The organism is Bacillus sp. FSL K6-2944, assembly GCF_038005385.1.
In the GTDB taxonomy this organism is placed as follows: Bacteria; Bacillota; Bacilli; order Bacillales; family Bacillaceae_G; genus Bacillus_A; species Bacillus_A cereus.
This window is the reverse complement of the sequence record NZ_JBBOTE010000002.1, coordinates 288358-403456: the sequence shown is the minus strand read 5'-3', so window position 1 is coordinate 403456 and position 115099 is coordinate 288358. Positions and strand designations below refer to the sequence as shown.

Genomic DNA, 115099 nt, shown 5'->3' with positions numbered 1-115099 from the left:
AATTACACTAAAGGACACTAAATAAAAGTATTTTCTATTCACGAAAACTGGAGCAAATAAAATTAATAACATTTCTACCATACTACCATGTTCAAAAGGTCTATCCGTTCGCAAATAAATCATTAAATTATTCACAAGATTGATAAACATGTACCCAAATAAAAATAAATATTTTACAGAATATACATACCCTCTTTTTTGAAGATATATAGAAATAGGAAATAATGCTATTACAAATATAGGCACACCTATCCCAAGACTACCTTCTGGCCAACCTACCGCTGTTCCACTAATATTCATAGCAGGATATACAAAATAATATATAGCGTCATATAAAAAGAATATAATATAAAATAATAATATAAATACCTTTAAGGCTCTTCTTTCTTCATAAATCAAGCTCTTGTATTTATTCATATAAAAACTCCCCTTGATCGATACAAAAAACTTTCATTGTTATCTCCTTAAAGTATAAGTATGAAATTGCTTTCAGGGCAATATTTAACCTTATAATACTGAAAGGAAGGAGATCTCTCCTTCCTTTTGGTAACAACTTACATCCATCTTACCCTGTCATGTAACAATCCATCCGTAAAATTATTATGCCCCATTACAAAATCCTTCATATATAAATTTAAATACTCACCGTACTTACTTTCTGTATTTAATAACAACTCCTCGACGTAATAAGCACCTTGTTCAAATTGATCTAAAAGTAAACTGGACAAGCCCGCATAAATCCCGCACCCTACCTGAAAATACGTTGCATTCGTTTTATATTTACGAAAAACTTGGCTACTATTCATCACATTATACATATATGTCTCACTATTTTCATAAACGAGTAACACACCGACCAAGTCCTCTCCAGCAACCTCTTCTTCCGCTGGATTAAACACTTTACGATTCCAGTTCCATAAATCTTCTACTTGATCTAAGTTCTGTCTAATTATATTTGTTGTATACTCATTAATTCGATAAAGAAAACCAACTTCCATATTGAAGTTTTTCCCTAAAATTAATACTTCCTCATGTGGCATTAAACAACCATAGAATTCTTTTTCTCCTAACTTCACTTTATACTCTGAAGAATATACATCTTCATAAAAGTAAAGAGGACGATGATGACTCATATACATCGGATAACTCCAGATCGCTTCATCTAAAAATCGCTCTACTGCCCATGAAGCATAAAGTGTATGTGGCTTTATAAGTGCTGTATCATTCAAAAATGATGTGTCATGTTCTACAATATAACATGCTCTTGGCCTTTCATTTGGTCGTTCCTTCATAAGCTCAACAACCATCCATTGAACAACACCTGGATTCATACCTGAACCTATAATCGCTTTTGTATTTGTAAATTTCTCTTTCTCCTTCTCAAACCTTGTATATCTTTCCGTAAGCTGAAAACCGATTAAGCTATCGTCCTGATCTACTGCCTCATTTTCCAAGGCTGAATTAATATAACAAATTCCTAGTTCATTACAGCAGCTTAATACTCTAATTGTATCTGCCCCTGAAACATCAATCACAACACTCGTTCTTTTTTCTTTTAAATGTTTTTTAAATTCCACTACATTTTGAAGGTTTATTTCATATAAATATAATTGATCTTTCAAATTCGAAAACAACTCATCGTAATAATTCCTATCTTTTTGTTTTATATCCACCAAATGAAATTTAGCATTCTTTAATACTTCATAAATTGGATCTTTTTCATTTGCTATCGCTTGATTTAAAATTGCTAAAACTGCTTTTGCTGCTCCACCAGCACTACCAAGCAATGTAATTGATAACGAATTCGGAAACTGCTCCACAAACAAAACCCCTTTAATAAATTAGTTGAGCAGCTCCTCCTCAAAAAATAAATTGAATATATAATAAGATAGCTCGTACACAATGTTTATAAGTTAGTGCAAAGTTACCTTTTAAAAAATCACACTATACTATGCTTATATTCAATTCATTTTCCCCTCATCTCCAAATTAAACTAAAACAAATAGGCTCGACCTTTTCTTCTGCATATAAAAGAAAAAGCGTAACTACTCAGCTTCTTCAAATAAAAAAACAGGCCAAATACATGTTTCCGATTCGAAAACATGAAAAGAAAATACTCCAATCAGAGAAAGAATCTATGCCAAATAGAGAAATTCTCTTATGAAGTCGTGTTATTCCAAGGAACCGTTCTAGTTTCTATGACTTGGTTTATCGCTTGTAAGACCGATTGTTTTTGTTTTTTCATGGTACTCATAAAGCTTCGTATCTGACAAAAAGATTCTGCGCCTTTCTTACTTCGGAAAGTCCCAGACACTTTCTGTTTTACTTTCGTCATCCGAATATCCCGTTCTGCTTGATTGTTATCAAATGGAATGGCTGGATGTTCTAAAAACGCTAGAATTCTGTCAGAATACTTGACGAAGCGATTCCATAAATTTTGAGAAGGCGTCTGCTTTCCTTTCTTCTTTTGTTTCGTGGAAAGAATCTGTTGTTCTTTCAATATGGATTGATACATAATAAACAGATTCTTTTGCGTCGCTTTTGGCATGGTACCTTCGGATTGCTTTTTCATCGTCAACGCTTGCGTTAGAAATTTCTGCATCTGTTGTGCCCATTGTTCTCCAGTACTATCTATAATTCCTTGTAAATCTCGTAAGAGATGGGCATTACATAAAACGTGACGACAATCTGTATACGCATCATACGATTTCCAACCATCATGCATCGCAATTCCAGAAAAAGATGGCAAGATTTCTCCAGCATCCATTGCTTCTTTTCCACGTTTTTGATGAATATGTTGCAATGTCACCTCCGGTGTACTGGCAGTATGTAACCATTGTGTTTTGTTTTCTACACGCATACCAGTTTCATCAAAATGGACAACAGGAGACTGCAGAATCTTTTCCTTTACTTCTTTTATGAATGGCTGCAATTGAGAAGCGAAAGCCTGTGTATGATTTACCAGGGTTCCTTCGCTTATAGAATGTCCAAAACAATCCTGAAAGAATTCTTTTGTTCGCTTCAAAGAAATGCATTGATAATGCGTTAAATAGGGAATCAGTCTTTTTATATTTGGACCATATTGAACAGGACGAGATACTGTCGAAGGAAATTGGGCTTCTTGGATAGAATGGCAATGTGGGCATTCTTTCTGTTCTACTTTATGTTCTGTCACTTCGATCTGAATAGGTGGTAAGTCATACACTTGGCGAATGCGATACCCTTTTACAGGCTCGTGGTTCAAGGAAGTATGACAACAAGTACAATATGTAGGAGAATGTGTAATCGTATGATCTGGAGTCGCTGTCAAACCAAGAGTATGTCCCTTGTGGCCCAACTGGCCACCCGTTTGACGATGAGACGGTTTGCGCAAACTTTTTGTAACGGGCTTACCCAAACCATCTGTAGAAGGTGGCTTATGACTATTTTTGGAGTTTTTTTTTGAAGCATTTTCTAGTTCTTGTATACGTTTTTCTAACTTAGAAAATGTTTCTTCAAATAAAGAAATAACAGCTTCAGGTCCTTTTTTATATGTATCTAAAATAATTTTTCGATCGACCATAAGATTCACCTCCCCTGTTTGATATACTCAGTATTTACAAATGGGAGGCATATGAAACTAGTAAAATTTAAAAAAGACACCGAAAGGTGGCTGAGTAGTTACGAAAAAGCCAGCCCTTTCAACTAGCTTACGGACAATGGACAGATTTTACATGTTGAATATTTACATACATTTTCGCATCACGTGCTTTTGATATTTCAATATGACCTTCATCAATTTTCGCCATTTTTCCAATTTTATTGGACTCCTCACCTAAATCGAACACCATAATTTTCCCAGCCATTTTAATAAGCTGTTCTTCAAACGTTCGAGCTAACGTAATATTTAACGGATTCACGGGGAGTTCATTTTTATTGAGGGCATAAGGCACTTGATTTTCTTTATACGGAATTAACCATTTCAAGTGTTTTAAAGATATATATACAGTTTTATAAACTGGACTATAAAAAACAATATAATCGTTCATCACACTTGTAACATAACCATGTATTGGAGCATTTCCGGCTACATAAATTTCCGTAAAAATCCCTTTAGATGTACTTAATACTTTCCTCAAAGAAATTGAAGGAGACTCTCTCTTAATTACAGAATCCACATCTGGTTTTGAGATTTCTTCATCATTTGATCTTAAAAACTTATAATATTGTACATGATATAAAGATATATATACGTAGTCTTGTCCATTGTAAAGAACAACGATATCATTTCCTACATCAATTAATACACCTTTAAATCTTTTTTCACCGATTAATTTAACATATATATTTTCTCCAATACTTTTGTTTAACTCATTCATCTATATCCTCCTTCCTACGAATTTCTTCTTATCTGTCTTCCATTTCTAAAAAAATAATCAGGGCAAAGTTCTGTTTTAATAGTAAGTAATTCCTTTTCATACTATCGAAATAAGAAATTGTTCTTCTCTTTCCCTCATAATGCCCCTCTTATTTATTAAACATTATTCATCTTCATTCTTTTTACATTTAACTACTTGACTCACACTCTTAATATGAGACTTAATTACATAAATAACTTCATCACCGTTTACTAGTGTAATACAGCCATGGTGTACCTCACTTAATAAACCTTCCACACACTCTGGACCGCCACGATTAATTTTTACCCACTTATACTTCAAGTCTTTTAATATATCTAAAAAAGTATCCTCATCAGAGCAGAAACATGAACTATAGCAATCGCCACATTTACTTTCTTTCACTTTCTTCACTAGACTCTTCACATGTTTCAACTGATAATATACTAATTCACCATGAGGTAACTGTAACGTTAGATAATCTTTTCCTAACGATACGAGCTCACCAACTCGACTTTCTGGTCCACGAAGGTTTACTTTTACAGTCTCACCAACTAAACATTTAATTTGGTCACAGCATAATACATTCTCCAATTTCGTATCCCCCTTTCTTATTATCTTCCTCTACTTGATTGTCTTTGTGCACGAGCACGACCTGAATTATCGCTACTTTCCTTACTATTGTCGCTCTCATCGCTCTCTCCGCATGCTAAAGCATTATAGTTAACACTTTTAATATGCTTTATTGCAATTAATATAATTTCTTCTTTTACGATTAATGTTACGAAGTCACAAGAAACATCTTGCAAAATGCCTTCCACTTTCTCTGGACCGCCGCGATTAATTTTCACCCAGCAATATTTGAAACTTTCAAGTAGTGCTTCAAAATCTTCTGCACAGGCGCAATCTTCCCACTCACAATCACTTGATCCACATTCTTTCGCATTTTTTGTAATACTTTTTAGATGTTTAAGTTGATAGTAATAAAGCTCACCTTTTTCATTCTTCAATACGAAGTAGTCCTGACATACTGATATTATTGTTCCTTTTTGAGATTCTGGACCACCCCTGTTTACTCTCACAAAAGATCCAATTAAGTCTTTCAAAAAATCACAATGAAATAAACTCACGAGAAAACCCCTTCCATTAATTTATAAGCTTTTGCACTGATAGTATATGTATCTGTACAGGTTACATTCTCTATGTTTGTCCTAGCTAGAAAAAAATATGCTTTTAACATGGTAGACTACTACCTATCAAAATTTGAAGAAAGGCTAAGAACTCCTTATGTTTTTGATATCTTCAAACAAAAAATCCCTTATGAAGATACATTTCTGCATATCTTCATAAGGGATTTCCCATAGTTTAATCTTCGTCTTTAACATCCATATCTTCTGGAATTGGTTCGTTCAATATTTCTTCCACTAATTGCTTATATTTCTCCATTTGTTCTAAATGCGTATTGAATTGTTCTTTATTTACTAAATATTGCTCTCCATCGAATAGCGCACGAATTTTCTTTTGCTGAATTAACTCTTCAATATACGATTTTGGTAAATTCAAATACTCCGCAGTCTCTTCTATTGTTATATACAATGCGTTCATTCCTTTATTATTTTTTCATCTATACTGTATCTTACTTTACTTTATTTTTGTAAACAAATAAAAAAGATTTTGTAAATGCAGTTCAAAAAGCAGGTAGATGCATTCCATATATTGTATAGTATTATATAGTAAGAATTTTTTAAATATAGAATGGTATTACCCATTTACACAAAGGAGAGTTAACATATGGCTACTCGTCACATCATTACAATGTTAGAACAAACACTGCAAGTTGAAACAGAAAACACAATTTCTCATTTGAATGTATCTTTATCTGATCGTTTTCTTTCTCAAAGCACAGCAATACATGAAAACAATTGTTATCATACAATTGGTGAATGGTACAAAAATCATTTCTTATTCCAACAAGATGATTTCCTTTGGGCTAAATATGCCTTCTATGACGCATATTGTGAAGCCATCCAAAAACAAGGTCATCTTACAAAACGCGTCCGTCAAATATTAGAATCATTGGCTCGAAAACACGGAAAACAGTATATTGCTTCTATACTAAATATGCCATTTCCTAATAAACGCGCTAAAGGGACAGCGTAATTTAGCCATGTTCTGTGTAAGCAAAACATAGCTAAATTGTTTTCTAGGATGCTTTACCAATAAAATGTTCATATCATATGAACTGATGAAACCGGTGTCATTATAATGATAGAAAATATAGTAAACAGGAAAACCCCCACGTACATCTCTCATTCACTTGAATAGAGAAATACGTGGGGGTATACTTGTTCCTTATTATTTCATCATCTGCTTAATCAGTTCGCGATTTCTCTTCTTAAATACTTCATTATGAGAAGAAACCATTCCGTACTCACTTGCATCTGGTTGGATAAATTGTTTTGCTTTATTCACAGCATTTCCAGCATCTTGGAATGCACCTGCAATTAAGTGTAGTTTCCCTTCGTGCTTTAAAATATCTCCAGCAGCATATAATCCATCTACTGAAGACTCACTATTTGCATTACCTGCAATATAATAATTATCTATAATTGCAACGTCTAACTCACTATTTTCTAATAATGTAATGTCGCGTTCATATCCATGATTAATAATAACTTCATCAATAGGTAAATGAGAAACCTCACCTGTTTCATGATTTGTTAATTCTACATATTCGATCGCTTCATGATTATCACCGGCAATTAATTTTGTAATCGATGTATTAAAGAAACACTCCGCTGAGCTGTTCATAAGTTGTTTTACTTGTGCTTCATGACCAGATAATTCTTCTTTTCTATAAGTTACATACACTTTTTTCGCAATTGGTTCCAATTCATTTGCCCAATCAACAGCAGAATTGCCTCCACCGGAAATAATAACTGTTTTACCTTTGAAACGCTTTAAAGATTTAACTGTATAATTTAAATTCGATACTTCAAATCGCTCAGCACCTTCAATAGATAACTTTTGCGGTTTCAATATACCACTTCCTGTTGCGACGATAACTGTTTTTGAAAAGTGTTCTTCGCCAGTACTTGTTTTTAATGTAAAAGTACCATCTTGATTACGAATAATCGATTCTACTTTTGTATCTAATACAACTTCCGGCTTAAATGTTAACCCTTGCTGTACAAGTTGTTCAATTAACTTATCACCTGTAACTGGCAATAGTCCTCCTACATCCCAAATCATTTTTTCCGGATACACATGTATTTTTCCACCTAAATGTGGTTGAAATTCTATTATTTTCGTTCTCATTTCTCTGAGTCCACTATAAAAAGCTGAATAAAGCCCTGCAGGTCCTCCGCCTATCACGGTTACATCAAACAATTCTTCTCGATTCATTCGTGCTCACTCCTCAGCTATTAATCGTTGATTATCATTCTCAATAAAATATAACCTGTTTCCGCAAAATTTACAATCAAAATTACTATTGACAATACACCTATATAAAATTATATTATTTAAAGAATCAATAGTGATAATCATTATCATTTTGTTAATAATTAGCAAATTTGAGATTACATCTTCTTTCATTAATATGGTTATTACTATATTATAAAATCTCATATTCAAGATTTTTAATAAATTATTTTGCATTACCACTACTATTTCAAAAAGATTGCAGTTAAACAAATTATTGTATACACATATCATCTATGTTAAAGGAGAAAGACGATGAAAAAGTTATTTATTTCACTAACAGTCCTTTTCGTTCTTGTTATGAGCGCTTGTAGCAATAGCTCTACAGACAAAAAGAACGATGCAAAAGGTAGCAAATCAGAAACAATTACATACCAATCTGAAGATGGTAAAAAAGTAGAAGTTCCTGCAAATCCAAAACGCGTTGTTGTATTATCATCATTCGCTGGTAACGTAATGTCATTAGGTGTAAATCTTGTTGGGGTAGATTCATGGTCTAAACAAAACCCACGTTTTGATAGCAAACTTAAAGATGTTGCTGAAGTATCTGATGAAAATGTTGAAAAAATCGCTGAACTAAATCCAGATTTAATCATCGGTTTATCAAATGTTAAAAATGTCGATAAGTTAAAGAAAATCGCGCCTACTGTAACATACACTTACGGAAAAGTTGATTACTTAACACAGCATTTAGAAATCGGTAAGTTATTAAATAAAGAAAAAGAAGCAAAAACTTGGGTTGATGACTTCAAGAAACGTGCACAAGAAGCTGGTAAAGAAATTAAAGCAAAAATCGGTGAAGATGCAACAGTTTCTGTTGTAGAAAACTTCAACAAACAGCTTTATGTATACGGCGAGAACTGGGGCCGTGGAACAGAAATCCTGTACCAAGAAATGAAATTAAAAATGCCTGAAAAAGTAAAAGAAAAAGCATTAAAAGAAGGTTACTACGCATTATCTACTGAGGTATTACCTGAATTTGCTGGTGATTACTTAATCGTAAGTAAAAACAAAGATACTGATAACTCATTCCAAGAGACAGAATCATATAAAAACATCCCAGCAGTAAAAAATAATCGTGTATATGAAGCAAACATGATGGAATTCTATTTCAATGATCCACTTACATTAGATTTCCAACTAGACTTCTTCAAGAAGAGCTTTCTTGGTAAATAATACAAACATGAGGAATTCTTAATTTAAGAATTCCTCTTCCTTTATTCTATGAACAGAAAAGATGTGAAACGAATGACAAAAGATCATGATAATCCACGTTCTATAGCTTTTACATACAAACTAATTTTAAGCTTAATTGCATTCTTTCTTATTTTTATGGTTGCAATGGTATTAGGTGCTGCAGATACTTCGATAAAAGATGTATGGTTAGCACTCACTTCCTCCGCTAAAGGAGACAAAATATCTATTATTCGAGAAATACGTTTACCACGTGAAGTTGCTGCTATTTTTGTAGGAGCTGGATTAGCCGTTTCTGGGGCAATTATGCAAGGATTAACACGAAATCCACTTGCGGACCCTGGATTATTAGGGCTATCTGGTGGAGCAAATGCTGCGCTTGCACTGACACTTGCTTTCAACCCTTCCATCAGCTATCTTTACTTAACATTAGCTTGCTTTATCGGTGCTGCAATTGGCGCAATTATGGTATTTGGAATTGGTATGGTGAAAAAAGGCGGCCTTTCTCCTCTTCGAATTGTATTAGCGGGCGCTGCAGTTTCAGCATTTCTACTCGCAATTTCAGAAGGAATCGGCATTTACTTTAAAATTTCACAAGATGTATCACTTTGGACTGCTGGGGGCGTAATTGGAACAACTTGGAGCCAATTAAAAATTATTATTCCAGTCATTTCAATTAGTATCTTTATCGCTATCTTACTAGCAAAAAAATTGACAGTTCTTAGTTTCAGTGAAGAAGTGGCTATTGGACTAGGTCAAAAAATTATTGTTATTAAAACTATTTTATTTATCATTATTATCTTACTTGCAGGTGCATCTGTAGCGCTTGTTGGAAATATGGCATTTATCGGCTTAATGGTACCTCACATGGTACGCCCAATTGTCGGTCCAGATTACCGATTTGTTATACCGATGTCAGCAATTGCTGGAGCTTCCTTTATGCTACTTGCAGATACAATCGGACGTACTATTAACGCTCCATACGAAACACCAGTTGCGGCAATTGTTGCGATTGTAGGGTTACCATTCTTCCTATTCATTGTACGTAAAGGAGGAAAAACATTCTCATGATGCAATCTATTTTAAGAAAACAGCGTCTCATTATACTCGCTTTACTTATAGTAATCATCACAACCATTGTAGTTGGAATGGGACTTGGTTCAGCATCTTTATCTTATGATCGACTACTCCCAACATTAATGGGGCAAGGGACTTTTAAAGAGGAGTTTGTTTTATACTCTTTAAGACTACCTAGAATTGTCATTACATTATTAGCTGGTATGGCTCTCGCTTTATCAGGGGCTATTCTGCAAGGAATTACCCGAAATGATTTAGCTGAACCTGGTATTCTTGGTATTAACTCTGGGGCTGGTGTTGCTGTTGCTATTTTCTTTTTATACTTTCCAATAGACGTAGGTTCATTTCTTTACTTACTACCTGTCGTTGGATTTATTGGGGCATTTCTGACAGCTGTTCTAATTTACGTGTTTTCATATAGTAAATCAACTGGACTTCAACCAATACGATTAACATTAACTGGTATCGGTTTTGCATTTGCACTATCTGGAGCGATGATTGTCCTTATTTCATCCGCTGATCGTATGAAAGTGGACTTTATCTCAAAATGGATTGCCGGAAATATTTGGGGAGATGACTGGATTTTCGTTTTAGCAATGCTCCCATGGTTAATCGTATTCATTCCGTTTGTTTTCTATAAAGCAAATCGATTAAACATTTTAGCATTAAACGAACCAGTCGCAATTGGCGTTGGCATTGAAATTGAAAAAGAACGCAGGTACTTATTAGTTGCAGCCGTTGCACTTGCAGCCGCAGCTGTTTCCGTAACAGGAGGAATTAGCTTTATCGGATTAATGGCTCCTCATATCGCGAAATCTTTAGTAGGTCCAAGACATCAAATCTTCATGCCTATCGCCCTTTTAATCGGCGGATGGCTATTATTATTAGCAGATACAATCGGACGAAATATCGTTGATCCTAATGGCATTCCAGCAGGTATTGTCGTTGCTTTAATTGGGGCTCCTTACTTTATGTATTTGTTGCTTAAAAAAGCTTAAAAAACACCCTCAAGATTTCTTGAGGGTGTTTTTGTTTCATTCTACTGCTGCCCATACCCTTCAAACTTCTTCGCCAAATTCTCCATCTCATCTTCTGGCAATAGCTTTGGTTCCCCAATGCTTTTCGTTTGATAATAAATTTGAGCACAAAACTCAATCTCTTCTGCAACAGTAAACGCCATTTTTATATTATTTGCACCAGCAATTAAACCGTGATTTGCAAGTAAAACAGCACGGCGATCAATCATGCCTTCAAAAGCAGCCTCCGCTAATTGCTTCGTACCAAATGTTTCATACGGTGCACAGCGCACATTCGGTCCTGCGAAAGCAATTAAATACGATACAGCAGGAAGCTCCCATCCTAATGATGCAATCGTCTTCGCGTAAGGAGAGTGTGTATGCACAAGCGCATTTATATCTTCACGCTTCCTATAGTAAATAAGGTGCATATCTAATTCACTTGATGGTTTTCTCTCTCCTTCTACTACTTCACCATCTAGGTTTAATATAACTACATCTTCAGGCTTTGTTTCATAATACTCTAAACCACTTGGGCTAATCGCAACAAGACCTTGTTCACGATTAAAGATACTAATATTACCGCCCGTTCCCTTTGTTAAACCACTAGAAATCATTTTCTTTCCATACGCTACAATTTCTTCTCTTTCTTTTTGTAATAACATATACATCCCCCTAAGTATGAAGCTTATGATGACTGACTTTTACATTTATCTACTTATTGAAATAGCTTTTTTAAATTCTCCGTAAACGGTGCCTTTACAATCCCTTTTTCTGTAATAATCGCTGTTACATTTTCATGTGGAGTAACATCAAATGCTGGATTATATACTTTACTTTCTTTCGGAGCAGAATATTGTCCGAAGCGATTAATCACTTCAGAAGCATCTCTTTCTTCAATCGGAATTTCTTTTCCTGTCGATGTCTTTAAATCAATTGTCGGTGTTGGCGCTGCTACATAAAACGGAATGTTGTAGTACTTAGCTAAAATAGATACGCCTAATGTGCCAATTTTATTTGCTACATCACCATTTGCTGCCACACGATCACATCCAACAATTACCGCATCAATCTTCCCTTGTGACATGACCATAGCTGCCATATTATCTGTAATAACAGTAACGTCAATGCCTGCTCGCTGCAGTTCTAATGCTGTTAACGTTGAACCTTGTAATCTAGGGCGTGTTTCATCAGAATAGATTTTTAAGTCCCATCCTTTTTCTTTCGCTAAGTACATGGGAGCTGTCGCGGTACCATACTTAGTTGTCGCTAACGCACCAGCATTACAATGTGTTAATACTCCCATTCCATCATGGAATAATGTTAATGCATGTTCTCCAATTTGACGGTTAATTTCTTCATCTTCTCTATGAATCTCTTTTGCCTCTTCTAGTAATCTATTTTTCAGCTGTGAGATTGATAAATGAATATTATCTGTCGCTACACTTTCCATTCTTTCAAGTGCCCAAAATAAATTTACGGCAGTCGGTCTTGATGTCGCCAAGTATGTACATACCTTTCTTACTTCATCCATAAATCCCTCTTCCGTACTTTCAGCAAATTCCTTTATCCCTAAATACACTCCATAAGCAGCTGAAACACCAATCGCGGGTGCACCTCGTACTTTCATTACTTGAATCGCATCCCACACACTTTCAGCTGTTTTAAAAGATTCATAGACAATTTCATTTGGTAATAACGTTTGATCTAACAAAACTAAAGCATCATCTTTCCACTGAATTGGTATTAATTGCTCTTCCATCATATTCTCCCCTTACTTCGCGTAGTGCATTGACTGTTCTTTTAACGTTTCTACAAAACTTGTGCCCGTTCTATATTGATTCGCTCGTAAAATAAAACCCTTCGCTACTTGAAGACAAATTCGCTCCGCTCTAGCACGTGCTTCCTCATTCCCAATACAAGTAATATCTTTTACTTTCGCTAATCCAACAATACGGCGAATTAATTCCAGACCTGTCACTGCAGCTGTATCCTCTAATACAGATTGCAAATAGACTTCGCTAAAGCCTTCTTCCTTCGCCATAATCTCGGTCACATGAATATCCCAAGCACCTAAAAACTTCTGCTTAAATAAATCAATTACCTCTACCATCGTAGTTTGTAACCAATCCATATACGTATCTTTCTCAGCTCCAGGTGACATCGTTGCATCTGCATTCACCCAAGCAAACATTAAATTCGCCATTACATTCCCAACGTCATATCCCATAGGTCCATAAAAAGCAAACTCAGGATCAATAACCTTTGTAGAATCATCTCTTACAAAAACAGAACCAGTATGTAAATCACCATGAAGTAATGCCTGTGCATTCGTCATAAAAGAAAATTTACGTTTCGCTACTTCCATACGAAGCTCTTTATCACTATAAATATGTTCCCTAATCCATCCCTCATTTAACGGAATTAACTCATTACGCTTATTATGATTTGTAAATGGTTCTGAATATACGAGGTCCTCTGTAATCTCACATAATTCAGGATTTATATAATTCTTCACAAGTTCCTTCTTCTCTTTATGATTCATTACAACATCCGATGTTAACAAAAGTGTATTTACCATAAAAGTAGTTAAATCATCCGCAAGCCTCGGAAATATTTGATGATTTATAAGTGCTGTACGTAATATTGTGTGATCCGATAAATCTTCCATTACGCAACAATTCATCACACTATCAAATAAATACACCTTAGGAACAAGTCCAGGTGCTAACTCATCCTCTAACTGCAAAACATCTGATTCTATACGAATACGATTCGTCGACAACTTAAACTCATCTGAAATGCGAGCTGTATCCCCAGCTTGCTTTACGATGACAGACATGTTCTCTTTTTCATCCCAAACGCGGAACACATAATTTAAATTGCCATCACCTATTTCTTTACACTGTAACCCCTTTGCATGTTCAAACTTAGATAATTTCTCTTTCACATATGCAATCACATCTTTAGCTTCCATTAAAAAATACTTTGTGAACTTAGACATGGTTTCCCCTCCACACCAATTGTAAGCGTTTTCTAAAAGCTATAAAAAATAATAGGTTGAATTTTTTCATCCTATAAATATGTATTCTTCTTTTTGAAAGGTATATCTAGGTTTTATTATATCTCGTTAGCACTTTGAGTCAATATTTCTAACTATCATCGTAATATACTTCCTAATTATATATTTGAGATGACAAAAATTGTTCAAAAAGATTTCGATTCATTTTATTTTATTTATCGCACAATTCTTTGTAAAATAGAAATAAGCAGTTCCTTTTCAAATACATAACTTCTAAGAAATATTTCCTTCCTAAGAAATTAAACTTACACACTATCTCTAACATACACACTAAACTTTCAACTACTCATCTAAAATTTATAGACTTAAAATTACCTTTCCATTCCCTGTTAGTCTTAATTGAGAATAAATATTAATTAAATTGGTATAAAGTTGGTTTATTCTCTTGACAAAATAACCACTTCTATATGATAATTAATATCGAATTAGAATTATTATAGTTAATTAAAAAATATATTTTATGAGCACACTATTTTTTGATGCTCAAAACCAACATTTAGGAGGAATTTTAACATGTTATTAATCGGCACAGAAGTAAAACCGTTTAAAGCTAATGCTTACCATAATGGAGAATTTATCCAAGTTACTGACGAAAGTTTAAAAGGAAAATGGAGTGTAGTTTGTTTCTACCCAGCTGACTTCACATTCGTTTGCCCAACTGAACTTGAAGACTTACAAAACCAATACGCAACTCTAAAAGACTTAGGCGTTGAAGTATACTCTGTATCTACAGACACTCACTTCACTCACAAAGCATGGCATGATAGCTCAGAAACTATCGGCAAAATCGAGTACATCATGATTGGTGACCCAACTCGCACAATCACTACAAACTTCAACGTTTTAATGGAAGAAGAAGGTCTTGCTGCTCGTGGTACATTCATCATCGATCCAGACGGCGTTATCCAATCTATGGAAATCAATGCTGACGGTATCGGCCGTGACGCAAGCATTCTTGTTAACAAAATTAAAGCTGCTCAATACGTACGTAACAACCCAGGTGAAGTTTGCCCAGCTAAATGGCAAGAGGGTTCTGCAACACTTAAACCAAGCCTTGACCTTGTAGGCAAAATCTAAGGAGTTCGATCAAAATGATACTAGATGCAGATATAAAAACACAACTATCCCAATACCTTCAATTAATGGAGAACGATATTTTACTTAAAGTAAGCGCAGGAGACGATAACGTATCTAAAGATATGTTATCTCTAGTAGACGAATTAGCTACTATGTCATCTAAGATTACAGTAGAAAAAGTTGAATTAGAGAGAACACCAAGCTTTAGCGTAAACCGCCCTGGTGAAAACACTGGTGTCGTATTCGCTGGTATTCCATTAGGACACGAATTTACATCATTAGTGTTAGCTTTACTACAAGTAAGTGGACGCGCTCCAAAAGTTGAACAAAAATTAATCGATCAAATTAAAAACATTCAAGGCGAATATCATTTTGAATCTTATATCAGCCTAAGTTGTCATAACTGTCCTGATGTTGTACAAGCTCTTAACGTAATGAGCGTTCTTAACCCTGGTATTACACATACTATGATTGATGGCGCTGCATTCAAAGAGGAAGTAGAAAGCAAAGACATTATGGCAGTACCAACTGTTTACCTAAACGGCGAATCTTTCGGAAGCGGTCGTATGACACTTGAAGAAATTTTAGCTAAAATGGGTAACGGTCCAGATGCATCAGAGCTTTCTGATAAAGATCCATACGATGTTCTTGTTGTTGGTGGCGGCCCTGCTGGTGCAAGTGCAGCAATTTACGCAGCACGTAAAGGCATCCGCACTGGTATCGTTGCTGAGCGCTTCGGTGGTCAAGTAATGGATACTATGGGCATTGAGAACTTCATCAGCGTGAAAAAGACTGAAGGTCCTAAGCTAGTAGCAAGCCTTGAAGAGCACGTAAAAGAATACGACATCGATGTAATGAATCTACAACGTGCGAAACGTTTAGAGAAAAAAGAACTTATTGAAGTGGAACTTGAAAACGGCGCTATTCTGAAAAGTAAGAGCGTAATCGTTTCTACAGGTGCTCGCTGGCGTAATGTTGGCGTACCAGGTGAAGCTGAGTTCAAAAATAAAGGTGTAGCATATTGCCCACACTGTGACGGTCCATTATTCACTGGAAAAGACGTAGCAGTTATCGGCGGAGGTAACTCTGGTATTGAAGCAGCTATCGACTTAGCAGGTATCGTTAAGCACGTAACTGTTCTTGAATTCATGCCAGAATTAAAAGCTGATGCTGTATTACAAGAGCGTCTTAACAGCTTACCAAACGTAACTGTTCTGAAAAACGTTCAAACGAAAGAAATCACTGGTACTGATAAAGTAAACGGTATTTCTTACATCGATCGTGAAACTGAAGAAGTTCATCACGTTGAATTACAAGGTGTATTCGTACAAATCGGTCTTGTACCAAACACAGACTGGTTAGGCGAAACAGTTGAACGCGTTCGCGGTGAAATCGTAACAGACAAGCACGGCGCTACAAACGTACCAGGAGTGTTTGCTGCAGGTGACTGTACAAATAATCCGTACAAACAAATCATCATCTCTATGGGTTCAGGTGCAAACGCAGCTTTAGGTGCATTTGATTACTTAATCCGTAACTAATATATTTTAAAAGACACTGTACTACTTAATCACTAGTACAGTGTCTTTCTTTGTTAAGTTATGTATAGTTTAATTATATTTTCACAAAACCATTATTCAAACCATTGAAACAATTACCTAGCTATTATAATCATTCTTTTATATTTTAACCCGGTTAGTATTTTAGATAGTAAAAATTAATTAATAAAATTCTATGAAGTGTCCTCTTTTTAAAATTTCATCATTCATTATAAATAATTTTAACCAAGTAATTCATAAGCATTTATCACTTAAATTTCCCTACCGTTCAAATTAAAAATATAAAATATTCCACTTAAATACATACAAAAAAAAAGCGCTTTTTTAGTAAAATTGAGATAGTACTCAAAATCTGTTGCAAGTAGTTCATCTTCGCACTCTCTTACAATAAGTGTTAAAAAAGATTATTTATTTTTATAAAGGGGACAATATTATGGAAATAATAAAACACATCTTAATCTTTATAGTCACATCTATCATTGAATTAATTTATTCTGTATTTACTTTTATTAAATTAGAGTTTTCTTATACTATTCTATGCGTTATTCTACAATATGTATTTTTATTTTCTACAATCATACTTATTTTAGGCATGTTCCAATTCTTCACCGATGTAATAAGAACCAAAATATTAGAAAATCTATATCATAAATCTATTCGAAACAAAAATTTAAAAATTATAAGATTAGTAACCGAATTATATTATCTTTCAGATAAATTTTTATACTTTATCTCTCCAAGAGTCCTTCATACATCATATCTTGATAGAGATAATTCATTTGACAAAACTAAACCATTTAGCCCTATTCATTGGTACAATTCTCTTAAGTCTTTTATAAGTACAATGTTCCAAATTTCATTTGTGAATATTTTAATATGGTTTATTATTTTATTCTTTTATCAACCTACTTTAATACAAGATATTACTGGAATTTTAAATTGGAATAATTTTTCTAATATAATAAAACATTTAGATTATAAAGCAATTAATGCTATAACAGGATGCTTAACGCTTCTTATATCCACGTTAACATTGCTATTATTTAGAACAACACTATTAAAATCAAAAGCGAAAAAAAAGTTATACGATGAAAGATATGAACAAGTTATTAAATCCCAATTAAAAATTTCTACATCATTAAGTAAATGTTTATACAAATCCAAACAAAATATTAATACTTTAGAACGGCAATTAGACTTTATAGCAAATCAATTTTGTAAGGAATTAACTCATTCTGAAAGTTATATTTTTTCTAATGGAAAATTACAGTACGATCCTAGAATAAAATACTATCGTCCCCTTAATACTATAGAATTATTTACATGTTATAATCCATTAAAAAAAGAAGTAAAAGAGATACTAGACTCCTTAATGGAAATCAATAATAACTCAATTTACAACATATACTTTAAATTAAATAAACACTCTAAATATGAAATTGAACAATTAGGAATTAATCCTTTAAATGCATCTTTAAACTTAGATGCATTTCTTCTTAGTCAAGAATTTTTATCCAATACCTTTACTAACATGCTCAATCACTATGAATATTTAAATACTCGCTTTATCAAAATTAAAGACCTACGATCGGGCTTTTTATCCGAAGAACAGTTTATGAAAGAGTATATATACTTCTCAAAATCCATGGAAGATATAATTTCCATGGAAGAAAATTATTTACAAGAGGCAGTAATTGATTTTCGAAATTCACTCATCAACAAGTTGGAGGAATCTATTTACTACTATGTAATTACCCAACAATACGTTAATAACTCATACAAAAAATCTCGTTTAAGTCTTTCTGATTTATTTTTTGGAAAATAATAACTTTATAGTTACAGAAGAAAGTAAGGTATCTAAATTCTTTCCTTACTTTTTTCTGTAACTATTAACACTCCAATCTATACACTAAAAACCTCTCATTCCCATTCTTCTCATAAGCCCCAGGCAACCTTACTTCTTTCTTCAGCTCAAACGCAGTCTGATTTTCTAAGAAGAAAATATAGTCCTCAGAAGGATAATATAAAATAATATCCACTTCTCTCCCCGTGTTTTCTACTGAAAGCAAAATGTTATTTACTACATTCATAAACACTTGCACAGAAAACGGATTAAAGAAATAAAACCTATTATCATGTGGATCAATCTCATATTCCTGCGCTAAACAACATTGGAATTGAATTTTCCCCTTACTGTTTCGTGCCTTTCGAGCATAACGATCTCGATTATCCATCGCTTCTTTATAAAACTCTTCATTCATTTCAATTCCAACTGCTGATGCACCACATTTATGATGCATATAAAAGTTTAATCGCCCTTTTCCGCACCCAAAATCTACAACTTGATCGCTACTTTTTATTTCATATTGATTCAGTAACTCATCTAATCCGCTATACGGCGTCGGTTCATAACGGTGATAATGCATAGATTTGTTAAACCCTTTTTGCTCACCGACTGTTTTTATATGTAAAACTGCATCGTAATATTGTTCGTTCATTCGTTTTCTCCTATTAAAAAATGGTACTTATTATTATACACCATGTACTGGAGGCTCATTTTTCATCAAATTAATAGGTACGTGAAATTATATTAACGATTTTCTTAATATATCTATCGTAACTTCAAATATATCAACGATTTTCTCAATATATCTATCATAACTCAAAATATATCAACGTTTTTTCAAATATATCGATTTGCCGACAATTCACGACAAAAAAACAGGAGCTCTCTAGCCCCTGTCTTCTAACACTTTCAATACAGTTTGTTTCAATATTTCTACCCCATCCATAATACAACTATGATCAAACCTCATATACGGATGGTGTAATCCAGGTTGTAGGTCTGCTCCTAGTCCAAGCATGACAGCTTTTAAATGTGGTCTTTTCACTGTATAGTAATGGAAATCATCGCTTCCTGTCGTATAGAGAGGCCCTGTGCATCTCTCTTCCCCATACACTTCGAGAATACCTTTACGCATAAAGCGCTCTGCTTCTTCGGAAACCTCTGCTCCTGGTGCAAGATCCATCCATTCGTATGAAGTTTTTGATCCCATCGATGCAGCTGATTCTATTACATGCTCAATCTTTTTCTTTAATTCTTCTAATAGTATATTACTCTCTGCTCTTACATCTAAACTGAAATGACCATTTCCCGGAATAATATTTAAATTATCACCACCCGCTTGGCATCTCGTCATTTTTACTGAATAAGAACTTTGCGGTGGCAGCCAGATATTTTTCAAACCGATATTAATCATGGAAATGACATCAATTGCATTCACACCTTGATGTGGTCTTGCCCCGTGTGCATCCTCCCCATGAATCATACCCTCTAAAAATCCTGCTGCTCCATGACGAATAGATGGGGCTGCTTGTTTCAAAGATAGTTCTTCAATTGGTCTTAGATGGACGCCAAATAAGAAATCAGCATCATCTACAGCACCTTTCTCCACCATCTTCAAAGCACCATTCCCCTTCTCTTCTGCTGGCTGAAAAATAAATCTAACCGTACCACTTTTCCATCTCATATTTTTCAATTGTAAAATAAGTCCCATTACAATGGTCATATGAGCATCATGGCCACATGAATGGTTCGCTTTAAATTCTCCATTTACTTCTTGCCAAAGTGCATCCATATCAGCACGAATCGCAATAACTGGATTCCCGCCTCCAATCTCAGCAATTACACCTGGACAATCATCAAATGTTCTATATGAACTTCCTTCTTCTTTTAAAAAGTCAGTAATATACGCTGTCGTTTCATATTCTTTCCAACTTACTTCAGGGTTTTCGTGTAAATGCTGAAAAATCTCCGTTAAGCGCTCTTGTAGTTCTAATGTTTTCAACGTTCCAGTCTCCTTCCCACATTACAAACGATTCGGGTTAATTATACTTATGAAAAACAGATGTTTTTATGAACATATTGAATTTTAAGAAAAAAGTCAATTATTTATTTTTAAATACTTAAAAAGCTTACTCTGCACTTATATTACAAACTAAACAAACAACTAGAACATTCCTTATTTTCTGTTTTTTATGTTGACGCTTACATAAACTTTTAGTTATCATAACCTAATAAACGTCTATTTTACGACAATTCTAAAAATACAAACAAACATACGTAACAAGGAGGAACTTTATGAAAAAAGAAATACCTTTTGGAATAGCGATTATCCCTATTATCATTACCGTTGCAGTTATGATGGTTACAATTGTTGTATTAAAACAAACCCCTCACGTTCCACTTATTATTGGTACAACCGTTGCTTCTATTGTCGCTTGGCGTTACGGTTACAAATGGAATGATCTTGAAGAAGCAATGTATAAAGGGATTCGTCTTGCATTACCCGCTGTCGTCATTATTATTCTTGTTGGCTTAACAATTGGTGCTTGGATTGGCGGTGGAATCGTCGCAACGATGATTTATTACGGTTTAAAACTTTTAACTCCATCACTATTTTTAGTTTCCATTACCGTCATTTGTTCTATCGTAGCATTAGCAATTGGTAGCTCTTGGTCTACAATGGGCACAATTGGTGTTGCTGGAATGGGAATTGGCCTAAGTATGGGAATTCCAGCCCCAATGGTTGCTGGTGCCATTATTTCAGGCTCTTATTTTGGCGATAAAATGTCACCGCTTTCAGATACCACTAACTTAGCCGCAGGATTAACAAATACAGATTTATTCGCACACATTCGTCACATGTTATTTACTACAGTTCCAGGTTTAATTATTACTCTTATCGTCTACGCGGTCTTAGGAAGAAGCTTCGGCGCTAACAATATTGATGCGAAGAGCATCGATCAAACGTTACAAGTATTGCAACAAAACTTTGTTATCTCACCTTTCCTACTCATTATACCCGTAGTCGTTATGGTATTGGTCGCTAAAAAGGTCCCTGCTATACCAGCGATTCTCGTCGGTATTATTTTAGGATTTTTATCACAAGTCTTTATTCAAGGTGGTTCTGTCTCAGCATCTGTCGGTGCACTCCAAGCTGGATTTGTTATAGACACTGGAAACAAGCTAGTAGACGAACTATTTAACCGCGGTGGCTTAGATTCGATGATGAATACAGTCTCTATGACAATTGTCGCTATGACTTTCGGAGGAGTATTAGAACATACAGGTATTCTTCGCTCAATTGTAAATCAAATTTTAAAGTTAGCGAAATCAGCAAAAGGGCTTATCGCTTCTACTATCGCATCTTGTTTTGCAACAAACCTTACTTGCTCTGAACAATATATTTCAATTGTTGTCCCTTCAAGAATGTACGCAAATGCCTACACGGAAAAAGGACTACATTCAAAAAACTTATCCAGAGCATTAGAAGATGGTGGAACATTAACTTCTGTCTTCGTTCCTTGGAATACGTGCGGTGTATTTATTCTCGCAACACTTGGCGTAGGTGCATTTGAATATGCTCCTTATGCTATTTTGAATTTCATCGTACCTATTATCTCAATCATTTATGGTATAACAGGCTTCACAATTGTAAAACTATCAGACATTGAAAAAGCAGAACTACTCAAGAAACAAAAAGCCCAACTAGAAGCTTAAAAATAGCGGTAAATTCAGTTCATATAGTGCACGAGGTCGCCCTTGTTGATAGGGCATTTCCTCGCCGCAAATATGAGCATACCCGTAATCAACTAATTTCTTTAACAACCTTTCTGTCGATCTTCGAGTTACTTGTAAGTACTCAGAAAGGTCAGCTGCTGTAAACTTCAATGACGGGTGCGATTGACTAAATTGAATGATTTTTGACAAGTTGGCCGGACTAAGCTTTGTTTCCTTCGCTATTTTCATTAGTTCCGGATTATCATTTTTCAAACTTTGTACTCTCTGTTCTTTCGGGAACGGACCAAACAAATCTTTATCACTTGTTAGTATATAAAAACAACGATCTATTGGATTGTTCTTTGCAAAACTTTGAGCAATTTTTGCATTTTGCTCCGCTTCTTTCACGGTTTTCCCATAACCAAATCCAATAGCTATCGTTCCTTCTACGCTCGCAAACAAGTTATCTATCGCATTTGTTTTAATAATTGATTCGATATCACCACGAGTTGTATACAAAATGCATGTCATTTCATCCACTTGTTTAAATGAACCACGTAGTTCTTTTGAAATGACATCTAGTTTTTCAAGCAAACTCGTTCGTAATTCTAAGGAAGAAATAATACAAGCACCAACAGTAGCTGAATAGCTTTTTGCTAACTCAGCTTTTATTTTTGCATCTTTTAGCCCATGTATAATGGATTGTGTTGGATCAATCATACGCTCTGAAGGAACACCTATTTTTTGAAGCTCGTCGTAAACAGCGTGAATACTAGTTAAAGCTAAATGAGCCTCTCCAGATTGATATTTAGCTACATGAAAATCGATAACTCTATTTATTTCATCTTTACTCCACAGCATATTTTCATAATCCAACACTTGCGGGCTTTCTTTTATACCGATATCATGGAACACATTTGTAATAAACGAGCGGTCTACTAAATCGATGGAAATGTTATGTGGTTGAATACTTTGATGATACATGATAGAAAGAATTGAAGATGCGACAGTTGTCTCGTCTTGCTGTAAGTATGTACTTGGAATTTGTAATTGTTCTCTTATTTCTTTTGCCATATAATAAGGTAAAGCACCTGAGAAAAAGATGACATCACAAGGCTTTAAACACTTTAATAGTTCAGAAGATTCCGCCGGATGAAGGTAAATATATGGATCAATTTCTATTCCTTCTAATTTTTGAGCAATAGGAAAAAGGTTCTCCATAAACTCCTTTGAACCGACAACTGCAATTTTTATCATCATTTTCTCTAACTCCTTATCATTAATTAACGACTATTTAACGTCAACTATATCAAATGTATAAAACTATTGTAAACAGGAAGGGGTCTCTATTCAATGAAAATTACAGCTATTCATCTTTACGCAATTCGTTTACCGCTTCGCAATCCGTTTGTTATTAGTTATGGCTCTTATTCTGATATGCCCTCTATTATCGTCAAAATGGAAACAGATGAAGGTATTATCGGTTACGGTGAAGGCGTTGCTGATGATCACGTCACAGGTGAATCATGGGAAAGTACTTTCTATACTTTAAAACATACGCTAACCCCTGCTCTAATCGGGCAAAATCCAATGAATATCGAAAAAATACACGACATGATGGACAATACAATTTACGGTGTTCCAACAGCGAAAGCCGCAATTGATATTGCTTGTTTTGATATAATGGGCAAAAAACTAAATCAACCTGTATATCAATTAATTGGCGGGCGCTACCATGAAGAATTCCCTGTCACTCATGTTTTAAGTATTGCCGATCCAGAAAACATGGCTGAAGAAGCTGCTTCTATGATTCAAAAAGGTTACCAATCTTTCAAAATGAAAGTTGGTACAAATGTAAAAGAAGATGTGAAACGTATTGAAGCTGTACGAGAACGTGTAGGAAATGACATCGCTATTCGCGTTGATGTAAACCAAGGCTGGAAAAATAGCGCAAACACATTAACAGCACTACGTTCATTAGGACATTTAAACATTGACTGGATTGAACAACCTGTTATCGCGGACGATATTGATGCCATGGCTCATATTCGTTCTAAAACAGACCTCCCGCTTATGATTGATGAAGGACTAAAAAGTTCTCGTGAAATGCGCCAAATTATTAAATTAGAAGCTGCTGATAAAGTAAATATAAAACTAATGAAATGCAGCGGCATATATCCCGCTGTAAAGCTCGCTCATCAAGCAGAAATGGCAGGCATTGAATGCCAAGTGGGATCAATGGTCGAATCATCTGTTGCCTCTTCCGCAGGATTCCATGTCGCTTTCGCAAAGAAAATCATTACGAGCGTAGAGCTAACAGGGCCATTAAAATTCACAAAAGACATCGGAAACTTACATTACGACGTACCATTCATTCGCTTAAACGAAAAGCCTGGACTCGGCATTGAAATAAACGAAGATACATTACAAGAACTCACCGTCTTTCAGGACATTGTACGCTAAAGGAGGACTAACGCATGACAGTTCTATACAAAGGAACATTAAAACAAAATAACAATCCATTTCACGTTACATTACTATCACTAGAGCACATCGAGCAAATCTTATCACTACAAAACATTGTAGTTGAAGCACTAGAAGATAAAAGTCGTTTACAACCACTCTCACAAGAAGAATTTCAATACATTCTAGAAGGAAACGGCATGATGATCGGCGCTTTTATCGAAAACGAACTCATCGCATTTCGCGCTCTACTCGTCCCTCCTATCGACGATGAACATTTAGGGCTTGATATTGGTCTATCAGAAAGTGAACTGCACCGCGTCATCTATCAAGAAATCTCAAACGTTCATCCGAACTGCCGAGGAAATGGTATGCAAAAAATATTAGCAAACGTCATCATGGACGAATTGCAAAAAGAAGACAGCAAATATGATTACGTATGCTGCACCGTTGCTCCTTTTAACATCCCGAGTTTGAAGGATAAGTTTGCGCAAGGGATGGCGATTGCTGCGCTAAAGGAGAAGTATGGTGGTAGTCTGCGGTATGTTTTTGTGAAGAAATTGCGCGGAGATAAAGAAAGCGATTGGACGGATATTCAAAGTATTCTAATGAGTGATGCTAGTGGACAGCAGGCTTTGCTTTCGGAGGGGTATCTTGGGTATGAGATGGAGAAAACAGCAGATACTTTCATTGTGAAATTTGGGCGCTAATCTATATACTCGAAAAGAGGAGATGTCTGCTGTGACCTCTTCTCTTTTCGATTTGTTGAACAATCCTGTGGTAAATGAAATTATATCAACGATTTTTCGAATATATCTATCATAACTTACAATATATCAACGATTTTTAAAATATATCTATCAAAACTCACAATATATCAACGATTCGACAAGAAATATCGATTTACAGACAAAAATCGATATCCCTTCCTAAATCGTCATCTTCCAACTAGATAACGCTAACCAATTCTCCATTTCTTTATAATCAGGCATTATCTTCCCGACAAGACGCCAAAAAGATCGATCATGATTTAAATGAACCATATGACACATTTCATGAACAACCACATAGTCAATTACTCGCTGTGGTGCCATTGCTAGCTTCCAATTGAATGTTAGTTGTAAATTCGAATCGCAAGTACCCCAAGTACGACTACTATCTGTAATACGAATAGAACGTGGTTTTGTTTTGAAATTACTTTGATGCACTTTAATACTCTTCTCTACTAAAGATTTACACTGCTTATAGTAAAATCGTTTTAAAGCTTGTTGTATTTTCTCATCCTTAAGCTCTTTCACATAAATATGTAACTTATCCCCTTCAAAAATCGCATTGTCTTGCTCAATGCTTGCATCTTGGGAAATCTGTATCGGATACGTATTCCCTAAATACAAAAAGCCCTCTCCTTGATCATAATCCTTTTCCTGTGGTCCATGCGCTCGCTCCGTCATTTCCTTACGTGTTGTCTGAATCCAATCCCACTTTTCCTCTAGCAACTGAACTAAGTATTCAACAGGTGTCCCTTTCGGAGCCTGCACTTCCACATTTCCATACGAATCCACAAAAAGACGCACGGACTTTTTCTTCTTATAAGTTATATGAAAATTAATTGTCTCACCTAAATATGTATGTACCATTTCATCACCTGGCATAGTATTTTTACAAATAAAAAAGAGTAGGATACGAACGTCCTACTCTACCTATTATATCATTTACTGCTTTAACGAACTCATTATCCTCTATACTTTACACCTAATCCCTTAATGAAATTCCTTGCGTATCTATCGCCACACTCTTTGTAATTTTTATGGCCTTTCTTTCTTAATAGAGCGCCTAACTCTCCTTTTGTTACCGTAACGCCTACGCTATCTAATATATCAAGTACATCCTCACTCGTTAAAGATAGTGCGATTTTCATTTTCTTTAGAAGAAGGTTATTGGCACTCTCCTTGCTCTGTACAGGTGCAGGCTGCCCTGGTTTCGGATCTTGCTTTCCTCTTTTTAAAGTAATAAATCCATTTAAAAATGCCTCTAACATCATCATATCGCATGTTTTTACGTACTCATCTTCAGCTACCTCATCATTTTCAGCTTCATGCTGAGGAGCTCTCTTTATTTTTGTAAGCATATCAACTACGTCTTCTTTCGTTACTTCCATCCCGCCAAGTTTAAAGATTTCTACCATATCTATGTCTTTTATATCTAAAGCGTATCTTACTCTTTTTAATATATCGTTGTTGCTCATTGCCATTGGGTTTCCTCCTGAAATGTTGATTATTTATTCAGCGGTTAAAGTTTATGCTATAACCTGCTTTAAATTATCATGTTTAATCTAACCTTTTAGTTATTGTCCGCTAAATTAATACTTTAACATTTTAAAGATATGTTTTATAGTCTTACCCGAACTTTTCTCTATCATTGTATCTACAGAGCTCTTACATGTTTTTTATATGCCTATAAAAAGATTTCTCTCTTAACATTAACTAAAAGAAAAAAACAGTGTTTTGATTTCTCAAATACACTGTTCTTTTCCAGCTCTGCACTTATTTTCAACTCACTCATGTCATGCACTACATATGAAATGATTTAACTGCTTAAAAGTTAAACCGTCTCACTATCCTGAGCCATACCAACACTATCCTCAAACTTATCCAACAACCCACGCACCTCATCAGTCGATTTCGTACTCATCAATTGATTTCTCAATTCAGCAGCTCCAGGGAAGCCTTTTACATAAATTTTAAAGAAGCGATGAAGTCCTGTGATTGAGCGTGGCAGTACTTCTGCATATTGATCTTGTAAATCAAGTTGTAGTCTTAAAAGATCTAGATGTTCTTTACTGCTATGTTCCCTTGGCTCTTTTTCAAACGCAAATGGATTTTTGAAGATGCCTCGTCCGATCATTACGCCATCAATGCCGTATTTTTCAGCAAGTTCCAGCCCCATTTTACGATCAAGGATGTCTCCATTGATTGTTATTAACGTATTTGGTGCGATACGGTCACGTAATTTTTTAATTTCCGGAATTAGTTCCCAGTGCGCATCTACTTGGCTCATTTCTTCTCTTGTACGTAAGTGAATAGAAAGGTTTGCAATATCTTGTTTGAAAATGTGCGTTAACCAATCTTCCCACTCGCTTAACTCTTTAAAGCCAAGTCTTGTTTTTACGCTGACAGGTAGTCCACCCGCTTTTGCTGCTTGGATAAGTTCTGCTGCAACGTCTGGACGTAGAATAAGGCCACTACCTTTTCCTCTTGATGCAACGTTCGGAACTGGGCAACCCATGTTAATATCGATACCTTTAAATCCTAGCTCTGCCATACCGATACTCATTTGACGGAAGTATTCAGGATTGTCTCCCCAAATATGTGCTACCATCGGTTGTTCGTCTTCTGTAAAAATTAAACGGCCACGTACACTTTTCATACCTTCTGGATGGCAATAGCTATCCGAGTTTGTAAACTCTGTGAAGAATACGTCCGGACGACCAGCTTCACTTACTACGTGACGGAACACAACGTCTGTCACATCTTCCATTGGTGCAAGTACGAAAAATGGTCGTGGTAATTCACGCCAAAAATTATCTATCATTTCAAATTCAAATCCTCTCACTATGAATACAATTTCAAAATCTCAATTTATAATTTGTGAAAATCAGCAATATTTATTTTAACTAAAATCGCTTATGAATGGTATTTTTGTAAACCAAAAAGCAGGTGGTATAGATTTTTTCTATATCAACTGCTTTCCTATTATACTAACTTAAGCCAAGCCACACACTCCACATGCGTCGTATAAAGTATATCATGTCTTTTAGTGTAACTTGTATTACCGTTGTGTATTCTATTGCAAAGAAAATAAAAAAGCAATGTAATTCTGTGCATTGAATTCATTTAATTCATTTTAAGCGTGTGGTCATTTTTGTGGTCGGTGGTCAAAAAGAGCTGGACTTTCATTCAGCTCTTTTTCATTGAAATTCTGGGACAACATACACCTTTACATAAACGCCATTCTTCATTGCAAATTGCTCTAAAGTTTTTTGTCTGTATTCTGTTACTGTAAAAAAATGAACGATTGGTATTTTTCCCTTATATTTATCTTTGTAGTATGTTGTAAACTCACCATACCTTTTCATTTTCTCACTGTTTATATTCATCATCTGCGTTCGATCTATTTCAACAGCATTTAAAATCCCTTCTTCATCTCGGAATTTCACGTCTGGAATAATTGTCTTCTTTTTATCATCTATTTTATAACGTATAGGTGTTTCTATCTGCCAGTCATCCGGACAAAACAGATAGAGCCACGCTTCATTTCTCATAAGGCTGTGTGCTAATCGAATTGTTGGTACTATTTTTTCTGTATCATCGAATAGCGCGCGCCCTTTTTTATTTAAGTAATATACATATTCTTTCTTATAAACTGTACTGTTAACAAACGTGCTTAAATCCTTTAATATACGGTTTGCATTTCTTATACCACCTAAATCATGGATAGCCATTAAATGCCTACGTGTAGCAAATTTCAGCTTTCTAATCGAGGTCAGAATCATCATCTGACGATTCAATTTGATGTGTGTTTGTATGTTCATGTTTCTCCACCTCATATTGTTTTAGTACATTCCACATCATTTCATTAGAAATATAAGGTACTTGAATTTCTGTTAACCTATCCGTTTTAAACAACGCGCGTCCAGGTATACTTTTAATCGATTCCAATCCACATTCATCTATAACCACTTGAGAAGCCGTTTGTGTCGGTAATCTAAACCCAAGCTTTGCATCTGAATTTTGCTTAACTTGTCGCGGTAATGTATCTCCAGTTGGATACTGTGTACAAAAAATTAATCTGAATCCAAGCGCCCCACCAATCCTTGCTATATAAGAAAGCATTCTCTGACAAGCCACTAATAATTTTTGCTGCTCTTTCCCCATACTTTTATCAGGACAAAGTTCAGCCCCTTCATCAACTATAATGAAATGACGTTCTTTTATATTTGTTTCTACAACGTTTGTATAATGTCTTTCCTTCATATAGAACATTTTCTCTTCCATTTTCTCAAGGATGGTATTTAAAACTTGAAATGCTTGAATTGGCTTTTCTGCTATCGACTCAACTTGTTTTAAATTTTGATATGGTCCGAATTCTAAACCGCCTTTTAAATCGACGATGTATAAATGCGTATAACCTGGTTGTGCTGTAATAAGAGATGTCATTACATTCTTTAAAAATACGGTTTTCCCCATACGTGTTAAACCACCTAAAGTCATGTGTGGTGTTTTATCAAAATCATGATAAATTATTTCTTCTAGGCTTTGCCCTATAGGCACAAGCCATTTCCCTTGTTCGACTAATGTTTTTGACCATCCCCACTTATTAGGTATGTCTTTATGAAATACTCGAATACTTAATTTATAGTTATCATAATGAATCCGAACAGGTTTATTTAACCCCTCACTTACAACATCCTCGACCTTCTGAATAATTTTACTCGGCATACCTACAGGTAATGTGTAAACATATGTTGTGCTACGATCATCATCAACTTGATTTTGAAATTTAGGATAATGTAGCTTATCTTCTCTTTTAATTGCGATTCCACTCACCTGTTATGAAGTGACCTTTGTCAATAGTTTTTCACCCATAATATTTTTCTTGATGGCATACAAAAGCTTCAGAAATAAGATCTATCGACAGTTAACCACTCTGTTATTCGTGGATTGGTTACCTCAGGTTAATGGTTCGTCGTTAGGCTCTTATAATCTCACTGCGTGGATCACACCTTTTCAAATTCTAATAAATAGCTTGTTTATCAGAATTTCAGCCATGCCAGAAGAGGTGAGTCATAGATAGCCAGACCTGTAATTCACTATCTCTGAAGCTCATCTATGCCATCAATTGATACCTTTGGTTTCTAACTATGAATGAATCAATCAACTTCATATCCTTCCCTCTTTATTTTCGGTGAATTTTACCTGTTTCTAATCCCCATATAAAACACCCCAGTTCTCTTGCGATAGCTGTAACGGCAACATTTCTAGGTTTCCCTTGATATATCATGCGATAATATTTTCTTTGTAACCTTTCTACAGCCTGATCCGCATAAGCAATCACTTCGCTTCGTTGCCCTTTTTGTCTTGCTTTCACTCGCTTCGATTTTAATCCGATTGTTCCTTTTACCAACGCATTTGCACATTCTACAAGAGTAGACCTAACGGTCGAATTTCCTTGTTTTGTAATCGAACGTCGACTGATTTTTTCTCCACTTGAGCTTTCGCTTGGTGTCAATCCTACATAAGCCATAAATGCTTTAGCCGTGGGAAAACGAGTGAAGTCTGCAATTTCCACATGAACAGTCATTGCCGATGTTGTATCTATACCTTTTAAGCATCTTAAATTTGCGATTGGTTCTTCGTACCTTTCACGATGAGATAATTCTTCTAATCTCAGACTGAACCGCTCAATTTTATCGACTAGAACATCATACTGTAATAGGTATTCGCCTAACGTTTCTTTGAATAATCCTTGTAGATCAAGATTCTTTAACCATTTCATATAAGCGATTGTCCAGCTTGATTTCCCTTCATACACATAGCCATGCCTTAAAAGGAATGCTTTTATCTGTTGTTTTATTTTTTTCAAAGATGTTTTAAAATCACCTAACATGCGGATATACTCTTTCACGGCAACATCCTCTTCTTCTGGAACATATACTTCTTTATAGGTGCCATTTGCTAAATTAAGAGCAATCATTTTGGCATCGAATTTATCATTTTTAACCATTTTATTTTTTGATGAACTGTACATTGTTGTGGGAGCTAAAATATCACAATCAATTCCATTTTGTTCAAGAAGATTATGAAGTGAATACCCTAAACAACCAGCCTCATATCCAGCTTTAATTTTTATATCTTCACCATATTTTGTTTTCAGTTTCTCAACGAATTTTTTTACGAGAGATACATTTGAAGCACATCGTGCTTCTCTTACAATTTCCCCAGTTGTTCCGTGTAGTGCACATAAGCTAAAACTTTCCTTGTGGACATCCATCCCAATATAGATTATATTTTCCATAGTGGCCTCCTATTATCATAGGGTATAACCCCATTCATAATGTTTTCATTCATTATTATGGGTTAAAATCCCTGACTTGATAATCTAGGAGGTCACTTCATATTATCTCAAAAAAGACTTGAATCTTCTTTTTATCATCATCTTTTCGTTTGAACTTATCACTTACTAATGCGTATGTTAATGCTGCTGTAGGAACTATTAGTAACTCCAACATAAACATTTCCCCCTTAGATATCCTATAAGGATATCATTGCACTCTTTTGGAATATAACGGGACGGGCCTTTTCTTATACCCTTCCTGTTGTCCTGACCTTCCACATTGTATTCCTTCATAGAAATGCAACTAGAACATAGCGTAGAAGGTATAGAAACGAGCCTGTAAGTGTTGTGTACAAGGTTACACGTGGAAGCCAATATGGAACACTTCTCCCCATTTTTTCTGCTGCCTTCATAGTAATTACTGACAACCCTGTTGCCGTCCAAATAATTACCGCTTCCCCTGCAAGTGTCATAGCTATTCCTCCTCTTCTTTTTCACGGAATATAATACCTTTTCTCGTAAGAACTGCATCATAACAATCCATTAAAGTTTCCCAATTTAAAATGTCTTCTTCTTCGCCGTATAGATCTTCTTCAATAACTTGGGATAAACTGAAATATCTTTTATACTCCTTGTTATTAAACACCTCATGATTTTTCATGTGATTCATAATTGATTCTGTTTCTGATCTTGATTTGGATTCGTTATACATTTGACGTAATTCTTTTGAAGGATGTAAATATGGAGTTGTATTCAAGTGGTTATACTGCCAACGCATATAATCCTCTCCCCTCTTGATGTCCTTAATTCCACTTGGTATTCCTTGTGGTCTTGATATAGGTATATGAACTAGAATGAAATACATTGCCTGTCCTCCTGAAATTTATTTTTTAAAAGGACAAAAATGGTTTCACAAGAATATACATATAGGGGGTGTAAATGTGCTACGTAGCAACTTAAAACAAATTGTAGATGAAAAAGGATTACGTTACGGATTTGTAGCTAAAAAAGTTGGTATAGCTAATTCTACAATGACTAACTTACTTCAAGGAGGATCGCCGACACTTTTAGTCGCGATTAGAATTGCTAAAGTTCTTGATATGAAAGTAGAAGATATATGGATTGAGGAAGAAATATAATAATATAAAATCACACTTTTAAAATATTGTATTAATTGTTATGCTTTACTTAAATTAAGGGGGACGATTATGTGAAGGTTGTTCAATCTATATTTAGGGGATTCCGTTTATTAAGTAAAATCATTAATCCGATATTAAAGGCATTGTCTAAAAGTAAATTTTAAATCTCATAATAATAAAAATCCCCTTCTGCATATGGGTGCAAAAGGGGATTTTATCAAATTATTCTATTCATTCTACAGACAACTATTTATAGATAAATAAGAAACGGTGTATATTTACACTAACATCTATAAATTTAAAAATCAAGATATAATTACCTACATATAGAATCAGGTAATGATTTTTTATTCATAAAACTATTCTTTTATTAAGATTGCACTTGATAAACTTCGCAATACCACCCTTTATAGTCTTTGAAATACCATGTGATAGCACCTAATTTATTACGGTCGTCAACAGGTTCACATTGCAGATAGAAAATACCATCTGCTTCATAAACTAAGTTACCCTTCACTTTGAATTCAGCGAGTTTATCCATAATTTCTTGAGCTAAATTAACTCCTAATCCGCCTGATTTCATTGTCCATTTCATATTATTACCTCCACCGTTATATGCATTTTGTACTCTTTCAATAAAGCTATTCCATCGTCCTTCATCTAACATACGATGAGGACAATACTTTCCACTCCATGATTGGTGTGTGCGAACTTTACTAATTGGAATATTGTACTGTTTCATTAGTTGAGCTACAACGATAGCTGCATTATCTTCTGCTTTATAATATCGATCTCCACCACTTAGAGAGTAACAGATTTCAACTCCAATAGATTTACGATTTCCGTTACCGCCACCATCACCGCAATGCCAAGCGTTACGCTCTAAAGGAATTCCTTGTACAGCTTCTTTATCATCTACGGCAATATGAAACGATACTTGGTTATCATTGCGAATCATATACGATACTTCATTGTCTGCTGTAGCATCGTTGTACGTATTGTGGACTGTAATAAATTCTGGATTCATTGTATACGGACACTTTGTACCATATTTACTTGGATTAACTAATTTTTTTCTGATTTCCATTATTGAACATCTCCCTTTTTCTCTTCTTGTTTTTGTTTTCCACCCAAAATTTCAACTGCATTTGTTAATGCTGAAGGTAAGGGAATCCCCATACGACCAGCGTTTTCTAAAAGTGAAAGTAACTCATTGCCCATGAAGAAGAAAATAGTCGCTTCACGAATTGCGCTGTTACTTCCCAGTGCTGAATCTAGTTGAGCGGCCGCTCCGACCAAAAGAAAAAGCACCACCTTTTTGGCGATGCCTTTGAAACCAACTTTACTTTTTAATTCTCCGTTATATCCTGCTGCAATCATGCCAGTTAAATAATCAATAACTGCCATCGTCACTAAGATTTTCAATGTTGCATCCCATCCTCCCAAGAAATACCCACAGAAGCCACCAAAAGTGGCAATAAAAGTTTTTAATAGTACATCAATACGATCCACATTCTTTCCTCCTTTTCAAAATAAAAAAGACCAGCTATTGCTGCTCTGTTTGTGTGTTATTTTCAGTTGTTAATGGTTCTTGTGGAGGATTTTCACCTGTAAGTTTAAAATAATCATTTGCACAAATACGCCGTTTAGCAACTCCTAAATCTAATTCATACAGTCTGGCTCCACGACCACATAACTCACATTTTGTTAACACTCTAAAACAAATAGCTCCTCCGTCATCCATTTGCCTCCATACCTCGACTTTACTAGTGTCATTGGCAATCCCAGCATTGTCTAACATGTCAGCTGGTATTTGAACGAAAACCCCATTTTCTGTTCGTTTTATTTCTACTATTCTTCCCATATAAGGAAGAGTTGCTCCTTCTTGAAAAGGCATCATATAGTTAATATCGTTCATTTATATCTTTCCTTTCTATCCTAATGCGTTGAATTTCCAGCCATTTGGGGTGTTCACGTAAAAGCCTGGGCCCAGATTACCGTCTGCAAAACGAATATGCCCCCACTGTTGAAATGCATTCCCACCAAGACTTACACCTTGCAATGCTCGGATATTCGTGAAAAACTTAACCTCTTTGTTCGTACTTATATCCAACGTGTATCCATCAGGTGCTATACCTATGTTGGTATTCGCATCTCCTATTGCGATCTTATTAAATGGTTGAAGACCATCTGCTCTTTCTGCTGCTGCTCTATCCCAGTCATACATAGATGCATATTTGCCACTCACTAAAGTAACACCTGACACGCAAACTGCTGTACCTTGTCCAATGTTTGCATCTGCAGACTCTACTTTTATCACAACGGCGTGTTCCTGTGGTTTATAGCTAGCTGGGATTGTAAAAGTGAACGACCTACGCTGAATGTCGCCATAGTATGTGCTAGGTGCATCAAATGAAAGTTTTGATTCATACCATATATCATAATGAACATTATCTCTATACGTTACATAACAAATGTGCAGCTGTGGTTTAGCAGTTACCCTCTTTCCATTAATCATAGCGCACCGAAAATGTGCTGATAGTGTATAAACATTACCTGGATGTATTCCGTTTTTAACGGTTGTTTCAGGATAGTTATACATATCTACTCGTGCTGCATTCACCATTTGTTCGTAATCAAACAAGGCTGTATTTTTTTCTATAACTACGTTGCCATTCACTCTCCACGGAAGACCATACCCACCATCAACCCCCCAAAAATCAGGGTTCCCGATGTCTTTCTTTATAGCACTTGAAAAGTCATGGTCACTAATTAGATTGCGTTTAGACATAACTGTTGTTTTCATTCCTCTTTCGTCTTCGTAGAGGAAATCTAATATTTTAATTGTTACACCATTTTTATCAATGGTAATTTTATCACCATTAACGTTTATAACATTCGTATCAATACCTTTTGCCGTTAACCATTTCACCATTGTATCTGCATTAATAGCAAGCTTTGAAACATCAATTGTTATTTGCTCTGCCGTTTGATTGATAGAAGAGATAATATCGCCTTTTTTTACTGTTGACTTGATAGACTCTGCAGTTTGGCTTATTTGCGATTCTAAATTTTCAACATAGCTTTTACCTGCAAATTGGTCATTCGCTTGTTCTTTAGTGTAAACTTTTTCAGCCTCAACACGTAATTTTATTTCCTGTGTGTTCTGATTAATGGAAGACTGTAATTTTTCTGTTACCGTATCAAAATCTTTTTTAGCAATCTTATCAGCAACCAGATCAACTAATTCTTTGTAATTGGTAATATCTTTCGGGTTTGGCATGTATACAGATGGTTCTTTTCCTTGCTGTAGTTGCGGTTGAGATATCCACATTGTACCGTTACGGCGTACCCATATTTCACCTTGTAAACGAGTTATAGGAATGTCGGGAGCCTTGATAGTTGCACTAACCAATATCCATGATCCGTTTACTAATGAATCCTTAAACTCCGTTTGTGTAAAATTTCCTACTGCTGTTGAACCATTGAAGAATTGAAGCTTAACGCACGCCCCTTGGTCTAATAAGTTTTTATCTACTACATAAACCCATGCAGACAACACGTAGTCGCCACTATTTTGTAACGCTCCAATACTTTGAGAAATACCAGTCCAACTATTTGCTACAACCCCTGTATTTGCAATTCTTACTGAGTTATAACCGTCATGGCGTCTGTCTGTTACTGGTGTTACTGTAGCACCTGATACAACTCCTGCTATTGTCCATTTATCAGTACTAGCGATCTCGTTTATTATATTGCCGTTAGCATCAACTGTTTTTTTCTTAAACTCTGTATTGAAGAATTGATTTGTACTACCAAGCGCTCCTACATAAGCTTTCATTTGCTTTTCTGAAATCTTTGAACTTAATGAGTCTTGTGTTTGTGTAATTTCATTCTTGTTTTCTTGAATGAGCTTTCCTTGATCTGTTTGTGTTTCTGTTAGCGTTTTAATATCAAGAGAATTCGAATTTGTGGTCTGCTTCACTTCATTCAAAGTGGTTTGCATTGTACCTTGGTCTTTTTGTACCGTCGAGATTGTTTGTGAGTTCGTATCTACTGTTTGCTTAATCTCATTTGTTGTTTTAGTAAAATCTGCTTTAGAAGTAACTTCATCGTTAGAAAGTTGCCATGTTGTTCGTATGTTACCTTCTTCAATTTTTGCATGGTGTGAGTTTAAATTCCCATCAATATTGCGCCCAGAGTAATAAAATTTAACTTGAGTTACATCTTTATCTTTTATTCTAAATGTAACTGATAGTGGTTCGTCTTTATAATCCACATTAATCTTTAATTGCGAATCAGCACGTACAGATTTCCATTCTTGCTCTCCATCTGTATACGTTATTGCTGTTTCAACACCAAACAAAGGGTTAGTATTGAGTTTTGTCATTTTCCCAGTAAATAAGAAGGAAATAGTAAACGTCTTGTTTCTGTAATTAATCTTATCGGAAACAGTCATTTGTTTACTGTCTGACCAGTTTCCTGTCATGTTCTGTTTACTTAACCCTGTTTCTGAACCGCTAGCTAAATTGGTTGAACCTACAGAAATATTATTTACAGTAGTTTTTAATTCTGTAATGGTATTAGTGTTAGATTCTGCTGTCTGTTTAGCTGTATTAGCTGTTTGAGTTACTAGTTTCAGATTATCAGTTAGAGTTGTTATCTCTGTTTTTTCTGCTTTATTTTTAATCTCTTCGGCTGTGCGCTCAGCAGTCGTTTTTGTTTCAGTCAGTACTTTTATATCACCTTCACGGTTTGTCTCGTATACTTGCTTTCCGATAAGATTACCGTTTACCCACTCTTTCGTATAAGTGTCTTCTTTATTCGCTTTACCTTCAAGTTGCTGATTTAACCAGGTTGTATCAGGCATATCTTTTACTGTCTCTTTTAAAGTATCAATATCTTTTTTTGCATCCTTTATGCTTTGTTGTAACGGTCCTGTATCTGGAACAACCGATTCCCAAACGGTACCTGTCCATATTTTTAAAATACCGGGTTTACCATTGCTAATATCACGCCACAGTGTTTTATTTGGTTTAAGACCTGTTGACGGTGGATTCATTGCCTCGATGATATCAATCATATTATTTTCTATATTCTCTTTTAACTGTTCTGAAATCTCTTTTGCCACTTGAGATTCTTTTACAGCTTGCTCAGACTCTTTCTTTGCTTCTTCAGCTAATATTTCTAGCTGTTCTAATAGTTCTTTGTTAGCTTTATCACCTAATGAAACAAGAATTTTGTTATATAATTTTCTTGACTCTTCATTAGCGTCAACAATTTCACGATAGTCACCAAATACATATTTATCTTGTGAAGGATCAGTAAATGATTCATCACCAGCGATTGCTCGTGCTTCTAAATAAAGTTTCGGTGTAAACCCTGTATCTTTTATTCGGATTGTATCCCCCTCATTAATCAGCTCATGAGCTAGTCCAAATACACGACCTATACTTTGTGCTTGAACTTCATATATATAGGATGTATTTATTCGTTTGGCTAGTTCTGTTTTCATGAGAGTTAAAAGACGTTGTGGTGTTATATCTTCTTCTGTTTCTGGTGTATAAAAGCCAAATTTATGTTGACCTCGCTCATTCCATCGCTGAAACGCATCACTGTCTACAAGATAAGGAACTCCATTATTAATAGTAGAGATGGTTATAAAATCTCCACCTTCTTTTTTTACGAACCCTAATAGGGCTGTACAGATGTTTTGGGAATTCTCAATTCGTTTGATACCCATCAAATCTTTACCAAGAGTTACTTCTTTACCTGTATCACGCCCTCGCTTTTTCACCATATCTACATAACGGCCAACAATTTGAGACCCTACAACTTCCGCACGATATTGGATTTCTAACTCGAACAAGGAAGCAATATTTTTTAAAAACTTAAGTGGATCTATAAATTCATCAATGGTCATTGTGTGAAATCCAGCGTATTCTGTTTTCCCTCTTTTCCACTTTGTACCCACAAGAGCCATATCTATAAACTCATTGACGGTTTTGCCTACAATCTTCTGAGGATTGATAATGCCCGATTTTGCTAGTTGAATCCATTCTCCAGATGCATAAGCGATTACTGATCTATCATCTGAATTTTTTTCAGTCTCAGTAATAACATACGGAACAATCCGTCCGTCTCTTACCTCTTTTAAAACTAAATTTTGCTGTATGAGTGTAGATGCATCTTCTGTATTATCAAATACTTTAAACTCTAATGTATCAATGTTATTTTTTATCTCCCAATGACGTTTATCATCCCAATAGTCTTTTGGTTGTATATTGGAAACGATTTGACTCGTTTTAAAATCAACAACATGTAAAATTCCGCTGGGTGTCCTCATCTAAATCGCTCCCTATACGTTACTTTGGCTGTCCCGACAGTGGAAGGCATAATTTCTAGTTTATTCGAGCCCTTATGAATAACAGGATAATCGCTGAATATGTCCTTTAGATTAATAGCTTTTTTACCATTGATTGATACAAGGCTTCGCTCAGTATCGATAATTACTTTATCCCCAACATCAAAGATATAAGGCGGATTATTTTGTGTATTCATGTTAACCTTCCAGATTTTCAAATCATCAATAGACATTTCCGAACAAAACATGTTATTTGAAAACTGAGAAATGCTAATTTGAACTTGAGCTACTTTGTTCATATTCACGTTATTTTCATCAAACCAGACAACGAACCTTTCAGCATCATCAATCTCCGTACCTAAAATAAATTTAGAAATATATGCTTCCCATCTGTTCCCAGTTCTAGCAAGCCATAAACGACCTCTAAAATTTGTCCAAGTGTCTGGGTGATCTCCATGTTCATTAATGAATACCTGTCCACCTGGTTTTTTACTATTACCTACAGAAGCGAATCCACTGTTTTGCTCGGCTTCCCATTGAACATCGCTCATCGATATACGAGCTACATAATCGCTATTTTCATCAAGAAGACCGATTTCCACACGCCCCATTTGATCCCAATGATGACTATTAATACGTACATAGGCTTGCATAATGAAATCCTGTAATGGTCCTTGTGGAATATTCTTTTTGGCTATGCAACCATGCCAACCTTTTACTGTAGGCTCACCTAGATATTCAGCCATAAAACGATATCCATCTGATTTAAACTTTCCTCCACCTGTCATGTCTTCTGTTTTAGGGACATCCGTCCATCCTATGGTTGTCCCCATCTCGTCCCATAACACACGTTGATTTCTTTCCACTGGAACCTGGTCTGCTTTTAATGGATATCCAATGCGAAAATAATTCGTTTCATTCCATACATCAAGAAATGTGGAAGGCTTCGTCACTTCAACCGCTATAATCGGATTGGATTCTACACTCCCTTTGTTTTGCACATTTGCTATTAACCCACGTCCATCCATTTCAAATTCTACCGTTTTAGTAGGCCCTAACTTATATGGCATTGGACAAACAAAATTCAAAGTACCTTTACCTAAAGTAACAAAATCCTCAGGATCAAAATCTTCATCAATAACCGCCAGGTATGTCCTATCAGGTGTTACATCAAAGACTAATTCAACAGGTTTTTCTGTAATTAACCACTCTGCTATTTCTTCTTTTAATGTTTCTAAGTCAGATCCATCAGGAACAATAATTCCCACCGGAACAGGTAAAACTCGCATTTCAGTTTCTGTCGTTAATAATCTTGCACCTGGATAACCTGGAACACTTAGAAATTTCCGTTTTAACGGCGCCCACGCTGGTTTTTTCCATCCCTTTTCTATTTGAATAAAATCTTTGCGTATGTTGTTAAATGTAAAAGAACTCATACTGTCACCCCGTTTCTTTATAAAATAAAAGAAACCCAAACTTAAAAGTCTGAGTTTCTTTTTGCTTCTCTTTCTTGATACTCGGTTGTATAGCGATAAGTACCGCGTGCCACGTCTCTTCCTTCTAAATTAACAGGTACTTCAATAACTAAATCTCCACCAAGCATTGGAATGACCCCACCGCCAGATGATCCCGAAGAATAATGAATCACTTGATTTGCAACACCAGCTGCTATAGCTTGTCTACTATTTGACATATTTCCATACACACCACTCATAACACTCTTTAATCCCGATAATTGACTCATTGAACTAGCCATCATTCGGCTCATATCACTCATTAGTTGATTCATAGTTCCAGTGATACCGAGGGATCTTTCTTTTGAAGATAACGGCGTAACTGTAATTGAATTCCCTCTTTTAGTAAACAGTTCGGGGCCTTTTTCTCCAGTAATAAATGAGCCATCTCCTACAGGCTTTCCGCCTTTAGCAAGCATCGGTACATGTGGAATAGTCGGCGCGCTAACTCCTGGTATATTGTTTAGTAATTCCGCTGGTGTATTAAAGCCATCTATAAATTTATTTATGATACGAATAATTCCATTGATAGCTGTACGAATACCACTTTTAATACCATCCCATACGCCTAATACTGCTGATTTCATGCCTTCAAAAGCTCCACTAACCGCATTAGTTACCCAACGAACAGGAGTCATAATTGCTTCTTTTAATCCATTCCAGACAGAAGATGCGGTTGACTTGATACCCTCCCAAATGTTTGACAGTGTAGATTTAATACCATTCCAAATACTACTGCTTGTGCTACTAATCATGTTCCAAACCGTTGAAATGGCTTCTTTGATGCTATTGAATACAGAACTCGCTGTGGAAACAATTGCGTTCCATAAGCTAGATAGATAACTTTTAATCGTATTCCATACTGCACTTGTTGTGGAACTAATCGTATTCCATGTATTCACAATCCAATCTTTTATTGAGGTGAATATTGGTGTTACAAAAGCTACTAACCCGTTCCAGCATGATTGTAGGAAATTCTTAACAGCATTCCATACAGACATTGTTGCTGAACTGATTGCATCCCAAACGGTTGTAACTGTATTTTTAATCCACTCAAATACAGTTGTTGCAATTGAAACGATTCCATTCCAACAAGTTGTTAAGAAATTTGTAAGTGCATCCCACACCGCCGTAGCTTTTTCTTTAATAGATTCCCATACCGAAGCTAAAAACTCTCGTATAGACTCGAAAATTGGAGTGGCGAAATATAAAATAGCCGTCCAAATTGCTTGTAAGTATTGAGTAATAAAACCCCATACCGTTTGAATCACCGTGGAAATACCATTCCAAATCATAGAGAAGAAATCAGCAATTCCTTGTAAAATAGGAGTTAAAAAGGCAACTAGTCCATTCCAAGTATTAATGAAAAACTCACTAATCGCTGTCCACACTTCAGAAGTAGTTTGACTGATGCCATTCCAAACTTCTGATAATGTTTCAACTACTCCATCCCAAATTCCAGTCAAATATTCCACAATGGAATTCCATATTTCTGTAGTCGTTTCAACAATAGAATTCCATATTTCAGATAAAGACTCAACTATCCCATTCCATAACTCTATTAAGTATTCCTTAATCGAATTCCAAACTTCCGATGTAGATTCACTAATGCTATTCCACGTTTCACTGGCCCATTGTACAATCCCATCCCATATACCTACTAAAAATTCTCCAATTGCATTCCAAGCATCAATGGTCCATTGTTTGATATCATCCCAATTTTTATAAATTGCAACACCTAGAGCGACAACAAGTGCTACTATTATCGGAATAATAGCAACCAACCCTGTCATCGCCCATCCTATACTTGTTATAACAGCAACTATTGGTGCTAAAGCCATGAATGCTCCTGCAATTACACCAATAGCAACTGCGATAGCTGCCAAAGTAGCTGCTAATTCAGGATTATTAGAAATCCATTCGGCGAATTTAGAAACAAGATCTGCTATAACTTCAAGAACAGGCTGAAGAGCAACTTGTAAATCTTGCATGGCTTGTTGAAATTTAACCGCTGGAGATGCATCTATTTTTGAAGTAGCACCCTGTAAGTCCTCTACTCCTTTTTTTAAATCAACTTGTTTACCTTCCGCTTTCAAAATGGTATCGATAATTTTCTTCCCTTGGTCTTCCCAAAGAGTACCGAACATCTTCGTGCCAAGTGCATTTCTGTCTGTAGCATTTTCAACACCAGCTAAAGCCTTAGTTGCTTCAAGCATAGCCTTTTGTCCATTTTCACCACCGCCAGCAATTGCCTGACCCCATTTTTCAAACTGATCCGCCGAGATTTTTGTTTTATCTAAAACCTCTTGCATAGATTTATCTACACCCGCACCAAATTCGGCCATTTTGATACGTCCTTCTTTCACACCATCTAATAGGTTATCGATATTCCAACTCTTAGTATCTACTCCTGCTGACATAATTCCTTGGACTTCTTTAGCCGAAAATCCAGCTTGAATCATTTGATCTCCATATTCAGCAATAATATCTAATTGTTCTGGTGGAAATCCTGTTTTTAATAATGTATTCACTAGCCCCAATGCTTCCTCGTTCGTAATACCTAACGTTGCACCAATCTCATTGGTTTCTTGTATAAGTTCATTAAAATCAATTCCAGCGTAGGATGCTGCAATAGTCGCTGCCCCTTTAACCACAGCGGCATTTGTTTCATCAGAAGCATCTTTATTCAATGCCCATTGTCTGCGAACTCCTTCTAATGCCTCTTCAGCATCGACACCATAAGTAGTAACACCTCTAATAGCTTCTTCTACTGATTTTTTTGAAGACTCTGGGACATCAAAAGTGATATCAATCTTAGTTTTCAATTTTGACATATCCATTGCTTTTTCAACTGCTGTTGAGATTCCGCCACCAGCTGCCATTCCACCAATGACGTTTTCGAGTCCTACTTTGAGTCCTTCAAACTTCTTCTCTGTTCTTTCGGCTTCTTGTTGCAAATCCCTTAACTCATTTCGAACTTGTTGAATTGAATTTCCAGCATCCACAGATCGAAGAGCTCGTTGTAATTTTTCAATATCAGCTTCTGTTCCTAATGCTTCTCGTCCAATAATCCCAATCGCTTGTTCTAATTGCTTACTTGTTGCTGTACCGTTTCGAATTGCATTTACAAGACGATTACCTAATGCGCCTGCAAAATCATCCACGCTTTTACCTGTAGCGCTAAACAACGTTTCTAATTGTCTTGTTGAACTTGCCACATTTTCTTGTTCAGCTTTCATATTACCAAGCTTATTTTTCAAACCATCAAGTGACCCTTGTGTAAATTCAATTTCACGTCTAAACGCACGATATTGTTCTTCCGATATCTTTCCGTTTTGGAATTGCGCTTGAACCTGCTGCTCCGCTTCTTTTAATTTATCGAGCTTTTGTGTAGTGTTTTCAATTTGTTGTGTAAGCAACTGTTGTTTTTGGGCTAATGCTTCCACATTACCAGGATTAAATTTTAAAAGGCGCTCTACCTCTTTCAGTTCGGTCGCTAAGCTATCACTCTGTTTATTTACATCTTTTAAAGCGTTTTGTAACGGCTGCGTATTCCCACCAATTTCAATCGTAATCCCTTTGATTTTTCCTCCAGCCATTCTTTCACCCCTTTCTTAGAATGAATCAAAGTCTTTTTGGTTTGCTTTTCTGACTTTTTCTTTGTCTGGATTCTCCATTTCAGCGAATTCTGCAATATAATCAAAACAATCTCCAATTGTCATGACTTCCAAATCCCAATGCGTTAATTTCGCTTTATAACAAAGAGCAAGGAACGTATCAGTGGTTAATTCTTCATCACTGAACGTCCCTTGCTCTCCATTACTTTTCTTTATTTTTTTTTTGCGCCCATCGTACTTTGAATCATATCCATAATTTCTGGAATAATCTCTGAGATAGGGAATTCATCAAAACCGTCTAACCATGTAATTGGATCATCAATTTCTGGATTTGCTGTTTTCGCATATAACCAAACTAAATCATATACAACTTCAAAATCTAGCTTACTTAAATCTGCATTTGCTAAATCAATAGTGGCTAGTGAACCCTCTTGAGGATTTGAAGGAGACAAAATCCCTAACTTAAACATATCAGCAAATAAATCACGTCTGAATTGTGCTTTATATCGTTTAACAGTAGCTGCTGTACTTTTTAATCGGACTTGTTTTCCGTCTATTGTAATTGTCTTTTCCATTTACTATTACGCTCCTTTTGGTGCTGCTGGTGTTTTTACATATACTTTTTTGTACCAGTCGTTATAAATTGCTTGTGTTGTTTTAGCAGTCGTTTTCGTTTTAACCATTGGTCTTCCACCAGGTACTAAAACAATTGGGCTAGAAACAAACTTCAGTTCATTTGTATTTGGTTCAGCCGAACTTGTTTTTGTTTTAGATGCAAGTGTTGGACGACTTGCTGAACAGTTATACATAACATGTCGAGTTGCATTCACGTCACCATCAAACTCAAATAATAAAGCGAATGGTTTTCCTTTTGCATCAGCCAATTCATTTAATACACCATCCGTTTCGTCTAATTCTTCACCGAGTGCATCAATAGCAAATTTTTCTGGGATAGTAGCAATACTTAATGTTCCATCGTAACCCTGATTATTACTTGCCGCGTAATAAAGCATGTCATCGGCATAGAATTCAATTAAATCACCGCGTGGCTCAAATGTTAGTTCAACTCCACCAGGTAATGGAATTGGTGTCCCAAATGTAACTAAGAAATCTTTACTATCAAATGGCACGTAATGTACATTTTTCAAACCGAATGTTACCTTGTTTTCATTCATTTACAACAACCTCGTTTCATATGTTTTTTGAAATAATTTCTCAGATTCAATAAAAATCCCATACGAGTCATAAGGTATTTCATGATCGTCTAGGACCTTTTCCAGCTTGGCTTCTGCAACCAAGTCCTTTTTTGTGGTATAAAGTTCGATATTTACATCATTTATCTTGTGATAGACCTTGTTATCAGCCATTAAATTTGCTGAACCATCCACAAGAAAACAAATATAAGGCGGCTCCGGAACTGGATTACCAGGTGTTGCTGTGAAATGCGAATAAGCCACAGGATAACCTGTAGCTTCAAGAATTTTTATAAATTCTCCTAATGTTACTGTCATGATTCAATTGCCCTTTCAATACGTTTTGGCAATTCATCAATTACATACTCTTCAACTGGACGAATATGTACTTTCTCTGGTACTCGTCCACCATCAGCTTTCGCATGACCATTTTCTAAAAGATGCGTCAATTGCCCTTTTGTATTATGGATAACAACAGCTTTATCAACTTTTTTCTTGCGCCAGCCTTTTCGATAACCACCTGTTTTTTTAGGACTATTTTGTCTTAACTTATCTACAGCGATATCAGCTACATCTTCTTGTGCATTTGTTAATTCTTCTTCCACAACATTTGCATATCTTTGTAATTCTCTAGCAAGCTCTCCCGCAAAATCGTTCATATTAAACATGCTCCTTTGCGATAATAGTCAATGTTTGATACATTTCATCATCATTCATTGGCGGTTCGATAATATCAAAGATACGGCCTTTCATATTGATTCGCATTTCTTCTGTAATATCAGAAGTATAAGGAATCACAAAACGATAAACCCGTGTAGCTTGTGAAGCTGAAGCTTCAATGTACTCGGAACCTTTCATCGTTTTTATCATTGACCAGGCTTTCTTTAATTCTTGCCAAGATGTTTCGATTACTTGATTTAATTCATCTTTTATTACTACAGGTTGCTCAATGCTAATTCGATTCCTGAAATCACCTGTATTCAGCGGTTTTTTATACTGAAAAGGACGCATATTACTCACCGTCCAACTTAATTTCTTCTAAAGCTTTTCCAATGCTTAAACTATTAATCTGGCTTAAAAAATTCTTATCAAAATACTCTAAGGCATCGTTATAAACATAACGAGAGCGTTCAAAGACTAATTCCTTGAACACCTCGTCAATATTAAGATCATAATTACCACAAACCCTAGTTAAATCTTTATTGGATGCAAGTAGGATGCGTCTTAGGTTTGTATCTTCATCATCACCTAATCGCATCCTATCTTTGAATTGCTGTAATATTTCATTTGAAATTACCTTATCCATTCACATCATTCCTTATTTAGTTGCTGGTGGAGTTGGTGGTGTAAAAGAAATTTTCAAATCATAAACAAGAGCTGCTTTATTATCTTTTGGTTTACCATTAGCAAACTGTTTGATTGTATAAAGCGTAGCATCTTCAATCGCTAATGTTTGGTCAAACTTTTTAAGTTTGTATCCACCTGCTATCGCTGCGATATATTGTCCTTTCACAAAGAATAATGCTTTTCCAACTGGAACTTCTTCAGATTCAACAGTTTGAATGTTATAAGGTAATGCCATTACCCATTGGCCATTAGCCGTTTGAATTGTGTTACGCGCTTGCACACCAATTGCATCTACAGGATTGACAACCATCACAATTTTATTTAACACTTTACGGGATTTTCCTTTCCCATCAACAGATAAAGCTTTTACTACTTCATAAAGCTCACCAGCAATTACTTCACCATTTTCAGAAGGAGCAAATGTTAGTGTGCCGGATGATTTTTTATCAGTAACCGCACCTGTAGTTGCATTTACATCTTTCATTAAACCTACAGGTTGATGCGCTACTGATCCGCCACCATTTACAAAGCCAAACTCTAAACCAACAGAATAACTTTCTACTAATAATGTTCGAACGTAACGCTCTACCCATACTGGCCCTAATTCAAGCATGTCATTTGGAATAGCACTAAATGCAGTTAATTTAAGTTGTCCAATTTGTTCTTCTCTAAAGGCTGCATTTATTTGCCCTCTAATATCACCGAATAATTCTCCCCATGCATACGCTTTTGTTGCGTCAGAATAAATAAACTTCGTTACTGCTCCTAAATCTTGCATTCCAATTGCTTCAAGTAATGGATGTTCAGTTACTAAATCTTCAAATACACGTTCTTGTGTAGTATATGGAAGAATTGAATCATCCTTAAATCCCCCATCTTGTACAACTGCATTAAAGAATTTACGTTCTTCAGACGTTAAAACGTTTTGTCCACGTGACGTCAAAATTTGAGCGTCTTGCGCTTCGATACGTGCTTGTGCTGAAATCTTTTCTGATAAATCCGTTACAAGAGTATCAAACATATCATCAAATGCAGCAGATAAATCCTCCATTTTTGTATCTTCCGCTTTCACCAGATTCATATATGCTTGTTTTTTCGCTTCAAAGTTTTCCATTGTACCTTTAATTTTCATAACCATAATTATTTCCTCCTAATTTTTGAGAATTAAAAAAACCTTTTCCGTTTTTGATTGCCCTCCACTTGTAAATGTGGTGGTTCTGGATTAGGTTTATTTGATAAATTCATATTTTGTTGTAAGTTATTCGTTACCCTATTAATAATCTGTTCCAACTGTTCATCAGTGATACCACTATCACTTTCTCGATTATCAAATTCTACTTTGTCAGCAAAACCTTCTTGTACTGCTTGTTCAGCAGTAAACCACGTTTCAGCTTCTAATAAATCTGTAATCTCTTCGCGACTTTTACCTGTTTTTTGCTGATAAATTGAAACTATCGACTCATCATACGCTTCGAGTGCATTCAATGTTTTTTGAATATCCTGCTTGTTTCCATAAGCTATTGTTGACGCTTCATGAATCATCATCCGTGAGCCTGTGCGCATAACAATCTCGTCAGCAGCCATTGCAATAATCGATGCAGCAGAAGCTGCTAGTGATGTAACTTCCACAATGACTTTTTTATCTAAGTCCTTTAAGTAATTATAAATCTCAACACCTTGATCAGCATCGCCACCACCACTGTTTAGTTTAATTTTAACTGTAGATGCTCTAACTTCTTTCAAAGCGCTTCTTACACTTTCAGCACTGATAGCATCGTACCACCAACTGCTACTACCGATATAACCTGATAACACCATTTCGTGCTCATCATTTTCTGGATTAACTGCATTAGAAAACTGATAAGGAATATGTTGTATTTTATTTTTCATTCATATTATCTCCTTCAATTGAATTTGCAGATTGATAATTCTTCGTAATTACAAATTCGTCTAGTTCTGGATTATTAGAGCGTTCAGCACCAAACAACTTCCTCACCTGTTATGAAGTGACCTTTGTCAATAGTTTTTCACCCATAATATTTTTCTTGATGGCATACAAAAGCTTCAGAAATAAGATCTATCGACAGTTAACCACTCTGTTATTCGTGGATTGGTTACCTCAGGTTAATGGTTCGTCGTTAGGCTCTTATAATCTCACTGCGTGGATCACACCTTTTCAAATTCTAATAAATAGCTTGTTTATCAGAATTTCAGCCATGCCAGAAGAGGTGAGTCATAGATAGCCAGACCTGTAATTCACTATCTCTGAAGCTCATCTATGCCATCAATTGATACCTTTGGTTTCTAACTATGAATGAATCAATCAACTTCATATCCTTCCCTCTTTATTTTCGGTGAATTTTACCTGTTTCTAATCCCCATATAAAACACCCCAGTTCTCTTGCGATAGCTGTAACGGCAACATTTCTAGGTTTCCCTTGATATATCATGCGATAATATTTTCTTTGTAACCTTTCTACAGCCTGATCCGCATAAGCAATCACTTCGCTTCGTTGCCCTTTTTGTCTTGCTTTCACTCGCTTCGATTTTAATCCGATTGTTCCTTTTACCAACGCATTTGCACATTCTACAAGAGTAGACCTAACGGTCGAATTTCCTTGTTTTGTAATCGAACGTCGACTGATTTTTTCTCCACTTGAGCTTTCGCTTGGTGTCAATCCTACATAAGCCATAAATGCTTTAGCCGTGGGAAAACGAGTGAAGTCTGCAATTTCCACATGAACAGTCATTGCCGATGTTGTATCTATACCTTTTAAGCATCTTAAATTTGCGATTGGTTCTTCGTACCTTTCACGATGAGATAATTCTTCTAATCTCAGACTGAACCGCTCAATTTTATCGACTAGAACATCATACTGTAATAGGTATTCGCCTAACGTTTCTTTGAATAATCCTTGTAGATCAAGATTCTTTAACCATTTCATATAAGCGATTGTCCAGCTTGATTTCCCTTCATACACATAGCCATGCCTTAAAAGGAATGCTTTTATCTGTTGTTTTATTTTTTTCAAAGATGTTTTAAAATCACCTAACATGCGGATATACTCTTTCACGGCAACATCCTCTTCTTCTGGAACATATACTTCTTTATAGGTGCCATTTGCTAAATTAAGAGCAATCATTTTGGCATCGAATTTATCATTTTTAACCATTTTATTTTTTGATGAACTGTACATTGTTGTGGGAGCTAAAATATCACAATCAATTCCATTTTGTTCAAGAAGATTATGAAGTGAATACCCTAAACAACCAGCCTCATATCCAGCTTTAATTTTTATATCTTCACCATATTTTGTTTTCAGTTTCTCAACGAATTTTTTTACGAGAGATACATTTGAAGCACATCGTGCTTCTCTTACAATTTCCCCAGTTGTTCCGTGTAGTGCACATAAGCTAAAACTTTCCTTGTGGACATCCATCCCAATATAGATTATATTTTCCATAGTGGCCTCCTATTATCATAGGGTATAACCCCATTCATAATGTTTTCATTCATTATTATGGGTTAAAATCCCTGACTTGATAATCTAGGAGGTCGCTTCATATTATCTCATTTCTAGTGAATGCACCACTGGCTACTAATTTATCAACAGCCTCAGCATGATCTATAATATCTTTCTCTTTCACGCCTGTTACTTCAATTTTTTCTCCTGATAGGAAATTCTTTTTTTCAATTAATTTCGCATTTAATTCATCTTCAATCTTTTTAATCAGAGGACTAATACAAAACTTTATATACGCTTTAATTGATGTTTCGTAATCTCCCATATCGCCACGAACTAATGCCGTAGGAATACCTAAAATATTAGCCACATGATCTATTAAATCTTTTTTTAATTTAGATAGTTCCTCTACAGACCTTCCATTATTTGAACCATCGGCAATTTCCGTATAATTAAAACCCTTTATCTTTGGAACAATTGCAAAAGCATTTTTCCGAAACGCCCCAAACAATTTATCCATAAAGCTTTGTAATTTAGTAAGGTTTTCCCCTTCCAAATTCTGTGCAGATTCCATCTCAGCGGTTGCACGTATTTGATTAGAAAACATATTTGTCTCAATCATACGACTAAAAAGTTGAGTATAATCTTTAAATATTCCACTCATGAATTTTGTCAATTCTTCATTGTTATAAGTAATGTAGATAACCTCGTCCATTTGAAATGACCTTTGAAACGTGTAATCCTTTACGGTTACATTTTTAAATACATCAGGGTATACTGCATATTCAACACGGTCAAAATGATCAGCAATGAGTAAATCATTTTGATCTGTAAGAATTGCCAACACTTCATTATCAAGAATCAATTTATACACAAAATCTTGCCAAAAGTCAGCGGCACTTTGATCTGTATTCGGTCTAATGTTCAGTAAGTAATGCCAATCATTATATTGACGTGTATCCTTTTTCATCATCCGAAATTCAGACAGCGAAACGGTTCGAGCAATAAAATTAATACAAGTTTCTAAAGCTACTTTTTTTAAATACGCTCTTTGATTCGTTTCAATACCAAAGAAATCAAAATCATTTAGCATCGTATTAATCTCTTGATTTTTACCAAGTACATCCGACAACCAACTCATATTTCCCCTCACCCCTTTCTTAAAAGTTTAATGCATTCAGCAAGTCTAGCGCTGCGCCAACATCTGTTTCTCTTACCTCATCCGCTCGATACATAGCATGTACAAACGCCTGGAATCCATCTGTTTTTCTGCGAACTGGTTCTTTCTTTTCATACATTTTATTTCCATCTTTTTTAATAACAACGAGTACATTATTGGTATACCAACGCATTAACGGATTATCACCAAATACAATTTGACGATGTGCGAATGCAACTTCAATTCTAGGAGCAAGCAAACCATGAATAGCTCTCGGATTTCTAATTACTTCAACTTCAAATCCAGCGTCCTCAAAAAGTGTTCTTAATAAATCTGCACGATAATTATCCATTATGATTTTTTTGATATCATAATAGTTTCGCATTTCAACAAACCAAGCAACGATAGTATTTGGATCAATTGTTTCGCCTTCCACAACTGTCAGAAGATCTTGCTCTTCCCATTCTCGAATTGGTGCAAACTTCTTCTTACCAGCTATTTCAGCATCCTGTTTTTTCGAATAACTATAATATTTATCAACGAATTCCTTTCTAGCATACGAATGAGATTTCCATAAATAATCACCCTTACTTCTAAAAAGTAATCCACATGATGCGAAATCACGAATACTTGCATAATCAAGCGCGCCAATACATTCATGACCTCGTAAATCTGGCAATTCACGATTAGTTGCTGCAATCTCTTCCCATTTTGCAACTGACCTTTCTAAATCTGTAACAGGTAAATTCATTCGTTTTGTCATGAACTCTTCTCTATTACTTGGGTCATCTTCTAAATCTTCGTATTCTTCTTTTATAGTTTCAAGTAACCCCTCAGCATATTCGCTCAATGGTTTAGATAACATAGGATTAGCAAGTTCCCAATTATCAATATCATCCACTTCAGTTTCATCATTCAATTTACAGATAAAAGGAAAGACAGCATTCGGACGTGCTTCACCGTTCAATACCTTCATTGCCTTTTCTTTTTGCTTATCTAAGAAACCGTCACGAACATATCCATCTGTACCAATGTAAAATTCACGTGGGTTTTTCTTTTTCCCTAAACCACTGATATGAACGCGGACATCTTTATTACTTTCGTATTGATGTATTTCATCAAATACAACCGCACCATCACGCAAACCATCTTTTGTATCACCGTTTGAAGTCCTAAACTTCAGTACACTTTCAGTAGCCTTTGAAACCGTTTGAGTTAACGTTGTTTTAAAGGCTCTTTTCAAGACCTCATTCTTCTTCACACATTTATGAACTTCATCAGGGCTTGTTTTCGCCTGTTCTTCACTATTCGCAACAACTGAAATGTTATACTCTGGAATGCCATGTAATTCACTAATTAAAAAATGAATAATAACAGAAATCAGACCATTTTTACCGCCGCCACGCCCTAACATCCATAGGAATTTACGATAAAATACACGTCCATTTTTCTTATAAAACAAAAAGACGAATGCTATTAAGAATTTTTGAAATGGTTGCATCGGAAAATACCACTTCTCACCGAAGTTAATACAATCCTCAATCATTTCATCATCAAAATACAAATCGTCTCTATTTAAAACGTATTTTTCTAGATATCCAATTAACAGTTCTCTTTCTTTATTGAACTTCACTTTCCCACTTCGATAAAGTTCAATATATTCTTCTACATATTTTTGCTTAATCATGTAAGATCACTTTTGTTATATCCTGTATCAGGGATAGTATTTTTAACAACAAACTTTATATCTCTCCCTAACGCAATTAAAGAACTGTTAATTTTATTCCTCTCACTTATAAGAGGGTGGGCCTTAACGAAAACTTGAGTTCCATTTTTGATTGTTACGGATTCCCCTTCTTTCGTTATCGTTTTATTAATTTTTCGAAATGCTTTAACTAGATCAATATAGCGTTCCACCTTTTCAACTTCAACTAAATCTGTCGTATCAATACTATTCATTAACTGTTCCTTTAACCTTACAATACTAACAGCCATCTACCCACCCCCCTTACGCGCGTATTTTCGAAAAAAAACTGACAGTTAACCCCCTCCCCGGTGCCCCTTAGAGCAATTTTTGATGAAATATTTTAAGGGGGGGTGTTATTATCGAATCATTTTTACCACTTTTCATCGTTTTCCCATTTGTTTATCTTTTTAACAAACACTCTACCGTGCTCTTTATTATGGCAATCCACACAGACTGTTTCCAAATTACCTATTTCTAATGCAAGTTCTGGATGATGTTCGAGTTCTTTAATATGATGGACAACGAGTTGTATCTTCTTACGCTTTGCACTCTCACTGTATTCATTGGTATCTGTTTGTACTCGACCATTGCGCTTACACTCTTGGCATTCATAGTTGTCACGCTTCTTTACTTGTTCACGTATTCTCTTCCACTCGCCACTGTCATAGAACTTACGCTTTTGTTGTTTTGTTTTATATTCTTCCATCACTTATTTACCTTTCATTTTGTCCTAAATATGGACATTTTTGAGTATTTACTGTTATGTTCCTCATGTTATAGTAAGAGTACCCTAATTCCCGAGACCACCTGGTCAACGGATATCGTTTATATTTGCACAGTTGCACATCTTCCTAAGCAGATGATGCAGCTGTGCTTATTTAATTACTCCATCAGAAATTCACCCATTGTTTTATCGAGCATTTGTCTCACTCTCATCATTTCTTTTCAAATTACTTTGAGCTACTGTCCTATATTCCGATTCTTCTTTTTCTTTTTTTTAAATAACATGCTTCCTACACCTCCTAATAAAATTAAGAAAAGCACCCAGATGGATGCTCCCTTATTTCATATGACACTCCCTCGCTTTTACTACTATTGGAAAACTATCTTTTATAGTGTCAGCAACAACAAGAAGATAACTGACCACGAATCTCACCACTAGGATGTTGGACAGTACGAACATTAATATAAATATTTTCAACATTAATTTCATTTACAAGATCCCTTAACGAATGACCTGCTAATGAACCAACTAAATTAGCTTGAGTAATTTCTCCTGTAAAAATAGCATATTCTATTGAAATAGGTTTTTCAATTGGTCCAAATAAAAACCCCACAACAGGACCATTGGTCCCCTTTGGACCTAAATGTAGATGCCCCATTGTTACCTGATCTAGTGCATATAATCTCAATTTAAACTCTAAACTACGATTATCCTGACTTAATACAAAATATGCCTTTCCTCGAGCCATTGTTTCTACTGCGGGAACTTCCTCTACTCCACATAGGTTTGAGAAAAACATAATAATATAGTCCTCCCTTTGAGTCTTACTAAGGTGTGTCACAATTTACGATTTTCTTCTATATCGTATGTAAATAAATAAACAAGCGTGTCCTTATCACAGATGAGTTTAATTTATGCATAAAAATGAATTAAATATACAAAGTGACTTCCTATAAAATCATTTATGTTTAGTAGATAAATCAAGAACCAACTGTTATATCAATGTTTATTTAGTTTACATAAGATATCCCTTTATTCAATCCTTATACATTTTCTTTAAACCAATTTTTTTAACACTATGCATTTGTGATTCCTTACATAAACTTCACATTGTTAACTTTCTGTATTTTTTAGTTATATAAACCAAAATTTACATATAGTATCTTGAGCACCTTCCTTAACACGGTAAATTTCTAAAAAACGGGTACTCCGTCACCGGTACTCGTTTTTTTACATAATGAAAGAAAAAATCAAAATAAAAAAGGTATTTAACACCAAACGTAGAATACAATACATATCTTACTCTCTTATGTTTTTGGTTTACATGTACAACAGAGGCGATTTCCTTCGCCTCTTTTTTTATTGCACTCATTTTCATTGGTATAAAAAACCAAATATTAGCACATAGTAAGAATGGAAGAAGGACAGATGATATTGTGTTTGTATGAATTCCCCTTTGTTTCCACACACGATTATATAACCAAATACGTTTGTCCTTCTTCTATAAAGGATGAAAAATGCATCATGCGAATTTATACTCCACATGACCTGCCATACATTGCATTTGCATTTTTCATTCCTTTTGAAATGAATTATATAATACGGTACGTGATATTTTAATATCCATTCACCACTGTTATCGAACCTTACCTTATTCACGACATATGCATTTTCTAATTTTGGCATACGAAAGAGGGCACTCCCCTCCAGATAAGTGCCCTCTCGTAAAGAGGAATTGTAACTGTTCCCTATAAATGTATGATTCGGCATTCCGATTATGTCTAAAATTTGGTAAATCCAACAAAATTAATTAGTTTTTTGGTAACAATCTTTATCTATTGTACATATATTATCTTGAAATCCTTCTTGTCAAACTATTATTTATTTAGGACTCACTCTCATAACAATAATAGTAGACTATCAGTTTCAAAAATCGAGTACTGCCTCTGTCACCAGTACTCGATTTTTTACATAATAATCAAAATAAAAAGGTGTTTAACACCAAACGTAGAATACAATACATATCTTACTCTCTTATGTTTTTGGTTTACATGTACAACAGAGGTGATTTCCTTCGCCTCTTTTTTTATTGCACTCATTTTTATTGGTATAAAAAACCAAATATTAGCGCATAGTAAGAATGGAAGAAGGACAGACGATAACATTTGCGCATGGAAACACACTACCTTCTGATGTTTGTTCTTCCTCCACTTAGTCGTTGTTTTTCTCTATAAAGGATGAAAAATGCATTGTAATCCAAATTACCTACCTCGCACAGTGCATTTTTCATTTCTTTTGAAATGAATTTTATAATCCGGTACGTGATATTTTAATACCCACACATAAACAAAAGGGCAATCGTGCACCAGTTGCCCTTTCGTCAATTTCCTATGTTATTAATATAAACACAGTAAATGAAGTTTTATTCTTCGTCCAATTACCTAATGTTATTTACATTTATCTGCTCCGACGTTATTAAGTAACTGGAAGAAGAGCAAAAGCCCTCCTTGATAACGGTATCACTCAATCAGTACCATCTACTAGTTTCGGATTTTATGCGCCGTCATCATGAAACCGTTTAAACAACATATATTATAAAGAAATTTTATGAGTTGTGTTTTCCGCCACTTCTCACAATACAAATATAACACGAAAATTCGAAAACAACCGGCATATTTCCTGCCAAAAAGCGGTCACGACTCTGCCAACTTTTTTCATAGTTTAAATTTTTCTACTGCATCTGTTAGCTCAACTGCCACTCCTAATAAGCTTTTTTTCGTTCCTGTTTCTGCTTCTTTCTTTTTAATAAGCCACTCTGGATAATTTAATTCTTCTAGAAGATTTCTAAAATATTTTGGATGTACTTGTAGGATATCAGGGTTCTTCCCGTTAAACCTTCGATATTTAATTAGCGCTTCTAATAATTCTTCATTTAACATGAATTATATTTCCTCCCCTTATATTCTATGTCTATAAATATTCATTACTCTCTACAATGATTCCTGTAAATGGGTTACCCATATCTTCTATTTTGTGTAACTAAACCAAACGCTACAGCCCTTGATATTCATAGCTTCATAACACTTCCTCTTTTGAGTTACACAACACAATAAAAATGAGTAACTGTATAGAATTAAAAAGAAAAAAGCAATGATTAGATTTTAAATCTAGTCATTGCTTTATCCATTGCATCTTGATTTACTCCTATATATCGTAATGTTACTCGTTGACTCGAATGATTAAATATCTCCATTAGCAAGGCTATATTCTTTGTCTGTATGTACATATGGTAGCCGAATGTTTTACGTAGTGTATGTGTTCCAATCTCATCTAAGCCAAACTCTGCTGCTGTGGAACTAAGTATTTTATATGCCATACTTCTTCCTATTGGTCGATTCTTTCCTTGTCTGCTCTTGATTAGATATTCATGATCTTCCATCTCTTCGATGTACCATTTCAATTCTCTTCTTAATGCTGCAGTAATCTGAATTCGTTTCTGCTTACCCGTCTTCATTTCACGCATTGAGATATGACTTCCTTTTAAATCTCCAATCTTCAGTTTTAGAATGTCACTAATACGTAGACCCGTATTAATTCCCATTACAAACAAGATATAATTCCGTTCATTCTTTTCTCTTAAATACTCTTTAATTTGTTGTATTTGATCTGGATCACGTATTGGCTGGACAAAATTCATTATTCAATCCCTCCAGTTTCTTCTGTCTCGTAAACTTCTAACCTAAGAGCAAAAGCTAAATTATAAAACGCCATGGACTTCCAACGGCGATATGTACGTTCAGTCATTCCAATTTCGTTATAAATCATATAATCGCATACATCCTCTTCTTCCAAATAACGTTTACTAATAATATCTCTTTGAATTCTTCCGGCATTGCTATTACCTAAACGATTTAAAAACTGATCGATACGAAATGACATTTTCTTCATCCACTCTTCTCGCTCATTTTGTTGTATATTAGCCATCGCTACATCTTCTAATGGCTTTCCAACATCATTTGTAGGTCCGTGATATCTAATTTCATAAGAAGGAGTGACTTTCATTTCTTCACGCATCATTCCAAACTGTCTATATAAACGTACATTTTCAAGAACACCTTCTAATTTTTTCTGTGTTGCTACTCTATCAATTTTTGGTAAGAAAGATAATTGTATAGTCATGTAAGACCACTCCTTTTTATTTTTAAATTACTTTTGTCTTATACCTCCACGTCTACGTTCATAACAAGGTCTATGCATCCCCATTAAATTCTCAATTTCACGAGTGCTTAATTTCTCTTTTCGTTTTTTCTTATTTTTCTTATTTTTCTTATTTTTCTTCTTAGCTTGTTTTGATTTCTTTTTCCATTCACGTAACTGATCTTTTAGCGCCTTCATTTCCCCATCTCCCTTTTCAAAAATAAAAAGGACACCTATCCCTAAAATAGCTTTGATTGCCGCTTTAATGAATTGGTGTCCTCTAGTTTTCTAGCCGGACTATATTTAATTTTCATTCACTTTAAATTTAGTCATTTCTGTCATAAAAACAGTAATGTTTTGAGATGTTCCAGTAACAATTATCTGCCCTAAATCAACAGTCACTTCATCTTCTTTTCGAGATAGGTTTATTATAGTTTCTGGCTTCTTATTAATAATCCTTAATTTGCTTAGTATTTTAAAAGTTAATTTCTTCATATGAATTTCTCCTTTTCTACAAGAGGATTATTTTGTTCAGTTTTTCTTTATTTTTAGAAATTCAATACTACTATAAGGAATCAAAGTTCCATTACATTCAATAGCACCTTTCTTGGTAAAATCCACTTTCTCCATTCGTTTCCACGCTTCTTGCATTTCCTGTTCAGTGTCAAATATCCACCCTAAACTTCTTCCGCTTTTAAGATTAATCTCAATCATTTCCCTCTACCTCCTGAATAAAACTCAATATTCCGTCAATACTGTAGACAACCCATTTCTTAACCTTTTCCATTACCCGAGCAGTTAGCTTTTGCTAGCTGCTTTTTTAAATTTACGTCTATTACTTCTTCTGTCTTCTCTTTTTGCAACCCACATTGGATCTATCCAGCCAAACCACGCTGAAGACCATTCTTGCTTCTCTATAGTGAAGTTACGATGTAATTTTCTCTTTCGTCTACGCTCTTTGAGTTTTTTTAGTCGTTCATATTCTCCACTAGCAGTTAACGTAGCTCTCCATCTATACATCCGCATATATATCCCTCATTTTCTACAAAATGAAATTTTTATTAGATTATTTTCGCATAACATTTACAACTCTGTTCATACTATAGTTGTAATTCGCAATTACAACTGCACCATTTGATAAGCACCGTTTTCTTTTCTTAACAGGACAGCTAGCTAATCGCGCTAGCTGTTTTATTGTATAAAATGAAGTTTTTATTAAGAAATTAGTCATTCCACTTAAAACGGATGTAATGTTCGTAGTAAGATCCGCCTAAAATATTTTTCTTTTCTTCTTCCTTAAATTCAACATTCACACCGTCCAGTAATTCTTGTAACTTTTCTATAAATATTTTTGAACACATCATATGCCGATTTGGATTTTCATTATGAATTTTATATCTATGACCTGAATATCCACTTGCGGCACTTTTTGTTATTACGATTTCCATTTCTTCCGCAAATTCCAATACCTTTTCATCGATGGCTTTTTCTTGGATTTCCTTTAAATTCCCTACTAGAGACATATCCATTCTCCTTTTCTAATAAAATAGCGTTTTTGTTTTATTTTTTATCCATTGAAGTAATCCCAACATAGGTCCACCAATTGTAATAACTATCCACGCTATTACAATCACTATTGTTATAAATGGCACCCACATTAAATACGCTGGCCATGAAACATAACCATCTCTCTTCCACCATTCGTGAAACGGATTAAATCCCATCATCTTTTAAAACCCTCCTTTCCGACCAAATAACGCTTTTATTTAATTTTTATCTTCAATGTTCCTTTTTCAATAACAATCATTTCGCCACTTGTATCGTTACTTGCATAAGTGAATTCACCATCGTGATAAATCGAAACATCATCTTTTGATGTGTCTACCACAAGTTTTTCAATACGGTCGCTGTACATGACACAATCAACACCACTAATCTCTAAAACCACAATAACCACCTACTTTTGTACAAAATTCAAATTTTGTCTTACTTTACATCTACACGTGCTTGACTTGCTTCTCGACTAAATCCATCCGGATATCTCTTAGCTAATTTTGCAATATTCATTTCAGCAATATCTTGTAACGTATATCCCAGTTCGTGCGCCATAATTGATAAATAATAAAGAATATCTCCAAGCTCTAAGGCTAATTTATAAGTGTTTCCGTCCTCTTCTCCTGGACAATGCGATGGTTGAAAACCATGTCCGTGATAAATTGCTTTTTTAACAATATCGGCAACTTCACCAGCTTCGCCTGTAAGTCCTAAAGCTGCATTTGAAACTCGTCCTCCAAAATCAGTTTTGTTATTCCAAGTTCGTAAAGTTGCTTCCTGATAATCATTTAATTCATCAATCGATAAGATACTTGCAATCTGTAAAACTGTAGCTTCATTTATAACTTGATCCTCATTTTTTGCTTCACTCATTAATTTAGTTGCTTCTAATACACCATTTTCCATAATGTTCATTTTTGATTTCCCCTTCCTATTTAGCAAATCCCTAATCCTATCGGACGATTTTCAATTAAATACTTATCAGCTTGATCTATTACAAGAAGCGCAACTTCCGCTTGGTGTCTCCTTAACGCTTTGGCCATCTTCGGTAAGCTCATACCTTGACTCCACATTTCACGAAAACGTACTACATCTCTTTCATCCCAAATGAAGTTAACTTCTTCTAAAGCGATGTATATTTTTAAACGTGATTCCTTCATCGCTTCATGATTTCTTGCCACACTCATAAGCGAACCTACTTTCTAAAAATGATTATTTTATCTTTTCAGTAAACTTAGTATCCACACGATCAATTTTACCGTTTACCCAAACCGCAACTTGCTCACCGAATCCGCTCATTGGTGGATTTACTGCTGTAACATTTCCGTCCTTCACTATTAAAAGTTTGTTGCTGCTAACATCAATTTCTATTTTTTTCATATGTCCATCTCCCCTTTACTAACGCATGTACTCGACAACATCAGGTTTAAAGCCACTTCCTAAATAAACCCGCACCGGAATTATTTCTTTTTTATCCCTTGCTGCCTTACACAATTCTTCAGCTGTATCCCAATTGAAAAACTTATCTACAGCTCTTTGGAATCTCCAAATTGCCATTACATATTGTTCAAAGATGTCATAGCGATCATCTTGTTTAGTTGTGCGTGGTAATTCATCCGTACCCTTTGCATTTCTTGGAACTTGGACACGTACATCTGCATATGTAACCCGTCCCATTCCTCTTTTCACATTTGCTTTCATTACATCAAATTCACAAATTGCTGGCTCCACATCGAAAATATTCAATTGTTTAGGCATGTTCCTTCACACTCTTTTCAAGAGAGTTAAGTAACTCAAGTGCCCCTTCCTTACTTAAAAACATTCGGCCACCTAACAATTCGATGTTGGAATCAGATACTTCACCAGTTACAAAACATGACTTTTCTTGTTTTCTTAAAACGACTTTTTCCCCATCAACATGAAAATCTAATGCTGTCCCTTCAGCAATACCCAAAGTTCTGCGTAACTCTACTGGAATTACTACACGACCTAGCTCGTCCACTTTTCTTGTAACACCTGTATTTTTCATAACTTGCTCCCCCTTGTTAACTAGCTTTTTGTTGTTTTTTTCTTTCTAAATCTTGTTTCATTGATTCAAATTTGATTAACCATGCTTGCCAACGCTTATCGTTGTCTTCTTGCTGCTGTATTGCTATTGCACAATTACAACCATTCCGTTCAATTACACCTGGATAAGTTTCTTTACAAATGATCCCTGTATCATGACATAGTGCGCACATCTTTATTCCTCCTTGTTTTAAATAAATTTACTTATTAAAATGGCAAGGCTTTCTTACGTCTATCAGGTGTTTTTTTAAATGTCATGGCTGATTTGCAACCAAGTATCCTAGATGTGATTCTTTGGTCATAACAATACGTGATTGCTGCACCTACTAAATTTGTAGCAATTCCATTTGCCTTCCCTTGTCTACCATCAAAAATTGTCATATAAGTATCATTCATATATTTAGTCGCTCTTTGGAGATCGGTAATATTTCCTTCTCCTTTTTTATTGTGAAATTCTAGTGCTTTTAAATTTATATCTCTGTAATCACCTAAAGTTGAACCGAAATCATCAAAAATCACTACATCTGCATCAATTATTTTTTGCAAATAATCATCCTCAGATAACTCAGAATCTCTTTTGAATGTAGCTTTTAATTTTTTGAATAAAACACTCTCACTTATAAACAACACAGTTTGCGTTCCGTTCTCATTTATTTCTTCAGCTATGGCATGCATTAAATGACTTTTTCCTCTTCCTGCATCTCCAGAAGCTACTAATGTATATTTCATATCACTTATAAAGTTATGAGCATGTTTTACGGCTTGAGCTTTATTTTTCTCCTCTTCGTCACATTCAGGTATAAAATTATCAAATGTTGCATTCATGATTGTTGGGTCACTGATTAAACTATGATTATGAAAATAAGATTTTCTTCTCCGTTCCTCTTCGCCTTTGTAATACTTGTTGCATTCCGCATACAATCTATCGTGATCTTTTTGTAAATAACACTTAGGACAAACTTCCTCACCTTGAAATATCATTGTTCGTTGTTTAATGCCTTTTTCTTCACAAACTTCACATAGATTAGAAGTCAAATTCAGTTTCGTTGTAGTAAATTGCTCCGTTGCTTGCAATTGGATCATTGTTTTTCACTCCTTTTTTAGAATTCATTTGAATAGTTAGTTGATCAAACTTTTCACGTAGCTTTTTAGGAGATAAAATGTTACCTTGCCAGAATGGATCAGCTTGGCACCAATCAATCACATCTTTAATCTCTTTTAATTCACGGTTATCCTTTTCGCGCATCAACCTAAAATCATTTGCCCAAGAATCAAAGTTTGGTTCTTTTTGTTTAGGGTTATTCCCCTTAATTCTCTCAAACAAATACTTAGCTCCATTGGTGTCACAAGTTTCGAACTTGTGACGGGACGGTTTTTCTTTCTTCTTTTTATCTTTTTCTCTATCTATATCTAATTCTTTATCTTCTTCTATATCTGTACCGTCACGTGACGTCACGGGAACGTCATTATCATTAGACTTGTTTTCTAATGATAATTGCTGTTGTTTCTTACGCTCCCGGTACTTTCTATTCCGTTCTGCATTTAATTGTTTTACACGTTCTAGGCCATCAACATTTTGATGCTTCTCCCAATTCGAAATACAAATGTACTGATCATCTGTTATCTCAATCATTCCAAATTGCTGAAATGTTTGAAGTGCCAACCTTACTGTTGCAATTGGTCTATTGAATAGAGTTGCAAGCATTTCATCAGAATAAGGAATGTTTTTACTAAGAAAAATGTACCCACTCGCATTTGTTTTCCCTGCTTGCGCTAATAATCTAATCCATATAATTAATAGGGTATCAGCTTCAGGCATGCTCTCAATTAAACGTATTTTTTCATCCTCAAACATACTTGTTGAAAGTTTTATCCATTTAACTTCTGCCATTATATTTACCTCCTCGTACAAACCGCCACATATGCTTGTCCGCTTTTAATAATTTGTTGAATTTCATAATGCGGATAACCAATTTTGAAATACTGTTCAATCATTTGATTTAAATTTTCTTTGCTCTTTGCTAAATCCCAAAACTTATTAGGTAATAGCACTTGATATTCAATTAAATCCATGTACTATTTCCCTACTTTCCGTGATATACTTATAACAACTTATTTTTTTGCAAAGGACCCACTGCTATGGGTCTTTTTATTTTGTTTTACGTCACTCCAAGCCCATCGTTTTATCGGTTCATAAGTAATGTAAAGCAACCACACACTGCATGCGATAAACATTGCGAATACTACTAACGATGTTGTATCTTCCATCATGCTGACACCCCCTTCTCTAACCAATTAAAGAATGCATCCCTTGGAACTACTTTTTTTCTCCCAAGTTTCACTAAAGGGAAACCCTTTTGATCCATAATCTCGTAAGCTGTTCTTTTTGCTACTCCTAATATTTCTTCTAGGTGTGTCACGTTTAACATAATCGGATAATCCTTGGTGCTATCATTAGTGACTGGAATGCTATCTAGCTTTTCTACAGTTGTTTGCCTTTCATCTTCTTTGTTGAAACGAAGTAACTCAATAGCTTCCCAAAACTCTTCATCCCTCCAACCTTTTTGAGCTGAAAATTTTGTAATTGCCAACGCTATTTGAACTGTTGAATTCTTCATTTTTTATATCTTCCTTTCTTTTTATAAGACTTTAATTTTGCAATTAAGAAACATGATCATCGAATAAGTTAGGTCTTTCAGGCGGATACCATCCAGAAATGAATTTCATTGCATTTTGATAATATTTTCGTGGTATTTTATCGTATTTAGCTACCCCGAAATGCCTTTTCAATGCTCCATACACCCCTTGATAAGATGCATTATCATAACCTTCTTTTCTTAGTTCGAAAACACGTTGTTTCACTTTTCGTTGAACAGCACCTTTGTTTTGTTCAGTAAGCCAAAGCTCGTTATCTACTAAAAGTTTCATTTTGTTCATTTCTTCTTCCGTATGATCTTGTCGTGATTTTATTTGTTTTAGTTCAGTCATACTGTAGATAATCGCATCCTCAACACTTTTAGGTTGTTGCTGTAATTTTTGGATGTGTTCTTTCATTCGCTTGAACTCTTGTAAGAATTTAATTTTCATTTTCATTGCCTCTGGTGTTATGTAACTCATTGCAACAATTGCAAATGCATCTTCCGTAAGATTGAACTTTGGATACCATTGTTTATTTTGATAATGCTGGTATTGGGTATGCTCAAAGTTGAGCTGCCCCCATTCTGTTTCGTTTGCTTCAATCGATTTTTCTATCTGGACCTCAATATCTCGAATTACATTTTTATGTTCTTTTCCAAACATTTGGGCCATTGTTAAACTATCGGTAACCACTTGATTTCCTTCCATAAAAACAAACTCACTTACTGGATGCTGTAGAAATTGTGATTGATTCATTTTTGTTTCCCTCCTTAGGTTAAATTAAAGTTAACCTTTAGCTAAAAAAATAAGATAACTATTAGTTAACCAACTAGTAAATCATCCACTTTTATTTCATATAACTTAGCTAACATTCCTAATTTAGATACACTAGGTTGTCTATCACCAGATTCCAGTAGGGAATAAGCACCTTTATGTGTATAACCTAGGTATTTGGCTACAAAATGTTGACTATAACCGTGTTGTTCTCTTAAGGCTTTCACCTTCTCTGTATTAAGTTTTATCATGTCATCACCTTTGTTTAATTCGTTAATTTGAGTATACACAAAGGTTAACTTAAAGTAAACCCTAATTTTTATTTTTTTCAAAAGGTTGTCTTAGAGTTAACTTTTCTGTTACATTTTATATAGAAAGTTACTGTATTACTAATACAGTAACTTACAATAGCGGAGTATCTATATTTTGTAGAGGGGGAGAATTTTAAAATGAATCACGAATTGATTAGTCGAAGGGTAAAAGAAATTAGGACTGAGATATTAAAAATGAGTCAAAGAGAATTTTCTGAAGCATTAGGAGTAAGTAAACCTCTTATATCTATGTGGGAAAATATTAATAATGAAAAAGGACCATCTAAAGAGATGGCAATTAAAGTGGCTAGATTAGCAAATGTATCTGTAGCTTACGTACTTGGAGAATCTGATGAAAAAAATCCTAACGCAAGTGCTCAAGATGAATTCGAAGAATTAATAACTCAATTTAGAGAAAAAGACCCAGAAAAACAAAAAGAAATTATGAAACTATTTAAAGACTTAATGAAAATAACAGGCGATTGATAGCTTTAGAAGCTAACGATCGCCTGTTTCATTCTCGACATAATTTCTAGTGCTTTTTCATCACCTTCATGCGCTGCTTTCATAATATCTAATAATTGTGATTCGAATTCCAATACTTCTATTGCTGTTACATTTTCTAGGTTCTCTTTTTTCATCCCTAAAACCCCCGTTTTTATCTGTGTAGTTTGTGAATAATTCACAAATGTAAAACTTTTAACTACTTCCTTAAAAAGTTTTATAGCCTATAATGCACGAAAGACGCTACCGAAGTAGCGTCTTTTTTAAAATCACCCATTTTAAGCTCAAAGCCCACCGGGATCAGTCATCATATATTGAATTGTAGGTGTAACATTTGAATTAGCACTAACTTTTGTATCCGTTTTGTATACTAATGTGCACAAGGCAAAAGTACAGATTATTGTCGCAATAATTTTTTTCATTTAACTCACCTGCTCTTTCGTTAAGGCTTCACGAATAGCCTGCATATAATATATATTACCATTTCTAGCAAGTTCTAGCAACGCGTTATTAAGATATTCTGTCCTTTTTTCTGGTCTAGCGTAAGCGTAATAATACCATTGGAAACCAGTTAATTTACCATTCTCTTCTAATAACTCATTTAACAACTTAATAGCAAGGGTTCGATCACCATATTTCGCCTCAAAAAAAGCAATTTCAGCTTTATCTATTTTTGTAAAATCAATTTTATCGAGATTGAAGTTATGTTCTATGTAAAGGAAAGCTAATGTTGTATGAAACGATTTGTATTTTCTTGTTTTCTGTGCAGAAGATACTTCTTTTAATAAACTAATAGATTCTAAGATGTACTTTTCAGCTTTAAAAATTTCTCCCGAAAATATATAAGACTCTCCAATACAACATAATGCTGTGGCTTTTGTGATTAAAGCGTTAAAACTTGATTCTACGACTTTATTAGCTATTCTACGGCTTTCACTAATATTATTATTTAAAAGCTGTATGTAGGCTTGACGCTCATAAAAATATAATTCTACACATTGTTTTATAAACTTATTTTTTACTTTTGGTATTGCGTTTCTAGCATTATCAGCATGTGGAAGCATTGCGCTATAATTCCCATGGTCATACATGCACACCGTTAATAACATTTCGATAAGTATTTGACGATCCACATCTTCTATTTTCGTCAGTTCATTAACCAAATTGCTTAATTCTTGTCCACGTGCTTCATTACGATTCCTCTTATTGAAAAGTTCATACACATCAATATATCTTTGTAAATTTTCGTTTTCTTTATATTTTCTAATTAAATATTGAATAGTGTCATATTCCCCAGCTGCTTGACAATAAAAAAGAGATTTTTTCACATTTAAATCGCTTGTGCATTTCATTGCGAATTTTTTTATTTTCAATCTAATTTCTTTTTGGTTATCATAGACTTCATTTAATAACTTTAAAAAATTCTCAAATTTCATTTCGAATTTTCCGTTTAGTCCATTGCCGAGTGTTGTATTACTAACCCCTACTTTTGTAGCTAAATCATTTCTAACCATATTGTTGGAATCAATAAAATCTCGTACCTCTTTCATTAACTTCTTCATTTTTGCTCCTCCTATTTGGAACAAAGACGCTTCGCTTTTTCTCAAATCTAATAACAGGAAAATCATACCATAGTAATGATTTAGTAATATCGGCATGTTATAATGTAAGTGTTACTCGTGTAGTAACCGAAAAGAGACTTATGGCAGATGTTCCCCCTTGTAAGTCGGGCGAACGGTGTAAGAGTGGGCCAAATCACTCTTACACACGCTGTGAGTCTTTTTTTCGTTCCGTGTATTTTATTATCATAATAACATAAATTTCCCAAAATTCGGGCGAATTGTTATCTGAAAAATATTGAGAAAGTTGAGAAACTGTTCTGTAGCAACGTTTTTCATGTTCGACAGAATGAAATATGTAATTTTGCATAACATCAAACAAATCCCCCTATATGAATATTTTACCACCAAACAAATGTTTGTCTATGTATTTTTTAAAAGTCTGTAAAAATACCGATTATAAATTTAAAAGTCAGAGTATCGACCAATTATGGTATAGTAATAAGGCGATTATTATACTCAAACTATGAAAACTACAGTCGGACAAAACATTAAACATTTACGAAGGTCTTTTGATTTAACGCAAGAGCAATTATCTGAGCGAACAGGTTTATCGCGCGGACAAATCAAGAATTGGGAAACCGACCGTCATGAACCTGACCTTGAAAGTTTAAAGATACTTGCGTCGTATTTCAACACCTCCACAGACGCTCTTCTTAATTTTGAGAACAGAAAAGAAGATGCGTTATTAGAATTATTATTCAATGATATCCAAAGAGCTTATGAGGAGCTTGACGGGCGTCAACAAGGGCGTTTTGCAAAACAGGTTTCCTTATACGTGAAAATGTTACAAAACAATAAAGACATACTATGATTTGATTTCATCATAAAAGAAATCATTTCCAATTTCAAATTGTAAAATATTCATCTTTTTACAATTTAAGCAAGAGGGCTGTTTGCTCTCTTTTTTTATTTGTCTATTCGACATAATATGACAATTTATTAATGTTATGTTTGCTATGCTAATTTCAGAAATCTTACATTTTATATTTTTGGAGGATTAAGAATGAAAATATCTAATAAAATGTTTATTTTAATTAGTATAGGGATACTAACCCTACTATTCATTAGAGGACTCTATAATAGCATTAAGTTTGGAGACTCAGAATATGGAACAGGATATGTTCTTGGACAAGCTGTAGGAGGAACGTTAGCTTGGTTCAGCATTATTGCATTTATAGCTTCATTGATCTTTCTAGTTATAGGATTTATTAACAAGAAGAAACACAATGAAACAAAACCATTTTTTATGAAATCTGCTATATCTTTCGGAACAGCCATTACTTCATTTATAGTGCTATTTGTAATGATTTTTATCACGATGAGCATTGAAAATGAACATAAAGCTATTGCTGAGGAGAAGAAAAAAGAGAGTGAATATTTAATGGCCGCTGCTAATTTCTATAACGATCTTGAATCATTTGAAATGTATTCTACATTAGTCTTATTTGGTTATTCTGAAACATGGTCTAGCGCAATTAAAAACCAAAAAGATTTTAATACAGAGCTTACTTTAAAAAAGACAGAATCTGATCCAATGATTAAACGCGCCGATATGATCTATACTGAGATGGGACAACAATTGAAATTAATATCAGAGGCTGCTAAAGAACAACCTAATTTATACAAAGACGTATATGACGAATATAAAACTATCTACAGTACTATTACTGCACTTAATGAACAAGTTAGCTCTCCAACTGGTAGTTTGATTTCATTTAATCAAAATGTTAACTCTTTGCAACAAGAATACAAAAAAGCTAAGGGTAACATAGATATCTCAATTACAAATGAAATAAAAAATCAATCAGAAAAAATAAAAGAAGCTAATGATATAAAAATAAAAAGTAATGAAGTAACGAAATATTGATTTGATTCATATTTCTCAACAAACTATATAGATAAATATGGTAAAATTATATTTGCGAGATACATATTATTAAAATTAAAGTGGTTATCAAGTCATATGAGGGCACCTTAGGGTGTCTTTTTTTTGGTTAAAATACTGATTTTATATCAATAAAAAAGCCCGCAACATGTGCGGACTTAGAAGTATGGATACATATATTTTACCATGAAACTTTATTTTGTGGACCATTATAAATTTATTCTCAATCCCCGCTATTTGCGTTGACCAAAAAATATGACTATGGTAATATAGGCACTAGAATCACCATTGTATAGTGAATATATATTTACTATATATTGAGTATGACACTTATCTGAATTGCATAGAATAAAAGAAGAGATGCTGTAACATCTCTTCAGTAACTGCCGCCATCAGGTGGTAAGGTTGCTATTTATTTTCTTCTAGAGCTACCCTGCTTCTGACGGCGAGGGGTGGCTCTTTTACTTTTCTTAAACAAATTGTTAGCAAACTTATTTGCATAAGCTGTAACAACTATAGTTAGGAATACCTTGAGTAAATCCTGAGACAAAGAAAGTAAATATTCCATCATAAGGGTCACCTCCTTTCTCTCTAAAATAAAGAGAAAGGATAGCAACCAGCCACCCGACGTATACAGTTGAATATAGTTTACCATAAAGTAACTCATCTGAGTTACTTTTTCCTTTTTCTAATACTGGAATTATTTATACTATTCGAATACTATTAGTTCAAGGAGGTATGGATAATGAAAGGATATTTTAGAAAACGCGGTGAAAAGTGGTCATTTACAATTGATATTGGAAGAGATCCTCTTACTGGCAAAAGAAAACAAAAAACAGTATCAGGCTTTAAAACAAAGAAAGAAGCCGAAAGAGCATGTAATGAACTTATTCATCAGTTTAATACTGGGAGTCTAGTTGATGATAAAAATCTTACTCTCAGTGAATATTTACAGGAGTGGCTTGAAAACACAGCTAAGCAACGAGTGAGAGATACTACATTCATTAATTATAGACGAGCTGTGAACAGTAGGATTATTCCTGTAGTTGGTTCGCATAAACTGAAAGATTTAAAACCTCTACATGGACAACGATTTGTTAAATCGCTAATCGATGAAGAATTATCTCCTAAATACATTGAGTATATTTTTATCGTTTTAAAAGGGGCATTAGAAGATGCTGTTAAATGGGAACTTTTATATAAAAACCCGTTTGAACATGTAGAAATCCCTCGCCCACGAAAAGTGGTCAATAATACGTGGTCAATTGAGGAAACGAAAACCTTCTTAACATACGCTAAATTTGACAATCCTATTTACTATCATTTATTTTTACTTGCACTTAATACCGGTATGCGTAGAGGTGAATTGCTAGGCTTAAAGTGGAAAAATGTAGATTTAATTGAAGGTAAGGTTAGTGTGACTGAAACTCTAATTTACGATGAATTAGGATTTCGATTTACAGAACCGAAAACATCGGGTTCTAAACGCTTAATTTCCATTGACCAAAGCTTATGTAAAGAGTTGAAAAGTTATAAAGCAAAACAAAATGAATTTAAATTAGCTATCGGTAAAGCTTATGAAGATAATGACTTAGTTTTCAGTAGAGAAGATGGTAGGCCAATCTATCCAAGAACATTAACTACTGTCTTTGAAAGGTTTATAAAAACAGCACAAGTTCCTAAAATTAGATTCCATGACTTACGACATACTCATGCCACACTTCTTCTTAAATTAGGTATTAATCCGAAAATCGTAAGTGAACGATTAGGACATAATTCCATTAAGACCACATTGGACACCTATAGTCATGTTACGTTAGATATGCAAGAAAGTGCCACTATAGCGCTAAGTGAGGCGTTAAAATCATAAAATAATTGTTGATGTGGTCAAACCGTGGTCAAACCCATCAACAATTATTATAAAACCCCTATATATCAAGGCTTAACCAAGCTACACACTCCACATGAGTCGTATGCGGGAACATATCAACAGGTTGTACTTCCTGTGTTTTATATCCACCTTCTTCTAGTACTTTTAAGTCACGTGCTAATGTTGCTGGGTTACATGATACGTATACGACGCGGTTTGGCTTCATGTCGATGATCGTGTTTAGTAATGCTTCGTCACAGCCTTTACGCGGTGGGTCTACGACCATTGTGTCGGCGATTACGCCTTCTTTGTACCATTTTGGAATAACTACTTCAGCTTCTCCTACGCCAAATTCAGCGTTTGTCATGTTGTTTAGTGCTGCGTTTCGATTTGCGTCTTCAATTGCTTCTGGGACGATTTCAACGCCGTACACTTTTTTCGCTTTTTGCGCTAGGAATAACGAGATTGATCCGATTCCGCAATAGGCATCGATTACTGTTTCGTTACCATTTAATTTTGCGTATTCTAACGTTTTATCGTAAAGCACTTTCGTTTGCTCTGGGTTTACTTGATAGAATGAACGTGCTGAAATCGCAAATTTAATGTCACCGATAAAGTCATAAATGTATTCTGATCCGTACAGTACTGTCGTTTTGTCTCCGAAAATTACATTCGTACGCTTCGTATTTACGTTTTGAACAATTGATTTTACTTCTGGGAATTTCGCTGCAATTTCTTCAATAATTGCTTTTTTGTTCGGCAATTCTGCTGTACGCGTAATGAAGACAAGCATAATTTCCCCTGTTACTTGTCCGTAACGAGCCATTACGTGACGAAGTGTTCCTTTGTTACGCTCTTCGTTGTACGCAGTGATACCGTGCTTTTCACAAATACGTTTTACTTCTTGGATTAATGTATCGTTTTCTTCTGCCTGAATTAAGCATGATTCCATATTAATGATGTCATGCGTTCCTTGGCGATAAAAACCAGCTACAAGTCCGCCTTCACGTTCTCCGATTGGTACTTGTGCTTTATTACGGTATACCCACGGATTCTTCATGCCAAGTACAGGATGAACAGGAACATCACCTAGTCCTCCGATACGCTGCATAACGTCACGTACTTGTTTTTCTTTCGCTTGTAATTGTCCTTCATAAGTTAAGTGCTGAAGCTGACAACCGCCGCACTGATTATATACTGGGCATTCAGCATCTTTACGATATGGACTTTCTGTATGAAGCTTCATTAAACGACCAAATGCAAAGTTTTTCTTCACTTTAATAATTTTAATTTGCGCTTCTTCACCTGGTAATCCGTTTTTAACGAAAATAGGATAGCCCTTTACTTTCGCAACACCGGCACCATCATGTGTTAAATCTTCAAATACTACATCTATAAACTCGTTTTTCTCAACTGGTGGCGTCATTTTAGTACTCATTTTCCGACCTCTCTTTTTCATAACACTGCGTTACATTTTATCATACTTATATGGTCTTTTTCTATTGGAAGAAAAAAAGCTATTGACGATACTTCTCTGTTAATGTTACGCTACTACTAATTTAATACGGACGATGTTACCTCATATATACTTGATAATATGGATCGAGAGTTTCTACCCGGCAACCTTAAATTGCTGGACTATGGGGAAAACTAATGAATATTAGCCTATGCGCAAAAAAGGACTCATATTGATTAGCTTTCTCTCATAGATGAAAGTGAATCCATATGGGTCTTTTTTTATTTTTATTTTTCTAAAAGGTCAGACATCTTACGTATGACATAAAACCTCGTTCTTTTATTTTTAGTAATATAACGAGCGTTTTATGTACAAACTTTATACGAACTTCTGAAAGGGGCAACTACATGCAATATGTAATGAGCATTATCGGTATTCTTGCCGTGTTAGGTTTATGTTTTGCTTTGTCAAACAACAAAAGTAAAATCAACTTCCGTGCAATTGCAATTATGATTGGTTTCCAAATTTTAATCGGTTGGTTTATGTTTGCTACAAAGATTGGTCAACAAATCATTATTTTCATTAGTAAAGTTTTCAACAAACTAATTAAACTTGGTACGACAGGTGTCGATTTTCTCTTTAATGGAATTCACAGAGATTTTGTCTTTTTCTTAAACGTATTATTAATCATCGTATTTTTCTCAGCACTACTTTCAATCTTTAGTTATTTAGGTGTTTTACCATTCATCGTTCGCGTTGTCGGCGGTGCAATTTCAAAAATTACTGGTTTACCACGCGTTGAGTCATTCCACGCAGTAAACTCTGTATTCTTCGGTTCAAGTGAAGCATTAATCGTTATTAAAAACGATTTACAGCATTTCAATAAAAACCGTATGTTTATCATTTGTTGTTCTGCGATGAGCTCCGTTTCTGCTTCTGTTACAGCATCATACGTAATGATGTTAGATGCAAAATACGTACTAGCAGCTCTTCCGCTAAACTTATTCTCAAGCTTAATCGTTTGTTCGTTATTAACACCAGTTGATACGAAGAAAGAAGATGAAGTGATTCAGAAATTTGATAGAACTCTATTCGGAGACAGCTTTATCGGCGCAATGATTAACGGTGCGCTTGATGGTTTAAAAGTAGCTGGTATCGTTGCCGCATTAATGATCGCCTTTATCGGTGTGATGGAAGTTGTAAACTACGTAATTAGTGCAGCTTCAGGCGCAATGGGACATGCTGTTACTTTACAACAAATCTTCGGTTACGTACTTTCTCCATTCGCATTCTTAATGGGTATTCCAACTCAAGATATTATCCCAGCTGGTGGTATTATGGGTACGAAGATTGTTTTAAACGAGTTTGTAGCAATCCTTGATTTAAAAGACACAGCTACAACATTAGCTCCACGTACAGTTGGAATCGTTACAGTATTCTTAATTAGCTTCGCAAGTATTAGCCAAATTGGTGCAATCGTTGGTACAATCCGTGCCCTTTCTGAAAAGCAAGGAAGCGTTGTTTCTAAATTTGGTTGGAAAATGCTATTTGCATCAACACTTGCTTCTATTTTATCTGCGACAATCGCTGGATTGTTTATTTAATAAAAAATCACCTTACTTTAACAAGTAAGGTGATTTTTTTGATTCTTTATGAAACCGAGTGAAATTCAACTGCTTCTTCTGTATTGATAATCCTATCTTTATATATACCTTTTATTGAAATGTAAATGATAGATTTGTTTATGTTTTTTAACTTTCCTAATGAAAAATGATAAAGTAATCCATCGCTTTTTAAAGTCCACATCTTCCCACTCCATGGACCAGTAGCTTTTTGTTCATCCGACGCCTTTATTTCACCTTCATATTCGCATTCTCCCAAAGGAGTTTTAATTGTATTCTTCTCTGTATCAATTCGAATATTTTTAATTAGCTTCAAATTTTCATCAGAGAGAATTTGAATTTCATGATCTTTCTTTTTAAAAAAGAGTTTTCCGTCTTTGGTATTTATATATTCTGCATTATCCATTTTATCTATCATAAAATCATATTCTTCTTTTGTAATACCTAAGTTTTGATGATAAGGAAACGTTTTTTTCGGTATAATTTCTTCTTCGGCATACTTCAAATACCAATCTAAATTATTTGTAATACTATTGCTCATTTTATTTCCGATTTTCTCTAATTTCTCTTTTATCTCATAAGGAAATTCTAGTGTCATAATATCCGCCGTCACTTCCGCATTCATAAGATGCGATGGAATATACTCTTCTACTATCTATAAAACTTAAATTACCTAAAAGCGCAACAAACAGCTATATTACGCTGTTTTGTGCTTTACCTGATTTTATAAATGGCAACACTTTTCTAGTTATTTGTGACCAATTTGTTACCTCAAAAATTCAAAATAAAACTAACAAAAAATAAAAGAGCACAGCGTGTTAATAAAGTGGTGACACACTTTATTAACCGTCCGCCTACCATAACTAGGCAAACACTTGCTGTAACTCTTCATGTACCTTATTTTATCGTACATAAGGGTCTCCTCGCAACAGTTTGCTTACATTTTGTGGCATACTGTTGCTTTTTTGTTTCTAAAAAAGGAGACAAACCGTTATGAAAAAGAAACCAGTGATTACTATTATTGCAAGTGTAGAAACATATGAAAACTTAGCATCCTTTCAAACTCTCAAGGAATTAAATGACACTGTGCGAGCGTATAAGAAACAATATAAATTAAATAAAAACCAAATGGCGGTACTCGATCATTTACACCACTATTCCGCTAAATACCTTGGTGTTTCTTTTAAAACCAAAAATAACATTGCGGACGCACTTCATATTAGCCGTAGAACAGTTATTCGTGTATGCCAATACTTAGAATCCCTTGGTATTATTAAACAACTCGAAATGAAACGTAAAAGCGACAAGAGACAGACATGTAACGTGATTATCATTCAATCAATCATTGCAGAAGACCAAATTGTCACACCTGAACCAGCTAAAAATGCTGAAATTTGTCACACCCCAAAAACAACTACTAAAACCTTAAAACAAAAGAGTAAAAAGATAAATAAACGTAAAGAGGACGTTTCACAACCTATTCAACAGGATTCAGATTTCATCGATTACCGTGTACCACAATCTATGCGTGGGAAATTAGGACATGCTTTTGATTCTAAAATGATTAACGAGTCTTTCAAAAATGCTAGGAACATTGCAAAAAAAGCTGCAAAGAAATGTAGTTTACTAGCGGATACAGATATCTTCCACAACATTCTTGCGAATGCTTCTTCTGTCCTGTTCTCTAAAACGCATGAATACGAACATAACGGTACATTGATGAGAAATCCGATTGGCTATTTTACACGCACGTTTAAACATATGGTCTATGACTATATCGATAGCTTTAGGGATATACATAATCTTGCAAATCGTAAGAAAGATATTTTGGCTCAGAATACGTTATTTCTAAAGATGATTGGCGAATCATTTTAATTCCGAATCGCCATTTGATTCATGAAATCATGCATCGATTTTGTTTGAAATATGCGAAAATTGGGAGAGTAGATGTCATACTGGCTATCTGTAATTACCAGGAGAGAAGGGAAGTATTTGGATTTCTTGGGTTGCCATGGTTCTTGCTGCCATTCCAAACTATGAAAGTAGGATTCGTAACGATCTACTTTTTCTTGCATAACTTTCTTGCTGTAGACCGAATTCTGTACCTCTATGAAAAAAGGAGCTTGTCGCCATATGGTAAAAATATCAGGTTCCATGTATGCTTTACCGTATTTTGGCTCAACTTTGAATACTTTCGGCTTTTCGTACTGAAGAAGTTGCTTATATACGTTCACGATGCCGAGGAAATGCGGAATCTTTTGACTCATTTTCCGAATCGTACTCGGTTGTGGAAAATAGATATATGGTTGCTGTGACACATTTACATCCACACTCCCATCTCGTCTTAATCGTTTCATGACTGTATTACAACACGTAACAGCTTTCTTGAGTCCTTGAAAATGCAAATCAATAATATCATCACGAGACATGCATCGAAAACGGCGTAAATCTTTCAGAATGGCTTGATCTCTACTCTTCATGGTTCAACACTCCAAACACAGGAATTTTTTCTTGTTGCTGATTTGAAATCATGTATTTATCCTTTGGTACACGATACGGTTCTATCATTTGTTTCGCTTTGTTTAATGCTAAATATGGTGCTTGCACTTTCTTGAGTCCATTTAATTTTAGAATCATTTGTCCTGACTGTTCAATGTGTTCTGCGCCTGGTGTACCCATGATATTACTATTAATCGCATCAGCACATTTAAAGCCCATTCTTACTGTCATGTTTAGTTTCAATTTACCATCTAACACTTTTGCATCTGGACGTTGCATCGATAGCATCAGATAGACGCCTAATGCCCGACCAACTGCCGATATTTTTTCTATAATCGTCATACATTCTTTTTCATCTTGTAGCATCGCTACTTCATCAATTGCTAGGAGAATATAGGGTTTCTGTTTATCAGTATTTAATTTGTTATACTCATCAATGTGATCCACTTCATATTCTTCCACGAGCTTTCTACGTTCTCTGATTTCATTCCATACTTTTTGAAGCATGCTCTTCATTTCGTGTTCTTCCATGCATACTTCTTTTACATGTTTGATTCGTCGTAAAAAATGAAACTCGGAATTCTTCAAATCACCAAGATACAAATGTAATGTATCAGGCGATATACCTTGAATCAGTGTAGACAAGATAACTCGCACCATACTACTTTTTCCGCTACCTGTTTCTCCTGCAATGAGAAGATGCGGTGTGTTTGCATCCACCATATCGTAAATAATCATTTTTCCGAACTGGTCACGTCCTACTACGATAGGAAGACGGTATTCTTTTACTAACGGCTGCCATTGCTTGTAACTGTAGTTATATGGTTTTAAACCACCATCCGAATGAAATATATGGAGTACAAACCTTTTAATATCTCCCTCAATTACTACATTCTGCCCTAATATTTGCTGAAAACAAAACCATTTCTTTTCAATTGTCTTTGGATCTAATCCGTTTGGGATAGTAAATACATATTTCACGCTTTCTTTTGAAGAAGAAACAGCATGAATTTTAGGGTAAATCGGTACTTTCCCTCCACGTGTTTGATGTTCCCTATATAATCCTGCCTTATTAAATACATCAATGAGTTGATGCTTTAAAGCCTTCCTATGAAGCCATTCTTTTATGATTTCCATATCATCTCTCCTTAGAACATGATTACAATGCGAATGAAAACATACGCAACAAAGCCAATTCCACCCATTCGTATTCCATGATGTAGTCCTTCAGATACAAATTTCGCTGCGGAAATATAATCATTTTGAATCAAATACCTTTCTAGCAATACTGCCCCGATTAAAACTGTTCCCATTATTCCTAACGCAAAATACGTATGTATCATGGAATCGGACATATGAAGAAAAGCCAACGGACTCCCTGCATGATATTTTTGTATTTGTCTCTCTTTCTTTTTGTACGACCCACTCATGAAATCCCGAAAGGGAATAATTTGTTTTGTCTCCCACATACGCTCAGCTCCCTCATTTATTTTTTATCGTATTCCGCACAAGATTCTGAACAATACTTCTTTCCATTCCATCTCCAAAACAACCATTCGGATAACAAACATTTACAATATTCACAAGTTTCTTCGTATGATGCCATCTTGCTGTTCATTTCTTTCGCCCCTTTATAAACAGAATATAAAATGCAAGTGAACTAACGCTTTACGCACCCATTACCATGGTAGCGTTACCTTGATAGGAACCATGGTAGCTACCATGGTAGAAATCCAAAACGTACCATGATACCTACCTTGGTACATTCACCTGTTCCTACCTTGATAGCTACTTTGGTAACTGGAACTTCTCTTACCTTGGTACATCATATTGGGGAGGGCTTGGACAATATGCACATTTATTTTTGCAACTGCGTATAGCTTTTTGCATTTTGGACAAGATGATATAAAAAGAACATCGGGGGAATGAAATATGTGGGGAAGAGGCATTGGCAGACACAAAACAAAACTTGCTAAATTTTTAGCTAAATACGATTACTCGATACAAGAATTTTCAAAAATAAGTAAGGTAAACCGAAATACACTCGGACAATTGTGCAATGACAAAGATTACATTCCATCGCCAAACACCATGCAAAAAATAATGAAAGTCGTAAGAATACATGAGACTAATAAGAAAATCACACATTTTTGGGATATGTAAACACAAAAAATCCGCCTCCCAAAAGGAAACGGCTCTTTGCAGGTTAACCATTCAATTATAAAATGGAATAGTTAAAATATACTATATTTAAATATACCCGCCAATAACGAGTTCTAATTTAACACGTTAGTGGATATACTATTTATGATTCAAAGCGTTACCTCCATTTATAACACCTTCAACTGAAGAAGGTGTTTTTTTGTTCTATTTCAGATTCATTACTCATATACCTATAGTGCTGACTTCCGTAAAGTGTTTTAATAAGCGATTGAGCATTCTCTCCCAACCTGAGATTGCTCTTTTTTATTGAAACGAAAACATTTTATCATATTCCTGCGCTCATCTGCATATCATGTACTAACTCCTTGGACAACGTCACTATGACATACCAAAAAGCATTCTGGTTCACCACCCTAGCATGCTTTTTGCATATTTTCATGCATTGTTACATATACTTATACTACACGAGGAAAACATCAACGATTTTCTTCACCCCAAATAGCACCTTCACCTCACTCCGAAGGTGCTATTTATTTCTGACAATACACAAAGAATCCGCCTCCAATAGGAGACGGATTCTTCATTGTGCAATAGATTAGAGAACCTATATAAAATATAGATCATATAGAATTATGCGTCAATAAAAAGTTCTACTTTTCAATAATGTTGGATATACTGTAAATGTCATCGAGAGAATCACCACGTGAGAGGCGCCTTCAACTGGGGAAGGCGCCCTCTTATATTTTAAACATATTTTTAAAAATCTTTACATATATTAAACTGCTCCTGTTATGTTATACACGATTCTTTCTATACGAAAAGGCAATCCAGACTCACCACCCTGGATTGCCTTTTCTATTTTTTGAATTATACAACATAATTTTCTGCATATATATAAAGTGGTTCAAGAGAAACCACTGAATCAGAGTACACCTTGGTCAAATGTATTCTGTTTTTCATTATCATATTCTTCCTTGGCCTAACATAAAAATAATATAGAACACAACTACGGGGATAATATATCTTATACTGTTCTACAAACTGGGTTCTTCAGATAGAAGAACCTTTTTATTTTACAACATATTTCTATGTTAACCCTACCTATAATGCACCAACTCTTTCTATTTGTATGACATTCTCCCCTATACCTAGCTACTATTCGACATTTTTATATGTACCACATTTGTTTCCCACCCCAAATTTCGTAATCTCTTCCGATTCCTTGTTACTCATTTTTTAATTCACTTCATCTTCTTCAATCATTATAATTAAATATAAGATATCCTGTATTGGGGGAGAACGAATTGATTTTCAAACTATCCATTGCACTTTTATTACTACTGTTAGCTGGCATTTGGTTATTCATCGGCTATTACTTGAAAACTTCACTACTATTAGGATTAGGTTTCGGAGTTATTTTTGGTGTAACCATCATGCTATTACTTGATATGTTAGAGTGGATTATAAAAGAGGATATACCTGAAGAAATGTTTCATTTTAAAAAAAAGGAGGCGAAAACCTCCTTTTTCTTTCTTCCCTATTTCACATACACATAGGCTTTGTTTGATGTCACATAGTATGTGCGCCCTTTCGAATTGTGCACTTTAAATTGCGTGAAGCCATCCACACTTACCTTTTCATCGATTGTAAATCCTTCCCCTGCGTCCAATGTACCCGCTACAGCGCTATCCTGCCATGAAGGTGAATGATAGAACCTGAGGTTATCAACTTTTGAAACCACACGTTTCCCTACAACTGGATTTACTGATTCTTGCTTTTCAAACCTGATGTACGCTGGATTATATTTCACCCATTGGTCACCACCAAGGTTGAGCCATCCATCTTGCTCTCCCCACACTTGATACGCTTCAGGCTTATTCAGCTGACGAATCTTAGAATAACTTGTACCTGGTCCTTTACGTAAATTCACATTGTAGCCTTCAATATAAGCAATCCCATCTGTTACTGCTATTGGTGCTTCCTCTGGTTTAGACGGAACAGAAACTTCAACACTAGAATTGTTATATGCCCGTTGCACATCACTTCTAAATTGAGTTTCTGACACACCATAGCTACGTAAATAATCAATCGGGTCTTCATGATCTGTACCGCCAAGATACTTTCTCACGTCGTTATGTGTCCACAATCCTTTTTCAACTGACAGATTGTTATCTTTTAAGATTTTCGCTAACAGCTTTACGTATTTCTCATAACTCCGTTTAAACTTGGCGTAATCTGCCGTCTCGCACAATTCCACATGGACAAATCGTTTATTGGCTCCTGGCCCTGCACCGTACGCAATGTATTTTGTATCCGCAATCTGAATCGTTTCATTCCAGTCCACTGCGTAATGAACGAATGCATTTCTCCAGGTACGTGTCTCATATTTTTGAATATTAATGGCCGGTGCTTCTAGTGTTGCGGTACTGTGGGCAACCACTCCTTCATAAGCACCTACACCGTTTCGATAGGGTTGTTTTGGTAAATCAGGTATCAGCAGTACTCTGTCCGCAAAAACACTTGTAGAAAGTGAAAATACCATACATAATGTTGCAGTTACCCCTAGTAATCGTTTCATTTTGTTTCTCCTCCCATAGAAAAACGCACCACCGATTGGCGATGCGTTCTCTTTGTTTTTTATTTGTCTGTTTGTACTGTTCCTTCGTGGTCACTCCAGATCCCTAAAGCGACACCAAGTGTGAAAAGATACGGTAACACTTCATCGATAAAACTTTTTGTCTCCAGTAACCCAGCCTTTGCACAAATAAATCCCAGAAGGGAGGCAAGTGCCACCCATGTTTTCCAATTTTGTAATCGTTTTTGAATGTTTTCTTTTGTCATGTCTAATTCGTCTCCTTTTCGATTGTATCTAAGCGTTTATGCGCTTGTTTGGTACTTTCCTCTACCCTCGTGACTCGTTCTCCTAGTGCTACCATTTGTTTTTCACTTGCTTTCAGATCAATCCGGATATCATCCACACCTTTCCGGATATATCCCAGTTCTGCTTTTACTTCCGCACTCTGTTGTCCATCTGCCTTGATGGATTTAGATTTATTCAGGGCGTAGCCAAAATAGCTGATGGCGAGTGATAATGCTCCAATCAGTACGCCAATTTCAATGCTCATGTTTTTCAACTCCTTTCCCAAAAAAGAGAGACACTTGTCCCTCTTGTTCACAAAGCCGTTTTTTATTTTTATGATTTCACATGCTCTTCCTACAGGTACATCCCATTGATAATAATAAAACTGGAAGCACTTCTTTTCGTTTGACAAATGATATCACCGTTCCAAGTAATATTCACTGCGCATGGAGAATAGGCTGCACCACCCGTCGTATCGTACACTGCTGTAATGGTTGCCCAATAGGTAGGTTTCATAAAATCAGGCAATGAGCCAATCACCACCCCTGCCTCTGTACTCCCCCCTTCCACAAGCCCTCGTATATGCTTAAATCCAAACGGATCTACCCCATAAAAAAGGGAATTGCCACTACCATTGGAACGAAAGCCATTTTTAAAGTTCGTAAACCCTTGCAGGAACGTTTTGGTCGCCTCCGCCATATCCTCTACTAAACCTATTCTCTTCCCGCTATAGGAAAGCGTACCATCATCTTTGAATTGCAAATATTTCTTCGTAACAGAATGCCCAATGTACACATCATTTGTCCCACTCCCGACAATCACTTGTTTCGTTTTGGCTCCTGCATACAATGTCGGAACGGTCAAGTCTCCTGTCATCGTATCACCGCTTTTTTTCACCACACCATTCGCCGCAATACTGGCAGCTAGCTCTTCAATCTTTTTATTCGTCTTCAGATATTGCTCGTCTATATACGGCGTAATCTCTTTGATTTTCTGATTCGTTGCCTCAAACTGACTTTGAATATAGGGCTTTAACTCGCCTATTTTTTTGTTCGCCTCATCTAGCTCTTTTCGATATCCTTTTACCCGTTCTATCGCTCCATCAAACTCAGAAATATAGTTTGCTATTTGGATATTTCCTTCTGTTACATCTCTTCGTAATTGGATTCGGATGTCTGGTGTACTCATTCGCTCTGTACTTTTTTCCATCACAAAATAAGCCGTCCACTCATCCGATGTGGAAACAGCTTGAGATGTAAACGTATAGGAAAACACACCATTTTTTGAATCAACTATTTGAGCATCATCTCGAATGAATACTCCTGTATGATTTGTCGCTTCATATTTAACCACATATCCTGTTAAATCCACCTTCTCCCCTTTTTCTCTTACGTACACCGTAAGCTTTAATCCATTCTTGTCATTCTGCCGAGAACGAATGGTTTTGGTAAACACAGGATCTGCTAAATCTATCATAATTTCCTCATTTCGCATGACTACACCTCTTTCTAGCTACTTCTGTTTACGTGTCTAGACGGTCTTCTCTGACGTTTTATTCTATTCCTATGCTTTACGTTCCCTTTAGGTTTTAATGGCTCTAATTCTTCCAATCTAGCATCTGTTTGGGTTACATACTCCTGAAATGCTTTAACAGTCTGCGAAATCATCCCATATAACCCCACACCATTTTCCTCTGATTCTTTTGGAATAACTAAACCATAATGTGTAGGGATTGCCTCTGTAGTAATTGTCGGCTCTCCTTCTTTACGATTCATACGCATCTCATACAGTTTTGGAATATCTGTTTTCAAATTGTACTGTTTCATTTCCCATTCCATTACCTTTTCAAGTAAGCTGGATGTAATAGGACGGATATTGGTTTTATATGTTTCTTTTGAAGAAACTTTGAAGTCTGAAGCAATTACTCCTTGATAATATGTCCCAAGAGCGGTTTTCACTTGGATATACCCATTGTCCCAACTCGAATTGCGTATGATCGCATTTGGGAGCATGATATCTGTATCCCCTCCAGATGCAACCCCGATACTTGCAATCCAATTGTCATTACGATAAAAGCGGAATTGATCTTTAACCTTAAATCTCATCTCACTTTGGGCATCTAGGACAATCATTTTATCAGCGTCGAGCATCGCATTCCCTGTTTGTGAAAAGTATAAAGAAGCTGCATTCAAGTATCCATTGCCCTCGAGTCCTTTTGTCATTCCGATTCCACCAGACTTAACGCTCGTATCTGAGAATTGGTACACCATAATAGCACCATTTGCCCCTGTGGAATCTGAATCTCCGCCTAAAATAAGAGTTGGTTGTATTTCATTTCTACTGTTTTTGTAATACCCTACAAACACCCTTGTTCTAGATGACTCATACAAACGTATAAATTGCTTTGAAATATTTACATAGTTGACACTATCTGAAGTTCGTAATGTTGAACCTGTTATTTCTCCGCCTTGCACCAGATTCCCACTTAACGTACCTGCAGTAATAAAATCAGCAACAATTCTTCCGTCACTTGTAATAGCAGTTCCATATGGTCCATTCACACCTGTGGAAGAATACCCTAATCCATTCAAGTTCCATTGCCAAACCTTTTTCGCACTCCTTTCATCTTTCGTATCCATAATTAAAATACGATCTGGATACATACGGACATGTCCTCCGAATCCTGAATTAATAAGGCTTGTAGCATTTGCTTTTGCTGCATCCAAAATCGAACTTGGCATATTTGATAACTCTTCTTGTACCAGGTCAACCCTACCAGAAACATCCGTAAAAGATTCTTTGAAGTTACCAATGGTTATATCTAGATACTCTTTTTTTATTGGGTCATACTTATAAGCAATTACCTTCGCCTTTATATCCATACCATCTTCTTGATGCTCAACCGTAACCGTATCTGCCATATAAACACTCTGTAAATGCTTATAATCCTTATACTCTTCCGTTTGTGATAACTCCTGAAACGTAACGTTATAAGTTGCTTTAGGTTGGTCAATTTTTTGAATCGTAAACATATCTTTAGCTGCTTGACGTAATAATCTATACGCTTCTTCTAATGGAACAGCATCTTCGTCATCAGCATTTTCACCAATAGCTGCTTTAATATGTTTACATTCAACCACTTTAATTTTCGGATGAGGATACTTATTTATAAGTGGGCTATCCACGTACTTTTCAGGAAGAAATAACCCAGCAAAACCTTGTGGCATGATTCTCGTTATGGGACTTTTCCAATCCACATTACCTTCATACCCTAATAAATCTTTCTTATGACGAATCACTACCCCACGATCCATACCACGATTTTGTAGCATCTTTACATCAAAATTATCTCGTTTTAATTCGCCGCCCCAACGATTAACAAATGAATTGTCTTGACTAGAATCCAATAATGCTTCTACAGGATTTTTCCGGACAATACGTGCACTGGCTACCTTTGGTATATCTGAATAAAACTGAAAAGGATGCTTGTATTGGCATCCTGCTGACATACGATTCATAGCTCCATTACCATTTGTTGTTTCAGCAAAAATGTCTTCAATTAGATTTTCTGTTAAGTCATAAAAAATGTGATAACATTGCGCTGTAATCTCACCCATACTGACTTTAGGGGCTGCTACTCGAAATAGTTGTTCGCCATCAGGAGTTGGAACTTTCATGATGCTCATTCCCTCTATTTCCAAACCATGTGGTGCAAACAATGGATAACGAAATGAAAATAAAAATAAACCATTGAGTTCTTCCTCAACAGTTGCGTTATACATATTTTTATCTAAAGCCCCTATGCCATTGTGTGTAAAATCAGTCTCATTTTGTTTATATAAAGTAATCATTTATATCTCCACCTAGGCCTGATTTCCATAAATTGAATTGCTCCTGACCACTCTATTGTATTTTCTCCTACATTGAATATAGGGAACTGTCCAACCATTTTATGATTCATTGATATGGTATCGGTATATGCTTCAAGTATTTCTGAGTCTATGACAACAGAACCATTCACATCTTTTATTTGAAAAGAGACATCATTGATTGTTATACGGAAAGTACCATTTCCCACAATCCAAAACTTAGGATCAGATTCCATTGTACCTGGATTATAAATTACACCAGGTTTGGTAAGCTTTAGATTTACATCCTCTGTATATTCAAAGGGATCTAAAGTGAAATCCACTTCAAATTCACCATGTTCCTCAATTTCAGTTGTGATGTCTCCCATTTCAACATGCTGAATCTTCCGATACACCTCGTCATCTGTGAAAAAGAGTGTTCTCCCTTGTAACAACCAAGGTTTAGCACGTCTTATGAAAGGTTTAATATTTTCCCTTTCCAACATATTAAATTTCACCTTAAAAGGGACATTTTCATACGCCCCTTTCTTTGTAAGTGAACCATGTCGCCCTGGTATTTCTATGTGTTCTACCTTTTGTTTTGCAGTTGGAATCACTGGACGATCTACTAAACCTAATCCGTAACTACTTGCTAATTCATTATCGATTCCTATATCCAACAATTAAGTCGTCCTCCCGATTCCTATTTTTGAATGACGCCCTTTTTGAGCAAGTGCATCATCTATTTTTCCGACCATGTGGTCGATATCACGATTATCCCTCACTGAAGGATTATAGATATTAATTATAGTTGGTTCAGTAGACATTGTTGCTGCAATCCCTTCACCAATCTCACCTAATGTCTTTTTATTCAACGGTAAAACTGCTTCTCGCCCCACTTCTCCTGCACCTTGCAACTGACCATTACTCATACCGAAAATGGTAGGTCTAGTAAAGATACCTCCTTTTGCACGCCATTGCACATCGATCCCAGATGGGAAAGTAATGTCTTTACCCAAAATATTTTTCGTACTAGTCTGCAGACTGAAGTGTGGCAGTTTAGGCATTTCCGGTTTCGGAATCTTTAATTTCAAATCACTGAAAAACCCTTTGATTTTATCAATGAATCCCTTTACTTTATCTACCGCATCTTTTATCGGATCAATGATAAATCTCTTTGCTGCATCAAATTTTTCTTGCGCTGCATTCTTTACAGAATCAAATTTTCCCCGTGCCGTATTGTACATATCATTGAATTTCTCTTTTGCAGAATGATAAGCTGAAATCACTGGATCAATAATATATTTATAAACTAGATTCCATGCAGTAAGTGTATAAGATTGGATTTTGGCCCAATTACCTAGTATCCAATTCGCTAAATCATTCAATTTTTCTTTCGTTGCATTCCACAATTCTTGAACTGGTTGAATGACATATTGTTTTACTAAATTCCATGCTGCAGAAGTATATGATTTAACTGTTTCCCATTGTGAATTTAGCCAAGAAACAAGCGTACCAATCTGTTCTTTAACCCAATCCCATGCTTCTTGAACAGGTTGAGTAATATATTGTTTAAATAAGCCCCAAGCAACTTGTGCAGCAGCCTTTATAAGTTCCCACTGCGTACTAAGCCATGTGACTAATTCACCAATTTGCGCACTTATCCAATCATACGCCTCCTGAATCGGCTGTATAATATATTGAGATATTGCCGCCCATGCAATTTGTGCCCCTGCTTGAATGAGTAGCCAACCTGCTTCTAAAACTGTGGAAACTGCTGAGATAATCGGATTTAAAACTGTGAGTATTGTATCCCATGTTTCTTGCCAAGCTATCTTTAATTGATCCCAAATAGAAGTTGCCGTTTCAACAATACCCGTCCACAATCCACTGAAAAATTCACCTAAAGGAGACAATATACTATCTGCTAATTCAATGAACGAAGACCACGATTCTGAAAAATAATCAGTAATACCTGTCCAAATTTCCGATGCCGTATCAGAAATTCCATTCCATAAATCGCTAAAAAACTGACCTATCGGATCAAAAAATGCATGCATCATCTCAATAAATGAAGACCACGCTTCCGAAAAATATTCAAATGTGGCAGACCATCCATCGCTACATGCCTGAACTATACCTGCCCACAATTCGCCAAACCACTCTTTAAATTGTGACCATTTTTCAGAAAGCCAGTCAGTTATGGCACCCCAGTTTTGAATCACCGCTATAATCCCTGTAATTACAGCAGCTATTCCGGCAATAACAAGCATAACTGTTCCAATCGTCGTACCTAACGCTATACATGATACAACTACAGCTGCAATAATAGGAGCTAAAAGACCTACTACAGTCGTTAACCCTAAAAAAATAAAAGTGAAATTTTGAATCGGTTCTGGTAATTTAGTAAAACCATCAACTAAAAACTTTATCCCCTCTACTATCGGAGGTAAAACATCTTTAGCTAATTCAGCAAGTTTTTTCCCAAGCGGCTCTAACGCAGCCTGCGTTTCTCTTAATGCTTTTTGAAATTGCTGTCCCAAAGATTCTTCCTGAAGTTTCTTCATTTCATCCATACGTCCAGTTACATCACCAAGACCACCATGTACATTATTTAGACTAAGTACAGCTTCAGCGCCCATGTCTTCCCATTTCACGCCAAATAAAGCAACACCAATCTGGTTTGCCTTTACTTTGTCATCCATCTTTTGAAGATCACCTAATACAGCATTGAATACATCAGCTGCCGTTCCCTTACCTTCATTGAATGATTTCCATACTTTTTGTGTCTCTTCAGATAAATCACCGAATCCTTCTGATACACCTTTAGATCCATCTTGTACACGGATACCAAATTCCTTCACCAGGTCATTGATATAGTCTAAATTATACGAACCACTTTTTGTTCCATTTGCTAAAATCGTAAACATTTCTTGCGCACTAAAACCACCTTGTTTAAATAAAGGCGCATATTCAGAGAGGTTATCAAATAACTCGTCTGAATAATTTAAACCTTCTTGAGCACCGGCAGCAAGTAAATCAAATGTTTCTTGTGTCGATAGACCAAACTGTGACATTAATTGCCCTGCGCCACGTGTTGCTTCGTTTAAATCCACATCATAAACTTTAGCTAGTGTTAGAACATCTTCCGACGCCATTTGAAGCTCGTCATACGGAACATCTCTCATGTTTTGATAGACTTTTATAAGTGCATTGTCTACCTCTTCAAGATTTTCACCAAAGCCTTTTTTCCATGTATCGACTGCAATCTTTTGAAGGTTTTCGGCACCTTTCCCAGTCAACCCTAATGAAGCTTGAATTTTCCTCTGTGATCCATCAAACTCTATTGCTGTATTTACAATCGACTTTCCCATTTCAATTAACTTTTCAGATATTCCTTGGAGGACTTCAGCGGCTTCCATTAAATTGTTCATATCAAGTTTCTTATTGATTTCCGCCATACCATCCGCTGCTTGTGAACCACTTCGCCCAACACTCTGTAATGAGTTTTCAAATTGCTTTACTGTCGTTTTTGCTTGGTTTAATTTAGCCTCAAGTTGCTGCACTTCGATAGAATTCTCACCATACACACGCTTTGCTGCACTTAATTGTTGTTCTAAGTTGTGGACGACCCTATCAGTCATTTCCATTTGCTGGCGTAGTTGTTTCTGTGCTAATTCCAACTTATCAGCTTCACTAGCATTTTGACCTAATTCAGCATTTTGAAGTTTGAAAGAGCTAGTTAATTTCTTTTGTTCCGCTTCAAGCTTTTTAGAATTCTCTTGTAAATCCAGTAAAGTTCCACGTACTTCTCTGGCTTCAATTGCTTGCTCAGAAAAGCCTTCATTCACTCGTTTCATTGCATGATCAAGAGAAGTCTCAGCACGTTCTGCATCAAGCAACTTCCCGTACATCTTATTGAGTTGTTCGGCGGTTGTACTTGTGTCCTTAGACATCGCTTGATATTCAGCACGTAACATAGCTGTACGTTTCTTGGCTGCTTCCATTTGAATTGCAAGCTTCTTCTTTTCAGCAAGAAGTTTATCAGTCATTGTCGCATCTTGGCCCATTGCTGCAATATGATTTTTATATTCTTTCGCTGCATTATTCATAACCATATTGATTTGTTTCAATGTATTTGCATACTGAACTTGGCCATCCATTTTAAAATGAAGAACAACATTTCTTTGTAACTACTCAGCTTCTTCAAATAAAAAAACAGGCCAAATACATGTTTCCGATTCGAAAACATGAAAAGAAAATACTCCAATCAGAGAAAGAATCTATGCCAAATAGAGAAATTCTCTTATGAAGTCGTGTTATTCCAAGGAACCGTTCTAGTTTCTATGACTTGGTTTATCGCTTGTAAGACCGATTGTTTTTGTTTTTTCATGGTACTCATAAAGCTTCGTATCTGACAAAAAGATTCTGCGCCTTTCTTACTTCGGAAAGTCCCAGACACTTTCTGTTTTACTTTCGTCATCCGAATATCCCGTTCTGCTTGATTGTTATCAAATGGAATGGCTGGATGTTCTAAAAACGCTAGAATTCTGTCAGAATACTTGACGAAGCGATTCCATAAATTTTGAGAAGGCGTCTGCTTTCCTTTCTTCTTTTGTTTCGTGGAAAGAATCTGTTGTTCTTTCAATATGGATTGATACATAATAAACAGATTCTTTTGCGTCGCTTTTGGCATGGTACCTTCGGATTGCTTTTTCATCGTCAACGCTTGCGTTAGAAATTTCTGCATCTGTTGTGCCCATTGTTCTCCAGTACTATCTATAATTCCTTGTAAATCTCGTAAGAGATGGGCATTACATAAAACGTGACGACAATCTGTATACGCATCATACGATTTCCAACCATCATGCATCGCAATTCCAGAAAAAGATGGCAAGATTTCTCCAGCATCCATTGCTTCTTTTCCACGTTTTTGATGAATATGTTGCAATGTCACCTCCGGTGTACTGGCAGTATGTAACCATTGTGTTTTGTTTTCTACACGCATACCAGTTTCATCAAAATGGACAACAGGAGACTGCAGAATCTTTTCCTTTACTTCTTTTATGAATGGCTGCAATTGAGAAGCGAAAGCCTGTGTATGATTTACCAGGGTTCCTTCGCTTATAGAATGTCCAAAACAATCCTGAAAGAATTCTTTTGTTCGCTTCAAAGAAATGCATTGATAATGCGTTAAATAGGGAATCAGTCTTTTTATATTTGGACCATATTGAACAGGACGAGATACTGTCGAAGGAAATTGGGCTTCTTGGATAGAATGGCAATGTGGGCATTCTTTCTGTTCTACTTTATGTTCTGTCACTTCGATCTGAATAGGTGGTAAGTCATACACTTGGCGAATGCGATACCCTTTTACAGGCTCGTGGTTCAAGGAAGTATGACAACAAGTACAATATGTAGGAGAATGTGTAATCGTATGATCTGGAGTCGCTGTCAAACCAAGAGTATGTCCCTTGTGGCCCAACTGGCCACCCGTTTGACGATGAGACGGTTTGCGCAAACTTTTTGTAACGGGCTTACCCAAACCATCTGTAGAAGGTGGCTTATGACTATTTTTGGAGTTTTTTTTTGAAGCATTTTCTAGTTCTTGTATACGTTTTTCTAACTTAGAAAATGTTTCTTCAAATAAAGAAATAACAGCTTCAGGTCCTTTTTTATATGTATCTAAAATAATTTTTCGATCGACCATAAGATTCACCTCCCCTGTTTGATATACTCAGTATTTACAAATGGGAGGCATATGAAACTAGTAAAATTTAAAAAAGACACCGAAAGGTGGCTGAGTAGTTACTTTTCACCTCATTTCTTATAGGAATGGTGTTTGATCTAGCGTGTAAATTTGTTTCGGTTTCTGCTCATGTAATGCATCTGGATTGTTGTATCTGAGATGCATAATGAATTGTTTTAGAAAATGTGCCGGTGTGATTTTCCAAAAGTCATCCATGCTTAAACCAAGCAACGTATTACCGACATAAAAATAAAAATCCCAGTCCAATTCGGACTGAGATTCCTCGTTTTTCGTCAGTATGTTTTTTACTTTTTTTCTTGCTTCAACTTCTCCATATCAGAATGTTGGAAAGTTTGACCACTGAAAATTTCGTATACAACGATGAAAATATCAGGTAATTCATTCATAGGAATCGCACCTTTCAATTCATCTACTGTACATTCCGTACCACCACTACGTACCATCGCATAAATTAATGCACGCATCAATTTCGCTTCCTTTTCTCCCAGGCTAAATTGACCTTTTCTTAACATATCATTCATTTCTTTTTCAAATTCATGATAAGGTGTTCCAAATGCTTCTTCCACATAAGGAAAAGATTCAAAAGTAAAAATAACAGGGATTGAGACACCCTGTATCTTAATGCTATTTCTAGTTATATTTACATTTACTAGATCACTTAAACGTGCCATATTACCACTCCTTATTTCCCTGTCGTTTCAGTTTTTTTAGGTGGTTCAGGTGTACTCCCCAATTGAGTCAATTGAGATTCATCACAGATCACTTGTTTTAAGAAATCTTCCACTTTGATTCCTTTTGCTTCTGGATGACCCGTATCCAATTCAGCTTGCGTAACATCATTATACAGTAGCGGATCAGCTGTAATCGTATAAGCAATGTCATCCACAGTCATTTCATCACCTTGTGTTTTCCAAGATTCTTCTACTGGAGCAACTGTACATTTCGGATACCAACGAACCAGCTTTGTTCCATCATTCAGAGGAAATACAGCACCTACTGCAAATTTCGGATATTCTTTCGGCTTTGCGGTTTCAAAAGAGACACCTTTTTTACGCACTTTGGCAAAGAGTTTATCCTTTACTTCACGGTTTAAACCAGCAAGATTAAACGCTAATCCAAATGCAGTATTTTTGACAATATTTATGATTTTTTTATTAGACGCCCATTTTGTAAAGTTTGTAGATGTCGTCGAAATTGTTAAATCTGTAATGTTTGTTTGCTTATAAGTTATATCCTCATAGGTTGGTAAGGTATTTGTCGATTCATTACCTTTCATCATACATAGATATAAATCTTCGATACCTACCGTGTATTGAATTTCTTTATTTTCAATTGGCATGTCTATCATCCTCACATTCTATCCATTATTTTTTGTGCCATCATATCAGCAATTTTGTCACCTTCTGCATCGAAGGTATGCTGAACAAAGTGTTTTCCTTTCACACGCCCCTTACCATTTGCTTTTTTATGACCATGTTCAACTAAGTACCAATACCAAGCTTCATCTTTAAATTCCACAGATACACGATCATCTTTCACAACAACCTTTAGGCTATCCCTTAAATGTGTCCGCTTGTTTTTATTGGATGCTTTGATTTTTGGTTTTAATTTACTCGCAAAATACTTGGCTGCTTCTTCTAATACATCTAATTCGACCTTTTTATTCACTCGTAATAGCGTATGAATATCTTCTAAAGCTTCAGCAAAACCATTGTTATTTGAAGCCATTACCGAATACACCTCACATACGTTATAAACTGCGTGATAGTGTCGTCGTTTTCGTCATAACCCATTCCATCAAATTGAGAATAAGACATGCCTGCTTCGTTAAAAACAGCCTTTAACGGCTCGTAATCTTTTTCAGTTCCATTTGTGATAACTGCAATTTGATAAAGTGGCATATCCTTTATAACTTTATTAGAAGCTCTTTTCTGTTGCTCATTCACAAATTCATACACAATGTAAGGATATTTTGCTGTTGTAGGAGCCTCATCACGATATACTGGAATGCCTGATTTTTTCATGATGTCCCTTAATTCTTGAAAACTAATTTGCATAGGACAATGACACCTCCATCAATCGGTCTTCTTCACGTACATAAATACGCTCAATATCATAGATGCGGCCACCCACTTTTACACGATAATCCTTTTGATCGTTTTCAATGTCACGATCAATGCGAACTTCAATTTTCTTTACAATTTCATTCCTATCTTTCGTTGTAAATTTATCAGTGGCCTTAACTCCAATGTTGTTATACCGCATGTTCCGTTCGAATGGATATCCCATCACAACTCGATCCGTTTCTGGATCGATCGTTTCTCCCAATTTAAGTAGCTCACCTATCCATTTGAGTTTATTCGTCTTCCTCTTCGGCATCATAAACCTCCTGGACAAAGAATGGTGTTAAAGCATCAAGTGCCTGTTCTAATTCTTTTTCAGAGACTCTGTAATCATAGAAAATGCCGGCTACCATAATAATTAAATACTCGGTCTGTTTGCCTGTCGCATTCTTTACATAAGTCTTTGCTTGATTGATATAAAAAGAGAGCATAGAATCATCCATGCCCTCTTCCCAATGAATATGCGATTTTAATTTCTCAGTTAAATCACCCATATGAAGCGCCCACACTAGTTATTTATAGCAATAGCATTCGATTTATCATCCGTTCCAATCCATGTTCCACCTGTTAATTTTCCAGTACCATCAACAGTTAAAGAAATAGATTTCACACCAACACCATTGGCACCGTTCGTTCCATTTTTTCCATCAGCGCCTTTCGCACCAGTATCACCTTTGTCTCCTTTCAGACCTGGGCTTCCCGTTTCGCCTTTATCTCCTTTAGGCCCTTGGACTCCTGCTACCTCAATTAAATCGGCAAAATCTTGTTGCGTTGGCTTATATCCCGTCACAAATAATGCTTTGACTGCTTCTTTTGTTTTTCCCATCCTGGCATCCCTCCTATGAAAGTATCAAACTCTTCCCAATCACCGCTTCTCCAATTGGAAGCGGTTTATCAGGGTTTCGTCGGCGTCCCATCCTGCAAGATATATTTATAAACTGGCACTTCAAATGGAGAATGAATGAGTTGCGCATCTAGTAAATTCCAAATACGGAAACCTACACGGTTTGTACGTGAGAATAACTCAACTAATTTTTGTACTTCTAACGATCCAATTACATCTTGAATATAGAACTTAGAGAAGTCACCGAAATAGAATACTGGTGTATCTGGTGAATCAGGAATGTCAATTGCATCTTCTTCCTCAACAGGGAACCCTAATAACGTATAACCAATTCCACCTTCCGCTTGATTAAACGGACGAAGTAATGGGAAACCGTCATCTGTTTTCATTGTTTCAATTTTTGTTAATGCTGCTGTATTTAACACCCATCGTGCTTTTTTACGAACCTCTTTAACAGGTGTATTTTTCATTTTTACTAATGCATCGTAAAGATTTTTCTCATCTGTTTTGAACTCAACAGCTTTCTTTGCTAATGCACCATCATTTATGTTATTTGCTTCATCACCATTCACCATATATTGCGTTTCTTTACGAACATAAGCTTTTTTCAGCTCGTCCATAACGATTTGTTCAATCGGTAAACCTGTACGTGCTAATAACTTTTTCGTTACAGTAGCAAGTGCATCAAATTCTGTTGGAGATAGTTCAATTTCATCGAATTCAATATCTGTTTCTGGCATTTCGTTATTACTTCGTTCATTTTTATGTCCTTGCGCTTCTGCTTTTTTAACTAAAACAGGATACTTAATATTTTCTTTTGTTTTTACTCCCGTTCCTAATCGACGTAAGAAGTTTTCTTCTTGCGCATACGTAATAATTTCTTTACTCAAGAAATCTGGAATCGTAACAGAACCATTACCAGTCACTAATCCTAATGCACGGGCTTCCTTTTCATCAATATTTCCTACAATGTAGTTAGCGAATACAGAACGAATTTCCGTTTCTTTATTTGCACGATGACCTTTAGTAGAAAGAGCTGCTGCAATAGATGCTGCAATAGCGGAACGTTGTTCTTCTGATAGTTCCGTTTTTTCATTCGGATTTTCTTTTGCTTCTGGATCTTCTTTTTTCTCTGTATCATCGTCTTTTTTCTTTTTGTCTGGATCCTCTTCTAGAGTTGCTAATTCTTCTGAAATCGTTCGTACTTCTCGTGTTAATTGCTCTACTTCTGCTTTTACAACTGTTAATTCTTCTGAACGCACCTCATTTTTTTCAACTTTACTTTGTAATTCTGCTAATCTAGATTTTGTTCTTGCTAAAGATGCATTTAAAATTTCTTTTATCTTCATCCTATATTCCCTCCAAAACAGTTTTTATTTGTTGAATCAAATGATTTCTTTCTTCCCTTTCGTCGTCTACAACTGTTTGTACAGCCGTTTCTTCACTTCTCATTTCAATCATGGCTGTATTTTCGCCTCTGGTTTCAATGGAAGTGGCAACATAGGCTGGTGTCATATCCAAAATAGAAACTTCTAAGAGTTCTAATTCTTCAATAGATCGTTTTTGAACACCCGCTTCGCCCTCTTCCCATGAGTCCTTTTCAGAAACAAAGCCAAATGACCAACCACGCAATTCTTTATCTCTTGCTTTCTCAATTACTTGTTCATCTGTAACTGTAGCGATGGCTCTTAATCCAATATTGTCTTCATACAATTCCAGATTTCCGTTTTCAATAGAACCAAGCTTTCTATTTTTATCGTGGTTAAAAAGTAAATCCACATTCTTTGCTTTCTTTAACGCTTTTTCAAACGCCTTAGGGACAATTCTCTCTTTGAAATATCCCCTTGGAGAAGGCAACATTCGACTTTCTCTGTCCACAACATTTACATATCCATCAAGTATGACTTGGTTCCCCCGGACCTCAATTTTCATTCTCTTCACCCCCTCCCAATGGACCATCGGCCGCTTCTTTCTTACCGATTTCAGTTACATCATTTGAAATATAAATTGCTTGTGATTCTTTTGTATTTTGTTTAGGGAATCCAAGCATATCAGCGACATGATCAGGTGAAGTAATAGCGGTACGTACCAGGTTATAACCGATATTTGTCTTGTTGCTATACGTAACAAAATCAAGAATATTAATCTTAAACTTAATTCGTTTTCCCGAATTTTGGCCATAAAAAAGAAGACTCAAATGGTCTTCAAAATTTTTCATGATGGGTCTTACCGCTTTATTGTGAATATACATCATTGCTTTCTCTATATCTTCTTTGATTAGCTCTGTGTATGTATCCACATTTATACCTAAAAACTTACCCAAATCCTTTTTGTATACATTTAGATATGCTAGGGTCTTTTCATCGTCTAGTGGGCTTTTAAGCGTGTCTATTGAGTACCCTTTTCCAAGAGGAATCATTTTTACAGATCGTGATTCATCGATGGATTCCAGTTGATCTAAAATGGCGTTGATTAACTTTGACTGTGCACCATTCTGTGGATTGATATGAGCATCCAAATTTAGCAAGAATGCTAATAGTCCACCCTTTTTATATTTGTCAGTTAACGTTTTCTCGGCTGACATAACTCCCTCGAGTGTATCTCTTCCCAAGTCAAGAATACCTTTTCCTCTTACATGATCTGCACCAATATTTTTTACATGCCGAATCATAAATGGAGGTACCTCATGACCACCAATATTGAAATGCTCCACCAAATAATCATCTAACTCTGTAAAAACATTGGAAGCTAGATGTATTTGGTTCCCATTCAATATAGGGAACGTTTCTCCCTCAAGTAAATAGGTATTGGTCATTAACTTAATAAATTCAGATTGTGTTAAATAATCATTCGGATTCTTTAAAATACGAAGTGCCCTATCATCTTTGGTTTCATTACCAAATTCATCTTCCACAACGATATCAGCCAATACCATTTGATTACTGATATCTTGTAGTAATTCGTATACATCACTAGACTGCAAGATGTTTGAATCCGTAACATACACACCGCCGTAGCGAATGCTTTTACCTAACACATCATCCAGATAGCCACGTTTTTCTAGCTTACGATATAAATAATTGGAAAACCGATCTCGTAACCCCAATTGCTCACCTTCTTTCTATCTATAAATCTCACCAATCAATTCATCCATTCCCTCTTCACTCACATCATCCATCACCATCATCGTTTCTTTATGGGCAACTAAAAAAGCAACAAATCCATCAATCTTCTTTTTGGACTGCCTTTTACTTGGGGCTTTCATTCCGTTCATATTTGTAACCACCACCATATTCAGTGCACAATATATAAACAGTGGATTATCCGTTATTAAACGCTTTTCATAGATGAGAATTTCCGAATCATCGATCATAGCATTCATAACGTTTGGATACTGATTGACTGCAATACATTCTAAACCGAGGTTTTCAAGCTTCTCTATTAATTTTTGGGACATTGCTGGATCATAATTTATTTGTTGTACATCGTACAAATTCATACTTTCAACGATATATTCCATAACTTGATCTTGGTCAATCATTTTCCCATCACAAAACATAGCAAAACCACGTTCAACCATATAAGTATAGGGAACATTATCCTCTTTTTCTTTAAAATCAATATTGTCATTCGGAAGAAAATACATCTGTTTCACTTTTATAATCGACCTTCCTTCCTCATTATGTGAAGGGAAGTTTAAACTCACGCATGTTAAGTCTGTGGTTTTCGATAAGTCCAATCCTACATAACAAATTTCTCCTGTAAGATCACCCAGATCTTCCACAAGTACATGTTGAACTTGTTCATGTTCAAAATAATTGTCTGCACTATTTACAAAGACATTTAGATGCTTGGAAAGAAATTCTGCTTTTGAATGTGCGGATTGTTGCGCTTTTTTATACTCATTCTCGAGTTGCTCCATCGTAACAGAAACACCAATATTCGGATTCACCATCTTCCATACTGTTCTATCCGTCCAGTCATACCCTTTGTTTGGCTCCCAAATTGCAACAAATAAAGGATCATCATTATCTTTTTCCAACGCTTCTTTTGCAAGTTTATATACACGCATTCCGACGCTCGATGAACCTTTACCTGCCGTTGAAATATTCAGCATCATGGGCTGTTCACGAGATACCTGGGCAGATTTTAAATTATCGTACATGTCCATGTTTTCTTGTGCATGTAATTCATCGTTCAATACAAAATAAGGGTTCTTTCCCTCAAGACCCTTCGTGTTTTTCGTTAATACCTTAAATTTATTCTGATAAGCAATACCATTTTTATGATATCGGTACATGGCACCACTCACTGTACCATTGATTCCTTTATACACCTGTGTATGTCGTGCCAACGGTTCCGAGTTTTCTATTGCTTGCGCAATAGGTTCCGCTGCATTTTGTGCTTGTTCATAATCAGATGCTGCACAATAACAATCCGCTCCCAGTTCCAGTTCTCCATACATCGCATAGAGCAGTGCACCTGCGGCAATAATTGTTTTCCCATTCTTTTTTGGCACTTGCACATAGGCCTCTCGAACAACACGGACATCTTTCCCTTTTTCATTTTTACGATACCAACCATACATATTAGCAAAGACAAACATTTCCCACAATTCTAATTCCATCAATTGACCGGCCAGTGGTCCTTTCACATGGCGGATGAAAGATTGAACGAAATCTAACATTTCATTTGCTCGATCTACTTCAAACCAAATATCTTTTCTTTTTTTCCACTTCTTATATCGCTCTACCGCAAGAATGATCGATTTCGGGTATTTCTTTTTATGCTCCATGACGTGACTTGCATACTGATCCGCATAGTTCACGCCTAGTTTAATCATCATGTAGATTTCCGCCATTTGGCTCGATGAACTGCTAATTCATCTTTTGGTTCATTAGATTGCATATTTTCATTGTTTCTTGGTGTTTTTTGTAAACTTTTCCCCTTATTCGTCATTCCGAGAGCTTCTAACATTTTATTCTTCTTATCATTCCAAGTTTCAACTTGTTGAGCGAGCGGATGTTTCATTTCATTTACTGCTCCAGCCTTGTTTTTATGCGTTTTTGTAGGAGCAAAACCATCAGCTTTCCATTCTTCAAACATCGTTTTATAAATGATAAAAGCATCTAAATAATTATCAATTAATGGTTCTAAGGAAGGTGTGAAATTGTCATCTTCAGTCAATAATTTTATGATTCTATTTCGTTCTTCATCCCTTGCAACATCTAGCATTTCCAACTTTTTCTTCTTTGACATGCGAGCCATTTTCACACCCCCCTTCATTTTAAAAAAATGGCGCAACTATTAATATGCCCCCCAAGCTACCTATCCTCCCCAGAGGAGAAATTTTAATTTTTGATAGGGGGGCTTCCGAAATAACTCGGAAAAACTTTCTTTGGTTTATCTTCATTTTCTTCGATTGTATGACAAACTGGACAAAGTAATCTTAAGTTATTCTCTTCTAATTTAAGAGTTGGATCTTCTTTGATTGGTATTACATGATGAACATGAGCACTTCGACCAAAGACGAACCTTCCACATCGTTGACAGCATCCATTCTCTCTTTCATATACCTTTGACCTGACAAACTTCCATGCATCAGTACGATAGAATGGTTTGTTATCATGATGGTAGATGTTCTTCTTATCTTTCTTCTTCCTTGGCTTGTTACGCTTATGTTCCCCGCAGTAACGTCCTTTACTTATCTTATTATGGCAGCCATTGAAGTCACAGTACTTCATGATAGCAATTCAATGATGTCTTCTTTCTTTTTAACATCAGCTGGAATCTCAATTCCTAATTCATCCGCATACGCGCGTAACTCTTTTACTGTTTTCTTACGCAAGATACGTTCCGTATCTGATTCACCAATTAGCAGCTTATCTTTAGTCAAATACCCTCCTGTCGCAAATCCCTTATTATCGATCATACCCTCAGGATTCATCGTTACTTCAAATCCTGGTTCTTCGCCGGTTGGCACAAATAAGCTTCGCTTTTCAGCCGTATTCCAGTATTCTGTACCCACTATTGTCTTTCTTGTTTCAGTAATCATTTTGCTTCACTCTCCTCCAAAACAAGAAAAGCACCATCGCTGGCGCTTTCTATACATTTATTCTTATTTATGACAGCTGAAGAATGCGCTGTACTTCCGTTACCTCTAATCCTGTTAATGCTGCAATTTCCTCCGGTGTTGTTCCTCGATTGCTCATATTTCGGACTAATTGCGCTATTCCCTTTTCTATCCCTTCTTCCCTACCTACTGCTTTCGCATGCGCAACTACTGCTTTTTCATCTAACAATATTTTCTCACGCGCCTCATATTCTCTGCGAAATGTTTGATTATGACTCATGTTGTCCCACTTGTTCATCGCCTTTTGCAGCGTTTCATCGTGTTCCATCGCAATCGCCTCCAACGTTTCTGTAAGATTTTGGTCTTCGTTTGCCGCTAGCAAAAGTAACCAGCGTACCAAAGAATCATGCCATGGATTCACTTGTGATTCTCTCCATTGCGTAATAATCTTCGGTAACTCTAAATAATGAATTTCAATTTGATCACTCATCAGCACTTCTTTTTCTGCATCCCACAAATTACCTGTTGTTTGAAAGCTATCATGAATCGGAAATACAATGAAATCCAGTACATTAATCGTAATCGCTCTTTTTAAATCGCGATAGGGCATACCCTCCTGCATTTGTGAAGCATATAACTTCGACCAATAATATAAAGAACGCTTTTGGATATCATGCTTATTGGCAATTTGCACTTCAATGTTCACAAGCTCTCCTGTTCCCAATGTCGCCCTAACATCCATAATGGACAATTTATCTTCTTTGTATTCCTTCGGAAGATGCGGGTCTTCTAGTACGACGCTCGTAATCGGTGCAGACAATGACTTTTGTAAGACTGCATTTAAAAAACCAATTAAAATATCTTCATTTCCTTTGGTCCCAAATAATTGTTTAAAAGCGAAATCGACACGTAAATTAACAAGGTTCTTCATCGACTCTTCTCACTCTCCTTGTTTCATTTGATAGCTTCATCATACCAAAAGAACAGAAAAAGAACGAGACCCTCCATTTCCCAAAATACCTTATAACAAAATGTATCTACATCCTCCTTTGTTTCCTCCACAGTATGATTACATATAGAAATCTGTCATGTAATCCTTGTATATGCCCTTATCGAACAACGAAAGAAAAGAGCACTTCCCCAAGTGCCCTCTCCGCAACATATTGGCAATGCATTTGTAACTGTTCTATCTCATTGTATGCTTCCTCATTCTCATTATGACTGATTTTTTTGATCATCCCGATATATGATTGTCACATACGTATAACTTTTCACCCCTTCACGCACACTATGCCGAAAAGGAGTATACAATGAAAATTTCTTTTATCTTATTTATCCTATTTGTTTTTATGATTCTTACATGGCTATGGTTTTGCTAATTGATTTACAACATATCACGATACCAACTGATTTCCCCACACCTCTATACTACTACTATAAACCATTTTTACAAGAGATACTGTATACAAAATGTTAGGTACAAAGATGTTACATTTTTACGCATATTTAAACTTGACAATCCGAATGATGTCTGCGTGTCTCTTCCTGATGTAGTTGGGATGATAATGTAATTCGCAGGCGATTTGTTCTAAAGTCATTCCATCCACATACTTCCTTTTTAATATTTGATTGTCCAATCCTCTAAATTTGTCCATGAGATGTTGTAAAGTATACATTTCATTCATTTTATGAGCCAGTTCATATGCAATTGCCTCCAAACGTGCCTCTACCTTCGCACCCTCCGATGCTGCAGATAAGCGTATACCTTGTAAATCACCATAAATCCAACGTTTTAATTCTGCTTTGGTTTTATTGAAGTTATATTCCAAATAAGCAATCTCTTCTTCTAATGTTTGATATTCTTTCAACCATGCAAACAAATGATGATTCACCTACTTTTTCTTATGACATTTGTTTTCTTTTCAAATACCAGCATGTAAAACCGTTGTCTCACATCTGAATGATTGGCTCTTCTATCGATTGGCTCCACTACTTGTAAACGAGCCTTCTCGTAACGTAAAACATGCTTATTTTCCGTTCTAAGACGTTTTACCACTCGATAGACCCCATAAAAGAGAAACAACTCCATTTCAGGCCTATACCAACAGGGATTTTTAGTATAAACGCAACAGCCACTTGTATGGCGACCACTTTCTTTTTCCACACGCCGCTCTTACTCCATTCTTTCTGTTTTTCAGGGAATCGAAGGTATGTGCATTTCAGTGCATATGTTCTCTACGCCAGAATTACGCTCTCATTTGCTTCATACACCATCTTTATCTTCCCGAATCCTTTTGTATTAGATTGAAATTCTCTCCCTTATTTACACCCGTCTACAGCCTGTAACAGCCCGTATTCTTCCCTTCACCTGATTATGTTCAAAAATCATAATCGTCGCTTACTTCTTTACAAGAATAGCCCCTATTAAAACATCCCTGTTTTCAAATAGTATTTCGCCTGGTAATAAAAATGGTGATACATCCAATTCCCACTGAATTTTTTATCCAAATATACGATTTCAAAGTTATATTTCGCTTTAAATGTATTCAGCCTCCCCAGTAAGGCTAGTGGATTATATTTTGAATGATACTTTCCTTGTAACATCTTCTCATATCCATGTAGGTCCTCCACAATTAAGGTGAAGGGGATGTCCTTACTACGAATCAATTCATTTTCAAAAACTGTTTGTGTATTCTTTTGTAGATTCCCTGTGATTTCATCCATGTGAGCTTTCCGTTCTACTCGACTATCTAAATAGATATCACGAAATATACCAAGCTCTTCATTCTTAGGAATCATACAGCCGTAATCACCGGTATCTAATTTTTGATTTTTTATTGGTACGCCCTTTTGATGTAAATAATCTCGAATATGAGTATTATCTTTCTCTCTCGTATCTATCACAATTGTGAGTGTTTTCAGAATTGTTTGTATTTCTGTATCTGTATATCGATAACGAATCACATTCAGACTCCTTTCCTAGCATGTATGACGGCACGTTCGTATATCTTTCTTACCATTGCATTTGAGTTATCATTTTGAAATGGGCGATAGTCTTCATAGATGTCTGTCCAACCGTTCTGCGCAAGTACAATCGTCCAGTCATAAAAGAGTTGTAAAGAATCTACATCGGCCACTAACCAGTCATGTAATTTTTGATTATGCTGCCATCCACAGAATTGATACAAAATCTTCAACATGGTGATGTCCTCCACACTCTCCTTCTTCCAGGATTGAAACCATGTATGGATGACATTAAAATTTTGTTCAGCCATTTGCATAACTTCCATTGAAATTAAATCCTGTCGCTTGATCGCAATACGACCGTCACTTTCATCTAGATAAATGTCTGCACCCGCTTTCCAAATTTCACTTAGTATTGTTAATATTTGTGCCATCTCCCTCTTCCTAATCCAAATGACCATGTATGGTAGGCCAAGGCCATGTTAATAAAAAGCTTTCTTTTTTGCTTTCATCCACAAAAAAACAGGCATAAACCACTTAATTAATCCGTTACAAACGTTGTTATATCAATGGTTTGAGCATATTTTTATCCTTATCGTTATCAAAGGTTAACTCGATTTCCGTTGTAGAAAAATAATATATATATGTTTTATAAATATTTATTATTTTTGGATATATATAAAATAAATAACCAATAATAACATAATAGAAAACGAAACTCCCTGAACCCTTGATATGACTGAATTTCAGGTCAATTTAAAAGGAGTTATCAAACTATTTTTTCGGTCATTTCCGTTTACTGAATCATCCACCTTTTTATTGATATACTTATAATTTTCTTTTTGCAAACCAACACCATGTAAAAATACTTTATTTTTTGCCCCACGCTTTTTCACAATATTTTTGTTTTCTAACAATCTATAGAAGGATCGATTCTTTAAACTGATTTCCCCCTCAGCATTGCACCAACGAGAATATACGTTATACAATTCTTTCGCCTCTATCTTCGCCTGTGGATGTAAAAAGCACATATCCAGTAGGAAAGGTTCGAGGATATCCATTTCCTCTTTGTAATGACTGGTCGCGTCTTGAATTACTTTTGGTTCTCCTAATCCCTCACGTTGCCATTTCAAGCAGCCTTCAATAGCCCAATTCAATATACCGGACATCTCCATTGCCAACTTTTCAGGCAGCTTACGGTCTACTTTGTCTTTCGGTATCGTTACAGTAAACGGCATCATTCGAACCCTACGCCATATCCCTTCATCCATTCCTTTGATAATAGGCTTATGATTCGTTGTAAAAAACACCTTAAATTCTGGTTGGAACTCAAAATATTCTTGTCTTAAAAATCGGGCTATGATTGGTTCGCCGCCCGTAATTTGCTTCACTAATCCTTCCGATAATTGTTGTCCGTCCTCACTCTCAACAGCTGATACAAAACGAGAACCAGCCAAACGGGCAATATCATTATTTGCTCCATTATCGTTTTTCTTTTTAATAAACGTTTCGCTATTTGTTTGCTTGGCATAATCACCTAACAAGTTTTTGATCGTGTTAATGAATGTTGATTTACCATTTCGTCCACTACCATATAGGAAAAACATCACCTGTTCGGATATATCACTTGTTAATGAATATCCAATTGATTTTTGAATGAAGTCTATTAATTCGTAATCTGTATTTCCTTCTGTATCTTTGAAAATACTCTCCACAAACGCCTTCCAATTCGGACAATCTTCCCCTTTTTTGAATTCGATATTTACCATTTTTGTAAGCATGAAATCACAATCATGTGGTGATAATTCTCCTGTTTTTAAATCAATCACACCGTTCTCTACATTTAATACATATGGATGCGTATCGAAAGCTTCTCGTTGAGCTGGTACAAGTGGGATCATATCCTTAATGCTATTCATACGAATTACGCGTTTTTCACATTGTCTTCCCCATTTCACTTCGCGTTCATCTTCACTTTCCAATAACTTCCTAAGCGTTTTTGAAGTGATGCGTTCCACTTCCCTACTTCTATCCTCTTTCCAACGCTTCCCGTCCCATGTGTACCAACCAGAACCATTTACAAAACGAATCAAGTGACCATATTCTGCTACAATTCGTTCTGCATTTCCCATTTCTGTGAGCATGAATTTTCGATCTGCTGGTCTTGCTTCGCCTGCATTATCTTCAACATCGAGGAAATCAAATGAAAATGCATCGAATGGTTGCTTATAATCTAGAATTGTGGAGGAAGTAGATGCAATGGCTGTCGCTATCGTTCTTTCCCCGTACGTTTCATTTGTGTCTCTGAAATGGATTACATCCCATTTATCACGCATTAATCCACTCTCTCGAAACATAGAATCCATTCGTGTTGCGGATTTACCAGTCCAGAATGCGAGATGATTCATCAAGGATAAATCACTCGCAGAATGGTCATCATTGCTTACGTTTCCATTGAATAAAGAACGGATTTCATCCCCTTTCTTACTTCTAAACATTCTTTCCCATAAAGCATCATTTGAAATGTTCATTTCGTCTTTCTCAAATTCAGCTAAATTCACACGGCCTTGCCTATCACTATCATCAAAATATTGTTCAAATAATTTTGCCAGTTCATCTGTACGTTCGTACACATCATTCGAGTTTTCACGATTTCCAGTGAAGGTAAAAAATCGACCATATGAATAAATTTCTAAACCGTGTTTTGTATTCTTCCTTCCAGTACCTAAAACAGATTGTGGAAGGTTCCCTTTGATAATGATGTGGATACCTTTTCCTGATGGTGAAAACTCTGTATAACTATCTAATGTATCAATAATCTCCATTGCAAAATCATTTGTTTTTCCGTCCACAACACACTTGTCAATGTCTATTCCTATATAGTTGTCCTGCCTACTAAACACGAAGCCAATGCCGTCATAGTCACCTTCTAAATAGAACTTGACCGCTGTCGCAAATGTTGACCAAGTACGCCTGTTATTTGCTTGTGCCATTTCACTGTTGGCTTGATACGGTATCTTTGTTGGTTTTCCATTTCTCTCTTCTTTGCGCCAAAGCACCCACTGCGGTAAGTTTTTCAGCTCTGTTGGTATCTCATTAAAATTGTATGGATTCTTTTTCATTACAACCTCCGGTTAGCCTTTTAAGATATAAAAAAGAGAAGTCGGTACAAACCAACCTCTCTATGTAGTTATTTAGAAAGGTAAATCGTCTCCAAGTGTGACTGCAGGACCACGTGTAATTGAATTTACCTCTGATACATCATAGTACTTTGCTTTTGCAGCTATACGTTTTTGTTTGTGACCATCCACAATCTTGTCGTATTCTTCATGTTTTACTGTAATTTGTAAATTTTTATTGAGTAGTTGTTTCCCCATATCCTCAGGAGAAGTGAAAGCATGATTATTCCCAAAGCCACATGCTTTTAATAGGGAATTAACAATTTTCACCGAAATCTCATGTTCGAACGTAAACATGTTATAAAGCACTTTTGCTCCTTGATGCTTTTGTGATACATCACTTCGAACCTCAAAATCTATCGATAATTTATCTTTACCAGCTTGTGTTTTACCAGCTTCCGCATTTACAATTACCGCTTCATATTTACCTTCACTCACGAGCTCATAGCCCGTATTCACATTCTCACTATCAAATTTAAAGAAACTCATTATTTATTTCCCCCTTGTTTTTCTGGTACATAACCAATTTTAAAAATATCTTCATGAGCACATGCCTTACGCTGATCAAGTTGATTCTTTGCAAACGTGTACGGCGAAGGCTCTAAAATAAACCCATAATTTTTTGTTTCTTCATTGATAATTGACTTCGCAACCACTTGGCATAAACCCATAAAATTGTTTAAAATCTTGATTCGAATATCAGGATAAGCCCGATTTACAGCTTGCCCACTTGATAATTCCCATTTATCAGTGGTTTCCCATGCGGTAAATACGACACGTTTCCCTAACGTTTGGATAAATCGAACACTGTCGATGATGAAAAAATCAATTTGTTGATAATTCGCTTGGGAAGGAACACGATTGTTATTCCCTTCTCGTCCTAAGTTTGCAAGCATGGATCTAGTTAACTCTGAAATATTATCTAAAAAAATCGTATCGTATTTTGATAAATCAGTTGTAGATAGCTCTTTCATGAGTGTATTCCAATTCGTCCAAGCTTCATACGTATCGAATTGAACCATATCAATCTTTGTATTACCTGCTAATGGCGCCTGCGTTTTATCGATGGGAATATAGAGAGTGTTACCTTCTAAATAATTCGCTGTAGAGGTTTTACGCATCCCTGGATTGCCGTAAATCAAATACGTTGAGTGATTTGTTGCTATCTCAATACCGTTAGTGATTTCCAAATCTATCCCCTCCTTCGCTCATGCTTTTCAAAACAAAAATAGAAGCTTCCAAACCAAAAATTTTACTCTCCGTGTCCCAAATATTTTGTTCCACAATGGGTTTCTTTTCTATTAACCTTTCTAACTCTCGTTTATACTCGCTTAATCTTCGTTGTTCCACAGACAATGATTTTTCTAATTCTTCAATTCCACCGTTCAAAATGACAACACCTCTTTTTGTTTACTTACTTCATAGATTTCTATCAGCACCTGTAATCCATATTCGTAGGCAATCACCATGCAAATAGATTCTGAATCCTCACAACGTTTGTATCGATCGATTAGACACATTAAAATGGATATCTCATTTTCTAGTTTTTGTTGTAAGTTCATTTCATTCACCTGCTATCTTTTTTGTAAAATGTGACGCCACATATTGTTTGATACAATCTGTAGCATCGTGTATGAATTCACCATCCATATCTCGGTACTCTTCACCAAAGTAGATTTCTTTGCTACAACTTTGACAATAATCCATCACGTTATTGAACAAGGAATCCTGACAGTTCCCGATTCCCATTGCATTTTCGACCATTTGATATCCTCCATTTACTTTCTTATAAATCAGTCAATCTTCTTGACTTTAACCGTGTGAGTGCATTTGAATTGTTTCACATTTGTTTTGCTTTTTACCGTTGTTTAGTAACGTGTCCCCTATAATTCATCAAAATACTGGTTAAGAAATGCTTTCATTTCCTTTGCTTTAAATAACCAACGATTATTTTTTTGTTTTGCAAATACTTGGACACGCGAATCCGTAACTACATATTCCATTAACCAGTCATAACTTCTACTTGTCTCGTATTGCAGTCTTTTCATATCCCACCAAGTTCCAATCCCCATTTCTACCAAACGTTCATGTACTTGACGAGCAACTTCTTTTTGTAAATACTGATCATCAATGATGACCTGGACTGTCGCTGCCATTAAGAGGCCTCCTTGTTTTCTAATAATTTGATGATTTTCTCTCTTACTTTCTTTCCTTCTCGTTTTCCTAAAAGAATATCGGATAAATAAGCACTTGAGATTTGTAGCATATCCGCTAAGTCTTTTTGTTTCATCTCATTGAGAATCAACCACATTTTAATTTTTTTACCAAAAGATGTATCCATTTCATTCACTCCTCTTTCCATTTTGGATTATAAGCTAATTATTACGTTTTATATTGACTTTATAATATCTAATAAGCTATTATAAAGTCATAGCTAACTAGCCCTACATATATAGCCTTCATACGTTTCGGAACGTGTGCTTATTGGCTTTCTTTGTAGTGCTTTAATAGCTAAATACGAAGCTTATGAACATCATTATATTATCCAAAAAGATATAAGTCAACTCAAAATGTTATATTGGATATTTTTTGTTCGTTCGTGCACGAGGGTGAGTCATATGAATATTGTGGAGAGAATCAAAAAATTATGCAGCAATCAAAAAATAACCATCGCTGAATTAGAACGTCGCATTCAATTATCTAATGGGCAGATTAGAAAATGGTCGAACCAAACACCAGGCATAGATAAAGTCCAAAAAGTAGCCAACTATTTCGGTGTATCAATCGATTACCTAATCGGACACACCAATCAAGTGATGACAGAAAACGCGAAGGACACAGAAGATTTTACAGAAAAGGATCGTAAAGACATTGGCAAAAGAATGGAAGACATACGCAACGATTTAACAAGCACCGACGGATTAATGTTTTCTGGCGAACCACTTTCCGAAGAAGCTCTTGATTCCTTGATGGATGCTATGGAATACATTGTAAAACATACAAAAAAAATGAATAAAAAGTACATCCCTAAAAAATATCGAAAAGACAGCAAGTAAATAAACAAAAGGAGAGAGTCTCTTTGGGGTATTACGAAAAAAAGGAAGCGTTAAAACTAGTAAAAAGGTTCCAGACAACAGATCCTTTTGAAATAGCTGAACGATTACAGATACACGTGTTTTATAACAACCTACACCCTCACATCATGGGGTTTTATAAATACGATAGAAAAAACCAGTATATCTGTATTAATAAAAACTTAGACACGAATGATCAAACCGCAACTTGTTCACATGAATTAGGGCATTGTAAAATACATAAGCATATCAATACCCCTTTTTTACGTGTTAATACATTTCTCACTGTTGATAAATTAGAAAGACAAGCGAATTTATTTGCTATTGAACTGTTAATGCCAGATGAAGATTGGTATGCGTATACAAAAGATTTTCAAACCTTAGACGAAATTTCCAGTTACACCGGCATACCAAAAGATTTATTACTACTCAAATATCAAAAAACAATGGGAGCGGAGCAAACAAATGTTTATTCTATCTCAAAATAGAATGGAGAGATTAAATTGGCTAGTTTTAGAAAACGTAACGATAAATGGGAATATCGGATTAGGTATAAAGAAATGGGGAAATACAAAGAAACATCCAAAGGTGGTTTTAAAACAAAAAAGGAAGCTCAATTAGCTGCCGCTAAGATTGAAGAAAAGCTGGCTAATGGGATGAATATGCAAAATAGCAACTTGACATTTAACGATTATATGTACGAGTGGTTGGATACGTATAAAAAAGGGACTGTCTCTCCACGAACATATTATGCATACCATAAAAACATTAGAAAATATATATTGCCTGCATTCGGAAATACCAAACTAAAAGATCTCACGCGAATTTGCTACCAACAATTTATTAATACTTTACTTGAAACATTACATAAACAAACAGTAAATGTAATACATGCTACTATACATGGCGCACTGCATACGGCAACGGTAGAACTCAATATTTTAAATAAAAATCCTACCGATAAAATTCAGATGAAAACTCGGCAAATTGTCCCTAAACAAGATGAAATCAAATGCTATGATATAGATGAATTACAGTATTTTTTAAACTTTGTGCTTCACACAAAAAAAGCTTTCAAATATTACTCATTATTTTTATTTTTATCCCGAACCGGACTACGAATTGGAGAATGTTTGGCTTTACAATGGGAAGATGTAGATTTTCAAAAAAGAACCTTAAACATTAATAAAACGTTATTATCCGTAAAAAGAAATCAATCTGTTACGTTTGGACCTCCGAAAAACAAAAGTAGTAATCGCGTTTTATCATTAGATACCACCACATTAAATTTACTAAACCAAATAAAAAATGTACAATCACAAAACACTTCAAAACACGGGTACTATTATTCAGATTATCACTTTATTTTTACGCACGCAGATAACGCTTGCATGCTTCCTGCACCAGTACTATGCTTTCTACAAAGGACCTGTAGAGAAGGCGGTTTCAGATACATTACATTACACGGATTCAGACATACGCACGCTGTACATTTACTGCAAAGTGGCGCAAATATTAAGTATGTTTCTCAGCGCTTGGGCCATTCCACAATAGACATGACAGCAAACGTGTATCTACATGTCACAAAATCTATGGAAGAAACATCCGTAAACCAGTACGATCAATTTTTGGCATCCCGTGGGCAAATTGTGGGCAAGCAATAGTTTCAAATCTACAAAATACTTGCCCACTAATGCTTTATACGCTATGCTTATAGAAATACTTTTTCTACAGCAGTTACTAATTCTTCTCCGTAATTTGCATTACCTTCAATATTTTCAACTAAATATTCTACTTCTTCTTTTAATCCTTCTAATTCCATTTCAATGTCATTCACGCGAACGAACATAACCACATCGTTATTCATCGCTTCATGCATTGCTTCCCAGCATGTGTGCGGAATACTTACATAAATGAAAGATGATTCATTTTCTAAGATATATAAAAATGATAAATTGTCTGAGTCTACAAGTACGTGATTACGCGCACTTAACTCCTTTACCTCTATTTCACTATTTTCCGCACAAAAAATAAGAGCATTCTCTCTCTTTTCTACGCTCTTAACTTGGATTTTATTTTGCATGCTCTAACTCCTCCATCTCAACTTCCTGTCTTACTTAACAGTATTATTGTATCATAACATGGACGCAAACAAATAAAACATTGAACCAAATTTATGAAAAAGCGATAATGTGTAAAGAATTATTTTTCAAAAGGAGATTATACAATGACACAAGAAATTGAAATTGAATTCAAAAATATCGTTACAAAAGAAGAATTCGATACATTATGTAAATCGTTTTCTATTGAAGCATTTACAAAACAAGTGAATCACTACTTTGAAACACCTGACTTCTCGTTAAAAGAAGCTGGCTCTGCACTTCGTATTCGTCATAAAGGAGAAACTTATACGTTAACGTTGAAACAACCTGCAGAAATCGGTTTATTAGAAACGCATCAAGTCGTAACAGAAGACGAAGCAAAAATGATGATGGAAACAAACACAATCATTCAAGGAGCAGTAGTAGATCAATTACACAAATTACAAATTCCTGTTTCTGCTTTAACATATATGGGTAGTTTAACAACAGAAAGAGCAGAAACATTATTTAAAGGCGGAACGCTTGTCTTTGATCATAGTTTCTATTACAATCACGATGATTATGAAATTGAATTTGAAGTGCAAGATGAAGAAACAGGAAAAGCTGCATTTATTCATTTATTAACGCAACATAACATACCTGTTCGCCATACAAATAACAAAGTAAAACGCTTTTTCCTTGCCAAACAAAAAAAAGCACGCTAAAGTGAAAATTCCACTAGTGAATATGTTTCACTAGTGGATACATCTCACTAAAAAAGTTTACACCCGTAGAATAAGCAAAGAATCTTTGAGAAAGCTGTTTATTTGCCCTCTCGAACATTCCATTGCTACAATAGATATACATTTCATGGAAAAAGGAGTTTATAAAGGATGAGCAAGCAACCGATGACACCATTTGAAGGAATTGGCGGTGAACAATGCATTGCAATATTAGTAGATACATTTTATTCCTATGTCAGTAAACACCCTGACTTATCTCCCATCTTCCCGGAAGATTTAACAGAAACCGCTAGGAAGCAGAAGCAATTTTTAACACAATATTTAGGTGGTCCTAATTTGTACACTGAAGAACATGGTCATCCTATGTTAAGGGCACGCCATCTTCCGTTTGAGATTACTCCAAAACGAGCAGAAGCTTGGCTATCATGTATGGAGCAAGCAATGGATGATACTGGAGTTCATGGTCATATAAGAGAGTTTGTTTTTGAACGTTTAGCATTAACCGCTCAGCATATGGTTAATACTCCAAACGAAACAGGTGAAGTGTAATGGATAAGCAGGAAGCAAAGCATATAAATATGCCATCTCCTTCCGCATGCAAGCATAAGTCTGTAGAAGCATATTTATTTATTGATCCACTTTGTAAAGATTGCTGGGAAATTGAGCCTTTTATTATTAAACTATGGCTTGAATACGGGAAATACTTCTCTATTCGTCATATCGTAACAGGAAAAGTGGATGGAACGAACGCTTCCTCACACAAATGGAATAAACCTGCTAATATTCGATTTGTGTGGGAAAAGACAACCAGTTTACAAGGTTTTTCATGTGATGGAAAGGTACATATGCAAGAAGCATCGTCAACACCATATTTAGTTTCGATGGCAATTAAGGCAGCGGAGTTGCAAGGCCGAAAAGCAGGTTCGAAGTTTTTGCGAAAACTCCAAGAATACATTTTCCTTGAAAATGTATCAAACCCTGACTGCGAACTATTACTTGCATGTGCGAAAGATAGCAATATTGATGTAGAAGAATTTAAAAAAGATCTACATTCTGCTAGTGCAAAAAAAGCTTTCCAATGTGACTTGAAATTCACGAATGAAATGCATATTACAGAAATACCTTCCCTCGTCTTTTTTCATGCGAACTCAGATGAAGAAGGTATTAAAATCGCTGGAAATTATTCCTACGATGTATACGTACAATTATTGAAAGAACTTGTAAAATGTGAAATTGAGCCAGAACCATTACCACCTTTAGAAGTGTTACTAGAAGCAACACAATTTATATCTTCAAAAGAAGTAGCATTTATTTATGATTGTCCGCAACAAGAAATTGAACGCGAACTAAAAAAATTACAACTGAAACGAAAAGTACAAATGATAGAAGTAAAATGCGAACGTTATTGGAAATGGATAGCAAAAGAAAAAGACCTGGTGTAAACACCAGGTCTTCTTCTTTACGGCTTATAAAAATATTAAAGGGGATGGGAGAAATTTTCACGTTCAAACAAAGGGGTATATGTTTGTATGTGAATTCGTTCACGCTTATTATATTACAAGATTCGACGTCAGATGACAACCCCTTTTGTCGAATTTCACACTTTTGTCACATTCTAAACGTTTTCATTTTTGAATAAGCTATAAAAAAGGTCATTTAGGGGGTTTATTTATGAAAAAATCTTATATTGCTCTTCTCTTTCTAGCTGTCATCGTTTCTTTTTTCTTGTACATCCTCTCTCTACTACAAGCTTTTCCTAAAATTATTGCCTTACCTCTTTTATTCGGAATCATCGTTATCACTCTCTCTTATTTCAATTATAAAAAACGATTCAAAGGGTTTTAATTTTAAAAATCAGTCGTAAAACTATCCTTTCAGTTAGAAAAACAAAGAAATTCACCTTTCTTTTCGACAAATATCGACATTGAATCTATTCAACAAAAAGACGAGGATACAATCCCTCGTCTTTTTTCATTACTTTTCTTCAAATAATAATGCTTCTAATTCATTTAATTTCTCTTCAAATACTTGTAGCGCCTCTTTTACTGGTTCAGGAGATGCCATATCTACTCCTGCTTTTTTCAGCACTTCAATTGGATAATCAGAGC

General features: G+C 35.5%; 134 protein-coding genes, 3 pseudogenes and 1 riboswitch (2 of these 138 running past the window's edge). Of the genes and pseudogenes, 26 read left to right on the top strand and 111 right to left on the bottom strand.

The genetic code is table 11. The features are described from left to right. The 7 genes from MHH55_RS23135 to MHH55_RS23105 form a co-directional block, all read right to left on the bottom strand. A protein-coding gene (locus MHH55_RS23135; RefSeq protein WP_001046103.1) for an ATP-binding protein crosses the window boundary here: on the bottom strand, nucleotides 1-417 show its start. It extends 810 nt beyond the left edge of the window; 417 of the gene's 1227 nt are visible here — the first part of the coding sequence; its start codon is at nucleotides 415-417; the stop codon falls past the left edge of the window. A 137-nt stretch (nucleotides 418-554) separates the two neighbouring features. Then, nucleotides 555-1820 (bottom strand): hypothetical protein, encoded by a 1266-nt coding sequence (locus MHH55_RS23130; protein ID WP_000434716.1) that lies wholly within the window; start codon nucleotides 1818-1820, stop codon nucleotides 555-557. A gap of 338 nt (nucleotides 1821-2158) precedes the next feature. Next, entirely contained in the window at nucleotides 2159-3562 is a 1404-nt protein-coding gene (gene tnpC, locus MHH55_RS23125) for an IS66 family transposase (RefSeq protein ID WP_100910632.1), read from the bottom strand. A 127-nt stretch (nucleotides 3563-3689) separates the two neighbouring features. Then, complete coding sequence (locus MHH55_RS23120; RefSeq protein ID WP_001004284.1) at nucleotides 3690-4358, bottom strand: hypothetical protein; 669 nt, start codon at nucleotides 4356-4358, stop codon at nucleotides 3690-3692. A gap of 162 nt (nucleotides 4359-4520) precedes the next feature. Then, on the bottom strand, nucleotides 4521-4970 hold the full coding sequence (locus MHH55_RS23115) for a spore coat protein B (protein WP_000432509.1): 450 nt from the start codon (nucleotides 4968-4970) through the stop codon (nucleotides 4521-4523). 20 nt (nucleotides 4971-4990) lie between these two features. After that, nucleotides 4991-5506: a spore coat protein B gene (locus MHH55_RS23110; protein WP_000051527.1), complete on the bottom strand. Its 516-nt coding sequence runs from the start codon at nucleotides 5504-5506 to the stop codon at nucleotides 4991-4993. 235 nt (nucleotides 5507-5741) lie between these two features. Then, the gene (locus MHH55_RS23105) at nucleotides 5742-5981 is read right to left on the bottom strand and encodes a helix-turn-helix domain-containing protein (RefSeq protein WP_002025240.1); all 240 of its coding nucleotides are present in this window, start codon (nucleotides 5979-5981) and stop codon (nucleotides 5742-5744) included. 186 nt (nucleotides 5982-6167) lie between these two features. On the opposite strand from MHH55_RS23105, the gene MHH55_RS23100 reads away from it, so the two are divergent. Then, on the top strand, nucleotides 6168-6536 hold the full coding sequence (locus MHH55_RS23100; RefSeq protein ID WP_078187459.1) for a hypothetical protein: 369 nt from the start codon (nucleotides 6168-6170) through the stop codon (nucleotides 6534-6536). Between the two features lie 195 nt (nucleotides 6537-6731). Here the strand turns inward: MHH55_RS23100 and MHH55_RS23095 are convergent, their stop codons facing one another. Next, nucleotides 6732-7781: an NAD(P)/FAD-dependent oxidoreductase gene (locus MHH55_RS23095; protein ID WP_001078299.1), complete on the bottom strand. Its 1050-nt coding sequence runs from the start codon at nucleotides 7779-7781 to the stop codon at nucleotides 6732-6734. A 333-nt stretch (nucleotides 7782-8114) separates the two neighbouring features. Between MHH55_RS23095 and MHH55_RS23090 the strand changes: the two genes are divergently transcribed. Genes MHH55_RS23090 through MHH55_RS23080 form a run of 3 tightly spaced genes read left to right on the top strand, consistent with a single transcriptional unit; the run spans nucleotide 8115 to nucleotide 11128 of the window. Then, nucleotides 8115-9035 carry an iron-hydroxamate ABC transporter substrate-binding protein gene (locus tag MHH55_RS23090; RefSeq protein ID WP_000732597.1) on the top strand — a complete coding sequence of 307 codons (921 nt, stop codon included), beginning with the start codon at nucleotides 8115-8117 and terminating at the stop codon, nucleotides 9033-9035. A gap of 48 nt (nucleotides 9036-9083) precedes the next feature. Beyond that, nucleotides 9084-10124 (top strand): FecCD family ABC transporter permease, encoded by a 1041-nt coding sequence (locus MHH55_RS23085; protein ID WP_002025239.1) that lies wholly within the window; start codon nucleotides 9084-9086, stop codon nucleotides 10122-10124. Then, nucleotides 10121-11128: a FecCD family ABC transporter permease gene (locus MHH55_RS23080; RefSeq protein ID WP_000983751.1), complete on the top strand. Its 1008-nt coding sequence runs from the start codon at nucleotides 10121-10123 to the stop codon at nucleotides 11126-11128. Before MHH55_RS23085 ends, MHH55_RS23080 begins: the two co-directional genes overlap by 4 nt. Before the next feature lie 41 nt (nucleotides 11129-11169). On the opposite strand, the gene MHH55_RS23075 is transcribed toward MHH55_RS23080, so the two are convergent. The 3 genes from MHH55_RS23075 to mtnK are packed head-to-tail and all read right to left on the bottom strand — an operon-like array spanning nucleotide 11170 to nucleotide 14150. Next, nucleotides 11170-11811: an L-fuculose-phosphate aldolase gene (locus MHH55_RS23075; RefSeq protein WP_000926557.1), complete on the bottom strand. Its 642-nt coding sequence runs from the start codon at nucleotides 11809-11811 to the stop codon at nucleotides 11170-11172. Between the two features lie 53 nt (nucleotides 11812-11864). After that, the gene (gene mtnA, locus MHH55_RS23070) at nucleotides 11865-12911 is read right to left on the bottom strand and encodes an S-methyl-5-thioribose-1-phosphate isomerase (protein WP_025690395.1); all 1047 of its coding nucleotides are present in this window, start codon (nucleotides 12909-12911) and stop codon (nucleotides 11865-11867) included. 9 nt (nucleotides 12912-12920) lie between these two features. Continuing rightward, on the bottom strand, nucleotides 12921-14150 hold the full coding sequence (gene mtnK / locus MHH55_RS23065; protein WP_078187460.1) for an S-methyl-5-thioribose kinase: 1230 nt from the start codon (nucleotides 14148-14150) through the stop codon (nucleotides 12921-12923). 591 nt (nucleotides 14151-14741) lie between these two features. On the opposite strand from mtnK, the gene ahpC reads away from it, so the two are divergent. The 3 genes from ahpC to MHH55_RS23050 all read left to right on the top strand — a co-directional run bounded on the left by ahpC (nucleotide 14742) and on the right by MHH55_RS23050 (nucleotide 18689). Then, the gene (gene ahpC, locus MHH55_RS23060) at nucleotides 14742-15305 is read left to right on the top strand and encodes an alkyl hydroperoxide reductase subunit C (protein ID WP_000924420.1); all 564 of its coding nucleotides are present in this window, start codon (nucleotides 14742-14744) and stop codon (nucleotides 15303-15305) included. A gap of 14 nt (nucleotides 15306-15319) precedes the next feature. Continuing rightward, complete coding sequence (gene ahpF / locus MHH55_RS23055; RefSeq protein ID WP_000599516.1) at nucleotides 15320-16846, top strand: alkyl hydroperoxide reductase subunit F; 1527 nt, start codon at nucleotides 15320-15322, stop codon at nucleotides 16844-16846. 451 nt (nucleotides 16847-17297) lie between these two features. Further along, nucleotides 17298-18689, top strand: coding sequence for a hypothetical protein (locus tag MHH55_RS23050; protein WP_078187443.1), 1392 nt, complete (start codon nucleotides 17298-17300; stop codon nucleotides 18687-18689). 64 nt (nucleotides 18690-18753) lie between these two features. On the opposite strand, the gene MHH55_RS23045 is transcribed toward MHH55_RS23050, so the two are convergent. Further along, nucleotides 18754-19362 carry an SAM-dependent methyltransferase gene (locus MHH55_RS23045; protein WP_074553584.1) on the bottom strand — a complete coding sequence of 203 codons (609 nt, stop codon included), beginning with the start codon at nucleotides 19360-19362 and terminating at the stop codon, nucleotides 18754-18756. A gap of 234 nt (nucleotides 19363-19596) precedes the next feature. After that, the gene (locus MHH55_RS23040) at nucleotides 19597-20712 is read right to left on the bottom strand and encodes a M20 peptidase aminoacylase family protein (RefSeq protein WP_078187442.1); all 1116 of its coding nucleotides are present in this window, start codon (nucleotides 20710-20712) and stop codon (nucleotides 19597-19599) included. A 293-nt stretch (nucleotides 20713-21005) separates the two neighbouring features. On the opposite strand from MHH55_RS23040, the gene nhaC reads away from it, so the two are divergent. Then, entirely contained in the window at nucleotides 21006-22427 is a 1422-nt protein-coding gene (nhaC, locus tag MHH55_RS23035) for a Na+/H+ antiporter NhaC (protein ID WP_078187441.1), read from the top strand. On the opposite strand, the gene MHH55_RS23030 is transcribed toward nhaC, so the two are convergent. Next, a complete protein-coding gene (locus tag MHH55_RS23030) occupies nucleotides 22416-23687 on the bottom strand; it encodes a transcriptional regulator (protein WP_075676635.1) in 1272 nt (423 codons plus the stop codon). The genes nhaC and MHH55_RS23030 overlap by 12 nt on opposite strands. A gap of 93 nt (nucleotides 23688-23780) precedes the next feature. Between MHH55_RS23030 and MHH55_RS23025 the strand changes: the two genes are divergently transcribed. Continuing rightward, nucleotides 23781-24890 carry a mandelate racemase/muconate lactonizing enzyme family protein gene (locus MHH55_RS23025; protein ID WP_078187440.1) on the top strand — a complete coding sequence of 370 codons (1110 nt, stop codon included), beginning with the start codon at nucleotides 23781-23783 and terminating at the stop codon, nucleotides 24888-24890. Nucleotides 24891-24904: 14 nt separating this feature from the next. Beyond that, nucleotides 24905-25600, top strand: coding sequence for an N-acetyltransferase (locus MHH55_RS23020; protein ID WP_078187439.1), 696 nt, complete (start codon nucleotides 24905-24907; stop codon nucleotides 25598-25600). Between the two features lie 219 nt (nucleotides 25601-25819). On the opposite strand, the gene MHH55_RS23015 is transcribed toward MHH55_RS23020, so the two are convergent. The 9 genes and pseudogenes from MHH55_RS23015 to MHH55_RS22980 all read right to left on the bottom strand — a co-directional run bounded on the left by MHH55_RS23015 (nucleotide 25820) and on the right by MHH55_RS22980 (nucleotide 32781). Continuing rightward, nucleotides 25820-26527, bottom strand: coding sequence for a M48 family metallopeptidase (locus MHH55_RS23015; protein WP_078187438.1), 708 nt, complete (start codon nucleotides 26525-26527; stop codon nucleotides 25820-25822). A gap of 95 nt (nucleotides 26528-26622) precedes the next feature. After that, entirely contained in the window at nucleotides 26623-27141 is a 519-nt protein-coding gene (locus MHH55_RS23010; protein WP_001251702.1) for a YehS family protein, read from the bottom strand. A 350-nt stretch (nucleotides 27142-27491) separates the two neighbouring features. Then, nucleotides 27492-28481, bottom strand: coding sequence for a tRNA dihydrouridine synthase (locus MHH55_RS23005; protein WP_078187437.1), 990 nt, complete (start codon nucleotides 28479-28481; stop codon nucleotides 27492-27494). 376 nt (nucleotides 28482-28857) lie between these two features. Then, on the bottom strand, nucleotides 28858-29481 hold the full coding sequence (locus MHH55_RS23000) for a replication-relaxation family protein (protein WP_072191933.1): 624 nt from the start codon (nucleotides 29479-29481) through the stop codon (nucleotides 28858-28860). Beyond that, a pseudogene (locus MHH55_RS22995) lies at nucleotides 29423-30499 on the bottom strand (FtsK/SpoIIIE domain-containing protein); the annotation flags it as partial. The pseudogene MHH55_RS22995 and the gene MHH55_RS23000, both read right to left, overlap by 59 nt. 346 nt (nucleotides 30500-30845) lie before the next feature. Then, on the bottom strand, nucleotides 30846-31964 hold the full coding sequence (locus MHH55_RS22990; protein ID WP_340880263.1) for an IS110 family transposase: 1119 nt from the start codon (nucleotides 31962-31964) through the stop codon (nucleotides 30846-30848). A 103-nt stretch (nucleotides 31965-32067) separates the two neighbouring features. Continuing rightward, a pseudogene (locus MHH55_RS36445) lies at nucleotides 32068-32178 on the bottom strand (FtsK/SpoIIIE domain-containing protein); the annotation flags it as partial. Between the two features lie 115 nt (nucleotides 32179-32293). Continuing rightward, nucleotides 32294-32476, bottom strand: a complete 183-nt coding sequence (locus MHH55_RS22985; RefSeq protein WP_072191931.1) for a hypothetical protein — start codon at nucleotides 32474-32476, stop codon at nucleotides 32294-32296. A 2-nt stretch (nucleotides 32477-32478) separates the two neighbouring features. Beyond that, a complete protein-coding gene (locus MHH55_RS22980) occupies nucleotides 32479-32781 on the bottom strand; it encodes a hypothetical protein (RefSeq protein WP_072191936.1) in 303 nt (100 codons plus the stop codon). A gap of 163 nt (nucleotides 32782-32944) precedes the next feature. Here MHH55_RS22980 and MHH55_RS22975 point away from each other — a divergent pair, with 163 nt between their 5' ends. Further along, a complete protein-coding gene (locus MHH55_RS22975) occupies nucleotides 32945-33142 on the top strand; it encodes a helix-turn-helix transcriptional regulator (protein WP_071727379.1) in 198 nt (65 codons plus the stop codon). A 370-nt stretch (nucleotides 33143-33512) separates the two neighbouring features. On the opposite strand, the gene MHH55_RS22970 is transcribed toward MHH55_RS22975, so the two are convergent. The 44 genes and pseudogenes from MHH55_RS22970 to MHH55_RS22755 all read right to left on the bottom strand — a co-directional run bounded on the left by MHH55_RS22970 (nucleotide 33513) and on the right by MHH55_RS22755 (nucleotide 65751). Then, nucleotides 33513-34229: a peptidoglycan recognition protein family protein gene (locus tag MHH55_RS22970; protein WP_078187613.1), complete on the bottom strand. Its 717-nt coding sequence runs from the start codon at nucleotides 34227-34229 to the stop codon at nucleotides 33513-33515. Then, on the bottom strand, nucleotides 34229-34654 hold the full coding sequence (locus tag MHH55_RS22965; RefSeq protein WP_030028294.1) for a phage holin family protein: 426 nt from the start codon (nucleotides 34652-34654) through the stop codon (nucleotides 34229-34231). Before MHH55_RS22965 ends, MHH55_RS22970 begins: the two co-directional genes overlap by 1 nt. 34 nt (nucleotides 34655-34688) lie before the next feature. After that, complete coding sequence (locus MHH55_RS22960; protein WP_078187612.1) at nucleotides 34689-35060, bottom strand: hypothetical protein; 372 nt, start codon at nucleotides 35058-35060, stop codon at nucleotides 34689-34691. A gap of 15 nt (nucleotides 35061-35075) precedes the next feature. Next, nucleotides 35076-39488 carry a phage tail spike protein gene (locus MHH55_RS22955; RefSeq protein WP_078187611.1) on the bottom strand — a complete coding sequence of 1471 codons (4413 nt, stop codon included), beginning with the start codon at nucleotides 39486-39488 and terminating at the stop codon, nucleotides 35076-35078. Beyond that, nucleotides 39485-40942 carry a distal tail protein Dit gene (locus MHH55_RS22950; protein ID WP_078187610.1) on the bottom strand — a complete coding sequence of 486 codons (1458 nt, stop codon included), beginning with the start codon at nucleotides 40940-40942 and terminating at the stop codon, nucleotides 39485-39487. The genes MHH55_RS22955 and MHH55_RS22950 overlap by 4 nt, the downstream gene beginning before the upstream one ends. 41 nt (nucleotides 40943-40983) lie before the next feature. Beyond that, nucleotides 40984-44619 (bottom strand): phage tail protein, encoded by a 3636-nt coding sequence (locus MHH55_RS22945; protein ID WP_340881418.1) that lies wholly within the window; start codon nucleotides 44617-44619, stop codon nucleotides 40984-40986. Between the two features lie 230 nt (nucleotides 44620-44849). Continuing rightward, the gene (locus tag MHH55_RS22940; RefSeq protein WP_000415931.1) at nucleotides 44850-45212 is read right to left on the bottom strand and encodes a hypothetical protein; all 363 of its coding nucleotides are present in this window, start codon (nucleotides 45210-45212) and stop codon (nucleotides 44850-44852) included. Between the two features lie 6 nt (nucleotides 45213-45218). Then, nucleotides 45219-45812 carry a major tail protein gene (locus MHH55_RS22935; protein ID WP_001004920.1) on the bottom strand — a complete coding sequence of 198 codons (594 nt, stop codon included), beginning with the start codon at nucleotides 45810-45812 and terminating at the stop codon, nucleotides 45219-45221. Beyond that, nucleotides 45813-46148 carry a hypothetical protein gene (locus tag MHH55_RS22930; RefSeq protein ID WP_000219079.1) on the bottom strand — a complete coding sequence of 112 codons (336 nt, stop codon included), beginning with the start codon at nucleotides 46146-46148 and terminating at the stop codon, nucleotides 45813-45815. Further along, nucleotides 46145-46489 carry an HK97 gp10 family phage protein gene (locus MHH55_RS22925; RefSeq protein ID WP_000997538.1) on the bottom strand — a complete coding sequence of 115 codons (345 nt, stop codon included), beginning with the start codon at nucleotides 46487-46489 and terminating at the stop codon, nucleotides 46145-46147. Before MHH55_RS22925 ends, MHH55_RS22930 begins: the two co-directional genes overlap by 4 nt. 1 nt (nucleotide 46490) lies before the next feature. Continuing rightward, complete coding sequence (locus tag MHH55_RS22920; RefSeq protein ID WP_001247297.1) at nucleotides 46491-46841, bottom strand: phage head closure protein; 351 nt, start codon at nucleotides 46839-46841, stop codon at nucleotides 46491-46493. A gap of 1 nt (nucleotide 46842) precedes the next feature. Next, nucleotides 46843-47136, bottom strand: coding sequence for a hypothetical protein (locus MHH55_RS22915; protein WP_078188133.1), 294 nt, complete (start codon nucleotides 47134-47136; stop codon nucleotides 46843-46845). A gap of 12 nt (nucleotides 47137-47148) precedes the next feature. Then, the gene (locus MHH55_RS22910; protein WP_371404327.1) at nucleotides 47149-48309 is read right to left on the bottom strand and encodes a phage major capsid protein; all 1161 of its coding nucleotides are present in this window, start codon (nucleotides 48307-48309) and stop codon (nucleotides 47149-47151) included. Nucleotides 48310-48341: 32 nt separating this feature from the next. Continuing rightward, nucleotides 48342-49067 carry a head maturation protease, ClpP-related gene (locus MHH55_RS22905; RefSeq protein ID WP_000791073.1) on the bottom strand — a complete coding sequence of 242 codons (726 nt, stop codon included), beginning with the start codon at nucleotides 49065-49067 and terminating at the stop codon, nucleotides 48342-48344. Next, a pseudogene (locus MHH55_RS22900) lies at nucleotides 49057-49176 on the bottom strand (phage portal protein); the annotation flags it as partial. The pseudogene MHH55_RS22900 and the gene MHH55_RS22905, both read right to left, overlap by 11 nt. Before the next feature lie 346 nt (nucleotides 49177-49522). Beyond that, a complete protein-coding gene (locus tag MHH55_RS22895) occupies nucleotides 49523-50641 on the bottom strand; it encodes an IS110 family transposase (RefSeq protein ID WP_340880263.1) in 1119 nt (372 codons plus the stop codon). Nucleotides 50642-50738: 97 nt separating this feature from the next. Next, a complete protein-coding gene (locus MHH55_RS22890) occupies nucleotides 50739-51782 on the bottom strand; it encodes a phage portal protein (RefSeq protein WP_340881414.1) in 1044 nt (347 codons plus the stop codon). A gap of 19 nt (nucleotides 51783-51801) precedes the next feature. After that, nucleotides 51802-53487 (bottom strand): terminase large subunit domain-containing protein, encoded by a 1686-nt coding sequence (locus tag MHH55_RS22885; protein ID WP_000595321.1) that lies wholly within the window; start codon nucleotides 53485-53487, stop codon nucleotides 51802-51804. Beyond that, nucleotides 53484-53795 carry a P27 family phage terminase small subunit gene (locus MHH55_RS22880; RefSeq protein ID WP_016125621.1) on the bottom strand — a complete coding sequence of 104 codons (312 nt, stop codon included), beginning with the start codon at nucleotides 53793-53795 and terminating at the stop codon, nucleotides 53484-53486. Before MHH55_RS22880 ends, MHH55_RS22885 begins: the two co-directional genes overlap by 4 nt. A gap of 122 nt (nucleotides 53796-53917) precedes the next feature. Further along, entirely contained in the window at nucleotides 53918-54253 is a 336-nt protein-coding gene (locus MHH55_RS22875; RefSeq protein ID WP_078187286.1) for an HNH endonuclease, read from the bottom strand. Between the two features lie 412 nt (nucleotides 54254-54665). Beyond that, entirely contained in the window at nucleotides 54666-55070 is a 405-nt protein-coding gene (locus MHH55_RS22870; protein ID WP_078187285.1) for a CHRD domain-containing protein, read from the bottom strand. A gap of 1915 nt (nucleotides 55071-56985) precedes the next feature. Further along, the gene (locus tag MHH55_RS22865) at nucleotides 56986-57210 is read right to left on the bottom strand and encodes a hypothetical protein (RefSeq protein ID WP_078187283.1); all 225 of its coding nucleotides are present in this window, start codon (nucleotides 57208-57210) and stop codon (nucleotides 56986-56988) included. Between the two features lie 215 nt (nucleotides 57211-57425). Next, nucleotides 57426-57968, bottom strand: a complete 543-nt coding sequence (locus MHH55_RS22860) for a site-specific integrase (protein ID WP_078187282.1) — start codon at nucleotides 57966-57968, stop codon at nucleotides 57426-57428. Further along, on the bottom strand, nucleotides 57968-58450 hold the full coding sequence (locus MHH55_RS22855) for an ArpU family phage packaging/lysis transcriptional regulator (RefSeq protein WP_078187281.1): 483 nt from the start codon (nucleotides 58448-58450) through the stop codon (nucleotides 57968-57970). Before MHH55_RS22855 ends, MHH55_RS22860 begins: the two co-directional genes overlap by 1 nt. Nucleotides 58451-58477: 27 nt before the next feature. Then, nucleotides 58478-58666, bottom strand: a complete 189-nt coding sequence (locus MHH55_RS22850; protein WP_078187280.1) for a hypothetical protein — start codon at nucleotides 58664-58666, stop codon at nucleotides 58478-58480. 105 nt (nucleotides 58667-58771) lie between these two features. Beyond that, the gene (locus MHH55_RS22845) at nucleotides 58772-58963 is read right to left on the bottom strand and encodes a hypothetical protein (RefSeq protein ID WP_078187279.1); all 192 of its coding nucleotides are present in this window, start codon (nucleotides 58961-58963) and stop codon (nucleotides 58772-58774) included. A gap of 36 nt (nucleotides 58964-58999) precedes the next feature. Then, complete coding sequence (locus MHH55_RS22840) at nucleotides 59000-59182, bottom strand: hypothetical protein (RefSeq protein WP_078187278.1); 183 nt, start codon at nucleotides 59180-59182, stop codon at nucleotides 59000-59002. A gap of 84 nt (nucleotides 59183-59266) precedes the next feature. Then, entirely contained in the window at nucleotides 59267-59494 is a 228-nt protein-coding gene (locus MHH55_RS22835; protein WP_078187277.1) for a hypothetical protein, read from the bottom strand. Nucleotides 59495-59691: 197 nt separating this feature from the next. Next, entirely contained in the window at nucleotides 59692-59991 is a 300-nt protein-coding gene (locus tag MHH55_RS22830) for a hypothetical protein (RefSeq protein WP_078187276.1), read from the bottom strand. Between the two features lie 15 nt (nucleotides 59992-60006). Further along, nucleotides 60007-60195, bottom strand: coding sequence for a hypothetical protein (locus MHH55_RS22825; protein ID WP_078187275.1), 189 nt, complete (start codon nucleotides 60193-60195; stop codon nucleotides 60007-60009). A gap of 35 nt (nucleotides 60196-60230) precedes the next feature. Further along, nucleotides 60231-60416: a hypothetical protein gene (locus MHH55_RS22820; protein WP_078187274.1), complete on the bottom strand. Its 186-nt coding sequence runs from the start codon at nucleotides 60414-60416 to the stop codon at nucleotides 60231-60233. A gap of 38 nt (nucleotides 60417-60454) precedes the next feature. Continuing rightward, nucleotides 60455-60937 carry a nucleoside triphosphate pyrophosphohydrolase family protein gene (locus tag MHH55_RS22815; RefSeq protein WP_078187273.1) on the bottom strand — a complete coding sequence of 161 codons (483 nt, stop codon included), beginning with the start codon at nucleotides 60935-60937 and terminating at the stop codon, nucleotides 60455-60457. 20 nt (nucleotides 60938-60957) lie between these two features. Continuing rightward, the gene (locus MHH55_RS22810; RefSeq protein ID WP_078187272.1) at nucleotides 60958-61209 is read right to left on the bottom strand and encodes a helix-turn-helix domain containing protein; all 252 of its coding nucleotides are present in this window, start codon (nucleotides 61207-61209) and stop codon (nucleotides 60958-60960) included. Between the two features lie 25 nt (nucleotides 61210-61234). Beyond that, the gene (locus MHH55_RS22805; protein ID WP_078187271.1) at nucleotides 61235-61402 is read right to left on the bottom strand and encodes a DUF3954 domain-containing protein; all 168 of its coding nucleotides are present in this window, start codon (nucleotides 61400-61402) and stop codon (nucleotides 61235-61237) included. A gap of 18 nt (nucleotides 61403-61420) precedes the next feature. Beyond that, nucleotides 61421-61780: a cell division protein SepF gene (locus MHH55_RS22800; protein ID WP_078187270.1), complete on the bottom strand. Its 360-nt coding sequence runs from the start codon at nucleotides 61778-61780 to the stop codon at nucleotides 61421-61423. Next, entirely contained in the window at nucleotides 61773-62051 is a 279-nt protein-coding gene (locus MHH55_RS22795; protein ID WP_078187269.1) for an AbrB/MazE/SpoVT family DNA-binding domain-containing protein, read from the bottom strand. The genes MHH55_RS22800 and MHH55_RS22795 overlap by 8 nt, the downstream gene beginning before the upstream one ends. A 16-nt stretch (nucleotides 62052-62067) precedes the next feature. Next, nucleotides 62068-62262, bottom strand: a complete 195-nt coding sequence (locus MHH55_RS22790) for a hypothetical protein (protein WP_078187268.1) — start codon at nucleotides 62260-62262, stop codon at nucleotides 62068-62070. Between the two features lie 34 nt (nucleotides 62263-62296). Next, the gene (locus MHH55_RS22785) at nucleotides 62297-63172 is read right to left on the bottom strand and encodes a DnaA ATPase domain-containing protein (protein WP_078187267.1); all 876 of its coding nucleotides are present in this window, start codon (nucleotides 63170-63172) and stop codon (nucleotides 62297-62299) included. Then, the gene (locus MHH55_RS22780; protein ID WP_078187266.1) at nucleotides 63114-63980 is read right to left on the bottom strand and encodes a phage replisome organizer N-terminal domain-containing protein; all 867 of its coding nucleotides are present in this window, start codon (nucleotides 63978-63980) and stop codon (nucleotides 63114-63116) included. Before MHH55_RS22780 ends, MHH55_RS22785 begins: the two co-directional genes overlap by 59 nt. Before the next feature lie 5 nt (nucleotides 63981-63985). Then, entirely contained in the window at nucleotides 63986-64162 is a 177-nt protein-coding gene (locus tag MHH55_RS22775) for a hypothetical protein (RefSeq protein ID WP_078187265.1), read from the bottom strand. A gap of 39 nt (nucleotides 64163-64201) precedes the next feature. Continuing rightward, nucleotides 64202-64360 carry a hypothetical protein gene (locus tag MHH55_RS22770; RefSeq protein ID WP_170962923.1) on the bottom strand — a complete coding sequence of 53 codons (159 nt, stop codon included), beginning with the start codon at nucleotides 64358-64360 and terminating at the stop codon, nucleotides 64202-64204. Further along, nucleotides 64357-64707: a helix-turn-helix domain-containing protein gene (locus MHH55_RS22765; protein ID WP_078187264.1), complete on the bottom strand. Its 351-nt coding sequence runs from the start codon at nucleotides 64705-64707 to the stop codon at nucleotides 64357-64359. The genes MHH55_RS22770 and MHH55_RS22765 overlap by 4 nt, the downstream gene beginning before the upstream one ends. Nucleotides 64708-64750: 43 nt before the next feature. Continuing rightward, nucleotides 64751-65482, bottom strand: a complete 732-nt coding sequence (locus tag MHH55_RS22760) for an ORF6C domain-containing protein (protein ID WP_078187263.1) — start codon at nucleotides 65480-65482, stop codon at nucleotides 64751-64753. Nucleotides 65483-65547: 65 nt separating this feature from the next. After that, a complete protein-coding gene (locus MHH55_RS22755) occupies nucleotides 65548-65751 on the bottom strand; it encodes a helix-turn-helix domain-containing protein (protein WP_078187262.1) in 204 nt (67 codons plus the stop codon). A 198-nt stretch (nucleotides 65752-65949) separates the two neighbouring features. Between MHH55_RS22755 and MHH55_RS22750 the strand changes: the two genes are divergently transcribed. Continuing rightward, nucleotides 65950-66297 carry a helix-turn-helix domain-containing protein gene (locus MHH55_RS22750; RefSeq protein WP_078187261.1) on the top strand — a complete coding sequence of 116 codons (348 nt, stop codon included), beginning with the start codon at nucleotides 65950-65952 and terminating at the stop codon, nucleotides 66295-66297. A 5-nt stretch (nucleotides 66298-66302) separates the two neighbouring features. Here the strand turns inward: MHH55_RS22750 and MHH55_RS22745 are convergent, their stop codons facing one another. Both MHH55_RS22745 and MHH55_RS22740 read right to left on the bottom strand, forming a co-directional pair. After that, entirely contained in the window at nucleotides 66303-66452 is a 150-nt protein-coding gene (locus MHH55_RS22745) for a hypothetical protein (RefSeq protein WP_170962924.1), read from the bottom strand. Between the two features lie 285 nt (nucleotides 66453-66737). After that, entirely contained in the window at nucleotides 66738-67877 is a 1140-nt protein-coding gene (locus tag MHH55_RS22740; RefSeq protein ID WP_078187260.1) for an AimR family lysis-lysogeny pheromone receptor, read from the bottom strand. A gap of 523 nt (nucleotides 67878-68400) precedes the next feature. On the opposite strand from MHH55_RS22740, the gene MHH55_RS22735 reads away from it, so the two are divergent. Both MHH55_RS22735 and MHH55_RS22730 read left to right on the top strand, forming a co-directional pair. After that, nucleotides 68401-68748 (top strand): helix-turn-helix transcriptional regulator, encoded by a 348-nt coding sequence (locus MHH55_RS22735; RefSeq protein WP_078187259.1) that lies wholly within the window; start codon nucleotides 68401-68403, stop codon nucleotides 68746-68748. A 192-nt stretch (nucleotides 68749-68940) separates the two neighbouring features. Further along, nucleotides 68941-69804 carry a hypothetical protein gene (locus tag MHH55_RS22730; protein WP_078187258.1) on the top strand — a complete coding sequence of 288 codons (864 nt, stop codon included), beginning with the start codon at nucleotides 68941-68943 and terminating at the stop codon, nucleotides 69802-69804. 430 nt (nucleotides 69805-70234) lie between these two features. Here the strand turns inward: MHH55_RS22730 and MHH55_RS22725 are convergent, their stop codons facing one another. Continuing rightward, a complete protein-coding gene (locus MHH55_RS22725; protein WP_000970855.1) occupies nucleotides 70235-70393 on the bottom strand; it encodes a hypothetical protein in 159 nt (52 codons plus the stop codon). Nucleotides 70394-70567: 174 nt separating this feature from the next. Between MHH55_RS22725 and MHH55_RS22720 the strand changes: the two genes are divergently transcribed. Then, the gene (locus MHH55_RS22720) at nucleotides 70568-71692 is read left to right on the top strand and encodes a tyrosine-type recombinase/integrase (protein WP_078187017.1); all 1125 of its coding nucleotides are present in this window, start codon (nucleotides 70568-70570) and stop codon (nucleotides 71690-71692) included. A 58-nt stretch (nucleotides 71693-71750) separates the two neighbouring features. Here MHH55_RS22720 and rlmD read toward each other — a convergent pair whose 3' ends face one another. Further along, entirely contained in the window at nucleotides 71751-73130 is a 1380-nt protein-coding gene (gene rlmD, locus MHH55_RS22715) for a 23S rRNA (uracil(1939)-C(5))-methyltransferase RlmD (protein WP_048567402.1), read from the bottom strand. A gap of 121 nt (nucleotides 73131-73251) precedes the next feature. Next, a riboswitch (purine riboswitch) is annotated at nucleotides 73252-73353 on the top strand. Between the two features lie 202 nt (nucleotides 73354-73555). Here rlmD and MHH55_RS22710 point away from each other — a divergent pair. Next, entirely contained in the window at nucleotides 73556-74752 is a 1197-nt protein-coding gene (locus MHH55_RS22710) for a NupC/NupG family nucleoside CNT transporter (RefSeq protein WP_001200491.1), read from the top strand. A 46-nt stretch (nucleotides 74753-74798) separates the two neighbouring features. Here the strand turns inward: MHH55_RS22710 and MHH55_RS22705 are convergent, their stop codons facing one another. Continuing rightward, entirely contained in the window at nucleotides 74799-75395 is a 597-nt protein-coding gene (locus tag MHH55_RS22705) for a hypothetical protein (RefSeq protein WP_078187018.1), read from the bottom strand. 368 nt (nucleotides 75396-75763) lie between these two features. Here MHH55_RS22705 and MHH55_RS22700 point away from each other — a divergent pair, with 368 nt between their 5' ends. After that, the gene (locus MHH55_RS22700; RefSeq protein ID WP_069354834.1) at nucleotides 75764-76645 is read left to right on the top strand and encodes a cytosolic protein; all 882 of its coding nucleotides are present in this window, start codon (nucleotides 75764-75766) and stop codon (nucleotides 76643-76645) included. On the opposite strand, the gene MHH55_RS22695 is transcribed toward MHH55_RS22700, so the two are convergent. From MHH55_RS22695 to MHH55_RS22685, 3 genes are read right to left on the bottom strand one after another with little or no spacing between them, the layout of a single operon-like run. Further along, nucleotides 76642-77250 carry a replication-relaxation family protein gene (locus MHH55_RS22695; RefSeq protein ID WP_078187019.1) on the bottom strand — a complete coding sequence of 203 codons (609 nt, stop codon included), beginning with the start codon at nucleotides 77248-77250 and terminating at the stop codon, nucleotides 76642-76644. The two genes, MHH55_RS22700 and MHH55_RS22695, sit on opposite strands and share 4 nt — an antisense overlap. Further along, nucleotides 77240-78406: an FtsK/SpoIIIE domain-containing protein gene (locus MHH55_RS22690; RefSeq protein ID WP_078187020.1), complete on the bottom strand. Its 1167-nt coding sequence runs from the start codon at nucleotides 78404-78406 to the stop codon at nucleotides 77240-77242. Before MHH55_RS22690 ends, MHH55_RS22695 begins: the two co-directional genes overlap by 11 nt. Before the next feature lie 11 nt (nucleotides 78407-78417). Beyond that, nucleotides 78418-78738 (bottom strand): hypothetical protein, encoded by a 321-nt coding sequence (locus tag MHH55_RS22685; RefSeq protein WP_069354831.1) that lies wholly within the window; start codon nucleotides 78736-78738, stop codon nucleotides 78418-78420. 463 nt (nucleotides 78739-79201) lie between these two features. On the opposite strand from MHH55_RS22685, the gene MHH55_RS22680 reads away from it, so the two are divergent. Beyond that, nucleotides 79202-79432, top strand: coding sequence for a helix-turn-helix domain-containing protein (locus MHH55_RS22680; RefSeq protein WP_069354830.1), 231 nt, complete (start codon nucleotides 79202-79204; stop codon nucleotides 79430-79432). A 1304-nt stretch (nucleotides 79433-80736) separates the two neighbouring features. Continuing rightward, entirely contained in the window at nucleotides 80737-80988 is a 252-nt protein-coding gene (locus MHH55_RS22675) for a hypothetical protein (protein WP_069354829.1), read from the top strand. Here MHH55_RS22675 and MHH55_RS22670 read toward each other — a convergent pair. From MHH55_RS22670 to MHH55_RS22505, 34 genes are all read right to left on the bottom strand, one after another. Then, entirely contained in the window at nucleotides 80970-82010 is a 1041-nt protein-coding gene (locus MHH55_RS22670) for an N-acetylmuramoyl-L-alanine amidase (protein WP_069354828.1), read from the bottom strand. The genes MHH55_RS22675 and MHH55_RS22670 overlap by 19 nt on opposite strands. Nucleotides 82011-82069: 59 nt before the next feature. After that, nucleotides 82070-82273, bottom strand: a complete 204-nt coding sequence (locus tag MHH55_RS22665; RefSeq protein ID WP_069354827.1) for a hypothetical protein — start codon at nucleotides 82271-82273, stop codon at nucleotides 82070-82072. Between the two features lie 2 nt (nucleotides 82274-82275). Then, nucleotides 82276-82557: a hypothetical protein gene (locus MHH55_RS22660; protein ID WP_069354826.1), complete on the bottom strand. Its 282-nt coding sequence runs from the start codon at nucleotides 82555-82557 to the stop codon at nucleotides 82276-82278. Between the two features lie 89 nt (nucleotides 82558-82646). After that, nucleotides 82647-83786, bottom strand: coding sequence for a BppU family phage baseplate upper protein (locus MHH55_RS22655; protein WP_254849751.1), 1140 nt, complete (start codon nucleotides 83784-83786; stop codon nucleotides 82647-82649). 14 nt (nucleotides 83787-83800) lie between these two features. Next, nucleotides 83801-86143 (bottom strand): phage tail spike protein, encoded by a 2343-nt coding sequence (locus tag MHH55_RS22650; protein WP_139362472.1) that lies wholly within the window; start codon nucleotides 86141-86143, stop codon nucleotides 83801-83803. After that, nucleotides 86140-86823: a phage tail domain-containing protein gene (locus tag MHH55_RS22645; protein WP_069354824.1), complete on the bottom strand. Its 684-nt coding sequence runs from the start codon at nucleotides 86821-86823 to the stop codon at nucleotides 86140-86142. Before MHH55_RS22645 ends, MHH55_RS22650 begins: the two co-directional genes overlap by 4 nt. After that, nucleotides 86824-90303, bottom strand: a complete 3480-nt coding sequence (locus MHH55_RS22640; RefSeq protein WP_340881394.1) for a phage tail tape measure protein — start codon at nucleotides 90301-90303, stop codon at nucleotides 86824-86826. It lies immediately after the preceding gene. Nucleotides 90304-90446: 143 nt separating this feature from the next. Beyond that, nucleotides 90447-91850, bottom strand: a complete 1404-nt coding sequence (gene tnpC, locus MHH55_RS22635) for an IS66 family transposase (protein ID WP_100910632.1) — start codon at nucleotides 91848-91850, stop codon at nucleotides 90447-90449. Between the two features lie 117 nt (nucleotides 91851-91967). Next, nucleotides 91968-92156, bottom strand: a complete 189-nt coding sequence (locus MHH55_RS22630; protein ID WP_006927278.1) for a hypothetical protein — start codon at nucleotides 92154-92156, stop codon at nucleotides 91968-91970. A 38-nt stretch (nucleotides 92157-92194) separates the two neighbouring features. Then, nucleotides 92195-92581, bottom strand: coding sequence for a hypothetical protein (locus tag MHH55_RS22625; protein WP_069354823.1), 387 nt, complete (start codon nucleotides 92579-92581; stop codon nucleotides 92195-92197). Nucleotides 92582-92592: 11 nt separating this feature from the next. Next, nucleotides 92593-93249 carry a phage tail protein gene (locus tag MHH55_RS22620; RefSeq protein ID WP_069354822.1) on the bottom strand — a complete coding sequence of 219 codons (657 nt, stop codon included), beginning with the start codon at nucleotides 93247-93249 and terminating at the stop codon, nucleotides 92593-92595. Nucleotides 93250-93260: 11 nt separating this feature from the next. After that, nucleotides 93261-93638: an HK97-gp10 family putative phage morphogenesis protein gene (locus MHH55_RS22615; RefSeq protein ID WP_069354821.1), complete on the bottom strand. Its 378-nt coding sequence runs from the start codon at nucleotides 93636-93638 to the stop codon at nucleotides 93261-93263. Continuing rightward, on the bottom strand, nucleotides 93638-93967 hold the full coding sequence (locus MHH55_RS22610) for a hypothetical protein (protein ID WP_069354820.1): 330 nt from the start codon (nucleotides 93965-93967) through the stop codon (nucleotides 93638-93640). Before MHH55_RS22610 ends, MHH55_RS22615 begins: the two co-directional genes overlap by 1 nt. Further along, nucleotides 93957-94289 (bottom strand): hypothetical protein, encoded by a 333-nt coding sequence (locus MHH55_RS22605; RefSeq protein ID WP_069354819.1) that lies wholly within the window; start codon nucleotides 94287-94289, stop codon nucleotides 93957-93959. Before MHH55_RS22605 ends, MHH55_RS22610 begins: the two co-directional genes overlap by 11 nt. Next, nucleotides 94267-94527, bottom strand: coding sequence for a head-tail connector protein (locus tag MHH55_RS22600; RefSeq protein WP_069354818.1), 261 nt, complete (start codon nucleotides 94525-94527; stop codon nucleotides 94267-94269). The genes MHH55_RS22605 and MHH55_RS22600 overlap by 23 nt, the downstream gene beginning before the upstream one ends. 14 nt (nucleotides 94528-94541) lie before the next feature. After that, on the bottom strand, nucleotides 94542-94859 hold the full coding sequence (locus MHH55_RS22595; RefSeq protein WP_069354817.1) for a collagen-like triple helix repeat-containing protein: 318 nt from the start codon (nucleotides 94857-94859) through the stop codon (nucleotides 94542-94544). Nucleotides 94860-94927: 68 nt separating this feature from the next. Further along, nucleotides 94928-96226 (bottom strand): phage major capsid protein, encoded by a 1299-nt coding sequence (locus MHH55_RS22590; RefSeq protein ID WP_069354816.1) that lies wholly within the window; start codon nucleotides 96224-96226, stop codon nucleotides 94928-94930. Between the two features lies 1 nt (nucleotide 96227). Further along, the gene (locus MHH55_RS22585; protein ID WP_069354815.1) at nucleotides 96228-96809 is read right to left on the bottom strand and encodes an HK97 family phage prohead protease; all 582 of its coding nucleotides are present in this window, start codon (nucleotides 96807-96809) and stop codon (nucleotides 96228-96230) included. Then, entirely contained in the window at nucleotides 96799-97983 is a 1185-nt protein-coding gene (locus MHH55_RS22580) for a phage portal protein (RefSeq protein ID WP_069354814.1), read from the bottom strand. The genes MHH55_RS22585 and MHH55_RS22580 overlap by 11 nt, the downstream gene beginning before the upstream one ends. A 15-nt stretch (nucleotides 97984-97998) precedes the next feature. After that, a complete protein-coding gene (locus tag MHH55_RS22575; protein WP_340881389.1) occupies nucleotides 97999-99723 on the bottom strand; it encodes a terminase large subunit in 1725 nt (574 codons plus the stop codon). After that, nucleotides 99720-100145, bottom strand: coding sequence for a P27 family phage terminase small subunit (locus MHH55_RS22570; RefSeq protein WP_340828041.1), 426 nt, complete (start codon nucleotides 100143-100145; stop codon nucleotides 99720-99722). Before MHH55_RS22570 ends, MHH55_RS22575 begins: the two co-directional genes overlap by 4 nt. 83 nt (nucleotides 100146-100228) lie before the next feature. After that, entirely contained in the window at nucleotides 100229-100621 is a 393-nt protein-coding gene (locus MHH55_RS22565; protein WP_340881387.1) for an HNH endonuclease, read from the bottom strand. Further along, the gene (locus tag MHH55_RS22560; RefSeq protein ID WP_277546776.1) at nucleotides 100618-100932 is read right to left on the bottom strand and encodes a Rho termination factor N-terminal domain-containing protein; all 315 of its coding nucleotides are present in this window, start codon (nucleotides 100930-100932) and stop codon (nucleotides 100618-100620) included. Before MHH55_RS22560 ends, MHH55_RS22565 begins: the two co-directional genes overlap by 4 nt. Before the next feature lie 67 nt (nucleotides 100933-100999). Further along, a complete protein-coding gene (locus MHH55_RS22555) occupies nucleotides 101000-101881 on the bottom strand; it encodes an Rpn family recombination-promoting nuclease/putative transposase (protein WP_277546778.1) in 882 nt (293 codons plus the stop codon). Between the two features lie 565 nt (nucleotides 101882-102446). Next, on the bottom strand, nucleotides 102447-102830 hold the full coding sequence (locus MHH55_RS22550; protein WP_277546780.1) for a hypothetical protein: 384 nt from the start codon (nucleotides 102828-102830) through the stop codon (nucleotides 102447-102449). A gap of 544 nt (nucleotides 102831-103374) precedes the next feature. After that, a complete protein-coding gene (locus MHH55_RS22545) occupies nucleotides 103375-103914 on the bottom strand; it encodes an ERCC4 domain-containing protein (protein ID WP_277546781.1) in 540 nt (179 codons plus the stop codon). A 2-nt stretch (nucleotides 103915-103916) separates the two neighbouring features. Continuing rightward, entirely contained in the window at nucleotides 103917-104348 is a 432-nt protein-coding gene (locus tag MHH55_RS22540) for a hypothetical protein (RefSeq protein WP_340881382.1), read from the bottom strand. 312 nt (nucleotides 104349-104660) lie between these two features. Next, nucleotides 104661-107036, bottom strand: coding sequence for a phage/plasmid primase, P4 family (locus tag MHH55_RS22535; RefSeq protein ID WP_340881380.1), 2376 nt, complete (start codon nucleotides 107034-107036; stop codon nucleotides 104661-104663). A gap of 72 nt (nucleotides 107037-107108) precedes the next feature. Next, nucleotides 107109-107582, bottom strand: a complete 474-nt coding sequence (locus MHH55_RS22530) for a DUF669 domain-containing protein (protein ID WP_340881377.1) — start codon at nucleotides 107580-107582, stop codon at nucleotides 107109-107111. Then, nucleotides 107582-108289, bottom strand: a complete 708-nt coding sequence (locus MHH55_RS22525; RefSeq protein ID WP_340881703.1) for an AAA family ATPase — start codon at nucleotides 108287-108289, stop codon at nucleotides 107582-107584. Before MHH55_RS22525 ends, MHH55_RS22530 begins: the two co-directional genes overlap by 1 nt. Further along, the gene (locus MHH55_RS22520) at nucleotides 108270-108482 is read right to left on the bottom strand and encodes a hypothetical protein (protein WP_340881375.1); all 213 of its coding nucleotides are present in this window, start codon (nucleotides 108480-108482) and stop codon (nucleotides 108270-108272) included. Before MHH55_RS22520 ends, MHH55_RS22525 begins: the two co-directional genes overlap by 20 nt. Before the next feature lie 174 nt (nucleotides 108483-108656). Then, nucleotides 108657-108857, bottom strand: a complete 201-nt coding sequence (locus MHH55_RS22515; protein ID WP_340881374.1) for a hypothetical protein — start codon at nucleotides 108855-108857, stop codon at nucleotides 108657-108659. Between the two features lie 119 nt (nucleotides 108858-108976). Then, a complete protein-coding gene (locus tag MHH55_RS22510; protein ID WP_340881371.1) occupies nucleotides 108977-109249 on the bottom strand; it encodes a DUF771 domain-containing protein in 273 nt (90 codons plus the stop codon). Next, on the bottom strand, nucleotides 109249-109434 hold the full coding sequence (locus MHH55_RS22505; RefSeq protein WP_277546792.1) for a helix-turn-helix transcriptional regulator: 186 nt from the start codon (nucleotides 109432-109434) through the stop codon (nucleotides 109249-109251). The genes MHH55_RS22510 and MHH55_RS22505 overlap by 1 nt, the downstream gene beginning before the upstream one ends. 277 nt (nucleotides 109435-109711) lie before the next feature. Here MHH55_RS22505 and MHH55_RS22500 point away from each other — a divergent pair, with 277 nt between their 5' ends. From MHH55_RS22500 to MHH55_RS22490, 3 genes are read left to right on the top strand one after another with little or no spacing between them, the layout of a single operon-like run. Further along, the gene (locus tag MHH55_RS22500) at nucleotides 109712-110149 is read left to right on the top strand and encodes a helix-turn-helix domain-containing protein (RefSeq protein ID WP_277546793.1); all 438 of its coding nucleotides are present in this window, start codon (nucleotides 109712-109714) and stop codon (nucleotides 110147-110149) included. A gap of 23 nt (nucleotides 110150-110172) precedes the next feature. Next, nucleotides 110173-110655 (top strand): ImmA/IrrE family metallo-endopeptidase, encoded by a 483-nt coding sequence (locus MHH55_RS22495; RefSeq protein WP_340881368.1) that lies wholly within the window; start codon nucleotides 110173-110175, stop codon nucleotides 110653-110655. A 15-nt stretch (nucleotides 110656-110670) separates the two neighbouring features. Further along, nucleotides 110671-111831, top strand: a complete 1161-nt coding sequence (locus MHH55_RS22490) for a site-specific integrase (protein WP_277546796.1) — start codon at nucleotides 110671-110673, stop codon at nucleotides 111829-111831. Between the two features lie 47 nt (nucleotides 111832-111878). Here the strand turns inward: MHH55_RS22490 and MHH55_RS22485 are convergent, their stop codons facing one another. Further along, nucleotides 111879-112250 carry a UPF0738 family protein gene (locus MHH55_RS22485; RefSeq protein WP_001180003.1) on the bottom strand — a complete coding sequence of 124 codons (372 nt, stop codon included), beginning with the start codon at nucleotides 112248-112250 and terminating at the stop codon, nucleotides 111879-111881. Nucleotides 112251-112394: 144 nt separating this feature from the next. Here MHH55_RS22485 and MHH55_RS22480 point away from each other — a divergent pair, with 144 nt between their 5' ends. The 4 genes from MHH55_RS22480 (at nucleotide 112395) to MHH55_RS22465 (ending at nucleotide 114836) form a co-directional block, all read left to right on the top strand. Then, nucleotides 112395-112973, top strand: coding sequence for a CYTH domain-containing protein (locus MHH55_RS22480; protein ID WP_000191121.1), 579 nt, complete (start codon nucleotides 112395-112397; stop codon nucleotides 112971-112973). A 168-nt stretch (nucleotides 112974-113141) separates the two neighbouring features. Next, nucleotides 113142-113540, top strand: a complete 399-nt coding sequence (locus MHH55_RS22475; RefSeq protein ID WP_000043390.1) for a globin domain-containing protein — start codon at nucleotides 113142-113144, stop codon at nucleotides 113538-113540. Beyond that, complete coding sequence (locus MHH55_RS22470) at nucleotides 113540-114433, top strand: ClpXP adapter SpxH family protein (protein WP_078186221.1); 894 nt, start codon at nucleotides 113540-113542, stop codon at nucleotides 114431-114433. The genes MHH55_RS22475 and MHH55_RS22470 overlap by 1 nt, the downstream gene beginning before the upstream one ends. 229 nt (nucleotides 114434-114662) lie before the next feature. Further along, entirely contained in the window at nucleotides 114663-114836 is a 174-nt protein-coding gene (locus MHH55_RS22465) for a hypothetical protein (protein ID WP_000750355.1), read from the top strand. Nucleotides 114837-114965: 129 nt separating this feature from the next. On the opposite strand, the gene pepF is transcribed toward MHH55_RS22465, so the two are convergent. After that, on the bottom strand, nucleotides 114966-115099 hold the end of the coding sequence (gene pepF / locus MHH55_RS22460; RefSeq protein ID WP_000003348.1) for an oligoendopeptidase F. Its footprint extends 1693 nt past the window's final position; the window shows 134 of its 1827 coding nt (coding positions 1694-1827); the start codon falls outside the window, past its right edge; the stop codon is at nucleotides 114966-114968.

Coding starts and splice junctions, on each gene's coding strand:
- MHH55_RS22930 (WP_000219079.1), bottom strand. CDS start 46,148: ATGACAGTAACATTAGGAGAATTTATAAAAATTCTTGAAGCTACAGGT.
- mtnK (WP_078187460.1), bottom strand. CDS start 14,150: ATGTCTAAGTTCACAAAGTATTTTTTAATGGAAGCTAAAGATGTGATT.
- MHH55_RS22485 (WP_001180003.1), bottom strand. CDS start 112,250: ATGCAAAATAAAATCCAAGTTAAGAGCGTAGAAAAGAGAGAGAATGCT.
- MHH55_RS22980 (WP_072191936.1), bottom strand. CDS start 32,781: ATGCGTTGGCAGTATAACCACTTGAATACAACTCCATATTTACATCCT.
- MHH55_RS22760 (WP_078187263.1), bottom strand. CDS start 65,482: ATGAATCAATCACAATTTCTACAGCATCCAGTAAGTGAGTTTGTTTTT.
- MHH55_RS22650 (WP_139362472.1), bottom strand. CDS start 86,143: ATGATTACTTTATATAAACAAAATGAGACTGATTTTACACACAATGGC.
- tnpC (WP_100910632.1), bottom strand. CDS start 91,850: ATGGTCGATCGAAAAATTATTTTAGATACATATAAAAAAGGACCTGAA.
- MHH55_RS22815 (WP_078187273.1), bottom strand. CDS start 60,937: ATGAACATTATGGAAAATGGTGTATTAGAAGCAACTAAATTAATGAGT.
- MHH55_RS22570 (WP_340828041.1), bottom strand. CDS start 100,145: ATGGCTCGCATGTCAAAGAAGAAAAAGTTGGAAATGCTAGATGTTGCA.
- MHH55_RS22755 (WP_078187262.1), bottom strand. CDS start 65,751: ATGATAAAACTTAATACAGAGAAGGTGAAAGCCTTAAGAGAACAACAC.
- MHH55_RS22720 (WP_078187017.1), top strand. CDS start 70,568: ATGAAAGGATATTTTAGAAAACGCGGTGAAAAGTGGTCATTTACAATT.
- MHH55_RS22870 (WP_078187285.1), bottom strand. CDS start 55,070: ATGTTTTTCTCAAACCTATGTGGAGTAGAGGAAGTTCCCGCAGTAGAA.
- MHH55_RS22990 (WP_340880263.1), bottom strand. CDS start 31,964: ATGGAAAATATAATCTATATTGGGATGGATGTCCACAAGGAAAGTTTT.
- MHH55_RS22955 (WP_078187611.1), bottom strand. CDS start 39,488: ATGAGGACACCCAGCGGAATTTTACATGTTGTTGATTTTAAAACGAGT.
- MHH55_RS22680 (WP_069354830.1), top strand. CDS start 79,202: ATGTGGGGAAGAGGCATTGGCAGACACAAAACAAAACTTGCTAAATTT.
- MHH55_RS22530 (WP_340881377.1), bottom strand. CDS start 107,582: ATGAGTTTCTTTAAATTTGATAGTGAGAATGTGAATACGGGCTATGAG.
- MHH55_RS22855 (WP_078187281.1), bottom strand. CDS start 58,450: ATGACTATACAATTATCTTTCTTACCAAAAATTGATAGAGTAGCAACA.
- MHH55_RS22595 (WP_069354817.1), bottom strand. CDS start 94,859: ATGGGAAAAACAAAAGAAGCAGTCAAAGCATTATTTGTGACGGGATAT.
- MHH55_RS23015 (WP_078187438.1), bottom strand. CDS start 26,527: ATGGTACATACATATTTAGGTGAGACAATTAATTTTCATATAACTTAT.
- MHH55_RS22670 (WP_069354828.1), bottom strand. CDS start 82,010: ATGAAACGATTACTAGGGGTAACTGCAACATTATGTATGGTATTTTCA.
- MHH55_RS22605 (WP_069354819.1), bottom strand. CDS start 94,289: ATGCCGAAGAGGAAGACGAATAAACTCAAATGGATAGGTGAGCTACTT.
- mtnA (WP_025690395.1), bottom strand. CDS start 12,911: ATGATGGAAGAGCAATTAATACCAATTCAGTGGAAAGATGATGCTTTA.
- MHH55_RS22690 (WP_078187020.1), bottom strand. CDS start 78,406: ATGGAAATCATAAAAGAATGGCTTCATAGGAAGGCTTTAAAGCATCAA.
- MHH55_RS22510 (WP_340881371.1), bottom strand. CDS start 109,249: ATGGCAGCGACAGTCCAGGTCATCATTGATGATCAGTATTTACAAAAA.
- MHH55_RS22725 (WP_000970855.1), bottom strand. CDS start 70,393: ATGATGGAATATTTACTTTCTTTGTCTCAGGATTTACTCAAGGTATTC.
- MHH55_RS22790 (WP_078187268.1), bottom strand. CDS start 62,262: ATGTGCGCACTATGTCATGATACAGGGATCATTTGTAAAGAAACTTAT.
- MHH55_RS23005 (WP_078187437.1), bottom strand. CDS start 28,481: ATGATAGATAATTTTTGGCGTGAATTACCACGACCATTTTTCGTACTT.
- rlmD (WP_048567402.1), bottom strand. CDS start 73,130: ATGAGTACTAAAATGACGCCACCAGTTGAGAAAAACGAGTTTATAGAT.
- MHH55_RS22600 (WP_069354818.1), bottom strand. CDS start 94,527: ATGGGTGATTTAACTGAGAAATTAAAATCGCATATTCATTGGGAAGAG.
- tnpC (WP_100910632.1), bottom strand. CDS start 3,562: ATGGTCGATCGAAAAATTATTTTAGATACATATAAAAAAGGACCTGAA.
- MHH55_RS22585 (WP_069354815.1), bottom strand. CDS start 96,809: ATGAAAATTGAGGTCCGGGGGAACCAAGTCATACTTGATGGATATGTA.
- MHH55_RS23080 (WP_000983751.1), top strand. CDS start 10,121: ATGATGCAATCTATTTTAAGAAAACAGCGTCTCATTATACTCGCTTTA.
- MHH55_RS22575 (WP_340881389.1), bottom strand. CDS start 99,723: ATGATGATTAAACTAGGCGTGAACTATGCGGATCAGTATGCAAGTCAC.
- MHH55_RS22805 (WP_078187271.1), bottom strand. CDS start 61,402: ATGAAAAAAATAGAAATTGATGTTAGCAGCAACAAACTTTTAATAGTG.
- MHH55_RS22470 (WP_078186221.1), top strand. CDS start 113,540: ATGGATAAGCAGGAAGCAAAGCATATAAATATGCCATCTCCTTCCGCA.
- MHH55_RS22925 (WP_000997538.1), bottom strand. CDS start 46,489: ATGAACGATTTTGCGGGAGAGCTTGCTAGAGAATTACAAAGATATGCA.
- MHH55_RS22655 (WP_254849751.1), bottom strand. CDS start 83,786: ATGCGAAATGAGGAAATTATGATAGATTTAGCAGATCCTGTGTTTACC.
- MHH55_RS22780 (WP_078187266.1), bottom strand. CDS start 63,980: ATGGCAGAAGTTAAATGGATAAAACTTTCAACAAGTATGTTTGAGGAT.
- MHH55_RS22945 (WP_340881418.1), bottom strand. CDS start 44,619: ATGGCTGGAGGAAAAATCAAAGGGATTACGATTGAAATTGGTGGGAAT.
- MHH55_RS23105 (WP_002025240.1), bottom strand. CDS start 5,981: ATGAACGCATTGTATATAACAATAGAAGAGACTGCGGAGTATTTGAAT.
- MHH55_RS22475 (WP_000043390.1), top strand. CDS start 113,142: ATGAGCAAGCAACCGATGACACCATTTGAAGGAATTGGCGGTGAACAA.
- MHH55_RS23025 (WP_078187440.1), top strand. CDS start 23,781: ATGAAAATTACAGCTATTCATCTTTACGCAATTCGTTTACCGCTTCGC.
- MHH55_RS23000 (WP_072191933.1), bottom strand. CDS start 29,481: ATGAACATACAAACACACATCAAATTGAATCGTCAGATGATGATTCTG.
- MHH55_RS22555 (WP_277546778.1), bottom strand. CDS start 101,881: ATGAAGAACCTTGTTAATTTACGTGTCGATTTCGCTTTTAAACAATTA.
- MHH55_RS22695 (WP_078187019.1), bottom strand. CDS start 77,250: ATGAAGAGTAGAGATCAAGCCATTCTGAAAGATTTACGCCGTTTTCGA.
- MHH55_RS22515 (WP_340881374.1), bottom strand. CDS start 108,857: ATGGTCGAAAATGCAATGGGAATCGGGAACTGTCAGGATTCCTTGTTC.
- MHH55_RS22775 (WP_078187265.1), bottom strand. CDS start 64,162: ATGGATTTAATTGAATATCAAGTGCTATTACCTAATAAGTTTTGGGAT.
- MHH55_RS22710 (WP_001200491.1), top strand. CDS start 73,556: ATGCAATATGTAATGAGCATTATCGGTATTCTTGCCGTGTTAGGTTTA.
- MHH55_RS22960 (WP_078187612.1), bottom strand. CDS start 35,060: ATGAACGATATTAACTATATGATGCCTTTTCAAGAAGGAGCAACTCTT.
- MHH55_RS22865 (WP_078187283.1), bottom strand. CDS start 57,210: ATGTTAAATGAAGAATTATTAGAAGCGCTAATTAAATATCGAAGGTTT.
- MHH55_RS22625 (WP_069354823.1), bottom strand. CDS start 92,581: ATGGCACGTTTAAGTGATCTAGTAAATGTAAATATAACTAGAAATAGC.
- MHH55_RS22810 (WP_078187272.1), bottom strand. CDS start 61,209: ATGAGTGTGGCAAGAAATCATGAAGCGATGAAGGAATCACGTTTAAAA.
- MHH55_RS22620 (WP_069354822.1), bottom strand. CDS start 93,249: ATGCCAATTGAAAATAAAGAAATTCAATACACGGTAGGTATCGAAGAT.
- MHH55_RS22540 (WP_340881382.1), bottom strand. CDS start 104,348: ATGGCACAAATATTAACAATACTAAGTGAAATTTGGAAAGCGGGTGCA.
- MHH55_RS22660 (WP_069354826.1), bottom strand. CDS start 82,557: ATGAGCATTGAAATTGGCGTACTGATTGGAGCATTATCACTCGCCATC.
- MHH55_RS22730 (WP_078187258.1), top strand. CDS start 68,941: ATGAAAATATCTAATAAAATGTTTATTTTAATTAGTATAGGGATACTA.
- MHH55_RS22880 (WP_016125621.1), bottom strand. CDS start 53,795: ATGGCTGTTAGTATTGTAAGGTTAAAGGAACAGTTAATGAATAGTATT.
- MHH55_RS22800 (WP_078187270.1), bottom strand. CDS start 61,780: ATGCCTAAACAATTGAATATTTTCGATGTGGAGCCAGCAATTTGTGAA.
- ahpC (WP_000924420.1), top strand. CDS start 14,742: ATGTTATTAATCGGCACAGAAGTAAAACCGTTTAAAGCTAATGCTTAC.
- MHH55_RS23030 (WP_075676635.1), bottom strand. CDS start 23,687: ATGATGATAAAAATTGCAGTTGTCGGTTCAAAGGAGTTTATGGAGAAC.
- MHH55_RS22935 (WP_001004920.1), bottom strand. CDS start 45,812: ATGAATGAAAACAAGGTAACATTCGGTTTGAAAAATGTACATTACGTG.
- MHH55_RS23100 (WP_078187459.1), top strand. CDS start 6,168: ATGGCTACTCGTCACATCATTACAATGTTAGAACAAACACTGCAAGTT.
- MHH55_RS22750 (WP_078187261.1), top strand. CDS start 65,950: ATGAATCACGAATTGATTAGTCGAAGGGTAAAAGAAATTAGGACTGAG.
- MHH55_RS22500 (WP_277546793.1), top strand. CDS start 109,712: ATGAATATTGTGGAGAGAATCAAAAAATTATGCAGCAATCAAAAAATA.
- MHH55_RS22505 (WP_277546792.1), bottom strand. CDS start 109,434: ATGGATACATCTTTTGGTAAAAAAATTAAAATGTGGTTGATTCTCAAT.
- MHH55_RS22890 (WP_340881414.1), bottom strand. CDS start 51,782: ATGAGTTGGTTGTCGGATGTACTTGGTAAAAATCAAGAGATTAATACG.
- MHH55_RS23010 (WP_001251702.1), bottom strand. CDS start 27,141: ATGGCAATGAGCAACAACGATATATTAAAAAGAGTAAGATACGCTTTA.
- MHH55_RS22610 (WP_069354820.1), bottom strand. CDS start 93,967: ATGCAAATTAGTTTTCAAGAATTAAGGGACATCATGAAAAAATCAGGC.
- MHH55_RS22615 (WP_069354821.1), bottom strand. CDS start 93,638: ATGGCTTCAAATAACAATGGTTTTGCTGAAGCTTTAGAAGATATTCAT.
- MHH55_RS22825 (WP_078187275.1), bottom strand. CDS start 60,195: ATGATGGGATTTAATCCGTTTCACGAATGGTGGAAGAGAGATGGTTAT.
- MHH55_RS22480 (WP_000191121.1), top strand. CDS start 112,395: ATGACACAAGAAATTGAAATTGAATTCAAAAATATCGTTACAAAAGAA.
- MHH55_RS22735 (WP_078187259.1), top strand. CDS start 68,401: ATGAAAACTACAGTCGGACAAAACATTAAACATTTACGAAGGTCTTTT.
- MHH55_RS22875 (WP_078187286.1), bottom strand. CDS start 54,253: ATGGAAGAATATAAAACAAAACAACAAAAGCGTAAGTTCTATGACAGT.
- MHH55_RS22535 (WP_340881380.1), bottom strand. CDS start 107,036: ATGAAAAAGAATCCATACAATTTTAATGAGATACCAACAGAGCTGAAA.
- MHH55_RS22885 (WP_000595321.1), bottom strand. CDS start 53,487: ATGATTAAGCAAAAATATGTAGAAGAATATATTGAACTTTATCGAAGT.
- MHH55_RS22915 (WP_078188133.1), bottom strand. CDS start 47,136: ATGGATAAGGTAATTTCAAATGAAATATTACAGCAATTCAAAGATAGG.
- MHH55_RS22910 (WP_371404327.1), bottom strand. CDS start 48,309: ATGAAAATTAAAGGTACAATGGAAAACTTTGAAGCGAAAAAACAAGCA.
- MHH55_RS22860 (WP_078187282.1), bottom strand. CDS start 57,968: ATGAATTTTGTCCAGCCAATACGTGATCCAGATCAAATACAACAAATT.
- MHH55_RS22850 (WP_078187280.1), bottom strand. CDS start 58,666: ATGAAGGCGCTAAAAGATCAGTTACGTGAATGGAAAAAGAAATCAAAA.
- MHH55_RS22590 (WP_069354816.1), bottom strand. CDS start 96,226: ATGAAGATAAAAGAAATTTTAAATGCATCTTTAGCAAGAACAAAATCT.
- MHH55_RS23050 (WP_078187443.1), top strand. CDS start 17,298: ATGGAAATAATAAAACACATCTTAATCTTTATAGTCACATCTATCATT.
- MHH55_RS22705 (WP_078187018.1), bottom strand. CDS start 75,395: ATGAATGCGGAAGTGACGGCGGATATTATGACACTAGAATTTCCTTAT.
- MHH55_RS22770 (WP_170962923.1), bottom strand. CDS start 64,360: ATGATGGAAGATACAACATCGTTAGTAGTATTCGCAATGTTTATCGCA.
- MHH55_RS22950 (WP_078187610.1), bottom strand. CDS start 40,942: ATGAGTTCTTTTACATTTAACAACATACGCAAAGATTTTATTCAAATA.
- MHH55_RS22940 (WP_000415931.1), bottom strand. CDS start 45,212: ATGGAAAAGACAATTACAATAGACGGAAAACAAGTCCGATTAAAAAGT.
- MHH55_RS22845 (WP_078187279.1), bottom strand. CDS start 58,963: ATGAAGAAATTAACTTTTAAAATACTAAGCAAATTAAGGATTATTAAT.
- MHH55_RS22465 (WP_000750355.1), top strand. CDS start 114,663: ATGAAAAAATCTTATATTGCTCTTCTCTTTCTAGCTGTCATCGTTTCT.
- MHH55_RS22700 (WP_069354834.1), top strand. CDS start 75,764: ATGAAAAAGAAACCAGTGATTACTATTATTGCAAGTGTAGAAACATAT.
- MHH55_RS23120 (WP_001004284.1), bottom strand. CDS start 4,358: ATGAATGAGTTAAACAAAAGTATTGGAGAAAATATATATGTTAAATTA.
- MHH55_RS22835 (WP_078187277.1), bottom strand. CDS start 59,494: ATGCGGATGTATAGATGGAGAGCTACGTTAACTGCTAGTGGAGAATAT.
- MHH55_RS23090 (WP_000732597.1), top strand. CDS start 8,115: ATGAAAAAGTTATTTATTTCACTAACAGTCCTTTTCGTTCTTGTTATG.
- MHH55_RS22765 (WP_078187264.1), bottom strand. CDS start 64,707: ATGAAGAATTCAACAGTTCAAATAGCGTTGGCAATTACAAAATTTTCA.
- MHH55_RS22905 (WP_000791073.1), bottom strand. CDS start 49,067: ATGAAAAATAAAATACAACATATTCCTTATCAGTTTTCTAATGCAGTT.
- MHH55_RS22685 (WP_069354831.1), bottom strand. CDS start 78,738: ATGTGGGAGACAAAACAAATTATTCCCTTTCGGGATTTCATGAGTGGG.
- MHH55_RS22740 (WP_078187260.1), bottom strand. CDS start 67,877: ATGAAGAAGTTAATGAAAGAGGTACGAGATTTTATTGATTCCAACAAT.
- MHH55_RS22795 (WP_078187269.1), bottom strand. CDS start 62,051: ATGAAAAATACAGGTGTTACAAGAAAAGTGGACGAGCTAGGTCGTGTA.
- nhaC (WP_078187441.1), top strand. CDS start 21,006: ATGAAAAAAGAAATACCTTTTGGAATAGCGATTATCCCTATTATCATT.
- MHH55_RS22920 (WP_001247297.1), bottom strand. CDS start 46,841: ATGCGTCCTTTTCAGTATAAAAAACCGCTGAATACAGGTGATTTCAGG.
- MHH55_RS23075 (WP_000926557.1), bottom strand. CDS start 11,811: ATGTTATTACAAAAAGAAAGAGAAGAAATTGTAGCGTATGGAAAGAAA.
- MHH55_RS23045 (WP_074553584.1), bottom strand. CDS start 19,362: ATGAACGAACAATATTACGATGCAGTTTTACATATAAAAACAGTCGGT.
- ahpF (WP_000599516.1), top strand. CDS start 15,320: ATGATACTAGATGCAGATATAAAAACACAACTATCCCAATACCTTCAA.
- MHH55_RS22640 (WP_340881394.1), bottom strand. CDS start 90,303: ATGGATGGCCAAGTTCAGTATGCAAATACATTGAAACAAATCAATATG.
- MHH55_RS23020 (WP_078187439.1), top strand. CDS start 24,905: ATGACAGTTCTATACAAAGGAACATTAAAACAAAATAACAATCCATTT.
- MHH55_RS22830 (WP_078187276.1), bottom strand. CDS start 59,991: ATGTCTCTAGTAGGGAATTTAAAGGAAATCCAAGAAAAAGCCATCGAT.
- MHH55_RS23085 (WP_002025239.1), top strand. CDS start 9,084: ATGAACAGAAAAGATGTGAAACGAATGACAAAAGATCATGATAATCCA.
- MHH55_RS22565 (WP_340881387.1), bottom strand. CDS start 100,621: ATGAAGTACTGTGACTTCAATGGCTGCCATAATAAGATAAGTAAAGGA.
- MHH55_RS22665 (WP_069354827.1), bottom strand. CDS start 82,273: ATGACAAAAGAAAACATTCAAAAACGATTACAAAATTGGAAAACATGG.
- MHH55_RS22970 (WP_078187613.1), bottom strand. CDS start 34,229: ATGGAAATCAGAAAAAAATTAGTTAATCCAAGTAAATATGGTACAAAG.
- MHH55_RS22895 (WP_340880263.1), bottom strand. CDS start 50,641: ATGGAAAATATAATCTATATTGGGATGGATGTCCACAAGGAAAGTTTT.
- MHH55_RS22560 (WP_277546776.1), bottom strand. CDS start 100,932: ATGATTACTGAAACAAGAAAGACAATAGTGGGTACAGAATACTGGAAT.
- MHH55_RS22745 (WP_170962924.1), bottom strand. CDS start 66,452: ATGAAAAAAGAGAACCTAGAAAATGTAACAGCAATAGAAGTATTGGAA.
- MHH55_RS22840 (WP_078187278.1), bottom strand. CDS start 59,182: ATGATTGAGATTAATCTTAAAAGCGGAAGAAGTTTAGGGTGGATATTT.
- MHH55_RS22785 (WP_078187267.1), bottom strand. CDS start 63,172: ATGATCCAATTGCAAGCAACGGAGCAATTTACTACAACGAAACTGAAT.
- MHH55_RS22985 (WP_072191931.1), bottom strand. CDS start 32,476: ATGACACTTGCAGGGGAAGCGGTAATTATTTGGACGGCAACAGGGTTG.
- MHH55_RS23095 (WP_001078299.1), bottom strand. CDS start 7,781: ATGAATCGAGAAGAATTGTTTGATGTAACCGTGATAGGCGGAGGACCT.